We start from the raw sequence: 115,343 nt of genomic DNA on the forward strand, positions 1-115,343 counted from the left end.
CCTGATAACATACCACCTAAATCATTTGAATTACCAATGTTATTTTGACGAGATTGTTTTCCTAAAAGTCCCATTAATAAAGGAGCAGCTGTTTTTAAAATACTTGCTACAGCATTAGAATCCATTCCAGATTTTTGACCTATAACTTGTTCTACACCTTGTTGTTTTGTTCCTAAAACGTGCTTTAAAATATTATCACCATCTTGTAAAACATCAGGATTTACACCACCGTCAAATAATCCACCTAAATTATCTAAAATACCTCCATCATGTTTATTTAAAGCTTCCATTAAACCTTGAGCACCTTCTGGTGTTGCAGAGTTACGTTGCATTGCTTTCATTAATACAGGTAAAGCCATTGTTAAAACACTACTTGTTTTATTAGTATCCTGTCCTGTTGATCCTGCTACTCCTGATATAATTGATTTACCTAAGTCACTGTTTAATAAGTCTAAAATTCCTGCCATTTTTTTGTTTTTAATAAGATTAGTAATACGTTCTATATAATTAAGACACAAGTTACGAATTAAACGTCACATTTTTTTAATTTTTTATTTTACCTTACAAGCTTTAAAAAAAATAAATCAATAAATGAAAAAACTAGCTTTACACTGGCAGATTTTAATAGGAATGATTCTAGGTATCTTATTTGGAATTGGAATGACATTTACAGAAGGAGGTGCTTCTTTTGTAGGGAATTGGATAAAACCGCTAGGTACAATTTTTGTTAAATTATTAAAATTAATAGCAGTACCATTAATTATAGCTTCTTTGATAAAAGGAATATCAGACTTAAAAGATATTTCTAAATTTAAGAATATTGGGTTACGTACTATGGTTATTTATGTAGGAACTACAGTTGTAGCTATAACTATAGGTTTAGCATTGGTTAATATAGTACAGCCAGGTAATGGAATATCAGAAGAAACTATTACTAGATTAACAGAAACATATGCAAATAGCGGAGGAGTACAAGCTAAAATAGCAGAAGCTAGTAAACAAAAATCAAGTGGACCTTTACAATTTTTAGTCGATATGGTTCCTGATAATGCCATAAAAGCAATGGGAAGTAACAAGTCAATGTTACAGGTAATTTTCTTTACTATTTTCTTAGGGATATCAATGTTATTAATAGGAGAAAAAAAATCAAAACCATTAAAAAACTTTTTTGACTCATTAAATGAAGCTGTCTTAAAAATGGTTGATTTAATTATGCTATCAGCACCTTATGCTGTATTTGCATTATTAGCAACAGTAGTTGTATCATCTAAAGATCCTGATTTATTATTTGCATTATTAAAATATGCTTTTACAGTAATTGGAGGATTATTAATTATGGTTACTTTTTATATGGTTTTAATAAGTGTATTTACAAAAAAGAATCCAATTTGGTTTTTAAAACAAATAAGTCCTGCACAATTATTAGCGTTTTCTACCAGTTCAAGTGCTGCAACTTTACCCGTAACAATGGAACGTGTTGAAGAACATGTAGGAGTTGATAAAGAAGTTTCTAGTTTTGTATTGCCAGTAGGAGCAACCATTAATATGGATGGAACAAGTTTATATCAAGCTGTAGCCGCTGTATTTATAGCACAAGCATTAAGTTTTGATTTATCTTTTGGAGATCAATTAACAATTATATTAACAGCATTATTAGCATCAATAGGTTCGGCAGCAGTACCAGGAGCTGGTATGGTTATGTTAGTAATTGTATTAGAATCGGTAGGTTTTCCTGCGGATAAATTAGCAATAGGATTAGCTTTAATTTTTGCTGTTGATAGACCTTTAGATATGTGTAGAACTGTTATTAATGTAACAGGTGATGCAACAGTTGCTACTTTAGTTGCTAAATCGGTAGGTAAATTAGGAGAACCAAATCCTCAGAATTGGGATGATAATTATGAGGAGGTAAAATAAAAATATTCTTTATAGAAGATAAAAAAAACATCAATGAGCTTTTCATTGATGTTTTTTTTTGATAATTTTATAACGTATTTTAGATCAATTTTTTCACTTCTTGTTTTAAATATGCTATTGACGTTTGTGTTGGGTTTTCATTTTGAGAATAATAAATTAAAACACTTTCTCGTAAATCTTTTGCTGTTTCTGAAGTTTCAACTGTTTTTCTAAGTTTCGAAATTATAGTTAATTTTGCAGCTACAGTTGCTTTCCAGCTATCTTCAGATACATATAATTGTTGTACCATATTATGCTCATACTCTTGTTCAATATTAGCAATTAATAATTGTAAGTAACTATTGGTATCATTTCCGATAGGAGGTACTCTAACTAATAACTTTGTAGGATTTATACGTTCACAGAATAATAGTAAACGTTCATAAGCTTGAAGTTTTATAGGTAAACTTTCTCGTTTTTTGTCAACTAAGGCATTAAATTTTATTACATCATCGTCTTTTTTCATAAAAGCTCCTAATATAAAATAAGCGACTCCGCCCGTTACCATGGCGGGTAATGCATATGCTAATCCTTCAATAATTTTATCTTCCATAATGCGAATATACAAGTCCTATTAAAATTGCCAATCCAAATTTTAAAATAATTTTTTATCTATCAAAAAAAATATTAATTTTTAGAACTTTTTTAAGACAGTTAAAAATTTTGAATAAAAAATAAGCTACATTCTTTATATAACCTAAAAGAATGGTTAAATTTCCAAATTCAAAATTCTTACAAACTTTTTCTATTGAATACTTATTTAGAGCAACTTAACGAACCACAAAGAGCAGCCGTTTTACAAAAAGATGGCCCAATGATAATTATAGCAGGAGCAGGATCTGGTAAAACACGAGTTTTAACTTATCGTATTGCTCATTTAATGGAACAAGGAATTGATTCTTTTAATATTTTATCGCTAACATTTACAAACAAAGCAGCACGTGAAATGAAAGAACGTATTGGCGGAGTTGTTGGAACTAGTGAGGCTAAAAATTTATGGATGGGAACTTTTCATTCTGTTTTTTCTCGAATTTTAAGATCGGAATCAGACCGTTTAGGGTATCCTTCTAATTTTACAATTTACGATACACAAGATTCTGTTCGTTTAATATCAAGTATTATCAAAGAAATGCAACTTGATAAAGAGCAGTATAAACCAAAACAAATTTTAAGTAGAATTTCATCTTTTAAAAATAGTTTAATAACTGTTCGTGCTTATTCTTTAAATCCAGAATTGCAAGAAGCCGATTTAAAAGCCAGAAGACCTAGAGTAGGTGATATTTATAAAGCTTATGTTGATAGATGTTTCAAAGCTGGAGCAATGGATTTTGATGATTTATTGTTAAGAACAAATGAATTGTTAACTCGTTTTCCTGAAGTATTAGCTAAATATCAAAATCGTTTTAAATATATTATGGTTGATGAGTATCAAGATACAAATCATTCGCAATATTTAATTGTAAAAGCTTTGGCTGATCGTTTTCAGAATATTTGTGTTGTTGGTGATGATTCGCAAAGTATTTATAGTTTCCGTGGAGCTAACATCAATAATATTTTAAATTTTCAAAAAGATTATCCTGATGTTAAAACCTTTAAACTAGAACAAAATTATCGATCAACAAATAATATTGTAGAAGCTGCAAATAGTGTTATCGATAAAAATAAAACAAAGTTAGATAAGGAAGTCTGGACTGCAAATGATGCAGGTGAAAGCATTAAAATAATGCGTACTATTTCTGATGGTGAAGAAGGTCGTTTTGTTGCACAATCTATTTTAGATAATAAAGAAGAGCATCAATTAACAAATGATTCGTTTGCTATTTTATACAGAACCAATGCGCAATCAAGAGCAATGGAAGATGCTTTGCGTAAAAAAGATATCAAATATAAAATTTACGGAGGAATCTCTTTTTATCAACGAAAAGAAATAAAAGATTTATTATCATATTTACGTATTTTAATAAATCCGAATGATGAAGAAGCATTAAAGCGAATTATTAATTATCCAGCAAGAGGAATTGGAGCTAGTACTATGGATAAATTAGCAATAGCTGCTGATCATTATAATAAATCAATCTTTGATATTTTGGTAAATATAAATACCATCGATTTAAAAATAAATGCAGGAACTAAAAATAAATTAGCTAATTTTACAAGAATGATTCAGCGTTTTCAAATAGAAGCGCAAAAAATGAATGCTTTTGAAATTGCTGATTTAGTCGTAAAACGAATTGAACTAGTTCAAGATTTACAAAAAGACGGTACACAAGAAGGTGTAAATAAAGTTGAAAATATTCAAGAATTATTAAATGGTATAAAAGATTTTATTACAGATAAAATTGAAACAGGCGATGATGCATCATTACCTATATTTTTAGAAGATGTGGCGTTGGCAACAGATTTTGATAGTGAAACTGATGATACACCGATGGTTTCATTAATGACAATTCATTTATCAAAAGGATTAGAATATCCGTATGTATATATTGTAGGTTTAGAAGAAGGTTTGTTTCCTTCGGCAATGAGTATGACTACTCGTAGTGAACTAGAAGAAGAACGTCGTTTGTTTTATGTAGCCTTAACTAGAGCTGAAAAAGTTGCTTATTTAACATATGCAAAAACTCGTTATCGTTGGGGGAAATTAACAGATGGAGATCCTAGTCGTTTTTTAGAAGAAATCGCTCCTGAATTTGTAGAGTATTTATCACCTAAAATTTCAGGAAGACTAGAAAATCGATTTATGGATGATGATTTGTTTGATACAAATGATTTTTCTAGAAAAATAAGATTTGAAAAACCAATACAAAAACAACGAAAAGAATTTATATCTAAAAAAGAAAAGCCTAATTTAATACCTTCAAAAAGTAAACTGAAAATAAAGCCTCAATTAAATATACCAATCAATTTATTTTCAGGAGAAATTAATATTGGTAATTTTGTAGAGCATAATCGTTTTGGAACTGGTGAAGTAATTGCCTTAGAAGGAAAAGGACCTAATAAAAAAGCAGAAATTAAATTTGGTACGGTTGGTAAAAAGAAATTATTATTACAATTTGCAAAACTAAAGGTAATCGGATAACGTATTTGTTCGTAATAATTACCTATTTTGCATACATAAATATAGAGAAATGACGTTTGATTTAGAATACAATTCAGAAAGAGATCACTTAATAATTCCAGAATATGGAAGACACATACAAAAATTAATAAATCATTGTATTGCTTTAGAAACTAAAGAAGAGCGTAATGTAATGGCAAAAGCAATTGTAGATGTAATGGGAAATTTACAACCTCATTTACGTGATGTTCCTGATTTTAAACACAAACTTTGGGATCAGTTACATATTATTGCTGATTTTAAATTAGATGCTGATTCTCCTTATGAAATTCCTTCTAAAGAAGAATTAACAGAGAAGCCTCAAAAAATGGATTACCCAAAATCGGCTTCAAGATATCGTTATTATGGAAATAATATCCAAACAATGATTAACATCGCCTTAACTTGGGAAGAAGGTGAAAAAAGAGAAGCTTTGGTATTTACCATTGCTAATCATATGAAAAAATGTTACTTAAATTGGAATAAAGATACCGTTGATGATGCTGTTATTTTTAAGCATTTATATGATTTATCTGATAAAAAGATAGATTTAAGAGAGTCGAAAGAAGTATTATCAGAAAGTAAAAATTTACTAAGAAAACGTAGTAGTCAAGGACAATCAACAAGTAAAAATTCTTCAAAGACAAAATCAAATTATACTACTAATAATAAATATAGAAAAAAATAAAAAATGGCATCATTTAAAATAGAAGGAGGTCACAAACTTAATGGCGTAATTACACCTCAAGGAGCAAAAAATGAAGCACTACAAATTATATGTGCAGTTTTATTAACTCCTGATAAAGTAACAATTAATAATATTCCTGATATTATTGATGTAAATAAACTGATTTTTATTTTAGGTGAATTAGGTGTTAAAGTTGAAAAATTAGGAACAAATTCTTATAGTTTTCAAGCTGATAATATCAATTTAAAATATTTAGAATCAGCAAAATTTAAAAAAGATGGAAGCTCTTTAAGAGGTTCTATAATGATTGTAGGTCCTTTATTAGCTCGTTTTGGAAAAGGATATATTCCTCGTCCAGGAGGTGATAAAATTGGTCGACGTCGTTTAGATACTCATTTTGAGGGTTTTATTAATTTAGGTGCGAAATTTAGATATAATAAAGAAGAATACTTTTACGGTGTAGAAGCCGAAAATGGTTTAGTAGGAACTGATATGTTATTAGATGAAGCATCGGTAACAGGAACAGCAAATATTGTAATGGCAGCTGTTTTAGCAAAAGGAACTACGACTATATATAATGCCGCTTGTGAACCTTATATTCAGCAATTATCTAAAATGTTGAATTCAATGGGCGCAAAAATATCAGGAGTAGGCTCTAATTTATTAACTATTGAAGGAGTAAAATCTTTAGGCGGTTGTGAACACAGAGTATTACCTGACATGATTGAAATTGGTAGTTGGATTGGTGTTGCAGCAATGACACGTTCAGAATTAACAATTAAAGATGTTAGTTGGAAAAATTTAGGACAAATACCTAATGTGTTTAGAAAACTAGGAATTCAGCTAGAAAAAAGAGGTGATGATATTTTTATTCCATCACAAGATAGTTACGAAATTCAAAATTATATTGATGGTTCAATCTTAACAGTAGCCGATGCTCCTTGGCCTGGTTTTACTCCAGATTTATTAAGTATTGTTTTAGTATTAGCAACTCAAGCAAAAGGAACTGTATTGATTCATCAAAAAATGTTTGAAAGTCGTTTGTTTTTTGTCGATAAATTAATCGATATGGGAGCTAAAGTTATTTTATGTGATCCACACAGAGCAACAGTTATAGGACATGATTTTAAATCAATGTTAAAAGCTACTAAAATGACTTCACCAGATATTCGTGCAGGAATTTCATTATTGATTGCAGCTTTATCAGCAAAAGGAACTAGTATTATTAATAATATTGAGCAAATTGATAGAGGATACGAAAATATTGAAGCTCGTTTAAAATCTATTGGAGCTAAAATAGAAAGAATAGAAGATTAATAAAAAATTAAAATAATTAAAATCGTGTCAACATGGCACGATTTTTTTATTGGCAATATTATTGATAAAAGTATGCTGAAGAAACTAAAGAAACTATTTACAATGAGTAAAGATCAATATACAAAAGAAGACGAGTTAAAAGACGCAATTGATAAAACAGTAGTAGAAGAAAATATAGAAGAAACAGAAGGTTCTTCTAAAGAAAAAGATGCTGAAGAAGCACAGAAAATATCTTTAGAACCTACAACAGAAGATTTATTAGAAGCTGAAAAAAATAAATATTTACGTTTATTTGCTGAGTTTGAAAATTATAAAAAACGTACTTCTAAAGAACGTGTAGAGCTTTTCAAAACAGCAGGGCAACAAGTTATGACAGCTTTACTGCCAATTTTGGATGATTTAGAACGTGCTTTAGTACATGTTGAAGATGATAAAGAAGGGTTTAGTAAAGGAGTAGTATTAATTCAACAAAAATTAGTAGCTACTTTAGAGCAAAAAGGTTTAACAGCAGTAGCTGTAAAAGCAGGTGATGATTTTGATGCAGATGTACACCAAGCTATTACACAAATTCCTGCACCTTCAGATGACTTAAAAGGAAAAGTTATTGACTGTGTAGAAAAAGGGTATAAGTTAGGAGATAAAATTATCCGTCACCCAAAAGTGGTAGTAGGACAAGCATAAACAATAAGTCATTACAAAGAATTTCAAAGCAATAGCTTTGCAAATGCGAAGTACTATTTTTTCAAAAAAATACTTCATTATATTGACAATGACAGAATAGCATAAAAATGGCAAAACAAGATTATTACGAAATATTAGGTATTTCAAGATCAGCAACACAACCTGAGATAAAAAAAGGATATCGTAAAATGGCAATTAAATATCACCCAGATAAAAATCCGGATGATAAAACTGCTGAAGAGAAATTCAAATCATGTGCAGAAGCATATGAAATTCTTAGTGATGATAATAAAAAAGCACGTTATGACCAATATGGTCATGCAGCATTCGACGGTCCACAAGGTGGCGGCGGCGGTGGTTTTGGCGGTGGTGGAATGAATATGGATGACATATTCAATCAATTCGGTGATATTTTTGGCGGCGGAGGCGGTGGCTTTGGCGGTTTTGGCGGTGGCGGAGGTCAGCGACAAGCTAGAGTTAAAGGATCTAATATGCGTATTCGTGTAAAACTTACTTTAGAAGAAATTGCTACAGGAGTAGAAAAGAAAGTAAAAGTTCGCAGAAAAGTACAAGCAGAAGGTGTTACTTATAAAACATGTACAACTTGTAATGGTAGCGGACAACAAATGCGTGTTACAAATACCATTTTAGGTAGAATGCAACAGGCAGTTACTTGTGGTACGTGTCAAGGAGCTGGTGAAATATTAAACAGTAAACCTAGTGGAGCAGATGCACAAGGTTTAATTGTTAAAGAAGAAACAGTTTCTATTAATATTCCTGAAGGAGTTTCTGAAGGAGTACAATTAAAAGTTGGAGGAAAAGGAAATGAAGCACCTGGTAAAAACTCTATTCCAGGAGATTTATTAGTCGTTATCGAAGAAGTTCCTCATGAAAATTTAAAAAGAGAGGGAAGTAATATTCACCACGATTTATATATTAATTTTTCTGAGGCTGTTTTAGGTGTTTCTAAAGAAGTAGAAACAGTTACAGGAAAAGTAAAAATAAAGATTGAAGCTGGAACACAATCTGGTAAAATTTTAAGGTTAAAAGGAAAAGGATTACCAAGTATAGAACGTTATGGTATTGGTGATTTCTTAATTCATATTAATGTTTGGACTCCGCAAGAGTTAACCAAAGAACAACGTAAGTTTTTTGAACAAATGCAGGGTGATGACAATTTTAGTCCAAACCCTCAAAAATCTGATAAATCATTTTTTGAGAAAGTAAAAGATATGTTTTCATAATAAACATAAATATTCAGTCATTTTTTTCTGATAACGATTTATAATACTTTAAAACCCACTCATTTTTGAGTGGGTTTTTTATTTTACAAATCTTCTTATCTTAAATTTCATTTAAACATGTTTTATAACTGAAAAATAGAATCCGTCAAATTGAATTTAGTTCAGTTTCGCATCCTGATTTCCGGTAAATCTTCGCTTTATATGATGCTCAAATAAATTTAGAATGACGGTTAATGTTAAAAAAACACTTTAGTTGAAATTTAAACAGGCTCTAGCATAATTTTTTATTTTTGAATTAGTAGCAATTTCCCGCTTTCCGCACTCGCTTTTTTTATTTTTTCGAAAAGAAAAATAAAAAAGAGCTCAAACAGTTGCTTCAATCGGGGCTAGGGTTCTGTTTTTTATTGAAAATAATTAACACTATTTGAAAATAAGGAAAAACACCCTCTCTTATTTAGGTAAAAAAATAAAATATTTTATTTTTTTTATTGTTTTGGTTGTGTAATGTTAAAAAGAGTTATATATTTGCAGTGTCTATAAGACGTTATAGACACTTTTTCTTTTTCATAGCAATTTTCCCACTCAATTTATTGAGTGGGTTTTTTTATGAAAGAAGTGAATTTTATAAAAAATTTAAGCAGACCAATCTTATCGACTTATATTTAGTATAAGTAGGAAAGTCTGGACACCACAGAGTAGTATAGCGGATAGCAACCGTCCGGCGTAAGCCGAGGACAAGTGCAGCAGAAAGAATGTACAGGTAATGCTGTAGTGAAACCAGGTAAACTCTATACGGTGCAATGTCATGTACATTAGAGCTCGAGCGCTACTCGCGCGATTCTAAGGGGTAGACAGATTGATTTTACGAGTAATTGTAAAACTAGATAAATGATAAGAGCCTTATTTATAAGGAACAGAATCCAGCTTAATGGTCTGCTTTTTTAATTTAAAATCCTTAAAATATAAATCGTTTTAAGGATTTTAAATTACATATTTATTAAAAAATTAACATTTAGATCTTCATTAATTATATAATTCTTTTTTTAATCATTTAAATTATTTTTAAAATAGTATTTACGCTAGTTTGTTGTTTATCTTTTAAAATTGAGTTAAAAATAGTACTTTTGTATCACAAAAATTAACTTAACTTTTTATATAGCTTTTTTGATATTGATGTATCAAAAAAATACTCTAAATCAAAAAAAGTGTAACACCTTTAGAAGGTTTAAAAGTAAGCTATTAACTTTAAAAACAAATCTTTTATGAATATGTATAAAGATTATATAAAGGAAATTGAATCAAGAAAAGATCAAGGACTTCATCCTAAACCAATTGATGGTGCTGAATTACTAAGCGAAATCATTGCACAAATTAAAGATATAAATAATGAGTATAGAGAAAATTCTCTTAACTTTTTTATATATAATGTTTTACCAGGAACAACAAGTGCTGCTGTAGTAAAAGCAAATTTTTTAAAAGAAATTATTTTAGGAGAATCAATTATTAAAGAAATAACACCTTCTTTTGCTTTTGAACAATTATCACATATGAAGGGAGGTCCTTCTATTGATGTATTATTAGATTTAGCATTAGGTACAATTTTAGATTTAGCTAAACAAGCTGTCACTGTTTTAAAAACTCAAGTTTTTCTTTATGAAGCAGATATGGCTCGTTTAGAAAATGCTTTCAAAAGTGGAAATGAAATAGCTAAAGAACTTATCGAAAGTTATGCTAAGGCTGAGTTCTTTACAAAGCTTCCTGATGTTGCCGAAGAAATTGAAATAGTTACTTTTGTAGCTGGTATTGGTGATATTTCAACAGATTTATTATCTCCAGGAGCAGATGCACACTCTAGATCAGATCGTGAATTACATGGTCAATCTATGTTTGAGCATAATAAAGAAATGCAAAAAGAATTGCTAGCTTTAAAAGAGCAACACCCGAATAAACGTGTAATGTTAATTGCAGATAAAGGAACAATGGGAGTTGGTTCTTCAAGAATGTCTGGTGTAAATAATGTTGCTTTATGGACAGGTATTTCTTCAAGCCCATATGTACCATTTATTAATATTGCTCCAGTAATTGCAGGAACAAATGGTATTGCTCCAATTTTTTTAACAACAGTTGGAGTTACTGGTGGAATAGGTATCGATTTAAAAAATTGGGTAAAACAGAAAGATGCTGACGGGAATACTATTCTTGATGAAGAAGGAGATGCAGTTTTAAAAGAAGAATACTCTGTCGCAACTGGTACTGTTTTTACTATAAATACAAAAACAAAGAAATTATATAAAGGCGACAAAGAATTAAAAGATATTTCTACTGCTTTAACGCCGCCAAAAATGGAGTTTATTAAAGCTAAAGGATCTTATGCTGTTGTTTTTGGTAAAAAACTACAATCATTTGCTTGTAAAGTTTTAGGAATTGATGTTCCTCAAGTATATGCAACTTCTAAAGAAGTATCTATTGATGGACAAGGTTTAACAGCTGTTGAAAAAATATTCAATAAAAATGCAGTAGGAACTACACCTGGTAAAATTTTACACGCAGGCTCTAACGTTCGTATAGAGGTAAACATTGTAGGGTCTCAAGATACTACAGGTCTAATGACTTCTCAGGAATTAGAGATGATGGCAGCTACTGTAATTTCTCCAATTGTTGATACAGGTTATCAGTCAGGATGTCACACAGCTTCTGTTTGGGATGATAAGTCAAAAGCTAATATTCCAAGATTAATGAAGTTTATGAATGACTTCGGATTAGTTACTGCACGTCACCCTGAAGGGAAATATCATGCAATGACAGATGTGATTCATAAAGTATTAAATGATATTGCAGTTGATGATTGGGATGTTATTATTGGTGGAGATTCACATACACGAATGGCAAAAGGTGTTGCTTTTGGAGCAGATTCAGGAACAGTTGCTTTAGCATTAGCTACTGGTGAAGCTACAATGCCAATTCCAGAATCTGTAAAAGTAACTTTTAAAGGAGAAATGAAATCTTATATGGATTTCCGTGATGTAGTTCATGCTACTCAAGAACAAATGTTAAATCAGTTTGAAGGAGAAAATGTTTTTCAAGGAAAAATTATTGAAGTTCATATTGGTACGTTAACTTCAGATCAAGCTTTTACATTTACAGATTGGACAGCAGAAATGAAAGCAAAAGCTTCTATCTGTATTTCAGAAGATGAAACTTTAATTGAATCATTAGAAATATCTAGAGACCGTATCCAAATCATGATTGATAAAGGTATGGATAATCCGAAACAAGACCTTAAAGGATTAGTCGATAAAGCTAATAATCGTATTAAGGAAATTAAAACAGGAACTAAATCAGCATTAAAACCAGATGCAGATGCTAAATATTATGCAGAAGTAGTTGTAGATTTAGATAAAATTTCTGAACCTATGATTGCTGATCCAGATGTAAATAATGAAGATGTATCTAAACGTTATACACATGATAATATTCAACCTTTATCTTTTTACGGAGGAACTAAAAAAGTAGATTTAGGTTTTGTTGGTTCACGTATGGTTCATAAAGGAGATATGCAAATATTAGCACAAATGCTAAAAAATTTAGAAACGCAACAAGGTAAAGTAGAATTTAAAGCTCCTTTAGTTGTAGCACCACCAACATATAATATTGTTGATGAATTAAAAGCAGAAGGTGATTGGGAAGTATTAGAAAAATATGCAGGATTTGTATTTGATGATAATGCTCCAAAAGCAATTGCAAGAACTAAATATGAAAATAAATTATATTTAGAGCGTCCAGGTTGTAGTCTTTGTATGGGGAATCAAGAAAAGGCTGAAGCAGGAGATACGGTAATGGCAACTTCAACTCGTTTATTTCAAGGAAGAGTTGTAAGAGATACTGATGCTAAAAAAGGTGAATCTTTACTTTCATCTACACCTGTTGTTGTTTTATCTACAATACTTGGAAGAATTCCTTCTCTTGAAGAATACATTACAGCAGTAAAAGGAATTAACTTAACTAAGTTTAAACCTTCTAATAAATTATTAGTAAAATAAATTTCAAGTTGTTTTTTATAAATTAACTTGAAATTTATAAAATATTAAAAACCAGTAATTAGCTTTACTGGTTTTTTAATGATATTTATTTTATTATTTATGTTTATAAAATAGAAGAAGTAAGTATACAACTATGAAAAAAAATTATATATTTGTAAAGTTACTACTTAATAAATTTTAGCCTATAACTAAACTTTATTATTTAATAAGATTATTTTTAAAAAATAATTTAGCCTATAACTAAATTATTTGGATACTATAATCACTAATTTTTTCGTAAAAAATAACACGAAAAAAATAATAAAACATAGATTATTTATACTTTATATTTATTAAGAGTATTAACTAAGTTTTATTTTTATATTTGATTTCTTAAAATAATAAATTACATTGAAACTTTTAAAAGATAAAACAGCAATTATTACAGGAGCTACTAGAGGAATAGGTAGAGGTATTGCATTAGAATTTGCAAACCAAGGATGTAATGTTGCGTTTACTTATAGTTCATCAGTTGAAGCAGCAAATGCTTTAGAAAATGAATTATCAGATTTAGGTGTAAAAGCTAAAGGATACCAATCTAATGCTGCTGATTTTGATGCAGCTCAAGAATTAGCAAAAAATGTTTTAGAGGAATTTAAAACAATTGATGTACTTGTAAATAATGCGGGTATTACAAAAGATAATTTATTGATGCGTATTTCTGAAGATGACTTTGATAAAGTTATTAATGTTAATTTGAAATCTGTCTTTAATTTAACAAAAGCAGTTATTAGACCAATGATGAAACAACGTGCTGGTTCTATTATTAACATGAGTTCAGTTGTTGGGTTAAAAGGAAATGCAGGTCAAACAAATTATGCAGCTTCTAAATCTGGAATTTTAGGTTTTTCTAAATCGGTTGCTTTAGAATTAGGTTCAAGAAACATTAGAAGTAATGTAGTTGCTCCTGGTTTTATTGAAACTGAAATGACAGCAAAGTTAGATGAAAAAGTTGTAGATGCTTGGCGTAGTGAAATTCCTTTAAAAAGAGGAGGTACTCCAAAAGATATTGCAAATGCATGTGTATTTTTAGCTTCTGATATGAGTGCTTATATTACAGGACAAACATTATCTGTTGACGGAGGAATGTTAACTTAATTAAAATATATCAATAAAAAAAAGCGTAGCAATTTTAAATTGCTACGCTTTTTTTTATTGATTAAATTCATTGAAACTACCGTCATTATATAGTAAAACAATTTTCACTAATTTTTTACTGTTTTTTATTTTAGTTTCAACCGTTTTATCTGTTGAAACTTCTATATCAGAGAGTAGAGTAGGGCTTTCTTTTTTATTAATATTAACTTCTTTTGATTCTATTTTTTCAGATTCAATAACTACTTCAGCTATAATTTCTTTCTTTTTTTCTTCTTTAGGGAAAACACCTTCACCATATAAAAACCAATATAAATCAACTTCAGGAAATTTATTGACGGTTTTCATAATAAAATCTAAACTTGGTTTATTTCTTCCTGATAAAAGGTGAGAAATACTAGATCGTTGAACATCTATTGTATCAGCAAAGGTTGATGATGTTAAATTATAATGAGAAAGTATTTTTTTTAATCTAGTTAAAATTTCCATTTCCATAATTATAGTGATTACAATTGTTATATTTATTTGTTTGACACAAATATACACAAATGTAAAAGAAAATCAATAGTATTATTTCATTTATTTTAATACATATATGTAAAGTATATCGAAAGAGTGTTAGTTTTATATAATCTTATTTTGATACAGTAGGGATTATCATATAAAACAAATAACTAATATTGGTTTACTTACGTAAATATGACTAACTACTTAGGTGATTTACAATTGTACTCATCAGTTACGTGTATGTAGTTATACATTTGTAAAATAAAAAAGTGATTGTATTTTTGTATTAAAATGAATTAAAAAAAGAGTTGCAGTTACCTATTATAGACAAAAGGAAACAAGTAATAAATTCTGGTTCTGTATAAAGATATTGATTGAATTCTTTCTCTCATGCTATTAATTAATAAGGAAACAAACACACAAAAAGTACTTAATGCTTAAAATAATTTGTTTTTGTCTTCTAAATAAAAAAGAATTGAGTTCAGTAATAACTTTATTTAAATAGACTGAGATATTAGATATCTTATCATATAAAAAACACCAATAATTTCAATTTACTAATGTAAAATAAAAGACACTCTGTATTAATGTGAATGAATTATTGAAAATTGATTTACAATTATATCTGTTTAGTTCCTGTACATTTGTAAAATGAAAAATCCGTTATATTTTTATCTTGTAAATTAATTAAAAAGGAAGAGGGAGTTGTTTATTAATTAGCTACTAGAAAGAAGTTCATGAAGAATAAATTAAAGTATGTAGGAAGATATTTAGTTCTCTCATAATTTTCTTATTAAGAAGTAAATAAAAAATGTAAGAGTTAAGATTAGCGTAATAAAACATAGATTCTGTAAAAAATTTTAAGGCACTATTTTTTAATAAATTTATCAATTCAAAAACAAACAGGTATAAAAAAAAACAGCTTTTGAGAATTCAAAAGCTGTTTTTAATAAATAATAAATAGAATTTATTTCTTGTTTTCAATCCAAGTTTTAGCATTTACAAATGCTTCTAACCAAGGTGAAACTTCGTCTTTTCTTCCGGCAGGGTAGTTTGCCCAGTTCCATTGAAAAGTTGAACGTTCAATATGTGGCATTGTTACTAAATGACGACCTGTAGCATCACATAACATTGCTGTGTTATAATCTGAACCATTAGGATTATTAGGATAACCTTCATATCCATATTTAGCTACGATACTATAATTTGTTTCTGCTTCTGGTAAGTTAAATTTACCTTCACCATGAGAAATCCAAACACCTAATTCAGTTCCTGCTAAAGAAGATAACATTACCGAATTATTCTCTTGAATTTTAACAGAAGTAAATGAGCTTTACATGTTTCTTAGAATCGTTATGAACTAATCGACCATGAACTTTATGATCAGGATTAATTAAATCTAATTCCATCCATAATTGAGCACCATTACAAATTCCTACAGATAAAGTGTCTTCACGTTTAAAGAAATTCTTTAAAGTCGTATTTGCTTTTTCATTATATAAAAATGCTCCAGCCCAACCTTTCGCCGAACCTAAAACATCAGAATTAGAAAAACCACCAACAGCTCCAATAAATTGGATATCTTCTAAAGTTTCACGACCAGAAATTAAATCTGTCACGTGAACATCTTTAACATCGAAACCAGCTAAATACATTGCGTTTGCCATTTCACGTTCAGAGTTAGAACCCTTTTCACGAATAATAGCTGCTTTTGGTTTATCTTTTTTATCCGAAGAACCTAAAACATCTGAAATTTTTCCTGTAAAATTAGCAGGGAAAGTATATTTTAAAGGTTGATTTTTATAGTTATCAAATCTATTTTTAGCTAAACCGTTTGCAGTTTGCTTGTCATCTAATAAATAAGAAGTTTTATACCAAGTATCTCTTACTTCTGAAACATCAAAAGAGAAATTATCTTCATTATTTTTGATGGTAACTTTACCAGAATCATTTGCTGTTCCAATAGTAAAGAACTCAATATTATTTTCTGATAAAATTGTTTCTACTGAAGCATCAGCTTGAAAAACAATTCCTGCATTTTCAGCAAATAAAACTTTTAATGAATCTTCTTCGTTTAAAGAAGAGATATCAAAATTAGCTCCTAAATTAACATCAGCAAAACACATTTCTAATAAAGTAGTTAATAATCCACCAGAAGCAACATCGTGTCCTGCAGAAATTTTATCAGCTTTAATTAAGTTTTGAATCGTATTAAAAGCATCTTTTAAGAAGCTAGCATTCTTTACATCTGGCGCTTCATTTCCAATAGTATTTAATACTTGATTGAAAGAACTACCACCTAATTTGAAAGAATCTTGCGAAATATTGATGTAATAAATGCTTTCTCCATTCTTTTGTAAAACAGGTTCTATTACTTTAGATACGTTATTACAATTTGCTGTTGCAGAGATAATTACAGTACCTGGGGAGATCACTTCATCTTCTTTGTATTTCTGTTTCATTGAAAGAGAATCCTTTCCTGTTGGTACATTGATACCTAAATCAATAGATAACTCAGAAATAGCTTTTACCGCTTTATATAAACGAGCATCTTCACCTTCATTTTTACAAGGCCACATCCAATTTGCTGATAAAGAAACCGAAGCTAAATTATCTTTTAAAGGTGCCCAAATAATATTTGTTAACGATTCTGCAATAGAATTTCTACTACCAGCAGCTGGGTTAATTAACGCAGAAATAGGCGAGTGTCCAATAGAAGTTGCAATTCCTTCTTTACCGTTATAATCTAACGCCATAACTCCAACGTTATTTAAAGGGATTTGTAACGGACCAACACATTGTTGTTTTGCAACTTTACCACCAACACATCTATCAACTTTATTGGTTAACCAATCTTTACATCCTACAGCTTCTAGTTGTAAAACTTGCGCTAAATAGATGTTTAAGTTTTTAGTTTTATATCTTGAGTTCTTGTATTTTCTTACAATTGTTTTATCAGTTAAAACAGTTTTAGGAGAACTACCAAACATATCTTCTAAAGCTAAATCCATAGGTTTATCACCTTTAGTTTCAGATTCAAAAGTAAAACGATTATCACCAGTAACATCACCAACAGTATATATTGGAGAACGCTCACGTTCAGCAATTTTTTGTAAAGTATCAATATGTTTTTCAGCGATAACTAATCCCATTCTTTCTTGAGATTCGTTTCCGATAATTTCTTTTGCTGATAAAGTAGGATCTCCAACAGGTAAGTTATCTAAATTGATTTTACCTCCAGTATCTTCAACTAATTCTGATAAACAGTTTAAATGTCCACCAGCACCGTGATCGTGAATAGAAACGATAAAGTTTTCATCGCTTTCTACCATACCACGAACCGCATTAGCAGCACGCTTTTGCATTTCAGGATTAGAACGCTGTACAGCATTTAATTCAATTCCTGAAGCAAATTCACCAGTATCTGCAGATGAAACCGCAGCACCACCCATACCAATTCTATAATTTTCACCACCAAGAATTACAATTTTATCTCCTTCTTTAGGTGTATCTTTTAATGCTTGCTCAGCTTTACCGTATCCAATACCACCAGCTTGCATTATTACTTTATCAAACCCTAATTTTCTAGGTTTTGCATCACTTGAAGCAGTGTTTTCTTCGTGTTCAAAAGTTAATACAGAACCTGTAATTAACGGCTGACCAAATTTATTTCCAAAATCAGAAGCTCCATTAGATGCTTTTATTAAAATATCCATCGGAGTTTGGTATAACCAATCTCTAGCTTCAAATTTATTTTCCCAAAATCTTGTATTTTTAACTGAATCGATAGAAGCTTCTAAACGAGAATAAGAAGTCATATAAACTGCTGTTCCTGCTAAAGGTAAAGAACCTTTTCCACCAGCAAGTCTATCTCTAATTTCTCCTCCTGAACCTGTTGCAGCTCCGTTAAAAGGCTCTACAGTAGTAGGGAAGTTGTGAGTCTCTGCTTTTAATGAAATTACAGATTCAAACTCTTTAGTTTCATAAAAGTCAGGTTTATCTGCTGTTTTAGGAGCAAACTGAGTTACTTTAGGTCCTTTTATAAAAGCAACATTATCTTTATATGCTGAAACAATATCGTTAGGGAATTGTTTAGATGTTTCTTTTATCAATTTGAATAAAGATGTTGGCATCTCTTCACCATCAATAACAAAAGTTCCGTTAAATATTTTATGACGACAGTGTTCTGAATTTACTTGGCTAAAACCAAAAACCTCAGAATCTGTTAATTTTCTTCCTATTTTTGTTGCTACTCCTTCTAAATACTCAACTTCTTCTGAACTTAAAGCTAAACCTTCTTTTTCATTGTAAGCCGCAATGTCTTCAATATTTAAAATTGGTTCTGGTTGAATATCAATCGTAAAACTATCTTGATTTAAACCATCGTATTTTTGAGAAATCATCGGGTCAAAATCAGAATAATCGGCTGAAACAACGTCAAATTCTTCTATTCTGATAATATCAGAAATACCCATATTTTGTGTTATTTCTACGGCATTGGTACTCCAAGGAGTAATCATTGCAGCTCTTGGACCAACAAACGAGAGTTCTAAAGATGTCTCATTTATTTTAGGTTGCTCCCCAAATAACCAGGTAAGTTTTGAAATAGTTTCTGTAGATAATTCTTTTGTTGTTTGAACAGTAAATATTTTACTGCTAACGTTTCCAAAGAAATGAATCATTATTTTGCTGTATTAGTGCTGTATTAATAAGTTATTTTCAATCTGCGAATTTACTTATTTTCAATTTAATATAAAATTAATTAAAGACATAAAAAAACCAGCAATATTTGCTGGTTTTTTTTATTTAATTTCTAGTATCAGGTATTCGGTTTATTTCAATTTTACCTTTTTTAATAGCTTTATGATTTTCGTAGCAATTTAATACTGCTTCAATTATTTGTAAATCGCTTGCTTTTTTTATAAAATAATCTGAATATTCACAATCTATTAGTAATTTATTCAGTTCTTGCCTGTCCATTTCTAGGTATTCCATCATTACTTCTCTATCAAACTTACCTGCTAACATCTTACGTAAATCATCATTATTTTTAAGTTTTTTGATTTTTTTAAGTTGCTTAGGCTTTCTTCCGAAGAGGTTATATACCAAATCAACAGGATTTAGTAATTTGGCAATAGGTGATGATATTTTTTGAGGCTTTCCGATTTCGTAAGTTTGTGGCAATCCGTTAATATGAATCCTTGTAAATCTATCTTGAGGAACTTGTTTAACATCAACTTCTAAAACACCAATTAAATCTGTTGATTTTATAACAACTTCTTTAACATCTTCAGGTTTTTCTCTTAATGATATTACTACTTCATTTCCTTTTAAAAGGTCGTTTGTCACTTTTAGCTTAATAGAAGAGAATCCTAAAAAAGAAACTAAAACAGTATCATTTGCTTTTGATGTCAATTCAAAAAGTCCTTTTTCATTAGTAATAGTACCAGTAACTGCGTTTAAATTTAAAATATGTGCAGCGCTCAAAGGTTTTTTAGTTTCCGAATCAATAACTTGTCCTTTCAGTTGTTGAGAGTAACTTGAAATAGATATAAATATAAATACGATAAGGGATAGGTAGTTTTTTTGTATGTTACAATAATAAGGATTATTGATATGAAATTAGTTAATAAATTGTGAAATTGAAATCAACAAACAAAAAGTAGTATAAAAAATATTAAAAAAGAGATAGAGATAGGAGGTATTTTATATTTGTGCACGTAACAAGAGTCGAACTTGCACATTCTTACGAATACAAGCCCCTCAAGCCTGCGCGTCTACCAATTCCGCCATACGTGCTAAAAAATAAAAAAGCTAAGCAATTATGCTTAGCTTTTTGTGACCGGGCTGGGGCTCGAACCCAGGACCCTCTCCTTAAAAGGGAGATGCTCTACCAACTGAGCTACCAGGTCATTGTTGCTTATTTGTCTAAGCGATTGCAAATATATAACTTTTTTTTGAATATAAAAACATTTTTTATAGTTTTTTTTAAGATATTTGTAATCGCTTAATTTTTAGATTTATGAAAACAGTATTAATAGGATATATGGGGAGTGGTAAGTCTACCATTGGTAGGTTGTTAGCTAAAAAAAATAATTTTTCTTTTATTGATTTAGATGATTATATCGAAGAAAAAGAAAATATGACCGTATCTGAAATTTTCGAAAATAAAGGAGAAATTTATTTTCGAAAACAAGAACATCATTATTTAAAAGAGATACTTGCATTAAAACAAGATGTAATTTTATCTTTAGGAGGCGGTACACCTTGTTATGCAGGAAATATGGATATCATAATAGCTGAAGATGATACAGATACTGTTTATTTAAAAACAAGTATCGATACAATTGTACAGCGATTAATGAATGAAAAAAGCCAAAGACCTTTAGTAGCTCGATTAGAAAAAGGTGATTTACATGAGTTTATAGCTAAACATTTATTTGAGCGAAGTCATTTTTATAATCAAGCAAATCATAAATTAACCGTTGACGCTAAAAAAGTAACTGAAATTGTTACAGAATTAGCGCTTTTATTAGGTTAGATATACCACTGTTTCATCATTATCAAACTCAACAACAACGTGTTCTTTGGTTGATGTAGAAAGGGAAATCCCTTTAAAATCTGCTTTTACAGGGTATTTCTTGTGGTTTCTATTTACTAGCACAGCTGTTTTAAATCGTTTTAACGGAACATCTAAAAAATGCTTTATAGCATATATTAAGGTAGTTCCTGAGCTTAAAACATCATCAATTAAAACTAACGACTTATTTTCGTATTCAGGAATAGTTAAAGAAGTTGTAATAGGTTTTCTGGGCTTTTTTTTATCAATAAAAACCTTACAAAGTTCAATTTTTAAAGGAGATATCTCTAATAATACTTTGTGTATTTTTTCAGCAAATAAATAACCATTATTGGCAATTCCTGCAATTACAATTTCTTTTTCGTTGCTATTGCTCTCGTAAATTTGAAAAGCAATACGACGAATTTTTTGTTCAACTTGTAAATTGTTTAATATAATAGAATCTGATACGTTCATTTTTTTATTTAAAAATTTAAAAAGAAAAGATAAAGATATTACAAATTAATGTCATTTTCTTCAGAATCGACACCATAATCATCAATATCTCGTCTATCTTTTTTGGTAGGTCTTCCTGCGCCTTTTTTTCTGTAATAATCTTTTGAATATTTTAATAAAGCTGTTTTATCAAACTCTTCTTTCGGAGTTAAATCTTTTCTGTATAAATCAACTAATTTAGCGCCAACACGGCTAGGAGGTATATCTAATATTTTTATTTTATAATTTATTTGATCTTTTCGAATTGTTATCTCTTCATTTCCAAAGATCTCTTTAGATGGTTTTAATTTGATACCATTAATTTTTATATGTCCTTTTTTACAAGTATCTGTAGCGATACTTCGTGTTTTAAATAAGCGGATGCACCACAAATATTTGTCGATTCTCATATTAAAAGTTAAAATTTATCTTTTTAGTTTTTACAAAGGTATAAAAATGGTAAATTGCAAGTTAAAATTTCAGAATTAAATGATAAAATTTAAACATCTTTTTTATTTCGTATTGGTAAGTATTTTTTTGTACTCATGTAGTTCAAATAATAATACAAATATTCCTAATTTCGATCATGAAGCACAGGCTGTAAAAGACAAAGATACTATTGTTAAGTTTTTAAAATCTCATTATTATAAAGATGATGTTGATTCAATTAAGCCTTTAATTACAGGTAAAACAGCTTTGTTTACAGATAATAGATTAAAAATGCAGACTGTAAATGAATATGATTTAGATTATACATATTATTACTTTGTGAAAAAACAAGGAATATCAGCTAAAAAACAAACGACTGTTGTTGATTCTGTTTTCACAACTTATAGACTAAGCTCTTTTGTTGATTCTGATGAATTAGTTAAAGAAAGTGATTTAGAAACTCCAACTTGGTTTAATGGTGATTACACAAGATTAATTAGAGGTTGGCTATATGGATTTTCACATTTTAAAGGAGGTACTTTAAAAACAAATGATGATGGAACTCCTATTAATGGTCCTGTTTCTTACAATAATATTGGAGAAGGTTTTTTCTTACTTCCTTCTGGTTTAGCATATAGAAATAATGCTGGATTAACTAATAAAAACTTATTATATATTATTAATTTACATGATATCGTAGAAGATACAGATCATGATTTAGATAATGTTCCTTCTATATTGGAAGATGTTGATGGCGACGGTAAACCATGGAATGATGATACTGATAGTAATCAAGTAGTAAATTATCTTGATAATGATGATGATGGAGATAGTAAATTAACAAAGAATGAAGTTGATAAAGAAGGTGGAAATCCACTTAATAACTTTAGCGACCCTAATAAACCATCTACTCCAGATTTTTTAAATAGAGATATTTACAAGTAAAAACTCACTAGGAGAAAATAAAAAAAGCCTGAATAATTAATTATTTAGGCTTTTTTTATAACTTTTATTTATTAGAACTTATAAGATAGACCTACAATTATTTGATTTATTCTTGTATCAAAACTTACTTCACTAGCATCTGTTTTATTAAGTAAACTGCTTTCGGTATCAGAAAATGCTCTTTCCCAACGTACATCAATACCAAATTTACCTAAATCAACACCAGCACCTAATTGTATTCCCATTGAAAAACCATCTGCTTCTACATCTTTAATTTCATCTGTTCCAAAATCTCCATCAATAATATATTGAAAAGATGGTCCTGCAAAAACACGTCCAAATTTAAAAATTTTCTTACCTAATAATACAGGAACATCAATTTTATTTAAGGTGTATGATGTTTTTACAGTTACAGATGATGTATTTGGCTTAAAAATTACATCGCTATTTAATTGCGTGTACACTAATTCTGGCTGAATATACATACCTAATATTGGTATTTTTCCTCGTAACCAAACACCAGCATGAAAACCAGTTTTACTTTCTCCTCCTGAAAGGACATCATTTTTTACATCTGAAAAAGAATTTGAATTATAATTAACCCCAGCTTTTATACCGTAATTTACTTGAGCTTTAGATAATTGAATTCCTCCTATAAGAAGAAATGTCATTAAAATAATTTTTTTCATCTTTTTTGTTTTAGTTGTTAGTTTGTTTTTTAAGATGATATAAAAGTAGTAAAATAGAATATATTGGCACATAAAAAAGCATCATTTATAATTATAAATGATGCTTTTTTATATATGTATAAAATATTATTTTCTAGAAATAACTTTTCCTACAGCTTTAACGATAGCTGCATCATTTAAACCGTATTTCTCCATTAATTGATCAGGAGTTGCAGATTCACCAAAACTATCATCTACAGCAACAAATTCTTGTGGAGTAGGCGTGTTAGTTGCTAAACAACGAGCAACGCTTTCACCTAAACCTCCGTATTTGTTATGCTCTTCAGCAGTAACAATACATCCTGTTTTTGCTACAGATTTTAAAATAATTTCTTCATCTAAAGGCTTAATTGTATGAATATTAATTACTTCAGCAGAAATTCCTTTTGCTTCTAATTGCTCAGCAGCTTGTAATGATTCCCAAACTAAATGACCTGTAGCAACAATAGTTACATCAGTTCCTTCAGTCATTTTAATACCTTTTCCAATGATAAAAGGCTCATCAGTCATAAAAACAGGTACTTTAGGTCTACCAAAACGTAAATATACAGGGCCTTCGTGTTCAGCAATAGCAATAGTTGCTGCTTTTGTTTGACTGTAATCACAAGTATTAATTACTGTCATACCAGGTAACATTTTCATTAACCCAATATCTTCTAAAATTTGATGCGTAGCACCATCTTCACCTAATGTTAATCCTGCGTGTGAAGCACAAATTTTCACGTTTTTATCTGAATACGCTACAGATTGACGAATTTGATCATAAACACGACCTGTTGAGAAGTTTGCAAATGTTCCTGTAAATGGAATTTTACCTCCAATAGTTAAACCAGCAGCAATACCAATCATGTTAGCTTCAGCAATTCCTATTTGAAAGAAACGTTCTGGATGATTATTTTTGAAATCTCCCATTTTTAAAGACCCAGTTAAATCTGCGCATAAGGCAACTACATTAGGATTTGTCTTTCCTAATTGAGTTAAACCATCACCAAACCCAGATCGGGTATCTTTTTTTTCAGTATAAGTGTATTTTTTCATCAGTTGTGTTGTTGTAAATATGTGTCAAAAATAATCTTTTAAAAAAAAATAGAACTACAAATTTATTAATTCTTTGTAAAGTTTATGAATAGGAAAGCCCATTACATTAAAATAACTCCCTTCAATTTTAGTAATTGCTATTTTACCTATCCATTCTTGAATGCCATAAGCACCCGCTTTATCAAAAGGTTGGTAATTTTTTATATAATAATGAACCTCATCATCAGTTAATTTTTTAAAGGTAACTGTAGTGGTATCGTTAAATATATTTTTAAAATTTTTGTTTGATATACAGATAGAAGTAATAACTTGATGTGTATTATCTGATAAGCTTTTAAGCATTTCAAATGCTTCATCGTAATTTTTAGGTTTACCAAGTGCCTTATTATTGTGCCAAACAATGGTATCCGAAGTAATTAATAAATCTTTTTCTGTTAATTCATCTTCAAAAGGCTTTGATTTTAAATCAGAAAGAAAATCAGTAATTTCCGAAGCTTTTAAGTTTTCGGGATAAATTTCTTCAACTTCTTTTGTTTTAATGGTAAAAGGTACGTCTAAGTCTTTTATTAATTCTTGTCTTCTAGGTGAATTTGACGCTAAAATAATGTTGTAGTTTGATAATTTATTTGATAACATGTTTAAGGTAATAAGAGATTATGGGTATTGTTATAAAAGCGATAAAAAAAACAATCTTAAATATTTTAGATAATGTTTTGTAATCATCAGAACTTGAAGCATTCATTAAATAGTAAATAAAAACTAAATTCGGAACTGTGCCAAAAAATATGACTAAATAACGTATAGAAACATTATTCACGTATAAAAAAGTGATTGAAAAAGAAATAAAACAAATAATAGTACTGATTATTATGGCTGTTTTTTTAGCTCTATTTCTACCTAATAAAATAGGTAAGGTTTTGTTATTGTTTTTATTATCGTGATTGACATTTTTTATATCTATAATTACTTCTTGAATAATATTAGCTAAAAAAGATGTAATTACATATAACGAAATAATTACCTGTATTTTAATAAATAAATCAAGATCTGATGATGAGGTTATATCTACAGGAGAATCAAACCAACAAACAAATAATATAAGAAAAGACCTTAAAAAAGGCCTTAATATATTACTCATAAATGTTTTTCCTACAATTTTCTTAGAATATATAAGTATAATAGAAAAACAAATAATAAACAGTAAACTATAAATTGGTTTTTGAATTTTAAAAGATAAAAAGGTACTTAATAAAAGACCTAATACCCCAAAAATAATAGCGTATTTTTTAGCGTATGGTAGAAAAAAATTATTTGTTATTGATTGTTGCTTTTCTGAATAAAAAACCACTAAATAATTAGACGAAATAAATAGGAGTATAGCTATTGTTAAAATAGCTAAATCAAAAAAAGAAAGTATTGTTTTAAATCCATAACCGTATAAAAAAGAATATTTAAATAAAAAAAACACAAACCCTAAGTATAAAAGCATTTTCCAGCGAATAACCTTAAGTAATGTACTAATCATCATTAATTAAAATCCTTTTTTATACGAGCTAAGTCTTTTTTATTATCTCTATCTTTCATTGTTTGACGCTTATCGTGATTCTTTTTTCCTTTCCCTAAAGCGATATCTAATTTTGCCCAACCATTGTCATTTAGAAACAATTTAAGAGGCACGATAGTATTTCCTTTAGCTTCAACTTCTCGTTCTAGTTTTCTTAACTCTTTTTTATTCAGTAATAAACGGCGTTCACTAGTTGTTTTATGATTAAAGTTATTACCAAAAGAATATTCTTCAATATACATATTGATAACAAAAAGTTCTCCTTGCTCATTAAACTCACAAAAACTTTCAGTTATTCTAGCTTTACCAAGTCTTATTGATTTAATTTCAGTACCAGTAAGTTGAATTCCGGCAGTGTACTTATCTAGTATCTCGTATTCGAAACGAGCTTTTTTATTCTGTATGTTAATCTTTTTTTGCATAATAATGCAAATATATAACAAAAAAAGGCGGTGTTTTAAAAACACCGCCTTTTTTAATATATAGATATAAAGAACAATAATTTTAATTAATTATTATTACCAATATTACTATCTGATTGATTTCTAAAAACTAATACCTCATCAAAAACATCTAATAAAATATTACTATCTGTAGTTACAGCACCTGATAATATTTCTTTTGATAATTGATTTAATACTTCTTTTTGAATAACACGTTTTACAGGTCTTGCTCCAAATTCAGGTTGATATCCTTTTTTAGCTAAATAGGTGATAGCTTCATTCGTAGCATTTAAAATTATATGTTGTTCAGCAATCATCTTTTTAATACTATTCAATTGTATTCTTACAATTTGTTCGATATCTTTTTCTGATAAAGGAGTAAACAAGATAATATCATCAATTCTATTTATAAACTCAGGGCGTACGGTTTGTTTTAATAATCCTAAAACTTCCGTTTTAGCAAGTTCCATTGTTGCATCAACATCATCTTTTAAAATATCAAAACCTTCAAATTTCTCTTGAATTAAATGACTACCCATATTTGAGGTCATAATAATGATAGTATTTTTAAAATCAGCAACACGTCCTTTATTATCAGTTAAACGTCCTTCATCTAAAACTTGTAGTAAAACATTAAATGTATCAGGGTGTGCTTTTTCAATTTCATCTAACAAAACAACAGAGTAGGGCTTTCTACGAACTGCTTCTGTTAATTGTCCACCTTCATCATAACCAACATAGCCAGGAGGTGCTCCGACTAATCTACTCACTGAATGACGCTCTTGATATTCACTCATATCAATACGAGTCATCGCATTTTCATCATCAAATAAATAATCGGCTAATGCTTTTGCTAATTCTGTTTTACCGACACCTGTAGTTCCTAAAAACAAGAAACTTCCTAAAGGTTTATTCGGGTTTTGCAAACCTGCTCTTGAACGACGTACAGCATCAGAAACCGCTACAATTGCTTCTTCTTGTCCTACAACACGTTTGTGTAATTCATCTTCTAGTTTTAATAATTTTTCACGTTCTGATTGAATCATTTTAGTTACAGGAACTCCAGTCCATTTCGCTACAACTTCGGCAATATCATCATAAGTAACTTCTTCTTTAATTAAAGAATTTTCACTTTGATTCTCTAAAGCTTCTTGTTGAACTTCTAATAATTTTTGAGCTTCTTTTATTTTACCATATCTTAATTCTGCTACTTTACCGTAATCACCATTGCGTTCGGCTTTATCAGCTTCAATTGAATAATTTTCAATATCTGTTTTTAATTGCTGAACAGCATCTACAACGGCTTTTTCTGATAACCATTTCGCACTTATTTCATTACGTTCTTCTTTAAGATTAGCAACATCTTCATTTAATGATTTTAATTTAATGGTATCATTTTCACGTTTTATAGCTTCAATTTCAATTTCTAATTGCATTATTTTACGATCAAGAATATCTAAATTTTCTGGTTTAGAATTCATTTCCATACGTAATTTAGAAGCTGCCTCATCCATTAAATCAATAGCTTTATCAGGTAAAAAACGATTGGTAATATAACGTTGCGATAATTCTACTGCGCCAATAATTGCTTCATCTTTAATACGAACTTTATGATGTGCTTCGTATTTATCTTTAATTCCTCGTAAAATAGAGATAGCGCTTTCAGTATCTGGTTCATCAACAATTACCTTTTGAAAACGACGCTCTAAAGCTTTGTCTTTTTCAAAATACTTTTGATACTCGTCTAAAGTAGTAGCTCCAATTGCTCGTAATTCACCACGCGCCAAAGCAGGTTTTAAAATATTAGCCGCATCCATAGCTCCATCACCGCCACCAGCGCCAACTAAAGTATGTATTTCATCGATAAACAAAACAATATCTCCATCTGATGAGGTAACCTCTTTTACTACGGATTTTAAACGCTCTTCAAACTCTCCTTTAAATTTAGCTCCAGCTATTAAAGCTCCCATATCTAAAGAGTAAATTATTTTACTCTTTAAGTTTTCAGGAACATCACCTCTAATAATTCTGTGTGCTAATCCTTCGGCAATAGCTGTTTTACCTGTTCCTGGTTCCCCAACTAATAGGGGATTGTTTTTTGTTCTTCTAGATAAAATCTGTAATAATCTGCGGATTTCTTCATCTCTACCAATTACAGGATCTAATTTTCCGTCTTGGGCTAATTTATTTAGATTATTAGCATATTTATTTAATGAATTATAAGTTTCTTCAGCGCTTTGAGAAGTAACACGTTCACCTTTTCGTAATTCATCAATGGTTGCTGTTAAGCTTTTTTCAGTAACACCTTGATCTTTTAAAACTTGAGTTATCTGACTTTTTGATTTAAAAATAGCTAAAATTAAATGCTCAATAGAAACATATTCATCGGTCATTTTTTTAGCGATAATAGACGCTTCGTTTAATGTTTTATTCGTTTCACGAGAAAGCATTAATTCCGCTCCAGAAACCTTAGGAAAGCTTTCTAATTGCTTTTCTAGAATCTGTTCTAAAATACTAATATTAATATTTAGTTTCTTTAATATAAATGGTAACACATTTTCATCAACAGTAAATAATGCTTTAAAAATATGCTCATTTTCTATTTGTTGATTTCCATAAGATTGCGCTAACTGTTGCGCCTGCTGTATGGTTTCTTGTGATTTTGTTGTATAATTGTTGAAATTCATAATTTTTTATTAATCGTTAACTTAACTTTTTCAGATATAAGGATAAGGTCAAAAGTAATACCAAGGATTTACACTTGTTAAAAGCAGACAAAGTGTCTTTAAATAAGTTGTTTTACTTAATTTAAAATGACGTTATGTCTGTTTCTTGTTAAAAAAAAGTAAAAAAGAAAGGTTTTAAAGAAAATATCGACAAATTTAAAAAACAATTAGTATGAGTATATTAAACACATTATTTGGAAATAATAAAGAAACTAAAAAAGAAAAAATTTCTTTTTTAAATTGGATTCCATTAACCTCATTAGAGCAGTTAGAAGAAATAAAAAATCAATCAAATGAAGAACCTATTGCTATTTTTAAACATTCAACACGATGTAGTATTAGTAGTGTAGCAATTAATCGATTTGAAAAATCTTTTGATGAATCATTACAAGATTTTAAAGTCTATTATCTTGATTTGATTTCTTATAGAGAAGTTTCTAATGAAGTAGGATACAAATTTCAAGTAGTACATCAATCACCTCAGCTCTTAATTATTCAAAAAGAAGTAGCAATAGCACATGCTTCTCATTACGAAATTGCTGAAATTGATTTAAGAAAATTCTAAAAAAGATACCGTTTTTAACGGGATTTATTTAAATACGTCGTATTTTTGCGTACTACAAAAAAGCATAAAATTGAGCAACGAAAACACACCTACACAAGAAACCAAAGGAAAAAATTTATACGATTATCAGAAAGAAGCATTGTTTAAAATATTTAAATGTTTTGAGAATGCTCCTGAAAATTTTCACTTATTATACCAATTACCAACAGGTGGAGGTAAAACAGTGATTTTTTCAGAAATTACACGTCAGTTTATTAAACATTATCAAAAAAAGGTATTGATAATGACGCATCGTATTGAGTTATGTAAGCAAACTGCAAAGATGCTTGGAGAATTTGGTGTAGAGAATAAAATTATCGATAGTAAAGCTGATTTAGAAGATCAAGACAAATACGATTGTTTCGTTGCAATGGTAGAGACTTTAAACAATCGTTTAAATGACGAGATGTTAGATATTTCTGATGTAGGTTTAGTTATTATTGATGAAGCACATTATAATTCATTTACGAAATTGTTTAAGTTTTTTGATAAATCGTTTGTACTTGGTGTAACAGCAACACCGTTAAGTTCGAATATCAAATTACCAATGAAAGACAATTATGATGATTTAATTGCAGGTGAAAGTATTGGTACCTTAATACAAAACGAATATTTAGCAAGAGCAAATGTATTCTCATATAATGTTGGTTTAACATCTTTAGAAATAGGAGCAAACGGAGATTACACCGTAAAATCATCAGAAGATTTATATACAAATACAGATATGTTATCGAAGCTTCTACAAGCTTACGAAGAACGTGCTAAAGGAACAAAAACATTGATTTTTAATAACGGGATTAACACATCGTTACACGTGTACGATACTTTTAAAAGGGGAGGTTACCCTATTGCGCATTTAGATAACACGAATACTAAAAAAGAACGTGATGCTATTTTGAAATGGTTTCATGAAACACCAGACGCAATTATTACCTCTGTAAGTATTTTAACAACTGGTTTTGACGAACCTTCAGTAAAATCAATTATTTTAAATAGAGCAACAAAATCATTAACTCTTTATTATCAAATGATTGGTAGAGGGTCTCGTATTTTTAAAGGAAAAAATGATTTTAATGTAATTGATTTAGGAAATAACTTTCATCGTTTTGGACCTTGGGGTGCTGATTTAGATTGGCATAAAATGTTTAGAGCTCCTAATTTTTATTTAGATAATTTATTATCTGATGAGGAAATTGAAAATGAATTTAGATATGAGTTACCAGCTAACGTTAGAGAAGAGTTTTCAAAATCTGAAGATTTATACTTTGATGTAAAAAAGGTTTATATCGAAACGATTCAGGCAGGACAATCTTCAAAAAAAGTTTTAGAAAAGTCAATAGACCATCATGCTAAAATTTGTGTAGAAAATAGTGAAGATGTTTTTGATGCTTTAATCTTAGCGAAAAAACTAGGAGGAGAAATTGATGATAGAATACATCGATATTCTAAATGTATCTGTAAAAGTACTCATAATTTTATTGATTGGTTACAAGATGATTATAGAAAGAAGTTAAATTCTCATTTACGTTCAAATTTTGATGAGATATATGAAGATATTTTTGGTCATCCGCCACCAGAAGAAGAGGAAGAAGACGAAGAATAAAAAATAAAAAACCAGTTCATATTTTGAACTGGTTTTTTATTTTAAAATAGGGAATAAGTTGAGGTGCATTTAAATTAAAATTCAATAGCTGGTAAAACTTTACCTGTACATTCTCCAAAACCAATACGAACCTCATCATTTTCAGAGTATCCACGCATAATAACAGTATCATGATCGTTGATAAATTTACGCTCAGAACCGTCATTTAATTTTAATGGGTTTTGACCTCTCCAAGTTAATTCTAACATAGAACCAAAACTATCTTTAGTAGGTCCTGAAATGGTTCCAGACCCCATCATATCACCAGCGTTTATAGGACATCCATTTATAGTGTGATGTGCTAATTGTTGTGCCATAGTCCAATACATATATTTAAAGTTTGAATTACAAACAACAGTTTCTTCTTTTCCCTCTGGTTGAATCGCCATTTGTAAATTAATATCAAAACTATCTTTTCCTTCTTTTTTCAGATAAGGTAAAGGCTCATGTACTTGCTTTGGGTTATCAACTCTAAAAGGTTGCAAAGCATCTAAAGTTACAATCCAAGGAGAAATAGTAGAAGCAAAGCTCTTTCCTAAAAATGGACCTAAAGGCACATATTCCCAAGCCTGTATATCACGAGCAGACCAATCATTAAACAAAACCAATCCAAAAATATATTCATCAGCATCTTCAATAGGAATTCTGTCTCCTAAATCGTTTGCAACGGTAGTTATAAATGCCATTTCTAATTCAAAATCTAATAATTTTGAAGCTCCAAAATTGGGTTTTGTTTCTCCTTCATTAGGTTTTTGTTGCCCAACAGGACGACGAACAGGTGTACCTGAAGGGATAATAGAAGAACTTCTACCATGATAACCAATAGGAATATGTAACCAATTAGGTAATAAGGCATTTTCAGGGTCACGAAATAAAGAACCAACATTTGTAGCACGCTCTTTGCTTGCGTAAAAATCGGTATAATCACCAACTGCTACAGGAAGTTGCATTTCAACATCTTCCATTCTAAAAATTACTTGATACTTATGTTCTGCATTATCACGTAATTTACCATTAGTTACATCAAAGATTTCAGCAATTTTATTACGAACTAAACGCCAAGTTTTACGTCCATCAGCAATAAAATCATTTAAAGTATCTTGTAAGAAGATATCATCAGTTAAAGGAATATCTTCAAAATACCCTAATTGATGTAAGGCACCTAAATCGATAGCAAAATCACCAATTCTAGTACCAATAGTAATAATATCATCTTTCGTTATAAATACTCCGAAAGGAATGTTTTGAATAGGAAAATCTGATTTTTTATTAACAGTTAGCCAAGATTTTCTATTCGGATTATTTGCTGTTATTTTCATTTAGGGTTCTATTTAGTTTCCTTCAAACCTACATATTTTTTCAATTAAAACCAATATTCATTATGAAAAAAAGTTAAAATAATACATTTTATAATAATATAGTATTAGTTCATTGTTATTAATAAAATTATTACATTTGGATAATTATTTAACAAAAGATAAGATGCAAAAAGATCATCAAATATTTGATTTAATTCAAGAAGAAAAAGAACGTCAGCTAAATGGTTTAGAATTGATTGCTTCTGAAAACTTTGTAAGCGAACAAGTAATGGAAGCTCAAGGTTCTATTTTAACAAACAAATACGCCGAAGGATACCCTGGTAAACGTTATTACGGTGGGTGTGAAGTTGTAGATGTTGTAGAGCAAATAGCAATTGACAGAGCTAAAGAATTATTTGGAGCTGAATACGTAAATGTTCAACCACATTCAGGTTCACAAGCTAATACGGCAGTTTTTGCGGCATGTTTAAACCCTGGAGATACTATTTTAGGTTTTGACTTGTCTCACGGAGGACACTTAACACACGGATCACCTGTAAATTTTTCAGGAAAATTATATAATCCTGTTTTTTACGGAGTAGATAAAGAAACTGGTCAAATTGATTATAATCATTTAGAACAACAAGCTAAAGAACATAAGCCAAAATTAATAATCGCAGGAGCTTCGGCATATTCTCGTGATATGGATTTTGCAAAGTTTAGAGAAATTGCTGATAGTGTTGGTGCTATTTTAATGGCAGATATTTCTCATCCAGCAGGTTTAATTGCTAAAGGAATTTTATCTGACCCAATACCTCATTGTCATATTGTAACGACAACTACTCATAAAACATTACGTGGACCACGTGGTGGAATTATTATGATTGGTAAAGATTTTGAAAATCCTTTTGGATTAAAATTAAAATCAGGAAAGTTAAAGAAAATGTCAACATTGATAAATTCTTCAGTTTTTCCAGGAAATCAAGGTGGACCTTTAGAACACGTTATTGCTGCTAAAGCTGTTGCTTTTGGTGAAGCTTTAACTGATGAGTTTTTAGAATACCAAATTCAAGTAAAAGAAAACGCACAAGCAATGGCGAAAGCTTTTGTAGCAAAAGGATACAATATTATTTCTGGAGGAACAGACAATCACTGTATGTTAATCGATTTAAGAAATAAAGATATTACTGGTAAAGATGCTGAAATAGCATTAGGAAAAGCAGATATTACTGTAAACAAGAACATGGTTCCTTTTGATACTCAAAGTCCATTTGTAACTTCAGGTATCCGTATTGGTACTTCTGCAATTACTACTCGTGGTTTACAGGAAGAGGATATGCAAGTAGTTGTTGATTTAATTGATGCAGCTATTCAAAATGCGACAAACGAAGAAAAACTTAGTGAAATTAGTGAAGATGTTCATAATTTAATGCAACACCGTAGACTATTTATAATGTAAGTTAAAACTTATTTATAACTCTAACTACTAAGTACAAAATAAAAAAGCACTGATTTTAATTAAATCGGTGCTTTTTTGTATTGAATGAAAATTAAACACTTATTTATTAATACATATATATGAATTTTAACTATGAATGATATTTACATAATTTCAACTGTGCTAATTTTTTTATCCGCAATATTCGGATATATAAATGTTCGCTTTTTAAAGTTACCAAATACAATTGGTTTAATGATTTTAACCATCTTATTTACCTTAGCTGTTCTTTTACTTAGCACTATAGATCCAACATTATTAAACTTTGAGAAATCGATTATTTCTCAAATCGATTTTAAAACCTTATTATTAGATGAAATGCTAAGTTTCTTGCTATTTGCGGGAGCATTACACACTAATTTTGATCAACTTAAAATACAGCGTTGGCCAATATTGTTATTTTCAACATTAGGAGTATTAACCTCAACTTTTTTAGTAGGTATTGTTATGTTTTTTGCACTACAACTTATTAGTTTAGACGTTAGCTTTATCAATTGCTTGTTGTTTGGAGCATTAATCTCACCAACCGACCCAATTGCTGTGTTAGGTATTCTTAAAAAAGCAGGAGTTCCTAAAAAATTAGAAACTAAAATTGTTGGAGAATCTCTTTTTAACGATGGTGTAGGTGTTGTTATCTTTTTAACTATTTTTAAAATTGCAGAATCAGATACAGCAAACGTAAGTACAATTGACGTATTACAGCTTTTCGGACAAGAAGTAATAGGAGGTATTGGTATTGGATTAATTTTAGGTTGGGTTACATATCGCTTGTTAAAATCTATTGATGATTTTGATATTGAAGTAATCATCACTTTAGCAACCGTAATGGGAGGAACAGTATTATGTCACAAATTTCATTTATCAGCTCCTTTAGCGATGGTTACTGCAGGTTTAATAGTAGGAAACGATACAGTAAGAGCTAATTCTATGTCTGAAACTACAGAGAAGTATGTCGATAAGTTTTGGGAATTACTAGATATCTTATTAAACGCCATTTTATTTGTATTGATAGGAATGGAAATGTTAGTGTTAGTAATAGAAGGGAGATTTGTTTTAGCAGGTTTATTAGCAATTCCTATCTGTTTAATATGCCGTTATATTTCTTTGTTTGTGCCGATAAAAATCTTTGAAAAAAAATTAGATTTCGTGAAAAACACCGATGTAATTATGACATGGGGAGGTTTGAGAGGCGGAATATCAATAGCTTTAGCTTTAGGATTATCTGTAAGTATGGAAAGAGATTTATTTCTAGTAATTACTTATATTGTAGTTGTATTTTCTATTATAGCACAAGGTTTAACAGTTGATAAATTAGTAAAACGGTTAAAAGAATAATTTTATTAGAGTGATAAAAAAACCTCAACTTTATATTTTTAAGTTGAGGTTTTTTTAATTTCAGGAGGATTTAATTTATTTTGGTTATTCAAATGAAATATTTTAATTTAAATTTTTGCCTGCGCTCTATTTAAAATACTATCAGGTAATGATTTTTTAGTTTTCACTCCCATTTTCTTTATTTTTTCAATACGATTGATAAGATTACCTGTACCATCTACTAATTTATTCACGGCGCTATTATAATCTCCTTTTGCAGCATCTATTTTTTTACCAATACCTATTAAATCTTGTAATAATCCGTAAAATTTATCATACAAAGCACCTGCTTGCCTAGCTATTTCTAAAGCATATTGTTGCTGTTTTTCATTATTCCACATAGTATCAATAGTACGTAAAGTAGCTAATAATGTTGTAGGAGTAACAATAACAATGTTTTTTTCAAAAGCTTTATTATATAGTGAATTATCTTGATTTAAAGCTATTGCAAATGCAGGTTCTATAGGGATAAAAAGTAACACGAAGTCAGGAGATTCAACTTTATAGATATCTTCATATTTTTTTTCGGACAATTGCTCTACATGACGACTTAAAGAATTAATATGCTGTTTTAAGAATTGCTTTTTTCGAATATCATCATCTTCTGTATTTACAAATTCTTCATAAGCTTTAAGCGATACTTTTGAATCGATAATCATCTTTTTATTATTCGGTAAATGAATAACAACATCAGGTAATACTCTTTTTCCTTCATCATTTATAAATGATTGTTGTACGAAATATTCACTACCTTTTTCTAGACCGGATTTCTCTAGAACACGCTCTAAAACTAATTCCCCCCAATTTCCTTGAATTTTATTATCACCTTTTAAAGCCTTTGTTAAATTAATGGTTTCTTTACTCATCTGTAAATTCATTTCTCTTAAACCAATAATTTGTTGACGTAAAGCAGCATGATAATCGATACTTTCTTTATGAGTTTTATCTACTTTATCTTCAAAAGTTTTAATTTTTTTAAATGAAGAGGGTTTAATATATTGTCGATATTTTCTTTATTTTGAGCAGTAAATTTAGTTGATTTTTCTTCTAATATTTTATTTGCTAAATTTTCAAATTCTTTAGTAAATTTATCCTGTAGCTTTGTCACTTCTTCTTTATTCTCATTAAATTTTAGTTGAAAATTTTTTAGTTCTTCCTTTTTAATGACCAGTTGAGTACTAACAATTTCCTTTTCTTTTACAGCCTCATTTAAATGGTTTTGAATATCTTCTTTATGAGTTTCTAAGTTTGAAATATTAATTTTTAAGCCAGTTAATTCCTTTTCTAAATCAGTTGTTAATTGTTTGGCCTTTAATTTAGATAAAAGGTTTCCGATAATAAAACCAAAAAGCAAAGTGCTTGAGGCGATTAAAATAGATGTATTCATTAGATTTTCAAGTTTTTACGTGGTTAACCAAATATAAACTAAGATTTTTTATTTTTATCACATTGAAAGTAGAAAAAATAGGTGATAACGATGTAATAATAACATACTAGATCAATCGTGATTCATACCATTGAGAATAAAGCTGTATTTTTGACGTTTATTTTATAAAATATGATATCAAAATTTATATTTACAAAAGTTTTAGGTTGGAAGTTTAATGGCGAATTTCCAAAAGAACTTAAAAAATATGTATTAATAGGTGCTCCACATACAAGTTGGCAAGATTTTATGGTTGGTTTGTTTTCAAAAAAAATTACAGGTACAAAACTTAACTTTGTAGGAAAAAAAGCACTATTTAAACCACCGTTTGGTTGGTTTTTTAAATCGCTAGGAGGTGCGCCAATCGATAGAAGTAAAAGTACTAATGTAGTTGAAGCAATTGTTAAAGTTTTTAATGAAAATGATGAGTTTAGATTAGCAATATCACCAGAAGGAACTAGGCAATTTGTTGATAAATGGAAAACAGGCTTTTATTACATCGCGCAAGGCGCAAATGTGCCTATTGTAATGCTTGGTTTCGATTTTGAAAATAAAGAAGTAAAACTTTCAAAACCTTTTTATCCTACAGGTGATATCAAAGAAGATTTTACGCATTTTTATCAATTTTATAAAAATATTAAAGGAGCAAAGCCTGAATTATTTAATAATCAATCTTTTTTATAATTTTCTGATAAAAAACTAAAATAAAAAGAAGTGTATTTCCTGTAAAGTGTGATTATCTTTGCCAAAAAATATTTTTATGCCAAAACAATTTTCAGATTTAGGAATTAATAAACAATTACAACAGCGTTTAGTTGATTTAAAAATTACTCTTCCAACAGATGTACAAGAAAAAACGATACCTGTTATTCTAAATCAAAAAGAAGATGTTGTTGTTTTAGCAAAAACAGGAACAGGTAAAACTGCTGCTTTTGGATTGCCTTTATTACAACTTATCGATACCGAAAAAACAACGATACAAACCTTAATATTAGCTCCAACAAGAGAATTAGGTCAGCAGATTTATAATAATTTAGTTTCTTTTTCTACAAATAATGAAGTAAGTATTGCTTCTATATGTGGAGGTATTCCTATAAAACCTCAAATTGAGCGTTTAGCTACTACTACGCATATTGTAATTGCAACACCAGGTCGTTTAGTCGATTTAGTAAAGCGTGGAGCTATCAATATAAAAGAAATAAAGTATTTTGTTTTAGATGAAGCAGATGAAATGGTAAGTGCTTTAAAAGATGAGGTAGATACTATTATTAAAGGAATTCCAAAAAATAGAAGAACTTTATTATTCACGGCAACCATGTCTGGAGTTATAAAACAACTGGTTCAGAATTACATGTCTAAACACGTAGCGCATATCGAAGCTGATATGGCAACGGTTGGGCATCAAGGAATAGATCATCAGTATGTGGTGGTAAAACCTATTGAAAAATTAGAAGTATTACTTCATTTTTTAAACTCGAAAGAAGGACAACGTGGTATTATCTTCTGTAAAACGAAAGCTGCTGTTAATAAATTAGCTAAAAATTTAGCGATTAATAAATTTTCGTCAGGAGCAATTCACGGAAGTTTAACCCAAGGGATTCGTGATAGAATTATGGGACAATTTAGAGAAGGTTATATTGATATTTTAGTAGCTACAGATTTAGCTGCTCGTGGTATTGATGTAAAAGATGTTTCTTATGTTGTTAATTATCATCTACCTGATACTTATGATGCTTACGTACACAGAAGCGGAAGAACTGCAAGAGCAGGAGCAAAAGGACTTTCTTTAACTATCTTACAAGAAGATGAGGTTAAAGATATTGCTGATTTCGAAAAAGAATTAGGAATCGTTTTTAAACCATTTAAAAAGGCAGATGCTAAAAGCATTGAAGAAAATAACGGTTTAATTTGGGCTAAAAAAATATTCAAAACAAAGCCAAATAGAAATGTTTCTGAAGATTTTAAATCAAAAGTAAAAACTATTTTTCATCATTTAACAAAAGAGGAGTTAGTTGATAAAATTTTAGCAAATTACTTAGTAGAATCAAATACAGTAACTCCAAAAAAGGAAGTTAAGAAATAAAATTAAGAAATAAAAATGAACAAAATGTGTCATATGTGAAAATATGGTAGCATCTTTGCAAATAGATAAGTAAGTTTATAAATTATTTAATTACATTACAATGAATAAAGGAATAGTAAAATTTTTCAATGATACTAAAGGTTTTGGTTTTATCACTGAAGAAGGCGTAACAAAAGATCACTTTGTACACATTTCAGGATTAATCGATGAAATCAGAGAAGGTGACCAAGTTGAATTTGAATTAGAAGAAGGTAAAAAAGGACCAAATGCAGTGAACGTAAAAGTGATCTAAAAAAAATATTTCAAGTTTTAAAAGTCCATCATTTTTGATGGACTTTTTTATTTTATTATAAGCAGAAAAGCTTTTATTTTATTTTATAAAACACTAATTTTATAAAAATAAATAATAAAAATCACAAAAATTAACACAATTTGGGGTATATTGGGGCAATTCTAATGATTCCCTTTAAAAGAGGGCTTCATAATCTTATTCTAAATTAAAACTAGTAGTATAATTCTATATTAAATATTATGGCAAAATCTCAGCAATCATTTAACAAGAATGAAAAAGAGAAAAAGCGTTTAAAAAAACGTGAAGATAAAAGAAAGAAAATGGATGCTCGTAAGGCAGACATAAGAGAAAATGGTCCAACAGGAATTGAATTCGCATATACTGATGCTTATGGGAATTTATCTTCAACTCCTCCTGATCCAGATCAAAAACCAATAGTTATTAACGCAGAAGACATTCAAGTTAGCGTTCCTAAAACTTTAGAAGGCGATAAAGAAGCGTTTGATCCTATTAGAAAAGGAACTGTTTCATTTTTTGATTCATCTAAAGGATTCGGTTTTATTATCGATTCAGCAGATCAAGAAAAATATTTTACACACGTAAGTGGTATTATTGATGAAATTTCTGAAAATGACAAAGTAAGTTTCGAACTTGAAAAAGGGATGAAAGGAATGAATGCTGTAAAAGTTACTTTAGTTAAGTAGTTTTTTATTGATTTAAAATTAAACAAAAAAGAGATTAACCGTTAAGGTTAATCTCTTTTTTGTTTAATAAATTATGTTTTAGATGAGGTTTTAAAAGTAAATTTAGAATGATGATGATATCTAAATGTAAAAACTCGTTAAAAAGCAGTAATTTCGCGCCCGAATATAAATTATCGTCATAAAGACATTGTTTTATATCAAAAAAAATATACGTAAAACTAAAAAAACTAAAAAGTAGTTTGATATGAGTGAACAAAAATCGAGTATAGATATAGCATCTTGTATCGCTACATTACAACATTTATTAGCAGATACAAATCAGCTTTTTGAATTACCTGAAGATGAAAGAGTAGCTCTTTTTAAAGCTGCAGGTGAATTAACAAGACCGAATCGTACTGAGTTTGAGCGTAGAAGAAAAGACGCCAAAAAAGCTGCGAAACGTAAAATGATTGCCAAAGACACACACGCTAGAAAATCAACAGGAATTCGTTCAGCAAGAGAATCGGCATTATTTGTTGCTCCTAAATTATTAGCTGCTGCGGATTTATCCGAAGATACATTAGAGCTAGAATCGCCTAGAAACTGCTACGTTTGTAAAACCGTTTATACGAAATTGCATCATTTTTATGATACAATGTGTAAAGATTGTGGTGATTTAAATTATGCAAAACGTTTTCAATTAACAGATTTAACCGATCAAGTAGCTGTTATTACAGGTTCTCGATTAAAAATTGGATACCATATTACGTTAATGCTATTGCGTTCGGGGGCTAGGGTAGTTGCAACAACTCGTTTTCCTGCGGATTCAGCAATTCGTTTTTCTAAAGAAGAAGATTATAAAGATTGGAGTGATCGCTTACATATTCACGGACTTGATTTACGTCATATCCCAAGTGTAGAGATTTTTTGTAATTATATAGAGCAAAAATACGATAGATTAGATATCTTAATCAATAATGCGGCACAAACCGTAAGAAGACCTTCAGGTTTTTACTTTCATTTAATGGAAAATGAAAAGCTTCCTGTTGATAAACTTCCTAAGTTAGCCCAAACTTTATTAAAAGATCATATTAGCTGTTTAGAGGAGTTATCAAGTTTAAGTGTCCCTACGGATAAAACAAGTAAAAATAATGTATTACCAGTTACTTGGCACGGTCCTGAACCTGGAATAGGTTTGCGTAATTCAGCAGCATTATCTCAAATTCCATATAGTTTTGATAATTCGTTACAAACTGCTGAGGTTTTTCCAGAAGGTGAATTAGATGCCGATTTACAACAAGTAGATTTAAGAAAAACGAATAGCTGGCGTTTAAGATTAGGTGAAATTGAAACTACCGAAATGGTAGAGGTACAGTTAGTTAATGCTGTTGCTCCATTTGTATTATGTAATCGTTTATCTAATTTAATGATGAAAGAAAACACAGGTAAAAAGCATATTATAAATGTAACAGCAATGGAAGGTAAGTTTCATCGATTTAAAAAAGTAGATAGACATCCGCACACAAATATGGCAAAAGCGGCTTTAAATATGTTAACACATACTTCAGCATCTACTTTTGCAAAATCTGGTATTTATATGAATGCAGTGGATACTGGTTGGGTTACTGATGAAGATCCTGCTGAGTTATCTAAAAAGAAAGTAGAAACACACGATTTTCAACCGCCTTTAGATATTGTGGATGGTGCGGCACGTGTTATGGATCCATTAATTGATGGTATAAATACAGGAAAACATTGGTCTGGTAAGTTCTTAAAGGATTATTTTCCTATTGACTGGTAAGACTTTTATAGTTTCTGGCATCATCTTTGCAATCTAGTTAGTAATTATTAAAATATTAAATAGAGTAACATTATGAGTATAGGAACAGTAAAATTTTTCAACGAAACAAAAGGATTTGGATTTATTACAGAAGAAGGAGTTGAAAAAGACCACTTTGTACACATTTCAGGTTTAATCGATGAGATTAGAGAAGGTGACGAAGTTGAATTTGATTTAGAAGAAGGTAAGAAAGGACCAAATGCAGTGAACGTAAAAGTAATCTAAGCATATATCTTTTCAAGTTATTTATAAAAAAGCCCATCATTATGATGGGCTTTTTACTTTTTATAAAATTATCAAAAAAGAAAATATTTTAATTTGAAGCAATTTCCCGCTTTCCGCACTCGCTTTTTTTGTTTTTTCGAAAAGAAAAACAAAAAAGAGCTCAAACAATGCTTCAATCGGGGCTAGGCATTTTTACTTCATTTTAAAAATTGAAATTATTTTAAGCTTTCTAATAATTTTTCGGCAACTAACTCAGAAGATGCTGGGTTTTGCCCTGTAATTAAATTACCATCTTGTATTGCATAAGCATTCCAATCTTCTTTTTTAGAATAGATTCCACCATTTTTAGTTAACATATCTTCTACTAAAAAAGGAACAACATCAGTAAGACCAACGGCAGCTTCTTCTGTATTTGTAAAACCTGTTACTTTTTTACCATTTACTAAAAAAGAACCATCTGCATTTTTTACTTCTTTTAAAGCGGCAGGTGCGTGGCATACAAAAGCAATCGGTTTCTTTTGATTGTTGAATTCTTCAATCAAAGCAATTGAAGTAGCATCGGTTGCTAAATCCCATAAAGGTCCATGTCCTCCAGGGTAGAAAACAGCATCAAAATCATCAGCATTAATATTTGCTAATACCTTTGTATTTGCAATTTTAGCTTTTGCAGCGTCATCTTTATTAAAACGCTCCGTATCTTGAGTAGCAGTATCAGGCGAATCACTATTTGGGTCAATAGGGGCAGCGCCACCTTTTGGTGTTGCAATAGTAATCGTTGCGCCTTTATCTAATAAGTTATAATATGGGTTGGCAAATTCTTCTACCCAGAATCCTGTTTTTTTATCAGTACTCCCTAATTTATCGTGCGATGTTAAAACAAATAATATGTTCATTATGTTCATTTTGTTATATTTTTTTACAGTTATTTTTTCTTCCGAAGAAATTCTTTTATTCTTAGCATCTTTACAACTTGATGCGGTAATCATAGTAAGTACTATAGCTACTGTTTGTAATATTTTCATATAAATAATACTTAAGTTTAAGTAACGTTTGTTTAGTACGCCATTTCAACTACTATTTCTTTCAAATTTCTTCTTATTTAATGCTGTTTTATTCAATTACCGTTACTAATTCTTCCATAGGTTTTCTGACTTTTACTAAGTTTACCAACCAATCTTTGTCTTCAGCTCTGTATCCGATAGGTAACAAAACAGCACTACGTAATCCTTTTTCACGTAAGTTTAAAATTTCATCAACTGCTGTAGGATCAAAACCTTCTACAGGTGTAGCATCAACACCTTCATAAGCAGCGGCTGTAATTGCTTGAGAAAAAGCAATGTATGCTTGTTTAGCTGCATGATTAAAGTTTTCTTCTGAATCTTTATGCGGATAAGAACTCAATAACATTTGACGGTAATTCTCCCAACCTTCGTTTTTAAAACCTCGAATTTTGTTTGTTAAATCGAACATATGATTAATTCTTTCTTCGGTATAGGTATCCCAAGCAGCAAAAACAAGTAGGTGAGAGCAGTCTGTAATTACGGATTGATTCCAAGCGATAGGTTTAATCTTTTCTTTTATCTCTTGGTTTTTAATCACAAAAATCTCAAAAGGCTGTAATCCGCTTGATGTTGGTGCTAAACGAGCAGCTTCTAAAATACGAGTTATTTTATCTTCTGAAATTTTTTCACCGTTCATTGCTTTAGCGGCATATCTCCAATTTAATTTATCTAATAATTCCATAATTTTAATATTTATTTTAGTTGAGGTAATTTATCTACTACAAACTTTTATACTATTCCAAGCTGATTGGTAGGCTTCTTCAATATGAGTTTTATCTAAAGTAAATTCGCCACGTTTTTGAGAAATAATTAAAAATGATAAGGGGTTAATTGCATAAGCATATAATATGTAATCAGACATTGGTTTTATGATTCCTTCTTTTTTACCACGCCTCCAAAGATCTAGTAGGGGCTGTAAGTGTTTAGTTCCTTCCTGACGACTTAGCTCATCAATTATTGGTGTATTATCGCATTGTGCTAAAAACATGGCGTTTTCACACTCTTTTAGTTTAAAATCGGCAATACGTTTCCATATGACTTCAAAACCAATTTCTACAGATACTTTATCGTTATAAGTTGCAAAAGCATAATCGGTATATTTTGATTTTACCTCTATGTAGGTTTGATTTACTAAATCTTGCTTATTTTCAAAATACAGATATATAGTTGCTGGAGATACATTTGCCATTTTAGCAATTTTACTCATCGGAGTTGCATGAAAACCGTTATTGTTAACTAACTCAATAGTTGCTTTTACAAGTGCATTTCGTTTGTCAATACTTTTTTGAAGTTTAGCCATTTTATATTCTATTCTAATACAAAGGTATATAAATAAAAATGAATATTCATTCTTTTTTATTCGATAAGAAATAAAAATAATTTAAGGAAGAGAAGAAAGGTACTTAAAAATGAGGTTTTAAATATGAAAAGTTAGTCAGGAATTTAAATTAAATATAAATTAAAACCTTGCTTATAAAACTGTACAGGTTTTTTATTGCTCTGAAATATAATTATATTGATTTACAAAGTCTCTTAATAAGCGTAAAACATAAAAATACAAGTATTATTTATGGTAAAAAAATCACCAAAAGGGCAATAAGACTGTGTTATAGTTAGTTAATTTTATTTTTTTTAGATAAAATAGAGTTATATCCTGCCATACTTTAGATTAATGGAACTATATTTGCAGTATTAATAAGTACTAACAATATAATTTACATTACAATGAGTAAAGGAATAGTAAAATTTTTCAACGACACTAAAGGATTTGGATTTATTACAGAAGAAGGTGTTGAAAAAGATCACTTTGTACACATTTCAGGTTTAATCGATGAGATTAGAGAAGGTGACGAAGTTGAATTTGATTTAGAAGAAGGAAACAAAGGACCAAACGCAGTGAACGTAAAAGTGATCTAATATATAATCCATATATTTTCAAAAAATCCCCATCATAAGATGGGGATTTTTATTTCCCCTAATTTAATTTTTATTTAATTTGTGTTGTTGAGGTTTTTTTTTAAAATTATAAATGATATTCTGTTTTATCTATAATTTCTTTAAGAACAAAATAACTTTCAAGAATACCAATATTATCAATTTTAGAAAGTTTTAAACGGACAAAATCATGATAATCTTCTAAATCCTTTAGGTTTATCTGTAAAAAAAAATCTACTTTTCCTGCCATATGATAGCATTTCTGAACCTCTTTTAGCTCTTTTATTTGTGCGTCAAATTTATCAATAAAACCTTCATCATGGTAACGAAGCGAAACCATACAGATAGCTGTAACCGGTACTTCTATGTTTTTTTTATCTAAAATAGCGACATACTTTTTAATGATACCTAGTTTCTCTAAGCGTTTAATTCTTTCATAAATAGGAGACACCGTTAAATTTAGTGTTTCGGAAATTTCTTTAGCTGTTTTTTTACAATCTTGTTGTAATATTCTTAATATTTTTAAATCAGTTTCATCTATTTTTATCATAATTGATTAGAAATTTGCAGTTAAAATTACTTTTTAAAATAAGTAAAACTATTTTTAAAAGTGATAAAGAATGTTTTTGCAGTTAAAAGTAGGTAAAATTACTTATTTTATATCAAAATAAAGTGTATTTTACTTTGAAATAGCTTATATGTGTATTTTTGCACTGAAACAAAAATCGTATAAGATGAAAGTATTAGTTACAGGAGCAGGAGGGCAATTAGGTACGGTATTAACAAAATCTTTAAAAGAAAAATATGGTAAAGATGCAGTAATAGCATCAGATATTCGTACTATTGATTATGATGGGATTTTTGAAATATTAGATGCCACAAGTGAAGCTGATTTAGCAAAAATTGTAATAAAACATAAAGTTACTCAAATATATCATTTAGCAGCAATATTATCTGCTAATGGAGAAAAGAACCCTATTCAAACTTGGGACATTAATTTAAAATCACTTTTTAGTGTTTTAGAAGTTTCAGTAAAACAGAAACTAGATAAAGTATTTTTTCCGAGCTCAATTGCTGTTTATGGAATTAGCGCACCAAAAGTCGACACAAAACAAGACGCATATTTAGATCCGACAACTGTTTACGGAATCAGTAAAGCAGCTGGAGAAAATTGGGCACAGTATTATTTCTTAAGATATGGCTTAGATGTACGTTCTATAAGATATCCTGGTGTTATTGGTTATCAATCTTTACCAGGTGGAGGAACTACAGATTATGCAGTTGACATCTATCATAAAGCAATTAAAAACGAAGATTTCACCTGTTATTTAAAAGAAGATGCTTGTTTACCAATGATTTATATTGATGATGCAATTAGAGCAACTTTAGAAATTATGGAAGCTCCAAAAGAAGCTATCAAAATTAGAACATCTTATAATTTAGCAGGAGTGAGTTTTACTCCAAAAGAAATAGCTACTTCGATAAAAGAATGGTATCCTGATTTTAAGATTAGTTATAAACCTGATTTTAGACAAGCTATCGCTGATTCTTGGCCTGCTTCTATAAATGATGACGCTGCCAGAGAAGATTGGAATTGGAAACCAAACTATTCTTTAAGAGAAATGTCAGAAGAAATGATTATCCAATTAAAGAAACAACAATAATTTATATATTTTTTTAAAGTTTTAAATGATGAAAATAGATTTTATCAACATAAAAAAACAAATAAGTGCTGAACTAAAAAACTATGCACTTGTTTTTGCAGGGGCTCTTATAGTCGCTTTAGGATTTTCTTTATTTATAATACCTTATAATATTGTTCCAGGAGGTGTTTTTGGATTAGGTACTGTTCTTTTTGAATTAATAGGTGTTTCATCTATTGGTCTTATAGCCTTATGTATTAACATTCCTTTATTACTTTGGGGTACTAGCTTATTAGGAAAGAAAACAGGGCTTAAAACAGCTTTTTTTATGATTTCTTCATCATTTTTATTAGATTTATTATTATCGATAACAAAAAGTCGTGTTATTGTAGATGATATCTTATTATCAGCAATTTTCGGAGGAATATCTATCGGTATAACTATTTTCTTAGTTAAAAAAGCAGGTGCTACAACTGGTGGTCAAGATATTTTAGCCAGAATTTTATCAAGCAAAATTAATATTGGATTCAATCAACTAATACTTATTATTGATGCTTTAATTATAATTTTAGGAGTTCTTACTTTTGGTAATTACACTATTGCTATTTATTGTTTGATAACAATTATCGCAACAAGTAAAACAATTGAATATTTTTTAAAACAAGACGTACAGAACAAAACATTGCTTATTTTTTCTAAAAAGAATGATTTAGTTCAGAAAAGTATTACTGATAACAAAAGTATGTATCAGAATACGATAAAAATAATGCATCAAGATTCTAGTGAAAAAATGATTTTGATTACAAAGAATAATAAAAATCTATCTGTTATTGAATCAATTATACACAATACAGACCCTGATGCAGAGATTATAACACTTCAATCTAATTTTAGTTTAGTAAACGTATAATTATCAGAACAGTAGAGTAGTAGTTCTATTTTTAAAACAAGAATTAGGTCATATATATGACCTAATTCTTGTTTTATGATAAAAAATATATAATTATTTTACGCTAATTACTTTCGCGTATTTCATAAAATAATCTTCGAAACGTTTTATTGTTGGATTCATTTTATCAGCATATAATACAAATTGACATTTATTAATGCTTTGAGTAATTGCCATCAATGCAGCATATGAATTGTTATCTTTTAAGAATTCTGCATCATCTATATTGAAAATCATTAATTGAGATGGACTTATTCCGTTTAATAAGAATAATTTATTCATTCTTTTAGGAGTAGATATAAGAATGTCAACACCTTCAAAAATTTCTGATTTTTGTAAATCTACATGCTCTTTTTCATCAGCAACATAAACACGTATCGATTTATACCTAGTATATGCAGAAAAGGCATTATACACTTCTAAAGCTCTTTCGTTATTTTCTACAAGAACAAAAGCTCTTGGACTAGTACCGACATCTTGAAATTTTAATTTATGTAAGGTTGTAAGCACGAGTGTGGTTGTTTTTCCGCTACCTTTAGGACCTGTACAGTAAACATTAGCACCGCTTTTTATAGCAGGAATACTTTTTGCCTGTAAAGGTGTAGGTGTTATTATTTCTAGCGATTCTAACTTTTCTTTTATTTCTGGATTTAATTTTTTAAAAGGCATAGGAATTAAAAATACTGTTTTAGCGTTAGCGTGGATATGAAAACACAAATATACAATTAACTAAGTGAAACTATTTTTATTTAGTTAATCAAACAAACAGACACAGACAGATAAAGATAAAAAAAAGAAAAAAAGAAAAAGTGAAGGGGATGAAAGAATAGATATACACACACCATAAATAAAAAATAAAAAAACTCTATTTAACATAATATTAATTATAGGACGACTATATGAATATATATTTATATAAAAGGTTAATTAAGTAAGGTAGTAATTTAAATGTGATTAGTGTGATTTTTTCTGTTTCATTTTTTTTTGACATAGATACTACTAACTAACATTGGTCGTTGAAACAGATTGATTTGATGAAAATATCACAACTCTCATCAATCATATATAATATCTTTGCTTTAAATAAAATAATTATGAGCCTTACTATTCTTTTTGAAGATGAATATATAATCTGTGTTTCTAAACCGAATAACATAGTCGTTCATCACGCCTATCATTCAAGAAATGTTTCTGAAGAAGATTCTTTACTGCAGTTACTGTTTAATCAATTTGGAGCTAAATTTTACCCTATTCATCGCTTAGATAGAAAAACTTCTGGTATTATCTTATTAGCAAAAGAAACAAAACACGTTTCTAAGTTTCAGGAACTTTTTACTGATAATGAAATACAGAAAACATATTACGGAATTGTAAGAGGACATTCTCCTGAATCTAAAGTTATTGATTCTCCTGTAAAAGGAAGAGATTCTGATGTTTATAAAGAAGCTGAAACGCATTTAAAAACAGTATCGACTGTTATTGTTGATATTTCTGTAAAACCTTACGACAGCTCAAGATACAGCTTAATTGAGATGAAACCTACAACAGGTAGATTACATCAATTACGTATTCATATGAATAAAATAAGTCATCCTCTTATTGGTGATCCAAAGTATGGTGACAAGAATCACAATACGATGTTTATTGATAATTTTAACTGTGAAAATTTATTTTTACACGCGTATTCACTTGAATTTACACATCCTTTTTCAAAAGAAAAAATTTTAATAAAATCAAGTTTACCAAGTGATTGGAATACTGTTTTCGAACGTTTTAAGTGGAGTATTTAAATAAAAAAAGGACTACTTTAAAGTAGTCCTTTTTTTTAAATGTCTTGAAAAATAGCGTGCATCAAGCGTTTTTTATCATTAATGCTTTCTTCTAAAGAAATCATTGTTTCAGTACGATTTACTCCAGTAATATCATCTATTCTATAGATAATATCTTTAGCATCATTTGTGCTTTTTGCTCTTACTTTACAAAAAATATTATATTTACCAGCTGTTACGTAGGCAACTGTTACATTTGGTATCAATCTTAAATTATCTAAAACGTGTTGAGTCATAGATGATTTCTCTAAATAGACACCAACGTGAGCAATAAAAGTATATCCCATTTTATCATAATTCAACGATAATGTTGAGCCCTGAATAATACCTTCATCTTCCATTTTTTTAACTCGCACACTGAATAGTACCTGCTGATACTAATAATTTCTTTGCAATGTCAGTAAAAGGAGTACGCGCATTTTCAATTAAAATGTCTAAAATTTGATGATCAATCTCATCTAATACAAACTTCTTCATTCTTTTTTTTCTGATATTATCACTTAAAATACAGTTTTTTTTTATTTAAAAGACTTTTATTGATAAATAATTTAAGAGTTACTCTTTTTTATTAAATTCTTTATGACCTAAGAATAATGACAAATCCCCTATTTTCTCTTCAACTAAAGTTAGTGCAAATTTACTGTTTTCTATTTTCTCAACATACTGAAAGGCTACATCTTTTTCATTATTTTTTGATCTATAAATAACATCATAGAAATTCTTGATATTGTTAGGGATAGCAAAGTAATCTAAGTGCTCTGTAAAGTTTTTTTCTTTAGAAATATGGTAAATTCCTTGTAAAAAAGCGTAAAAATTATATTTACGTACAGTTTCACGTTCGTAATCATCAGGAAAATGACCAGCTTCAATAAGTACTGTATTGTGTCCTAGCTTCTGAAAATTATCGCCTGTTGCAGTCGGATAAAACTCATCTGTGTAACGACCAATGTGATTTGGTATTAATTTTTGTAATAAATTGTTCATTGAAACAATTACATTCATTGTTTCTTTACGACCCTTTGTCATTTTACGAGTAACTTCTTCTGATGGCGCTAAAAACGATATGGTTGCAGGGTTTTTAGTTCCTTCAACTCCAAAAATAGTTCTTTGATCATGAAGATTAAAACAAAACTGAGGATTTACAGTATCTAAAATTTCACGCAACAACTTACTTTCTTTAGCTTTTAAATCAACAGCATCTCTATTTAAATCAACTTGATTAGCATTTACACGAGTGTATACTTCTGCCCCATCAGGATTTAGCATTGGAACAATTGTAATATCACAATTAGTTAAAATTGATTTTACAACATCCGTATTCGCATATAACTTTATGAAATTTAAAAAATCAAATACAGCTTTTGTCCCTGTACTTTCATTTCCGTGCATCTGACTCCAAACAAGTATTTTTGTTTTTCCTGAGCCTAGTTTTAATTGATAAATATCTCTACCTTCTTCAGATTGACCTATTATTTTTGATTTAATATTTATATCTAAATCATTATAAAGTGGCTCAATATCTTTAAAAGTGACATATCTTCCTGATATTTTTGTTTCTTTTATTGTTAAATAATTTTCTTCTAAAAAATCGGTATTTAGTAAATTCATATTATAAGGTAAACCAATCTGCTATTAATAATTTTTCAATAGGTTGGGCAGATATGTGTGTATAATCGTTTTTAATTATGTGGTATTGATAGTCTTTTGACCATTCTTCAATATTCTCAGTCAATGTGATTAATGAATTACAAATAAATTGTACCTCATCATCTGTAATAGTCGGATGTATTGATAAACGCACCCAACCTGGTTTATCAGTATTACATCCTTCTAGTATTTGATCCTTAATTTTGTTTGATGTATTTTGATTTACATTTAATAAAAAATGTCCATACGTACCCGCACAAGAACAACCTCCTCTTGTTTGAATACCAAATCGATCGTTTAGTAGCTTTACAACTAAGTTAAAATGATATTTTTCATAATAAAAAGAGAAAATACTTAAGCGCTCTTTATGATTTGGTGCTAATATTTTTACGCCTTCTAAGTTTTCTAAACACTTAAACATAACGAGATTTACCTCATCTTCACGTTTTTTAATATTATCAGTACCCATTTGATTTTTCACCTGAATAGCCAATGCAATTTTTATCGTTTGTAAGAAAGCTGGTGTTCCGCCATCTTCACGAGTTTCAACATCATCAAAATAATCATGACCACCCCAAGGATTTGTATAACTAACCGTACCTCCGCCTGGGTTATCAGGAATCATGTTTTTATATAATTTCTTATTGAAAATCAATACGCCAGAACTACCAGGTCCTCCTAAAAATTTATGAGGAGAAAAGAAAATAGCATCTAAATATTCATCTTCTTTCTTCGGATGCATATCTATATCGACATAAGGTGCAGAGCAAGCGAAATCAACAAAACATAAACCACCATATTTATGAATCAAAGAAGCTACTTTATGATATTTGGTTTTGATACCCGTTACATTTGAACCTGCAATAATAGACGCTATTTTTATAGGTCTATCTACATATTGTTTAATAGTGTCTTCAAAAGTATCTAAACAAATCAATCCTTCTTCATTACAAGGAACTACAACTACCTCAGCAATAGTTTCTATCCATGAAGTATGATTTGAATGATGCTCCATGTGACTCACAAAAACAATCGGTCTTTTTTCATCAGGAATATTGGTATATTCTTTTAAGTTTTCAGAAACCTTTAAACCTAAAATTCGTTGTAATTTATTAACAACCCCTGTCATTCCAGAACCTTCTGTAATTAACACATCGTCTTTAGAAGCGTTTACATGAGTTTTAATAATACTTCTTGCTTCATTGTATGCTAAAGTCATAGCAGCACCTGCTGTTGAGGTTTCTGTATGTGTATTAGCAACAAAAGGACCGAATTTATGTAACAATTTTTCTTCTATCGGCATATATAATCTTCCGCTTGCGGTCCAATCTGTGTACATCATTTTTTGTTCACCATATGGTGATTCATATACTTGATTGACACCTACAATTTGTTTTCTAAATTTTTGGAAATGCTCTTCTAAATTATTATTCATAAAATTCGATATTTTATTGTTTAATTAATTCGGTTCTTTTGTTTTTAACCTTTTTACTTCTTTTTAAAGATTGAACTTACCCCCTATTAAAAGAGTGTTTTCAAGGAAGAAAAAACTTTGTGAAGCACTATCCGAAGAATTATTTGTTGTTCTAATATCAGACATATATATATGTCCTCCTTTTAAATCAGCTTGTACAAAAAAGTGCTTTAAAAAAGTGATATTTACACCAGCTCCTATAGAAGCTCCATATCCAGATAAATGAAATTCATCGTTTCTATCGTTTCCTAATAATTTAGAATTTGTTTTTGGATATAAAATACCAACACCGATACCTTCAGTTAAATTGATTTGTAAGTTTTCTAAATCTAAACCAAACCAGTGACTAACATCATCGAAACGTTTAACCTCAACGTTTACATAATTTAAACCATCAGTATGTTCAAAAGTTAAAAAATCATCCGTTAAAGTGATGTTATCGTTATTATATCTTCCGTCATATTTTGCATTCCCAACGTTTATATCACCATTTATTTTAACATCTTGATCAGCAATCATAACATATTTCATATGGTCAACACCAATAGAAACGGTATAGTTCTCTTTAAAGAAGTATCCTATTCTATAGTTTGTTTGCGGAATGGTAACGTTAGCTGGATTAAAATACTTATTAAAAGAAAATTTAGTTTGTCTGTCCTGTGCTTTTACATCAGATAAAGTGAAATCATAATTATCTCCTTTAAATCGAATATCAGAATCGCTATAACTAGACCAGTTCCATCCCCAATATGCGAAAAATTTTCCTTTATTAGTTACTTTCTTTTTTTTGATGATGAAATTCTCACCCTTATTACCATCTTCTTTCTGTTGTCCTATTACTGATGATGCCGTTAAAGCTATCATCAGTAAACTCAAACTAATTGTTCTTAATTTCAAAACTTGTTATTTTATTATTTGTTCTATTTCTGTTATGAATCTTTCAGCAAGTCTTTCAGCCTTTTTTTGACTAGTACTTTCTGTATAAATTCTGATAATTGGTTCAGTATTCGATTTACGTAAATGAACCCATTCGTTTTCAAAATCAATTTTTACACCATCAATTGTGTTAACATCTTCACTTTGATATTTTAAAGTCATTTTTGATAAAATCTCATCAACATCAATTTTCGGAGTTAATTGAATTTTGTTTTTACTCATAAAATAACTTGGATACGAATCTCTTAATTCTTTACAAGATATTTTCTTTTTCGCTAAATGCGATAAAAACAACGCAACACCAACTAAAGAATCACGTCCGTAATGAGATGCAGGATAAATAATTCCACCATTTCCTTCTCCACCAATTACAGTATCGGTGTCTTTCATCATTTGAACTACATTTACTTCACCTACTGCTGAAGCTGTATAAGTTCCACCATGTTTTTCAGTAACATAACGTAAAGCTCTTGATGATGATAAATTAGAAACGGTATTTCCTCCGCCTAATTTACCTAATACGTAATCCGCACAAGCAACTAAAGTGTATTCTTCCCCAAACATAGAACCATCTTCTGATATTAAAGCTAAACGATCAACATCAGGATCAACAACAATTCCTAAATCGGCTTTCTTTTTAACTACTAATTTAGATATATCAGTTAAATTCTCTTTTAAAGGCTCAGGATTATGAGGAAAATCACCATTTGGCTCACAATATAATTCGATACATTTAACGCCTAATTCCTTTAATAAAGCAGGGATAAAAATTCCTCCAGTAGAATTAACCCCATCAACAACAACTTTAAACTTTGCTTTTTTAATAGCTTTTACATCTACTAAATCTAAGTTTAAAACTTCCTTGATATGTTTCTTTAAATAACGCTTATTCTTTCTGTAGCTTCCTAATTCATCAACCTCAGCAAAAGTAAAATCTTCATTATCTGCTAAAGTTAAAATTTCTTCTCCATCTGCACCGTTTAAAAACTCTCCTTTTTCATTTAATAACTTTAAAGCATTCCATTGCTTTGGATTATGAGAAGCTGTTAAAATAATTCCTCCTTGAGCTTTTTCTAATGGAACAGCAACTTCAACAGTTGGTGTTGTAGATAAACCTAAATCAACAACATTAATCCCTAATCCAACTAAAGTGTTTGCTACTAGGTTGCTAATCATTTTACCAGAGATACGAGCATCCCTACCAATAACAACTTTAATTTTTTTAGCTGTCGGGTTTCTTTTGATGATAAAAGCTCCGTAAGCTGCTGCAAATTTAACAGCATCTAATGGCGTAAGGTTTTCGCTAGGCTTTCCTCCTATTGTTCCTCTAATTCCTGATATCGATTTTATAAGTGTCATAGTTTTTTAATTACTTTTTTGATTTTCACTACAAATATAATGGTAATAAAGAAAATAATAAGAAATCAGAATGGCTTTAACAGTAGTATTAACTATGAAATCTAGAAATAAGGCATAAAAAAACCCGCTACTTTCGTAACGGGTTTTAAGAGTTTATGATAAAGAAATATTATTTCCCTTCCATTTTTCTTTTTAATTCAGCTAATCCACCAATATCCCCTAAAGTAGTTTTTTCTACGTCAGCAGCTTTTTTAGCAGCAGCCTTGATGTTTTTCTTTTCTTCTTCTTTAAAAAGAGAAGTATGAGAAACAACAATTCTTCTGTATTCTTTACTAAATTCAGTAACGATGAACTTTACAGCATCACCTTTTTCTAATTTAGAACCGTCTTCTTTCTCTAAGAAACGAGTTGGAGCGAATGCTTCGATACCATCTGCAAAAGTTACAGTTGCACCTTTATCATTCTTTTCCTTGATAGAACCTTCGTGAGTAGAACCTATAGAATACGTAGCTTCATGAGCATCCCAAGGATTATCTTGAGTTTGCTTATGACCTAAATTTAACTTACGGTTCTCAACGTCTAATTCTAAAACTTGAACTTCTAATTTATCACCAACAGTAACAAAATCAGAAGGATGCTTAATTTTCTTAGTCCAAGATAAATCAGAGATATAAACTAATCCGTCAATTCCTTCTTCTAATTCAACAAACACACCAAAGTTAGTATAGTTACGTACAGTACCAGTATGCTTAGAGTTTACAGGGTACTTAGTAGTAATATCAGTCCAAGGATCTGGGTGTAATTGCTTCATACCAAGAGACATTTTACGGTCTTCACGGTCTAAAGTTAAAATTTGAGCTTCAACCTCATCACCAACTTTTACGAAATCTTGCGCAGAACGTAAGTGAGTAGACCAAGACATTTCAGAAACGTGAATTAAACCTTCAACACCTTCTTCAACCTCTACAAAAGCACCATAATCAGCTAAAACAACAACTTTTCCTTTAACTTTATCACCAACTTTTAAATCAGTATTTAAAGCTTCCCAAGGATGAGCAGATAATTGTTTTAAACCTAATTGAATTCTAGATTTGTTATCGTCAAAGTCTAAAATTACAACATTTAATTTCTGATCTAATTCAACAACCTCATTCGGGTGGTTAATACGAGACCAAGATAAATCAGTAATATGAACTAAACCGTCAACACCACCTAAATCAACAAAGACACCATAAGAAGTAATGTTTTTAACAACACCTTCTAATACTTGTCCTTTTTCTAATTGACCAATGATTTCTTTCTTCTGATCTTCTAAATCAGCTTCAATTAACGCTTTATGCGATACTACTACGTTTTTAAATTCGTGGTTGATTTTCACAACTTTGAATTCCATAGTTTTCTCTACATACTGATCGTAATCACGGATAGGCTTCACATCAATTTGAGATCCTGGTAAGAAAGCTTCAATACCAAATACATCAACGATCATACCTCCACGAGTTCTACACTTAACAAAACCGTTAACGATTTCACCAGTTTCATGTGCATTATTAACACGTTCCCATGCTTTAATAACACGTGCTTTTTTGTGAGATAATACTAATTGACCAGAAGCATCTTCCCTTTTATCAACTAATACCTCAACACTATCTCCAAGTTTTAAACCTGGATTGTAACGGAATTCGTTTAAAGAAATTACTCCCTCTGACTTAGAGTTGATATCGATAATTGCATCTCTATCAGTAATTCTTGTAACTGTTCCTTCGATAACATCACGTTCGTTTACGAAACCTACTGTTCCTTCTAACGCTTTTTCGAATTCTTGTAATTTAGATTCATCAACTTCATCAATACCTTCTTCGTATTTATGCCAGTTAAATGTTGCTAAAAATTCTGCTGGGTTTACTGTTACTGCTTCAGCAGCTGTGTTTTTTTCTTCAGACATGTCTGAACTAGTTTTTGTATCTTTCTACTGATCAGATTCTTAGCGATATCAATATAAAAGAGAATTAAAATATAAATTTGTTTGCTGCCTTTGTTAAATCTGTTCTCGTAAAAAGGCGTGCAAATTTACGATGTTTAATTTTAAAAACCTATAAACACCTTTGGTTTTAAGTAAGTTAAATACTTGCTTCGTTGTTTTATTATGATATTCTTATTTTTTAGCCTTATTATTTACATTATTTAAAACACCTCTCCGAGCGTTGTTACGGATTTCGTAAAATTAAAGAATATAAGTTCTTGTTTTTATTGATTTTAAAAGGATAAAAAAGGATGCACACTCCTATTTTTTTATCGTTTTAAATATTTTATCCCAAAAAACAGTATAAAACCCATAATTACGATAGTTCAATTGATGATGTTTCTGATGAAAACTGTTTGTTGTGAATATCAAAATGTCTTTTTCTGTTTGCACGTTTAAATGTGTAATGACTCCGTAAAGCCAGTTAAAAACAAGAAACACGATAAAACTATATAAGTTCAATGAAAACACGATTGATACCGTAGTTAACAATAAGCCAAACAAGACAGCTTCCCAAAGCGACATATAATATAAACTAACAGCATTGAATTCAATAGTATGTTCGTGATGTTTTGCGTGAATCGTATTTAAGTAGCTTATATTATGAGAACACCAATGTAAAACATACATTAAAAAATCCATCAATATAAAAAGTGCTACAAACGAAATTATAAAATTATCCGAAGAAAAATTTATGATATCTATTTGCCATAATATATAACCAGGAATTGCAATAAGAATGTTTATCAACAATATTAGTAAAGAATAAAGCACTTCTTTTTTAAAAGTGCTTGTATGATGTTTATGTCGCTTATCCCAAACTTTACTAATTATAATATTAAAGACATACCCTATTATATTTGCTGATATCAATAATGAGAAAAATATAATAGGGTTTTTCAATGATGGTATTGTTTGGTATTCAATGGTACGTATATATTGTATTGTACCATCGTTTGTTTATATTTATTATTTAAACGCTAATGATTTGAAAATTAAATCGGCATCTGCTTGGTATTTTTTTTGATATTTTTCTTCGGAAGAATAAGTAAACGTGTAATAATTCCCTTTTACTTCAAAAAAGAATCTTATTGTGTCGTAATTTACCGAATTCCAATCGTGTTTATAGTGCTGTGCGTAGGTTGTTCCGAACTTAGTTTGATGTTTAGTTACTTCTTGAAGCGAGACTTCTTTTTGTGTAAAATGATGATTAATATAATCTTCTGTAACTTTTTGAAGTGTTATTTTTTCACTTTCTATTACTGCTCCTGTTTTTTTTGGTGTAATGTTAAATATTTGAACGGTATTTTTATAAAAGATAGCGCCTAAATTTTTAGGTGTATATGTTACAAAATCATGATCGGCAACTGCTTTCCAAGTTTCGGGAAGTTTTACCGTGTAATTTTGAGCGTTTCTGTATGTTTTTATTTCTCCTTCAGTTAGATGATGAATTTTAGGTTTATTAGCGCCACAACTCGTTAATATCAATATTAAGGCTAAAGAGCTTAAAGATGTTTTTATTTTTATCATATTATTAATTTTACTCTTCTCCAATAATTTTAATATTCACTTTAAACAGATTATCAAAGATATCAAAAACTGTTTGTGCATCTTTTTTACGAACCGATATCGTATATTGACAATCCATTTCTAGTTTTTGAGCTGTGATATTTAAATTTCGTTCTTTAACAACACGTTGAACTTTATTCATCATATCGTAACCAAAGTTTAATTGATATTCAATATCGATTGTTTTTTCTTTGATATCAGAAGCTTCTAAAGCAATTTTTGCTGAGGTTCTGTATGCGTTTATTAATCCGCCTACGCCTAGTTTTGTTCCGCCAAAATAACGAACAGACACAATTAATATGTTTGTTACATCAAAAGCTTGAATCTGCCCATAAATAGGCATTCCTGCCGAATTACTTGGTTCTCCGTCATCGTTTGCTCTAAAACGCATTTTTTCTGCTTCAATTCCAAATTGCCAAGCGTAACAAAAATGACGTGCTGTATGATGTTTTTTTCGTAATCCTTCTATTGCTTCTTTAACCTCATCTTCTGATGAAACAGGAAAAGCATATCCGAAGAATTTACTATTTCTATCTTTAAACAATGTTTCTTCTGATGAAACATCAATTGTTTTGTAGGTATCTTTTATTTCGTTTATATCACTCATTTATGCTGTAGCTACTAATAAAATACTAATTACTGCTAATCCTATTCCTATCCAATTCTTTTTAATTAGCTTTTCTTTAAAGAATACCAATGCAAAAACGGTTGTTAAAATGACTACTGATACATTGTTAATGGTAAATAATGTAGAACTTTCTAAGCCTTCTGTTTTTAGGGCTTTTAATAAAAACTCTATAGAGTAATAATTAGGAATTCCTAAAGCGATTCCTCCTATTATATTTTTCCATTTAAGTTTAAGTGTTCCTTTATATAATTGTGTTATCATAAAAAAACATCCAAAGATAAAAGCGATTCCAAAAATAGTTGCTATAAAAATCGGTGTATTAATTTCAGAAACATAAGTAACTTCCATATATTTTAATCCAGCATCAATACAACCAGAACCTAAAAACAATAATATCGGATATTGCAGGTTTTTTAAACTTACCGATGTTGTATCGCTTTTTTTTGCAGATGCTAAATACACAGCTACAAGTGCTAAAACAACTCCTGCTATTTTTATAAATCCGATACTTTCATTATATAAAAAAACACCTAAAACAATAGGAATTACTACAGACATTTTACCTGCAACTGAAGCTACTGATAATCCATTTTTTTGAGCTGTAATAGCCATTACATTAAATATCAAAATAAATAATATACCTAAAATAAAAGCTCCTACAAACCACGATTGTTGAGGTATTTCAGTAATTCTTAGTGTTGCTTCCGAAGTATAAAGACCGAATAACAAAGCAATAATATAATTAACAACAATTGCCTGTAAGGTGTTTATTTTAAAAACAGCGAACAATTTGAATATTACAAACAGTAAACTTGATATTAAAATACTTATGATGAGGTATATCACTTTTTAAAACTCTTTTCTATCTAATAACGAAACTACATCTTCTTCTCCAGGAATTAAATTCCAAACTTGGATATCTATTTTTTTCGCAGCATCGGTGTTTTCTTTTAAATCATCAACAAACATTGTTTCAGAAGCTGTTAAATTGTTTTCGTTTAAAACAAATTCATAAATATTTGCATCTGGTTTTCTGAAATTTATTTACATGTGATAAATAAAATTGTTCAAAGCAGTTTTTAAACTCTTCGTATAATTCTGCTCCCCAATTATTTTGAATCCATGAAATATGTAAATCGTTCGTATTACTTAATAAAAACAAACGGTATTTTTTTGATGCCGATAATTCTTTTAAAAACGCTAATCTCTTTTTAGGGAAATCTAATAAAATGGCATTCCAAGCATTTATTAAATCGGCACGATTTAATTGCGGAAATTTATTTTGATAAAAAGCAACAAATTCATCCGTAGAAATTAAACCTTTTTCATATTGATGATATGTTGTAACCATATCTTCAGAAATTTTTGTTACGCCTAACTTAGCCATTTCTTTGTAAGTGGCTTCTTTATCTAAATTGATGAAAATATCACCAAAATCGAAAATTATATTTTTAATCATTTATATATGTTTTTAAAACATCTCCTTCGATGTTTTCTTTTTTCTTTAATTTATGTAAGCTTCCTTTTAAATTAGGCGCTACTACTCCATTTTCAAATATTGATTCACCAACAAAAACACGAACCTCATCCCATAAATTTTCATCAATAAAAGTTTGAAGTGTTTTTGTTCCGCCTTCAATAATTACAGATTGTATTTTATGTTTTTGTAAGACTTCACAAATTTGTTCCGCTACGCGGGATGAAAAATTGATTTGTTGATATAGAATATTATTATCTTTTTTTTCTTCGGATAAAATATCAGCTTGTTCTGTTAAAACTAATGTTTTTACTTTTTTATCAAAAACAGTTACGTTTAAAGGGATTCTATTATTTTTATCTAAAACAATTCTCACAGGATTATTTCCAGCCCAACTGCGAACCGTTAAAGATGGATTATCTGAAATAGCTGTATTTGTTCCGATTAAAATAGCGTGTTCTTCGCTTCGCCATTTATGAACCAGTTGTTGCGAATATGGATTCGAAATCCAAACAGGTTTTTGTGAATTTCTTTTTTTTGTAGCGGAGCTACAAAACCATCCGTAGTTTCTGCCCATTTTAAAATAATGTACGGACGCTTTTTATTCTGAACAGTAAAAAATCGTTTATGATGTTTTTTACATTCATCTTCTAAAACGCCAACGGTTACATTTATTCCTGCATTTTGTAAACGTTCGATTCCTTTTCCTGCAACTAAACTATTTGTATCAACACAACCGATAACAACATTTGGTATTTTATGTTTTACGATTAAATCGGCACAAGGCGGAGTTTTACCAAAATGTGAGCAAGGTTCTAGTGTAACATAAATAGTTGTATCTTTTAAAAGAGTTTTATCTTTTACAGAATTAATCGCATTTACCTCAGCATGACTTTCACCATACTTACTTGTGTAGCCTTCTCCTATAATTGTGTTTTTATAAACGATAACAGCTCCTACTGATGGATTAGGTCTTGCTGTTCCGATTCCGTTTTTAGCGAGCTGTAAACAGCGTTTTATATATTTTTCGTGATTCAAGAAATTAGTATTTAGAATTTTATTTTAATGTCTTCTGTTTTATCAATAGTATATACATGTGAAAAACCTAAAACCTTGTAACGTAAATCTCCTTTAAACTGAACTTTTACACTTTTGTTTAATAACGAATTTAATAATCCGCCTAAAATTCCGTTTTTGTTATTTCCGAATACTTTTTTAGCAGGAATTGCTACATTCAAAGGAATTGAAAATTCATCACGTGCAGGAACTTTAAATTCTTCGGATGAAACTTGTGCTAATTGAGTTCCGTTTACAATAACTTTAATTTCGTCTGTTGCTAGTTTTCCGCCAATATCATTTGGGTTCTTAAAAAAGGCACTCGCTTTTAATCGAATGGTATCTGATGCTACAGATATCACTTTAATATCATCTACTTTTAAAAATATTGGTTTCTTTTTTACAGAACAACTTACAATACTTAGCGAAACGATAAAAAACAGTAATCTTAGCGAAACGATAAAAAACAGTAATTTCTTCATATAGGTTCTTATTTTTTTAGGTAATTTGCGGCACAAAAATAAGTTACTTTAATTTATTAAATCCGTCAAGCTGAATTTATTTAAGCTTCACACTTTTAAATTTGCATATTCTTCTTTTGATGAGGTTCTGATAAAATAAGAAACTTTTTAAGAAGAATTATAAACACTTTATAAATCTTTATGAATTTACAACATTTTAAAACTATTTTTTCTGATGATTTAAAATATACTTATCCTCAGACAGAAATAGATACTTTTTTCTTTTATCTAATTGAAGATTATTTAGGTTTTCAAAGAATTGATGTTATTATGAAATCTGATTTTGAAATTCCTGAAGAAAAACAACTACTATTTAACAATGTAATTCAGCGATTGAAAAATGAAGAACCAATTCAGTATATTTTGGGAAACACCGAGTTTTATGGATATCCTTTTTTAGTAAATAAAAATACTTTAATTCCTCGTCCAGAAACTGAAGAATTAGTTGAATGGATACTTTCTGAATTTTCTGATATTAAAAACTTACAACGTGATGAGGTTTTAAAACCCCTCACTATTTTAGAAATTGGTACAGGAACAGGTTGTATTCCGATTAGTTTAAAAAAGAACTTATCTAATTCTGATGTTTCAGCAATTGATATTTCTAAAGAAGCTTTAAAAATTGCATCAGAAAATGCAAAATTGAATAATGTTGATGTTCAGTTTATAGAACAAGATATTTTAAAAGCTGATGATTTAAATTTCATCAACTCTTCCACTTCTAATATAAATTTTGATGTTATCGTTTCTAATCCTCCATACGTTAGAGAATTGGAAAAAATTGAAATCAAAAATAATGTATTAGAAAATGAGCCACATTTGGCGTTGTTTGTTGATGATAATAATCCATTAATTTTTTACGATAAAATTGCCGATTTAGCTAAAAAGCATTTAACAGAAAATGGTTTACTGTTTTTTGAGATAAATCAATATTTAGGAAAAGAAACTGTAAAAATGCTTATCGATAAAGGTTTTAAAAATATTGAGCTAAAAAAAGATTTTTCTGGAAATGATAGAATGATAAAAGCCAGCTATTACATCTAAATAATTATTGAAATTTGAATACAACTATTTTACATAAAGAGCCACAAGAATTTATTGATAAAAACTTAAATTCTGATATCACAAAATTGATTTTAAAAGGAAGTCCTTTTGATACAATTTCAATACAAGAATTATCGAATCAGATTATTAGTAAGCAAAAATCAAAAACAAAATTACCGACTTGGTTTGCTAAAAAAAATATTTATTATCCTGATAAAATTAGTATTGAACAAACTTCTTCTGAAGCAACAGCGATTTATAAATCAGGTTTGGTTTCAGGAAAATCATTAATAGATATTACTGGCGGATTTGGTATTGATACTTTTTATTTTTCGAAAAAATTTGAACAAGTAATTCATGCTGAAATCAATGAAAATATTTCTGAAATAGTTTCTCATAATTATAAGCAATTAGAGGTAAATAATATCAAAACAATTGCTGTAAACGGACTGGATTATTTAAAAAAATCAACTCAAAAATTTGATTGCATTTATGTTGACCCATCTCGTAGGGATGAAATAAAAGGAAAGGTTTTTTTATTGAAAGATTGCTTACCAAATGTACCTGAAAATCTTGATTTTTTGTTTGAGAAATCAGATACAATCTTAATTAAAAACTCACCAATGTTGGATATTACAGCAACCTTAAATGAGTTGAAATTTGTAAAAGAAATTCATGTTATTGCTGTAAATAATGAAGTAAAAGAGTTGCTTTTTTTATTGAAAAAAGAATCTAATCAAATTATTGAGATAAAAACAGTTAACTTACTGAAATATAATAAACAAAGTTTTAATTTTTACTTGAATAATAAAATCAAAAAAGAGTGCTTACCTCCTATTAATTTCTTGTATGAGCCGAATGCTTCAATTTTAAAATCAGGTGGCTTTAATGAGGTTTCAAATTCCTATGATGTTCATAAATTACATAAACATTCTCACTTATATAGTTCAGAAAAAATCATAAGTGATTTCCCTGGAAGAACTTTTAAAATAATAGAGGTTTACCCCTATAATAAGAAAAAAATAAAGAAAGTTTTAACGATGTTAAAAGCTAATATTACGACACGGAATTTCCCAAAAAGTGTTGCTCAAATTAGAACTGAAACAAAGCTAAAAGATGGCGGAGATACTTACTTGTTTTTCACAACAAATAGTGATAATGAACTCATCGTAATTCAGTGTTCTAAAATACTAGAATAGTTTAATTTTAAGCATGATTTAAATTTATAAACTCACCTATTTTTAAATATATTTGTTACCATATGAAACAATCAAATATTTACGAATCTATAAAATTATCAGAAAATACATCTTTAAAAATAGATGATAATCTTGTTGTTGAAGCACCACTTCAAATTAATATAAATAGTGAATCTTATACTGTTGTAATGAGAACTCCTGGTGATGATAATGAATTAATCAGAGGTCTTTTGTATGCTGAAGACATTTATAAAAGTAGCGATAAATTAGAGATTATCGTTATTGAAATAAACACAGATGCTTCAGCTATTTTAAATGTTATAATACCTATCGATAAATTAAGAAAAGGTTATTTAAATAAACGTACACTTTTATCAGTTTCTTCTTGTGGTATTTGCGGAAAAAAAGAGCTAAAAGATTTAAAAACAACTGATAAACCACTTATAAATAAATATGATAAATCAATTAATGTAACATTTGATATGTTTTTAAAAATGAGTGATTTACAACATCTATTTAAAAAAACTGGAGGAAGTCATGCTTGTGCTTTATTTAATAATAAAAAAGAAATATTAACGATTAAAGAAGATATTGGCCGTCATAATGCTGTTGATAAATGCATTGGAGATTTAATCAATAAAAAACAATTAAAAGAAGTAAGTTATATGCTTGTTAGCGGACGTGTTTCCTACGAAATTGTTTCTAAAGCTTTTTTTGCTAAAATCCCTATTATTATTGCTGTTTCTGCCTGTTCTTCTTTAGCTGTTGATTTTGCAAAAGAGTTCGGGATTTGTTTAATTGGCTTTAGTAGAAACAATAAAATGACAGTTTATACAAATCCTCAATACATAGATTATGAGTGATAAAAAACAAAACATACAGGCACAACCTCCTGAAAACTTAACAGGAATAAAACTTATTGAAGTTCCTAAAAAATCAGTTGGAACAAAGGCGATACAATCAGCTTTAAATCATGTATTTACTGAAACTGGAGTTGTAAAAGGAATTCAGTTGCTTAAAAACATTAATCAATTAGATGGTTTCGATTGCCCTGGTTGTGTATGGCCAGATCCTGATCAAAAAAGAGCTTTTTTAGCAGAATATTGCGAAAATGGCGCAAAAGCAATTGCAGAAGAAGCTACAACAAATCGAGTATCTCCACTATTTTTTGCAACACATACGGTTCAAGAATTATCTGAATGGTCAGATTATGAAATCGGAAAAAGTGGACGTATTACACATCCCATGATTTTACGAGAAGGTGCTACTAATTACGAAGAAATTTCAATGGAAAGAAGCATTTTATATTACTGGTAACGAGCTAAATAAATTAAAAAACCCTAACGAAGCAATATTCTATACTTCTGGCAGAACAAGTAATGAAGCTGCTTTTTTATATCAATTATTTGTACGTAAATTCGGAACAAATAATCTGCCTGATTGCTCAAATATGTGTCGTGAAAGTAGCGGAAGTGGACTTTCAGAAACTCTTGGTATCGGTAAAGGATCAGTCACGCTGGATGACTTTAGTCATTCTGACTTAGTGATAGTTATAGGACAGAACCCTGGGACAAATCATCCTAGAATGCTTAGTGCTTTACAGAATACAAAGCAAAATGGTGGTAAAATAATCACAATAAATCCGTTACCAGAAGTTGGATTGATGAATTATGTTGATCCTCAGAATCCTTTAAAATGGTTTGGTTCTGGTGATAAATTAACAGACCTATTTCTTCAAGTAAAAATTAATGGAGATGTTGCTTTGCTTAAAATCATCTTGAAATTAATGAAAACTCAAGAAGAAGAAAAAGGCGGAGTTTTTAATCATCAATTTATAAAAGAAAAAACACACGGTTTAGATGATTTTTTAACTGATTTAGAAGCTTATACAATTGAAGAGCTACTTCCTCAAACAGGTTTATCTTTAGAAATAATTAAAGAAGCTACTGAAATAATCATCAATAATGATAAGATAATTATTTGTTGGGCAATGGGATTAACTCAACATAAAAATGGTGTAGATAATATTCGTGAAGTTGTAAATTTACTGTTATTAAAAGGGAGTATCGGTAAAAAAGGCGCAGGAACTTGCCCTGTTCGTGGACATTCTAATGTACAAGGAGATCGTACGATGGGGATTTGGGAAAAACCAAAACCTTCATTTTTAGATGGTTTAGAAAAAGAGTTTAAATTTAAAGCACCACGTAAAAATGGTTACGATGTTATCTCAGCTATTGAGGCTATGTATCAGAAAAAAGCATCCGTTTTTGTAGGTATGGGCGGTAATTTTATCTCTGCAACTCCAGATACTGAATACACCGCAGAAGCATTAAGAAATTGTGATTTAACAGTGCAAATTTCTACAAAATTAAATAGAAGTCATTTAATCCATGGAAAAAAAGCGTTGATTCTTCCTTGTTTAGGACGCTCAGAAAAAGATATTCAAGAATCTGGTGCGCAATTTATTACTGTAGAAAATTCGATGGGAGTTGTTCATCAATCGAATGGACATTTAAAACCTAGTTCTAAACATTTATTAAGCGAACCCGCAATTGTAGCAGGTATTGCCAAAGCAACTTTAAAAAATACCAAAATAGATTGGTCGTTATTTATTACTAACTATGATTTCATTAGAAATAAGATTGAAGCGACTATTCCTGGGTTTGAAAATTACAACGAAAAAGTCAGAATAAAAGGTGGTTTTTATCTTCCAAATAATGCTAGAAATAATGACTACACTCCTACTTTAACAGGAAAAGCAAACTTTTCAAAGAATTTACCTTCTGATATTATTTTAGATAATAATCAATTTATGATGATGACAATTAGAACTCATGATCAATATAATACGACTATTTATGGTTTAGATGATCGTTATAGAGGTGTTTTAAATGAGCGAAGAGTTATTTTTATGAATCCTGAAGACATTGAAAAAACAAGGATTATCAAAATTAGATAAAGTGAATTTAACAAGTCATTTTCAAGGAGAAAAAAGAAATGCTTTTGGATTTTTAGTCATTCCTTATAGCATTCCTAAGCAATGTACAGCTACTTATTTTCCTGAAACAAACGTATTAGTTCCGATAAAAAGCAAGGCTAGAATTAGTCATACACCCGCTTCTAAAACGGTGATTATTACTGTAATTAAACAATAGTAAAAAAAGATTTGTACTTTAGACAAAATTTAAATTAACATTTAAAATAAATTTATATTATGCCTTTTATAGAAGAAGAAAAGCTTGTTTTAATGCAAGAAGACTTAGATAACAACAAGTTAAAAAGAGAAGAAGCTGAAAATGAATTAAGTGAAACGCAAAAAATATTAACATCTTCTCAGAAGAAATCTAAAATTACGACAATTTTATTAGGTTTATTACTAGGTCTTTCATTAGGAGCTTGTTATTATTTTTATACTAATACAGGAGGAGCTACTTCTTTTAGTGAAGATGATATTGCAGTTATAAAAAACAAAGAAAATAGTAGAGTTTTAGATAGTGTTAAAAGAGCTAATATAAGAGCTTTAAGAGCTTTGGAAAATTCTAGTTCAACAAATTCAAATTCAGGAATTGACTCTGAAAACCTAGAAGATACTATTGATGAAGTAAAGAACAATACAACAGGTGAAACAATGTACTCTGTTCAGATAGGGGTTCTTTATGATAAAAAATTCCCTTTATTATCATCTAAAACAATACCATCGATAATTACTTCTAAAGACGGATATTTTAAATATTCATTAGGCTTATTCACTACTCTAGAAGAAGCAAAAGAGTTAAGACAAGAACTAATTACACTTGGAATTGAAGATGCTTTTGTTGCTTCTTATATTGATGGAAAACGTCAAAAAATACACGATTAAAACACTTTTTAACAACATAACAATTAATAAAATGTTATTTAAATTTATTAAACGAACACTTATAGTAGCATTTACTATAAGTGTTCATTTTTTTTACGGACAAAAAACACCTAAAAAAGAAACTCAAATAGGATTTGGACAAGTTGATTTCTTATCAATAAAAATGCCTGATAATGAAAAAAACATGGGTTTTACTGGTGTTCATTATAACTTAAAACTAAATGATTGGAGTTATGCAGGTGCTGGTATTTATGGCGCTGTAAGCGGAATTCGTGGTGGTTTTTTTACTTTGGGAGTTAATGCTGGTGTACAACAAAAAATCACCGAAAACCTATTTATTGATGCTGGTTTTCATTTTGGCGGTGGTGGCGGTGCTTCTGCTCCTGATGGCGGTGGTGCTTTTATTTTGCCTCATCTAAATTTAGGTTATAATTTCAAGTATTTTTCAACAACTGCTGGGTATAGTTATATTGATTTCTTTGATAAAGGAGCAATTAAAAGCAATCAATTTAACGTTGCTATTCAAATACCTTTGTCTTTTGAAACAGTAGATTTTAAAGAACGTGAAAGTTCTTTTATACTAGATGATTTAAAAAATACTCTTTGGAATAACACTAGTAATAGAGTTTCTTTACTAGTTCATTTAAATAATTTAGATGTTACTAAAGGTAGTTATAAAGATAAAACAATACGTTTAGCTGGTTTTGAATTTAACTCTTATTTAAATAAAAAAATCTTCTATTTTATAAAAGCTGATGGTGCATATCATGGAATAAAAGCAGGGTATATGGATGTTTTTTTAGGTGCAGGATACCATGCTTTAATGAATAAAAACCGTACAAATATCTTAGCTAAATTCGGTGTTGGAGCTGGTGGAGGTGGCGATGTCGATACTAAAGGAGGTTTCTTAATTTATCCTGATGTTTCTATTGAACAAAAATTATTTGATAACATATATGTGTCAATTAATAAAGGATTTTTAATGACTCCTGATGCTCATTTTAGCTCTTCTACCTTAGGTTTTGGATTGAAATATTACATCGATAAAGACGGAATTACCCCTTCTATTCAAGAGAAAAAAACATTTTCAAAAGCTAAATTTAAAGGTTTAGAAGCAATCATAAAACAAGATTTATATGTGAATGCCGCAAGAGATGATAAAGGTGGTTTCACTCAAAACATGCATCAAATATCGTTGCAAATTAACTTCTTCTTGAATAAATATGTTTACGGAGCAGGTCAAACTTCGTTTGCAAATTTTGGTGCGGCGGGTGCTTATGCAGAAGGTATTGTTGGTTTAGGAGTGCAATCAAATACTTTTTTTAATGATACAACATCGGTATTTGTACAGCTTTTAGGAGGTGCTGCTGGTGGTGGTGGAATTAGTACAGGGCAAGGTTTAATCGTAAAACCGAGTATTGGAATTAATTATAAACTGACAGATAAATTAGATATCCGTAGCGGTTTAGGTTATGTAAAAGCACGTGGAGGTAACCTAAGTAATGCTTACTTTAACTTAGGTATTAATTATCATTTTTCATTTTTAAGTATTAAATAAATAATAAGTATTTTAAATTACTTTTGTTTGATTGATTATATTTGAAAAAATCACATCATCACATCAAAAAACGGCTTTATTTTTACTTGTTATTTTTTAGCAGATAAAAATAACAAGTAAAAATAAAGCCGTTTTTTTTAGATAAATTTAGTTAGATACATGTTGATAAATAGTAATATGATTATAATTATCTCGGTAATATTCTATTCAATTGTAGTTTTAATAGCTTTAAAAAAATATGTAAACATATGCCTTTTTCGGGTAACGAAGCTGCTGGAAATGTAATGACTAAAGGTTTAACTTTCTTTTATGGATTAGGAATTATTTTTTTAATTGCAGTTTTTTTGATAATTATAAATACTTTTTTCTATAAAGGAATTAGTAATAATTGGATTAAATTTCTTTTTTTCATCCCTATAGGATTCCCTTTATTAATTCTTACGCTTATGTTTTTTTAACGTAAGACTCCCCCATTTCAACGTTGATATTAGTAGTTCAAAAGATAAGAAATTAAAAGAGAATTGGTTTTTGAAATCAGAACAAAAGAAAATTTAAATAATACTGGTTTAGTATTTTCTACTATCAAAATAAATCTGTATTCATATATGTTAGCTAAAAAAATAGAAAACGGTTTCTATATATATGAACATAAAAATGTCTTTATAGAAATAACTCATTTTATATTAGCACCGATAAATACAGGACAACCGTTTCTTATTTATCAATACCTAATGATTCCTTTTTTACTTCTTGGGAAAGAATTTATGAAATATAGATGAAGAAAATAAAAACTCTGTTGACTGTTGAATTAGAATTTAAACGCAAAAGTAATTTTTTTTAAATCAGTATCTTACTTGACCGGGATCAATTCTTTTTACAAAAGTAATCAATCTTTAACTCTGTGTGACCGCCATTTTTTTGAAAATAAATTACTTAAAAATAAAAACTTAAGTAGTGTTACATTTGTCAACTAAGCGATTTCTGAGTGTTAGTAAACTTTTATTTAATCATTCACAAATACATAAACCCTAATAAACCGGCTACAGCTAATAAATAAGATGAAATAAAGCACACTACTCTCTTTCTTTAACTCGAACAGTTTGCAGTTTCTAGCCTTAGGGTAGGTCAGGGTTTGAAAAAACAATAAGAGTAATAAAATTTCAGACTTATTTTTTTACACATATGTAACTTGTCGCGATTTAGATAACTCGATGCGTTGATGACAATAGTAAACAAATACAAGGTGTGTCACGTGTTAACTAACAATGTGTTTCAGGTTTACATTTGTAAAGGTTAGTAAGTCAGCGATTATGTTATTTTTGTTTTTAAACTTAAAAATACAAACTCCTCTGCTCTTTTACTTACACTTATCTTATCTTGGTTTGTTCATTTAATTTAGATAAAATAAGTACTTCCATTCATAAAGAAGGTCTATTTATTTTAGACAATTTAAAGAGTTCTTAATAATCTAGTGTTTTGAATACTCCTCTCTTATTTAAAAAAAAGAGTACATCTCTACCCTACCTTATTTTATAATGAAAATATAATTTTATAGTAGATGAATGAGATTAATAAAGTAGTAAATAAAATAAGTTCAAAAAAAGTATATTTGCTTAAAACAGTCACTCTATTTTGAACACACATTTTCAATATTTTTCTAGTCCTATAAATGAAATACAACTTCCTAAGAAATTTACTTTCCCATTTTATTATGAACCACACCCTTTATGTAAATTAGCTACAAAAGAAATAATTAATTATTTAAAAAATCAAACTGATTTTGAGCATAACTTCGGGTTAAATTCATCTAAAAAAGGGATTCCTATTGGTAAAATGTTTGGAGTTTTAGTTGTAAAAAACAAAGAAAATGAAATTGGATATATTACAGCTGTTTCAGGGAAATTGGCTGAGACAAATACACATGTAAAATTTATTCCCCCTGTTTATGATATGCTTTCAGAAGATTCTTATTACTTAAAAGAAAAAAAACATTAATAGAAATAAATTACGAATTAGAATCTTTAGTTGCAAATATTGAATACAAAAAATTAGTTATTGAAAATGAATTAGAAAGTAAAAGAGCTATATCTGATATTCAAGAAAAAAAAGAAGCACTACAAATTGCTAAGAAAAATCGAAGTTTAAAAAGAGATAAAGCGATAAACAAACTATCCCCTGAAGAATTTATTGTTTTAAAAAGTAAATTAAGTAAAGAAAGTATAGAGTCTAAACATTTTTTTAATAACGTAAAGCGTTACTGGGAACATACTTTAAAACCTACAAAAGAGAAACTTTTACTTTTTACACATAAAATAAATAGTCTAATAGATAAACGCAAAGCTAAATCCATTGAATTACAAATGTATATTGCGAAACAGTATCAGTTTTTAAATTCAAAAAAAGAAACAAAAAACTTAACTGAATTGTTCTCAGGAGTTTCTCTTCACAATTTACCGGCTGGTTCTGGAGAGTGTGCGGGGCCTAAACTACTACAGTATGCTTTTTTACATGATTTAAAACCAATTTCAATGGCAGAATTTTGGTGGGGAAAATCACCAAATAAAGAAATCAGAAAACATCAGCAATTCTACCCTGCTTGTCAAGGAAAATGTAAGCCTATTTTAACACATATGTTATCTGGAATTGAAATGGACACAAATCCTTTGTTAAAAAATCCTGCTATTGGTAAAGAAATTGAAATTATTTTTGAAGATAATGAGCTTATAGTAGTATATAAACCTGAAGATTTTTTGTCAGTACCAGGAATTCATATTAAAGATTCTGTATATACTCGAATAAAACAACAAATAAAAAATATTTCAGGACCTATTATTGTACACCGTTTAGATATGGCTACTTCAGGTTTATTAGTTTTAGCTAAAAATAAAGAGTCTCATAAATTTTTACAAAGTCAGTTTATTAATAGAACAATTGAAAAAAGATATACAGCTTTATTAGATGGAATTGTTACTAAAAATAAAGGCACAATTACGCTTCCTCTTCGTGTAGATTTAGATGATAGACCCAGACAATTAGTATGTTATGAGTACGGAAAACCCACAAAAACAAACTGGGAAGTTATAGAACGAAAAGAAGGGAAAACAAAAATTTACTTCTACCCTATTTCAGGAAGAACACATCAATTAAGAGTGCATGCCTCTCATAGTTTAGGTTTAAATACTCCTATTGTTGGAGATGATTTATATGGGAAAAAATCAAAAAGATTACATTTACATTCAGATACTTTAGTCTTTTTACATCCAATAACTAAGAAAAAAATGTATTTTAATAAAAAATCTGAATTTTAGACAAAAAAAAGATTAAATAGATGTGTTTTTTTTCGATAATTATAAAAATTTAATACAATGATATATTAAATATATTAAAGTCCTAAATAACGCATATTTTTAATAAACTAATAATTATACACTTTTTATTGTTTTAATCTTAAATAATTTATTACAATAATAAATATTTATTAAAATTTAATTATCAATAACATTCTGTAATACTGTGTTTTAAAAAATATGCAAAATGAAATTTAAAGAATAAGCTTACTATACTTTAAATAAAGTAAAAATGAACTGGAGTATTAAAAACTCTTATTTATTGATTTAAAAGTATTTTTTGAATATGCTAATTTTTTTTAATATTTATTTTACCACTAATATTAACCGTTAAAAATCAAAAAAAACCTCTCAAATATTTGAGAGGTTTTTTAAAAAAGAAGTATTTATTCTAATTTCTTAGCATTTTTTACTTTTTGCTTTGTAAGTGCAATATCAATTACTTCATGCATTTCAGTTACATAATGAAAAGTTAAACCTTTTAAATAACTTTTCTTAATTTCTTCAATATCCTTTTTATTATCAGCACATAAAATAAGTTCTTTAATATTAGCACGTTTAGCTGCTAATATTTTTTCTTTAATTCCACCTACTGGTAATACTTTTCCTCGAAGCGTAATTTCACCAGTCATTGCTAATCTATTTTTAACTTTACGTTGTGTAAATACAGAAACCAATGAAGTTAACATAGTAATACCAGCACTTGGTCCGTCTTTAGGAGTTGCTCCTTCTGGTACATGAATATGTACATCATTTTTTTCTAAAACTTCAGGATTAATACCAAATTCTTCTGCATTTGCCTTAATGTATTTCATTGCTATTGTAGAAGATTCTTTCATTACTTTACCTAAATTACCAGTAATAGAAAGTGCACCTTTTCCTTTTGAAATAATAGATTCGATAAATAAAATATCTCCACCAACACTTGTCCAAGCTAAACCTGTTACAACACCAGCAACATCATTATTTTCATATTTATCACGTTCTAAACGAGGTGAACCTAAAATATTTTCAATATCTTCATTGGTTACATCAATATTATACTCCTCTTCCATCGCTATTGATTTCGCTGCAAAACGAACAACCTTAGCAATTTTTTTATCTAAACCACGTACACCTGATTCACGTGTATATCCTGCTACAATTTTTTCTATTTGTTTTTTACTAACAGTTAAATGCTTCGTAGATAATCCGTGTTCTTTTAATTGCTTTGGTAATAAATATTTTTTAGCTATTTCAATTTTTTCTTCAATAGTATATCCTGTAACATTAATAAGCTCCATACGATCACGTAATGCCCAAGGAATTTGACCTAAATTATTTGCGGTCGCAATAAATAAAACTTTAGAAAGATCATAAGGAACTTCTAAATAATTATCATAAAACTCTGTATTTTGCTCAGGGTCTAAAACCTCTAACATTGCTGAAGAAGGATCTCCTTGATTGCTCTGACTTAACTTGTCAATTTCATCTAAAACAAAAACAGGGTTTGAAGTTCCCGATTTTTTAATATTCTGAATTAAACGACCAGGCATAGCACCAATATAAGTTTTACGATGTCCGCGAATTTCAGCTTCATCACGTAAACCACCTAATGACATACGAACATATTTGCGTCCTAATGCTTCAGCAACTGATTTCCCTAACGAAGTTTTACCAACACCTGGAGGTCCGTATAAACAAATAATTGGCGATTTCATATCTCCACGTAATTTTAAAACGGCTAAATGTTCTATAATACGTTCTTTTACTTTTTCTAAACCAAAATGATCTCTATCTAATATTTTTTGAGCTCTCTTTAAATTAAATTTATCTTTAGAATAAATATTCCAAGGTAATTCTAACATTAACTCTAAATAATTACGTTGTACACCATATTCTGCCATTTGAGGGTTCATTCGTTTTAAACGATTTAATTCCTTTTCAAATGTTTCACTAACTTTTTTATTCCATTTTTTTGTTTTAGATTTTATCCTCATTTCATCTAATTCCTGATCATGAGAAACACCACCTAATTCATCTTGAATGGTTTTTAATTGCTGATGTAAATAATATTCACGTTGTTGTTTATCTAAATCAGAACGAGTTTTAGATTGAATATCATTACGTAATTGTAATTTCTGAAGTTCATTATCTAAGTTACCTAATGTTAAAAGAGCACGTTCTCTTAAATTATCTTCTTCAAGTAATACTTGTTTTTTGGCGACACTTAATTCCATATTAGATGAAATAAAATTTACCAAAAATGAATTCGATTGAATATTTTTAATAGCAATTGAAGCTTCAGAAGGTAACATTGGATTTTCTTTAATAACCTCTAAAGCTAGTTCTTTTATAGATTCTATAATTGCTTCAAATTCTTTTTCATCTTCAATTTCCTTATATTCAATAACTTCATTAACTGTTGCTTTTAAATAAGGGTTTTCTTGTGTAATTTCATCAATTACAAAACGTTTTTGTCCTTGAATAATAACAGTTACGTTACCATCAGGCATTTTAAGAACACGTAAAATTTTTGCGACAACACCTGTTTTATGAATATCATTTAAACTAGGATTTTCAATAGCAACATCTTTTTGTGCAACAACACCAATGATTTTATCACCTTTATTTGCATCTTTTATTAACTGAATAGATTTATCTCTACCAGCGGTAATAGGAATTACAACACCAGGAAATAACACAGTATTTCTTAGTGGTAAAATTGGTAATTCAGCAGGAATTTTTTCTTTATTAATTAATTCTTCATCTTCAGGAGTTAATAATGGGATTAATTCTGAATCCTCATTAAAAGCATCTTGAAGCGACAAATTGTCTAAATGTATTATTTTTGATTTGCTCATATTTTTTATAGGTGTCATAGTGACATTTTTATACTATTTAAAATACTATAAAATGCACTTTTAAACTTTTAATTAACTAGTAAACAGTATTTTAGTAATATTTTTAATTAAAGTACTATTTTGATGTTTATATAAAACAATTGTTATGCCAAGTAAATATTTTTTTTACATAACAGAATTATACTAATATAAAAATACGGATAGTTTTATTAAAAATATTATTAGCTACTGTTTTTTTTAATATTGATAAAAATGTAGCTTAATAGTGGGATAGGCTCTTTTATAAGTAATACTATTATTATGTATATGTAGCTGAAAATAAGCTTTTTAATACTAATAAATATAATTAAAAGAAATTTTGTATTTTTACGTAAAATAATAAAATGCTATTTATTATTAAAGTTCAGATAAAATATTGAAAATATGATACGAAACTACAGAAATGAAATGTGGAAAGAAATAATATTTGATAATAAAATCTCTGAAAAAGAAAATTTTAAAATATCCAATTACGGTCGAATTATTAATTGTAAAACCGAAGAAGAATTATTAGTAAAAGTATCTTTTATTAATGGTTACCAAAACCTACCTTTAAAACAACGTGTAAATGGAAAAACAACTAGTAGGTATGTTCATAAACTAGTTGCTGAAACTTTTTTACCTCGTAAAGAAGGTGATCAATATGTCATTCATTTAAATTATGATAAAAAAGACAACAGACTTGAAAATCTTAAATGGGCTACAAAAAGAGAAAAAGAAGTACATCAATTTACAAACCCTGAGTATGTAAATAAGGTTCATAAACACAGACCTAATACTGCAAAACTTACAGAAACTAAAGTAATGCTAATCAAAAGAAAATTAAACGACCCTAATAGAAGGACTCGTTTAAAAATGATTGCAAAACAATTTGGTGTTTCAGAAATGCAACTTCACAGAATTAAAACCGGTGAAAACTGGGGATATGTTAAAGAAGGTTAATTTTACAACAAAATTAATATTGCGATTCCTGTAAAAACAATTATTTGCGCCCATTTTAGGTAAACACCTATTTGGGCGTTTTTTTTTATATTTTTTGAAATTGAACCTGCTAAAATTGCAATAGCTGAAAACATAATAAATGAAATTACTATGAATAATCCACCTAATGTATAAAATTGAATAACAGTTGATAATGTTTCTGAAAATAAAAACTGCGGAAAAAAAGCTAAAAAGAAAATAGTTACTTTCGGATTTAATACATTCATCCAAAAGCCTTTTTTAAATAATTGAAATGTAGATTTTTTAACAATATTATTTGTTGAAAAAGTAATTTTAGCATCACTCTTATATACTTGATAAGCTAAGTATAATAAGTAACTAGCACCTAATAATTTGATACTAAAAAATAAATTTGGTTGTTGCTTTATCAATTCTGAAATTCCAAAAGCCACTAAAGTTGTGTGAATAATACAACCTGTCATTAAACCAGCTACAGTTACTAAACCATATTTTTTACCATTTACAATACTTTGTGTTAATACAAAAATATTATCAGGTCCTGGTGAAATAGCCAAAGTTACTGTTGCCACTGAAAAAGAAAGTAATATTTCTAACATTTTTTAGTCTTTGTTTTTATGCAAAAAAAAATGAAGCAACTATCATATAGATTACTTCATTTTTATTTAATTTTTATTTAAAAATTATTTATCTAGATAAAATAGCTTTGTTTATTTTTTTAACTAAACTAGGTCCTTCATAAATAAAACCTGTATAAATTTGAACTAAATCAGCACCTGCATCAATTTTTGCTAAGGCATCTTTTTCAGAATGAATACCTCCAACTCCAATTATAGGAAATGCTTTGTTTGAATTATCAGCTAAGTATTTAATCACTTTTGTACTTTTATCTTTAACTGGCTGACCACTTACTCCACCATTACCTATTTCACTTAATCTTTCTTTCGATACTTTTAAGTTATCTCTATCTACAGAAGTGTTCGATGCAATAACACCATCAATTTTAGTTGCTGCAACTAATTCAATAATTTCATCTAATTGTTGATTATTTAAATCTGGTGCAATTTTTAATAAAATTGGTTTTTGTTTTGCCTGCTTATTATTTAATTCTTGTACTTCAGTAATTAATTCTTTTAAATATGAAACATCATCTAATTTTGCATGACTACCAACATTCGGGCAACTTACATTTAAAACAAAATAATCTACATAAGGATGTAATCCTTTAAAACAAGTTAAATAATCAGCTGTATAATTTTCGGGAGTTGTATCAGTATTTTTCCCAATATTTCCACCGATAATTATTTTTCCTTTATTCTTTTTTAATTGTTGAATTGCAAGTTCTAATCCTTCATTATTAAAACCCATTCGGTTGATAATTCCTTGATCACCTTTTAAACGAAATAATCTTTTCTTCGGATTTCCCGCCTGACCTTTTGGAGTTACAGTTCCTATTTCAACAAAACCGAAACCAAAATTTGCTAACTCATTATATAGTACTGCATTTTTATCGAAACCAGCAGCTAAACCAACAGGATTTTTAAATGTTAATCCGAATAAATTACGTTCTAATTTTTTATCGTTAACCTGATACATGCTTCTAAATATTGAAGAAACAAATGGTATTTTAGACAGTATTTTTACTAATGAAAAAGTAAAATAATGAACTTTTTCTGGATCAAAAAGAAAGAAAATTGGACGAATTAATAATTTATACATATTTTTTTATTGAATTGACTGCTACTAATTTATTTTTAAATATAAAAAAAGCTCCAAACGGAGCTTTTAAATTATCTTAAAACAGCTTCTAAGTTTTTCTCAAAAGTTGTTTGTAGTTTTTGCATTATTTTATCAATTTGTTTATCGTTAAGTGTTTTATTTTCATCTTGTAAAACAAAACTTACTGCGTATGATTTTTTACCTTCTGGTAATTTATCACCTTGATACACATCAAATAAATCAACTTCTTTTAATAATTTCTTTTCCGATTGAAAAGAAAGATTATAAATTTCTTTAAACTCTACTTTATCATCTAATAATAAGGCTAAATCTCTTTTTACCGATGGAAATTTCGCTAATTCAGAAACTTTAATTTTCTTATTTCCTGCTAAATTTAAAATATTTTGCCAATTAAAATCCGCAAATAATACTTCTTGTTTAATAGAAAACTCTTTTAAAATTTGTGTTTTTAAAACTCCAAATTCTACTAATTTTGTTTTTCCTAAACTTAATACTAATCCTTCAGAAAATAAATCTGATTTTATAGGTGAAGCTTTTAAATTATCAAAACCTAATCTGCTAAATAAATTAGTTACAATTCCTTTTAAATAAAAGAAATCAGAAGTTTTATTAGCTAAATTCCAAGTATCTTTTGTTCTATTTCCTGTAACAAATAAGGTTAAATGTTTATCTTCTTGATATCCGCTTTCATATTTATGATATGTTTTACCAAATTCATAAAATTTCAACGCATTATTTTTTCTGTTGATATTATAAGAAATAGATTCTAAACCGCTAAACAATAAAGATTGACGCATCACTTTTAAATCGTTACTTAACGGATTTAACATTTCTACATTATGCGCTTCATTTAAGGTTTCTGATAAACCGATATAATCAGCTTTTGTTAAAGAATTTGCCATTGTTTCGTTAAACCCTAATGAGGTTAACTGATTTGCAACAATGTTTTCTACTTTAACATTTTTATCATTATCAAAAGAAATCGATGTATTTAATTTGTGAGAAAATTCAATATTATTATATCCGTAAACTCTTAATATTTCTTCAATAATATCAGCTTCACGTTGTACATCTACTCTGTAAGAAGGAATTGTTAAACCTAAACCACCTTCAGTAATACTATTTATTTTAATATCTAAAGAAGCTAAAATATTTTTAATAGTTTCTTTAGGAATTTCTTGTCCTATTAATTTATACGTATTTTCAAAAGATAAGAATACTTCAAAATCTTCTATTTTATCAGGATAAAACCCTAAAACATCAGAAGATATTTTTCCTCCAGCATATTTTTCAATTAATAAAGCAGCACGTTTTAAAGCATATTCTGTTAAATTAACATCAATTCCTCTTTCAAAACGGAAAGAAGCATCGGTATTTAAAGCGTGTCTTTTAGCCGTTTTACGAATAGAAATAGGGTTAAAATAAGCACTTTCTAAGAAAATAGAAGTAGTATGTTCTGTTACTCCTGATTTTAATCCACCAAAAACCCCTGCAATACATAAAGGATTATCATCTGCATCACAAATCATAATATCATCAGCAGATAATTCTCTTTCAACCTCATCTAAAGTTGTAAATTTTGTTCCTTCTTCTAAGGTTTTTACAACAATTTTATTTCCTTTAATCTTATTAGCATCAAAAGCATGTAATGGTTGCCCTAACTCATGTAAAACATAATTTGTAATATCTACAATATTATTTTTAGGAGCAATTCCGATAGCTTTTAATCTATTTTGAATCCATTCTGGAGAATCTTTTATTTCAACATCAGTAATAGTAATTCCACAATAACGAGGAACAATATTTTTATCTTCTACCTCAATATCAATTCTTAGTGTACGTTCATCTACATGAAAATCAGATACAGAAGGTGAAATTAATTCTAAATTAGTTCCTTGATGCATTAACCCAGCACGTAAATCACGAGCTACACCAAAATGACTCATTGCATCTGCACGGTTTGGAGTTAAACCGATTTCAAAAACATAATCTGTTTCTATCTTAAAAACGTCAGCACATGGTGTTCCAGAAACTAAGTTTTCATCTAAAACCATAATTCCGTCATGACCTTTTCCTAAACCTAATTCGTCTTCGGCACAAATCATTCCGAAGCTTTCTTCACCTCTTATTTTACCTTTTTTAATGGTAAAACTTTCTCCATTATCATCATACAAAATTGTACCAACAGTAGCTACAGGTACTTTTTGACCAACATCTACATTAGGAGCTCCACATACTATTTGAATAGGATTTCCATCACCTAAATCTACTGTAGTTACTTTTAACTTATCAGCATTTGGGTGTTTTATACATGTTTTTACTTCACCAACTACAATACCTTTTAGGCTTCCTTTGATGCTTTCAACAGTTGCTATTCCTTCTACTTCCAAACCTAAGTCTGTCAATAATTCTCCTGTTTTTTCAGCTTCCCAGTCAGTTTGTAAAAATTGTCGTAACCAATTGTATGATATTTTCATAGTCAATCTATAATTTATGACTGCAAATTTACGGAAAATAAAGCAAAAAACTATCCTCCTTTTATTATAGGATTTACCTTGCTGATTTTTAACTATTTAATATATAAACAGTATTAAATAAGTGTTTGTTACACTAGTGGTAAGCTAGTAAAATCGACTTTTATTGTTGATATAAAAGAGCTATTAAATTGTCTTTGATTCTAATTTTTTAGGTTTGTTTAAAATATATGTATACAACCACATTATTGTAAAAGTTGGGATTATATCTAAGCCAGGGATTGCTTCTTCAATAAAAGAAATACCAGCGGCTATTTTACCTTTATTTCCTTTATACATTTTTGTCATTAAATATGCTGATACTGGTGCCCAAACAACATCGGATAATTCACCTAAAGCAGGTATGGCATAAGAGATTAATCCTATTGCATCAAATAATAAACTGAGTGCTAATTTTGTGTATTTATTTTCTCTATTCATTTAATTAAAGTTAGTTATATTTTTAATAAATCAAATTTCAAGCCAAGTTACTTTATTTACAAGTTTATAAATATGTATTTTTACTTTAAACTAAAAAGCTAAAAGAAAGAATGATTTTTTCTGATTTTAAAAATAAAATTGAAGATTTACAAAACAAACCTTTAGGTGGCTTAGCTTCTCAATTAAAACTTGCACCAAAATTAAGAACACAATTTTCTCAAAAATTAATTGAAAGTAAAAACCCTAAAAAAGCAGCAATTTTAGCCTTATTTTATCCTGATGATGACAATAATACTCGTTTTTTACTTACTTTAAGAGCTAGTTATAAAGGAAAACATTCTGCTCAAGTTAGTTTTCCTGGAGGAAAAATAGCTGAAAAAGATTCAAATCTTAAAGAAACAGCTTTAAGAGAAACATTTGAAGAAGTAGGTGTTTTTTCTGATGATATTAAAATTATTCGTAAAATTTCAGATTCTTATATACCACCTAGTAATTTTTTAGTAACTCCTTTTATAGGACTTACTCATCAAAAACCATCTTTTAAAAAAAATTACGAAGTTGATACTTTAATAGAGGTTTTAATAAGTGATTTGTTAAATGACCGTAATTTAACATCAAAAGAAATGGAAACATCTTATATGAAAAAAGTAGCTGTACCATGCTTTAAATTAAATGATTATATTGTTTGGGGGGCAACTGCAATGATGTTGTCAGAAATTAAAGATTTATTAAAATAGTAATATTTTCTATTTCTTTTGTAGTTTAGCTGTTACAATTAAAAAACAACTACAAATGCCTTTATTAAAAAGGAATCCTTTCGGACACATATTGTTTGTTAAAAGGCTTCTTATTCAAGCGCTTGGTATTATTTCTCATGGTAGATACCGAAAATTTAATGAACTACAAATCGAAGGATCTGAAATTTTAAGAAACCTTCCTGATAAAAACGTATTATTTATTTCAAATCATCAAACTTATTTTGCTGACGTAGCTGCTATGTTTCATGTTTTTAATGCTTCTTTAAAAGGTCGTGATGATAACATTAAAAACTTAGGCTACTTATGGACTCCAAAATTAAACACCTATTATATAGCTGCTGGTGAAACAATGCGTTCAGGTATATTACCTAAAATATTTGCTTATGCAGGTTCTATTTCTGTTGAAAGAACTTGGAGAAGTAAAGGTCAGGATGTAAAAAGACAAGTTAAAATGTCGGATATTTCTAATATTCGTAAAGCTTTAGATGATGGTTGGGTAATTACTTTTCCGCAAGGAACAACAACACCTTTTAAACCTGTTCGTCGTGGTACTGCTCATATTATTAAAACATATAAACCTGTTGTAGTTCCTATTGTTATTGATGGTTTTAGACGTTCTTTTGATAAAAAAGGATTGGTTATAAAAAAACGTAATGTTTTACAATCAATGGTTGTTAAAGAACCTTTAGATATTGATTATGAAAATGAAGATGTAGCAAGTATTATTGAAAAAATTGAATATGCTATAGAACAACATCCTTCTTTTTTAAAGGTATTAACACCAAAACAACTTAAAGAACAAGAAGAATTTATTGAAAAGCGTAGTTTTTGGGGAGCTGATAATCCTCAAGAAAAAAAGGAAGATTAAAAAAGAATAAGAAAATAAAACCTAAATCAATAAATTATGGCTAAAAATAAATCAATTTTAAACGAGAAATCAATCGATTTCTTAGCTAAATATTTAAATAATGCTGCTCCTACTGGTTATGAATGGGAAGGACAGAAAATTTGGATGGACTATCTGACGCCTTATGTTGATGAATTTATTACTGATACTTATGGTTCTGCTGTTGGTATTATTAATCCTGATGCTAAATATAAAGTTGTTATTGAAGGACATGCCGATGAAATTTCTTGGTATGTAAATTACATTACTGATGATGGATTAATTTACGTAATTCGTAATGGAGGTTCTGATCATCAAATTGCACCTAGTAAAATTGTAAACATTCATACTAAAAATGGTTTTGTAAAAGGTGTTTTTGGTTGGCCAGCAATTCATACAAGAAATAAAGCAAACGAAGAAGCTCCAAAACCTGATAATATTTTTATTGATACAGGTTGTAGTACTAAAGAAGAAGTTGAAAAATTAGGTGTTCATGTAGGTTGTGTAATTACATATCCAGATGAATTTCATATTTTAAACGGAGACAAATTCGTATGTCGTGCTCTAGATAACAGAATGGGTGGATTTATGATTGCCGAAGTCGCTCGTTTATTAAAAGAAAATAAAAAAGATTTACCTTTCGGTTTATATATTACAAATTCTGTTCAAGAGGAAATAGGTTTACGTGGTGCTGAAATGATTACGCAAACTATAAAACCAAATGTAGCTATTGTTACCGACGTAACACATGATACTACTACTCCAATGATTGATCAAAAAAAAGCAGGTCTTTTAGAGATTGGTAAAGGACCGGTTATTGCTTACGCACCAGCTGTACAGCAAAAATTACGTGATTTAATTATTGATGCTGCCGAAGAAAATAACATTCCTTTTCAACGTTCTGCGTTATCAAGAGCAACAGGAACTGATACGGATGCTTTTGCTTATAGCAATGGTGGTGTTGCTTCTGCATTAATCTCATTACCGTTACGTTATATGCATACAACGGTTGAAATGGTACATCGTGATGATGTTGAAAATGTTATTAAAATGATTTATGAAAGTTTATTAAAAATAGAATACGGAGAAGATTTTTCTTATTTTAAATAATTAGAAATATTATATTTTCTAAGAGCCTCAATAATTATTGAGGCTTTTTTTTATGCTAAATTTTTATCTAAAAATTAACTTAATTACAAGTTTAATTAGAATATAGACTCTTATTAAAATAAATAAGAATCTACTGAGTATTTGATCTGCATGTTAATAAACCGTTACGTTACAGTTAATTAACATGCTTAAAAAACGTATATTGTGAGCAAATTTTTTTAATTAAAAACCCTTAAAAATGAGAAAAAAATTATTCACTTATTAGCACTAAGTGTAGTATTGTTAATTTCTAAGAATGTAAATTCTCAAGAATTTAATAAACGTACTTGTGGTACAGACCAAGTTATGGAGGACTTGTATAAAAAAAAACCAAATGCAAGAACTGAAGCACAACAATTAAGAAAAAAAGCAAAACTTGCTAACAAATCTAAAAAAGTAGCACCATATGTAGTACCTGTTGTTTTTCATGTATTTGGTACTGAATTTAATAATGGGTCTACTGTAGATTTAGATATTATTAAGGAAGCTTTAACATTAACTAATGAAGATTTTCAAGGTTTAAATGCAGATTATACAACAATTGATGCTCCTTTTGATGTAATAAAATCGCCTTTAGATATTACTTTTAAATTAGCACAATTAGATCCTGATGGTAATCCAACTACAGGTGTGGTTTTTCATAGTGAAGCTTCTGGTATGGGTAACTATGGTTCAACTATTGTACAAAATGTTGCTTGGGATAATTACAAATACTGTAATGTTTATATAGCAAGAGATTTATATGGAGATGGTGATTATTATAATTCAGGAGTTGCTTGGTATCCAAGTAAAGATATGTCAGATCAAAATATAGCAAGAGTTGTATATAATGGTAGTTTTTTAGGTACTAATACAGGAGAAAATTTTCGTTCTGTATTAACTCATGAATTTGGACACTACCTAGATTTAGCTCATACTTTTGATAAAGGTATTTGTAATAATGACCCTAATGATGGTGATGGTGTTGCAGATACACCTTCATTATCTAGTAATTCTTCAGGAACTGGATGTGCTGTATTACAAAACTGTTTAAATCAAGAAATAAACAGTGAAAACTTTATGGATTACACAGATTGTTATAAAATGTTTACGCAAGGACAGGTTGCTAGAATGACAAATGCTTTAGATAATTCTGTTTCAAGAAATACTTTATGGACAGAAGCTAACTTAATAGCAACAGGGCTTTCATCTGATTTAGGAGCAAGAATAATATCTTCATCTAATGCTCTAGAAGAACGTTATTTAAATGATGGTGTAATTGAGTCTACTGTTGATTTAAATTGTGTTGATTGTACTTTTACTAATAATTCAGGTAACTTAACTTTAGGTACTGATTATACAATTTCTAATTTACCTGCTGGTTTAACGTCAAGAATTACATTAAATAGTAGTACAAAAGCTGTTTTATATTTAGAAGGTACAGCAACTAATAATGAAGCTGTAAACTCGGTTTCTGATTTAGTAATTACCTTTTTAGACCCTATGGTAAATGGTAATGTTGCTGATTTATATAGTGATAACTTAAAATTAAATATAAACTTTAAAGATACTTATACTGAGTTTTGTAATGTTAGTATAGGATACCAACTTTACACACATATTACTAAAGTAGATTTTAATGGTACTACTAATGAAACTGGATATGATGGAATTTCGAACTATATTCCTACCTTAAAATTTAAAACTAAACAAGGACAAACATACCCATTAACAATTACTGCTAATAAAGGTGCTGGTGGTACTAATGATAATGCAAGAATACAAATTTGGTTTGACTGGAATAAAGATTTTATTTATGATTCAAGTGAATTATACGCTACAAAATCATATGTTAATTCTGAAGTTGATGCTGATGGTAACTATGTATTTACTACTGATGTTACAATTCCTGTTGATGCTGAATTAGGTGATATTGCTTTTAGAGTATTAGCTCATTATGTACAAGGTACAGATGGAGATACAGCCTGTTCTTATATAGATAGTGGTGAATCTGAAGATTATGGAGTTTCTATTTTAGCTGCTGATACACCTTTTACTGTTGACTTTTTTGCAGATAAAACTAACGTTAACTTTGCTCAACAAGTAAATTTTTCTGATTCTTCTATCCCTGCTAATGATGATACAATTACAGCATGGAATTGGTCTTTTCAAGGTGGTCTTCCAAGTACTTCAACTCTTAGAAACCCACAAAATATTGTTTTCCCTGAAGCTGGTGTTTTTGACGTTAGTTTAGAAGTTACAACCGCTAATGGAGATAAAAAAACAATAACAAATATAGCATATATAACTTCTGCGCTTTCATATTGTGATAGTAGTCCTAATTTTGGAGGATACTTTAATGTAAATAATGTAACTTTAAATACTATTAATCATCAACCATATTTAAGTCAATCTCATAGTTTTTATGATACTGTTTCTACTGAATTAAAAGTTGGAGATACCTATCCTATTACTATAAAAACTCAAAAAGGTGCTGGAGGTAGTGCTGATGTTAACAGAGTAAGAATATGGGCAGACTGGAATTTTGATAGTGAATTTTCTATTGATGAATTATTAGTTTCAAAAGAAGTAATTTCTTCTAATTATAATGCTAGTGGTGAATTTGAATTTACTGAAAATATTATTGTACCTGCTAATGCAGCTGTAGGTAAAAGAGTTGCTCTTAGAGTAATGGGACATTATGTTGAAGGTACTGATGGTGATTTACCGTACGGTAATTATGATAGTGGAAATACTAATGATTATGCTATTGTTATTACAAAAGAAACTTCTAAATGGACAGGAGCTAGTGATAATAACTGGAATAATGCAGCAAACTGGGAAGGAAATACTTTACCTGCTAACGATAGTGATATAATTATTTTAGCTACTGCTAATATGTTTCCTATAATTAACACTGCTACTACTGCAAATACAGTTGTTATAGAATCAGGAGCTTCTTTAATAGCAAATGCAGAATTAACAGCTACTGTTACTTACAAAAGAAACTTAGCTACTGATAACTGGTACTTAGTAAGTTCTCCTTTAAAAGATGAAACAATTGAAAATGTATTAGCTAATAATATTTTTGCATTAGGAAACAGTGGTAATGTAGGTTTAGCATCATATAATAATAATGGTACTGTTTGGAATTACCAAAATGGAGCTTCAACAGGAAATGCTACTTCAGGTAAAGGTTACTCTGTTAAATTAAATACAGCAGGTGAACTTGTTTTTACTGGAGTTCTAAATTCAAATACTGTTACTTATCCTATAACGACAGCTACAAATAGCTATAATTTAGTAGGTAATCCTTACGCATCTTATGTTAATTTAGGAGAGTTTTTTAATACGAATCCTTTAACAACGGTGGTATCTGAAGCTACTGCTTGGGTATGGAATCAAGCAACTAGTAGTTATGATTTAAAATTAGCAGGAATTGATGATGCTTTTCAAGTAGCTCCAGGACAAGGTTTCTTTATTAGTGCTGCAGCAAATACTAATGTAACTTTTGATAAAGCTAATCAATCACATGGTACTGATACTTTTCAAAAACAAGCAAATACTAAAACTCAAGTTAACATAACTGCTACTTCTAGTAACGGAGCCGTTAAAACTACTAAATTATATTATTTAGAAGGAGCTACAACTGGTTTTGATAATGGTTTTGATGGTACTGTATTTAAAGGAACTAAAAGTAACTTTAATATGTATTCTAAATTAGTTAGTAAAGAAAACACTAAAGAATATGCTGTTCAGTCTTTACCTAAAGAAAACTTAGAAACAACTATCGTTCCTGTTGAATTAAAAGTAGCGACTGATCAAACAATTGTTTTTTCTGCTGACTCATTTAATTTACCTAATGATACACAAGTTTTTATAGAAGATAAAGAAAATAACGAGTTTGTTAATTTATCTGAAGGAAATTATAGTGTAGCTTTAAAAGGAGGAAATAGTACAGCTGATCAATTCTTTGTACACACAACTTCTAATAAAGTAAATGATGATGAAATTACTTTAAATGATATTTCTGTATATCAATCGGCTAAAAACGAGTTAACTATTACAGGATTACAAGCTGAAGATAATTCAATTACTATTTACTCAGCAATAGGAAAACAAGTAATGGCTAAAACTTTTAACTCTAACGGAACTAAAGTAATAGACTTACCTAAAGTTTCTTCAGGAGTTTATGTTATAAACGTAACAAGTGGAGCTAAAAAGGTTAACAAAAAAGTTATTTTAAATAATTAAGAAAAAAAATCAAGATGAAAAAACAAGATATATCTAAAGACACAAACATAAGCCGTGGAGAGGCTTTAAAGAAAATGGGTAAATATGGTAAGTATGCTGCTTTAACAGCTATTGGTACTTATATTGTATTAAACCCTCAAAAGGCACAAGCAGCTAGTCCTGCTGTACCTGAAGCTCCAGGTACAGCTTTTTAATAAAGCTTTTATTTAATCTTTATTTATCTCCAAGAACTTCGGTTCTTGGAGATTTTTTTTTATTTAATTTACAACTAGCTATCTTTGGTATGATTATTGATTTTATCTTTCAAATTTAATTAACAAACTATGGAGAACTATTTACAAAATGTTTTAAATTGTTGATGGGAGAATTGTTAACCTGAAAAGAAAAAAACTCGAAGCTTGCTAACTTCGAGTTTTATTTTTTATCAAAATAAGAGTTCATTTAAAACCTTTTATCTCTAGAAAATCGAATTCGTTAAACTGAATTTATTTCAGTTTCGCATCCTGATTTTCTGTAATTCTTTGTTTTATTATCTAAAAAATACTTTATTTGAAATTTAAACAGGTTCTAAATATTGATTATTTTAATAGAAACTCCATATGAAAGCTGTAAAAAACATTTACTTTACTACCTTCACGCTCACCTGGAATAAATTTAGGAAGTAATGAAATAATTCTTTTTGCCTCTTCCTTTAAGATATCACTATTATCACAGGCTGCTTTAATAGCTTTTATTTCACCAGCTGTATCAATTATAAAACTTACTTTAACAATCCCTTGAAGTTTATGGATTATAGCATTTGTAGGGTACTTTAAATTATTATCTATATGATTTGCTATTTTTTTATTAAAGTTATCAAAAGAATCCTCTTCTTTTTTATCTGAAATAAACAAAGGAATTTGATCAACATCTACAACTGAAATTATTTTTTTTGTTTCACTTATAGATAAAGCAATATTTTCTATATTATTTTTAATTTCTTTAATTTTAACAGGATCAAAAGAAGTTTTATTTAATTGAAAATTTCTTTTTTTACCTCTTTTACTTTTAACTAACCTTCTTTTTTTTATAACAACAAAATCTTTATTTAATTTTTCTTTTTCTTTAACGTCTGTTGCACATTTATCTACTGTTATTATTTCATTAAAATCTACTTCATTATTATTTTGATCAGAAAGACAAACTTTTTGACCAAAAGTATTTTGAAAAATAAAAATAATTAGTATTAAGATTAGTTTTTTCATAGTATTTTTTTTGACGTTTAATAAGCTCTTTTTTGTTTATTAGACAACAAGATAAAATAAAAGTCACATACAATGTTAATAAAACGTTATTAATTCACCTTAAAAAAATCTAAACTAGTATAAAGTATATTTATTTTTAATCTTTGATAATAAGACGTTAAGGAGGTTAATCTCAGTAAAAATCACTACGAGTTGATATTTAATAGTTTGTTTTTTATTAAAAAAGACTATATTTTTTTTAAATAAAAATTATTTAATATTTGTAATAAATTTAATCTAAAAAATAATCATCTTGAAACCCTATTAAATATAATTTATTTTGAGCTCTAGTAATAGCAGTATATAACCAACGTAGATATTCTACACTTTGTCCGTCTGGCAAATAAGGTTGTTCTATAAAAACGGTATCCCACTGCCCTCCTTGAGATTTATGACAAGTCATAGCATACGAAAACTTTACTTGAAGTGCATTAAAGTATTTATTCTTTTTTACTTCCATAAACTGTTTATACTTAGTTTCTCCAGCAAAATCTTCTTTTACAGCTTCGTATAACTTATTAGACTGTTCGTAAGTTAAAGAAGGGCTTTCACTAGAAAGGGTATCTAATAATAAAACGGTTTCAAAAGCAGGCATATCTGGGTAATCAATCATACGAACCTCAACTTCAGCAAATTTAAAGCCGTATAATTCTTTAATTGAATTGATTCGCATTACTTCACAAATATCTCCATTGGCTATAAAACCTGCGGATGAAGATTCTTTTAGCCAGAAATAATTATTTTTTACAATCATTACATAATCACCTGTAGAAATTTCGTTTTCTTGTCCACGAATTTTTGTTCTAATCTGATCATTATATTGATTTGCTCTTTTGTTAGACCTTACAATAAAAGCGGTGTCCTCTACTCCGGTATCACCATCATATGCTGTAGTAATAGCATCTTGTATATCGTAACTATCTTCTAATCGAATAATATCAGGATAATTTATATTAAATTGAAAATCAGTAGTATTATATTGTATCAACATACGCAAATCAGTTGCGTTGGCTAAAATACCTGAGTTTTGCTCTTGACGCACTACTTCATCTAATTCAATTTCGATAACATCTTTATTAAAATCAAAAGAAAGTTTATCTGACTCTAAAGCAGGGCTTATCGTTAATTTTACAGGTGGTAGTTGGGCTGTATCTCCTATAAAAACAAGTTTACAGTTTTTACCAGAATATACATATGAAATTAAATCATCTAATAAAGAACCATTTTCAAACAATTTTGAATTTTGTTGTGCATCAGAAATCATAGAAGCTTCATCTACTATAAAAATGGTATTAACATGTTTATTAGGTTGCTTTACAAAACTCATTCCGCTATTTCCTTGTTTTTTAGCGAAATAAATTTTTTTATGTATTGTAAATGCTTTCTTTTTAGAGTATCCTGAGATAACTTTCGCGGCACGTCCTGTAGGCGCGAGTAAAACTCCTTTTCTATTTGCTTTTTCTAGATTATTAACAACTGTACTTATAATGGTTGTTTTACCTGTACCAGCATACCCTTTTAATATAAATAAGGCATTATCGTTGTTATCGAATATAAAACAGGCTAATTTATCTAATAGTAATTCTTGTTTTAAAGTGGGTTGATATGGAAAATCTTTAAGAACTTCTTTACTAAATTTTGTTGCAGTCGCTATCATAGAATAAATAATTACCAAAGATAAATCTATTTAATCGATAAATATTTTCATGATTGAAAAAAATTGTAGATTTGCGTATATCACATATTAAAAACAAAAAAAATGAATTTATTATTAATGATTTTAGCAGCTACTGTAGTTGCAATTCTTTTAGCGTTGCTTATCGTTAAATTCGTACCATTAAAAATCAGATGGTTAGTGTCTATTTTGTTATTAGGAGCTACGGTTTTTTTAACATATAAAATTTACTCTGGTATTATGGAACCTATCCATTTTGCTAAGGAAAAAGAAATAAGATACGCCAAAGTTATTACAAATTTAAAATTAATTCGTGATGCTGAAGTAAAGTATAAAGAAGTTAATAGGTCATATACCGATAATAAAGACTCTTTAGTTAACTTCATTGAAAAAGGAAAGTTAGTTTTAACACAAACTACAAATGTTGAAGAAAAAGTAGATAGAGGTGGTGGAATTTTCGTTACTGTATCTAAAAAACAAGTTGATACGATTGGTACTGAGCCAGTATCAAAATATTTTGCTGGTAAAGACTACAAAGGAATGTTTAAAATTCCTGGAACTGATAAAGAATTTAAATTAGCAACTGGTAAAGTTGAAAAAGTTGCAGGTTTATTTGTGCCTGTTTTCGAAGTTAAAGCTGATAAAAAAGATATTCTTAAAGGAATGAGTAATTCTTTAGTAAAACAAGAATTAGAAGCTAAAGAAACTGACCAAATTAAAGGGGCTTTTGTTTCTGTTGGTTCTTTAGAAGATGTAACTACGGGTGGTAACTGGCCTCCGTCTTACGATAAAGCTGAAATTATTGCTAATAATAAAAAGCACTAATAAATAGCGATAAACAACGTTTTTCGCAAATAAAACAAAATCCATCCAATTAATTTTGGGTGGATTTTCTTTTTATAAAACATAATAGTTGTTTTTTTATCATCAATATTAAACTTCTTTCACTATATTAGAATAGTAAAGAGTTTTTAAATTAAATTATTCTAATTTTATCTTAGTATCCTAATGAGAATTATTTCAGGAAAATATAAAAGCAGACGCCTTTCTGCACCTAAAAAATTACCCGTACGTCCAACAACCGATATGGCGAAAGAATCATTATTTAATATTTTAAATAACGATTATTATTTTGATAGTATTGCTGTATTAGATTTGTTTGCAGGTACAGGAAACATAAGTTACGAATTTGCCTCACGTGGTACTTTAACAATACATTCTGTTGATGCACATTTCGGATGTGTAAAATACATTGAACGAAACTGCTAAAGAGCTCGATTTTGACACTGAACATCTATAAAAGCGATGTATATAAGTTTTTAGAAAAAACAGCTTTAAAATCGGATGTTATTTTTGCTGACCCGCCGTATGATTTTGACCAAGATAAATTTTTAAAAATTGCCGATTTAGTTTTTGAACGTCAGCTTTTAAATGAAGAAGGTACTTTAATTATCGAACATGATAAACATACCGATTTAACTCAGCATCCAAACCACAGTTACGACAAGCGTTACGGTGGTAATGTGTTTAGTTTTTTCACTACAGAAACTACCTAGAACTTGAATTTGTCAATTCGAGTGGTTTTAATACTAAAAAGTTCTCGATACAATTTTTTTGAAGGAAAAAAAATCACTCGAACTGACAATTTATTTGTAAATTTTTGTAATAAAATTATAAAAAAGGCGAACCGTATGTGTTCGCCTTTTTTTATGGTTTTATAAATATAATTTTTAAGATAAATAATTTGGGCGTTACCTAAAGGTCGGGCTTTCCGCACTCGCTCTTTTTATTTTTTGAAAAGAAAAAATAAAAAGGAGCTCAAACAATTGCTTCAATCCCTAACGCAAAACAAGTAGCTATAAAATTTAGAACCTATTTAATTTTTTAAACTTAATTTTTAAATTTTTTATAGCATAAAATCGAATCCGTCAAAGGGATTTTATTTCAGTTTCACATCCTGATTTTCCTTAGTTCTTCACTTTATGCGATGCTGAAATAAATTCAGCATGACGTTATTTTATCAAATATTTTATTTCTCGTCATTTTCTATAAAATCAATCAAATCAATTTCTTTCATTATTTTGTCGGTTTGTGTTAAAGCAACGATAATTTTATTATAATGAAAAATATCTTCGTAATCTAATTCTCGTCCTTTACGGTCTTTTAACCACTTTTGAGCAGGTTGATAACCGCCAATATAAAATTCCCAAGCAACTAAAGGAACATTATCAAAATAATTGATATCGTTTATCCAAACTTTTCCGTGTGTATCGGTTACAGCTTCATAACCAATATCTGTTTTTGTTAATTTTCGGGTAATTATATTATCGCCATCGCCTAAATATTGCGTAATTGCATCTTCTACAATTGGGCTTTCTAATAAATGAATTTGGCGTATTTCTCCGCCTAATTTTACCAAGTCCCAAAATGTTTTTTCATCTTTAGGAAAAGGAACTCTAGGGAAATCTATCTTTAAAAATTCTTTGTACGTTTCTCGATAATTTGGCGAGTGTAAAACGGCATAGATATAATCTAAAACATCAATTGGGGCAAAAGTTTTTGCGGTTTCCTCTTTCTCATTCGTGAATTTTAAACCTAATTTTTTAGCAATTTTATTGATGATTTTTTTATCTAAATTTGGAACTCGTGCTATTGCTTCTCCTTTTTTATCTTCGGAAAAAATATCAGTATCTTTTTTTTCTTCGGGATATAAATAGAGAGGGAAAACTGAGCCACCACCACGATAATATATATTTTGGTCGGAAATTTTATTAGTTATAAATGATAGATTCCATTGCATATTTCCAACAGCTTGACCTTGCCGTCCTGATATTAATGCAAAGTTTTTACCATCTTGCATATTTTTCATAATTCTATTTTGACTATATGCAAAAAAACCTTTTGGTTTACCTGTAAAATATGTCCATCTATTGTCAAAAGGGCGATAAGTAATTTTTTTGAAATTATATTCACTATAATTTATAGTTAAATCTTCTTTAGCTTTTGCTAAAATCCAATCTCTACTATCTTTTTTTAGATTATAAATTTTACGTAATTCTAATTCATCATAAGTTTTAAAATTTTCAATTGTTTTATTTAATGATGATTTTTCGAACTCAATTGTAACACTATCATTTTTTGATAAAACACCTAAAGAAGTTTGATTAAATAATTGAGTAAGATAAATTCCTTTATTATATTCATCTTCTGCTTCAAAATCTTTTTGCACCATAAAATAATTGGGTGCTTTGTTGGGTAATTCAACAAAATTTATTGATTTTAAATTATTTTCAGTAAGAAAAGAATATTTAAAATCACGTTTTCCGAATAAATCATAATGAAAAACTTTTCCTAATTCGTGGGCTTTTTTCTTTCCTGTTTTAATAAGAAACGTAATTGCTACGCCTTGCATAATATCAAACACATTTTGGTCGGGCGAACCATCGGGGCAGGTTTCTTTTTTCTTTGAATTTCCGTGTAAATCTATGGTATAAATTTTATCGTAGGTTTTTAATAAATTCCAACGCATTCCTCTAAAAGTTGGATTGTCTAAAAAACCATGCGGATTGATAAAAGCTAAAACACCGCTTTCATTTTTTTCAATAAAGTGTTGCCCAAAACGCATAAATTTTACATAATCATCATTTATAAATTTGGAATTTTGTTCTTTTAATTTAATTTTTCCACCAGGTTCTTTTTTATAATCTTGCATTAACTTCATAATCCAGTCACTTTTATTAGAACTTTCACCGCTATACGGCGGATTTCCAATAATACACATCACAGGGGCATCTCTTTTAATAGCATTTGCTTGGTCGGCTTCATCGGCTAACCATTTACTAAATAAGTTATTACTATCTTTGTGGGCTTCTTCTAAACTATTGGTTAAAAATATTTTAAAACGTTGGCCGTCTTTGGGCTTGTAGCCAGTTTCTGTGAGTAGCATATCCATTTTAAGATGCGCCATTGCATAACTTGCCATTAACAATTCAAAACCATTTAAACGAGGAATTAAATCTTTAGAAACGTAGTTGCTCCAAATTCCTTGTTGTCCTTTAAATTTTTTGTGAATGTGTTTTATAACTTCGGCTAAAAAAGTTCCCGTACCTGTTGCGGGGTCTAAAATTTGTACTTTGTGTACTTCTTTATCTACCTCTTTATAACCACTTTTAGAACGTTTATCATTAGTAGGGATTTTTACTTTTATTTTAGTTTTGCTAGTGTCGGCTATCCCTTGTGCAAGGTTAAATTCTGATTTTAGTACATCATCAACCGCTCTAACAATAAAATTAACTACGGGTTGCGGTGTGTACCAAACACCACGAGATTTTCGCAAAGCAGGGTTGTATTCTCCTAAAAACGTTTCGTAAAAATGTACAACGGGGTCTTCTTGTTTGGTGCTTTTACCGAAGTTTTTCATGATGTCGGAAACATCGGAAGCTAAAAATATTTGTACTAATTCATCTACAATCCACGCAATACGGTCATCTAAATCGAAGCCCGCAATATCTTGAAAAAGTTTACGTAAAAACGGATTACTTTTTGGAATTAATTCGGCGGCTTCTTGTCTTGAAAAATTTTCTAATGTTGGGTCGTGATATCGGGCGGCAAACATTCCGTAAGCGATTGTTTGTGCATAAATATCGGCAAAAGCTTTGTTATCAATATCATGAATTAGCATTTGTTGAAACGACAACATTTGCGATTTTATATTCGAGCGATGTTCATTTTGGTCATCTTTATTTAATGATTTTTCAATGATATTCGCCATTAATTTGGCTTTACCCGCCATCATTTGCGCCAATACTGTGGGCGATTTTATGGTTTGCGATATTATCTGTGCAAAATTTTTTATCAGTTGTGTAAACTGTTTAAAGTTTTCAGGGATTCCAACAATTTGCCCATTTTCAATTTTAGCGATGGCAATTTTTGTGGTTAATTCGCCATTTCTATAAAACTGAAATTCTAGATAATCGGTAAAAGCTAAGTTTGTTAAACCAGCTTTGTATCTGTCGAATTGTTCTTTTAGGGTTTTACTTTTTAAATCGATTCCGATATCTTTCGCTTCAATATACCCGATAGGAATATTTTTGCGTGTTAATACGTAATCAGGCGCACCACAGGCAACTCTTGCGGGTTCGTTGGTTACTAAAACATCGGGCAAAATTGCCATAATAAGATTTTGTAAATCGCCTCTGTAAGAGTGTTCTCGGGCATTACCAGTTATAAAAAGCGTATTTATTTTGGTAATGTATTCTTGTATTGTCATAGTATTTTTTTCTAAGCAATTTAAATGTAATCAAATAATTATTTTGATTTTCTTTAGAGTTAGTTTAAACTTCATTTAAAAAAAATTCCTGTTCGGGTATTCATCTTTTTCATAGAAGGCACTCTTTATTTTTACGGATAAAAGTATCATTTTATTAGCAAAAATTATCAAAATAAGGATGTAAAACTAAAATAAATTTAGGTAAACGGATAGCCTAGCCCCGATTGAAGCTTTGTTTGAGCTCTTTTTTATTTTTTCTTTTAAAAAAATAAAAAAAGCGAGTGCGGAAAGCGGGAAATTGCTTCAAAAAAAAGCACAAAAAAAGGAAGTACAAATATTGTACTTCCTTTTTATAAATATGTTGTAAAATATATTATGAATACATTTTCTTTCTTAATTCTTTAACTTTTGGGTCAGCTAAATAATCATCAAAAGTTGAATACTTATCAATTACACCTTTTGGCGTTATTTCAATAACTCTGTTTGCTACGGTTTGCGCAAACTCGTGGTCATGAGTAGAGAATAAAACCGTTCCTTTAAAGTTAATTAAAGAGTTGTTTAATGCTTGAATAGATTCTAAATCTAAGTGATTTGTAGGTTCGTCTAACATAACGATGTTTGCTCTTGTCATCATCATTCTAGATAACATACAACGAACCTTTTCCCCTCCAGATAAAACATTACTTTTCTTTAAAGCTTCTTCTCCAGAGAAAATCATTTTACCTAAAAATCCTCTTAAAAATACTTCTTCTCTTTCTTCTTCTGTTTGTGCGTATTGGCGTAACCAATCTACTAAATCTAATTCTCCATCTTGGAAAAAAGATGAATTATCCGAAGGTAAATAAGATTGCGTAGTTGTTACTCCCCAATTATATTTTCCTGAGTCTGCTTCTTCGTTACCTGATATAATTTGATAAAAAGTAGAAACAGCTTTCGAACTTTTAGAAATAATTGCAACTTTATCTCCTTTATTTAAATTGATGTCAACATTGGCAAATAATGGTTCACCTTCAAATTCTTTAGATAATCCTTCGATGTTTAAAATTTGATCTCCAGCTTCTCTATCTCTATCAAAAATAATTGCAGGATAACGACGACTAGAAGGTTTAATTTCATCAACATTTAACTTGTCTATCATCTTCTTACGAGAAGTAGCTTGTTTAGACTTTGCCATGTTTGCCGAAAAACGACGAATGAATTCTTCTAATTCTTTCTTTTTATCTTCTGATTTTTTATTTTGTTGCGCTCTTTGCTTTGCCGCTAATTGACTAGATTCATACCAGAAAGTATAATTTCCTGAAAAATGATTAATTTTAGCAAAATCAATATCAGAAATATGTGTACAAACAGCATCTAAAAAGTGACGGTCATGCGATACAACGATTACCGTGTTATCAAAATTAGCTAAGAAATTTTCTAACCAAGCGATTGTTTCAAAATCTAAATCGTTGGTAGGTTCATCCATAATTAACACATCAGGATTACCAAACAATGCTTGTGCTAATAAGATACGTACTTTTTTCTTAGAATCTAAGTCGGCTAATAAAGTATAATGGTCTTCTTCTTTAATACCTAAATTAGATAATAATGTTGCAGCAGCAGAATCGGCATTCCAACCATCCATTTCTTCAAAACGAACTTGTAACTCCCCTATTTTCTCTGCATTTTCATCGGTGTAATCAGCGTATAAGGCATCAATTTCCGATTTAATTTTATATAATTCTTTATTTCCTTTTAATACAGTATCTAAAGTCGTAAACTCATCAAAAGCATAATGATCTTGCGTTAAAACAGACATTCTTTTACCTGGTTCTAAATGAACATGACCAGATGTTGCCTCTTGTACTCCTGATATAATTTTTAAGAAAGTAGATTTTCCCGCTCCGTTTGCTCCGATAATACCGTAGCAATTTCCTTGTGTAAACTTAGTATTTACTTCATCAAACAAAATACGTTTACCAAACTGAACTGATAAATTAGAAACTGATAACATTTATAGTTTTTTTTAATTCGAGTGCAAAAGTATAAAATATACTTGCGTAAAAAGAATTTGCAAGGAAATATTTAACACATTACATTTGATGCCGATAATTCGTTTTAACAACGAATTAACAACGAAACTATGAAGATTTGTTTATTTTTGAACAGAATTCTTTATAAAGTTAATAACTACTAGCGTATGACTAAATATATAACTCCCTTTATATTAATTTCATTATTTATTGGATGTAATATACCTAAAAAACCAGAAATCACTTATTTTGGAGGTAAAATTATAAATCCGAAGTGTGGTTATATTACTTTATCAGACAATTATAAATTTAACGATACTATTTATTTAAAGAAAGATAATAGTTTTTTAGGCTCTTATAAAGATTTTAAAAAAGGATTATATGTTTTTGGACATGGTCCTGAACATCAATATGTGTATTTAGAACCTAAAGACAGTTTACTTTTTAGATTGAATACTTGGGATTTTGATGAATCGTTGGTTTTTAGCGGAAAAGATGCAGAAAGAAACAACATGTTAATTGAAGCTTTTTTAGAAAAAGAAAAAGATGAAAAGAATTTTTATAGACTTTATAACCTTTCTCAAGATAAATTTTTAAAAAAAATTGATTCTATAAAAAAAATTAAACAAGAAAAACTTGTTTTTTTTAAGGAAAATGCTAAAAATAAAGTATCAAAAGAGTTTATAGAAATACTAAATATAGCTTTACTATATCCTGTTTATACTTATTTAGAGCAATATGCTATTCATAACTTTACTAAAAAAGTTCCTGAAAAATTAGTACCTTCTTATTTTGATTACCGTTCTAATATCAATTCAAAAAAAGATTCTTTAATTTTTTATAGTCCTTATTATGCTTTAATGATTGATAAATTATATAATGATGTATATCTTAAAGAAGGTAATTCTGAAAACTTTACATTAAATTTATTAAATAATATTAATTCAAATATTTCTTCTGAAGAAATAAAAAACAAACTGTTATATAATACTGTTATTAGTCATTTTTTTAAAGAACCTAATAGTCAAGATAAAAATAAAACATTTTTTACTTTCTTTAAATTAAATACAGATATAGACCAGAAGAAAAATATTCAACGTTTAGTTAATGACCTTAAATTATTAAATAAAGGCGATAAACTACCTCCTTTTAAGTTAATAAATGCAAAAGGAGAATTAAAAAGTATATCTAAAATTATAAAAGGTAAAAACGCAGTTATTCTACTTAAAGATAACAAATATGCTTCAGATGACTGGATTGCTTCAAGAACTAACTATTTGATAAAAAACAATCCTAATATAACCTTTATTGTAATCAATTTATGCGATACATCTAATAAATATACCAAGGAAATACCTATTAAACATCAATATACACTACCTAAAAATAGTAAAGTTTGTGATTTTTCTACAAGTAAGTTTCCTCGTATGGTACTAATTGATAAGCAAGGTATTATCAAAAATGGATATACAAGTTTATCAGCTAAAAACATTAATACAGAGGTAAGCAATTTACTAAAAAATAAATAATATTTGTTACTTCGTGTAATTTAGCGTAAATTTGCGGGATTTTATTCTTGTATTAGAATAAAGTTTAGATTATTAACTACCAGATTATTAGCCATATAATCTATTGTCCAAATTAAAAATCAGATTTACAGATACTGGCATCTGCGAATCTAAAAGAACACAGACGTATATATGTCAACATTTTTAGATTTAGGCTTAAAAGAGCCTATCAACAAAGCATTAACAGATTTAGGTTACGAAAAACCAACTGTAATTCAAGAAAAAGCAATTCCTCAAATTATTTCATCTACGGCTGACTTAAAGGCATTTGCTCAAACAGGAACAGGTAAAACAGCCGCATTTAGTTTACCTATTATAGAGCAAATAGATGCTTTAGATAAAAATACACAAGCTATTATCTTATCTCCTACTCGTGAACTTGCTGTTCAAATAGGAAATAACATTAAAGATTTCGCTAAATACATACCAGATTTAAAAGTGGTAACGGTATATGGTGGTTCTAATATTGAAGAACAAATAAGAGGCTTAAAAAGAGGCGCTCAAATTGTTGTAGGAACTCCTGGAAGAACTGTCGATTTAATAAATCGTAGAGCTTTAAGATTAGGAAACGTAAAATGGTTAGTTTTAGATGAAGCTGATGAAATGCTTAACATGGGGTTCAAAGATGAACTTGATAAAGTATTAGACGCTACTCCTGAAACAAAACAAACTTTATTGTTTTCAGCAACTTTCCCAAGAGAAGTAGAAGCAATTGCTAGAAACTACATGGATAACCCTGTTGAAATAACATCAGGAGAAAAAAACCAAGGTTCTGATAATGTTACTCACGAGTATTATGTAGTAAACGAAAGAACTCGTTACCAAGCATTAAAAAGAATTGCAGATGTAAATACTGATATTTACGCAATTATTTTCTGTAGAACAAGACGTGAAACTCAAGAAGTAGCTAATAATCTTATTAAAGATGGTTATAGTGCTGATGCGTTACATGGAGACTTATCTCAACAACAAAGAGATAGTGTTATGGGGAAATTCCGTAAGAAAACAATTCAAATTTTAGTTGCAACTGATGTTGCTGCTCGTGGATTAGATGTTACTGAATTAACACACGTTATTAACCATAAATTACCAGACCAAATTGAAAACTACAATCACCGTAGTGGAAGAACTGGTAGAGCAGGTAACAAAGGTATTTCTGCTGTTTTAGTTAACAATAAAGAAAAAGGTAGATTACGTTCTATTGAGCGTATTATCAAAAAGAAATTTGAAGCTAAAAAAGTACCTACTGGTAAAGAAATTTGCCAAAATCAATTAATGCATTTAATTGAAAAGGTAAAAGCTACAGAGGTTAACAATGAACAAATTGAAGAGTTTTTACCTAGTATCTATGAAAAATTAGAGGATTTAACTAGAGAAGAATTAATTCAAAAATTCGTTTCATTAGAATTTAATAAGTTCTTAACTTATTATAATAAATCTGATGACTTAAACGATATATCTAATAAAGATAGTTCAAGAGCTAGAGCAACAGATGAAAACATGACTCGTTTCTTTATCAACTTAGGTAGAAAAGATAAATTAAATCCAGCTACATTAATTGGATTAATTAACGATCAGAAAATTGCTGATAAAATAGAAATCGGAGCGATTGATATTTTAGATACTTTCTCTTTCTTTGAAATAGATAAAAACTTTGAAAAAGAAACTCTAGAAGCTTTTAGCGCTAATGGTGCTGATTTTAACGGAAGATCTGTAAACATTGAAATTACCAAATCTAATCGCGGTGGCGGTGGCGGAAGAAAACCTCGTGGTGGTGGATTCGGTGGAAGAAAACCTCGTAGTGGTGGAAGTGATAGAGCACCTAGAGGAAGAGCACCTAGAGATAGAGACTCATCTTCATCTAGTAGAAGTGGTGGTGATTCAAGAAGACGTAGCGATACAGGTTCTTCACCAAGAAGAAGTAATGGTGACGGTGCATCTTCAGGTTTTGGAAGAAGACGTAGTAGAGATTAATTATAGTTTCTTACATCATATAATAAAAAAGACAGCTCAATTGAGCTGTCTTTTTTTGTTTGATTTTTTATCAAAATAACAATAAAACCCCGCTCCTATTTTTATACTTTTTACTTGAAAATATAATACCTTTTATCTATTAAAAAAAAGTACTTTAGATGTGAAAACTTATAACTAAAATTAATGATATCTAAATTAACTACAAAAAAAATAGACTTTTTAAAAAATCATTTTAAAACATGGATTGTTACTGATAAGTGTCAAGAAACATTTGAACATATTTTAAAAAGAATTCAAAATTTTAGAGTTTTAGAAGAAGACGAAAAAATATCTTTAGAATGGGAAAAAGGTTCTTTATTTATTGAATTTCAAGGCACAAATTGGAGTGATGAACCAGAACCTGTATGGGCTATCTTTTCCCCTACTGATAAAAATTATACAGAGACTAAAGATTCTATAACCAATTTACATAAAGATATATTACTTTTTAAACCTGAATCAGACTATAAAAGATTGAATTTTCCGTCTTTTATGTACGAACATTTTATTGAAGATCAAGAAGAAGAAGATATAGATCGTTATATAGAGTTTTGTGATTTAGCACAAGATTGTGTAGTTGCTGATACGGAGAATTTAAATTCATTTAATGAACCAAAACTTTGTTTTTTTAGTCATGGTGATGATTTAAATGATCTTGATCCATACGAAGGACAAGATGCTGACGCTAAAGAGTCATATAATTATGGTGGATTTATTCTTCGAATGTTAGCACATATAATATATGACAATGACGCATCATCAGAAATGGAAAAATTATATGAAGAGTTTTCTTCTTAATCTAAAATAAAAAAACCTGAACAAATAATTGTTCAGGTTTTTTTTATGCTGTTTGTAATATTTTTATTGATTTCCTAAAATAATAGGCATTCCACTTTTACCTGCACCAATTAATACAACTTTACTATTTGGTGATTCTGCTAATTTTAAAGTAGCTTCAATACCTTTATCTTGTAAAATCTTATCAGTTAAAGAAGCACTTAAAATTTTGTTTGCATCAGCTTTACCTTTTGCTTCAATAATTTGTTTTTCAGCTTCTTTTTGAGCGGTAACTAATCTAAACTCATATTCTAAAGATTCTTGCTCTTGTTTTAATTTACGTTCAATTGCTGTTTTAATTGTGGTAGGTAAAGTAACATCTCTAACTAAAACTTCATTTAATTGAATAAACTGTTTGTCTAAAATCTTTTTGGTTTCTACAAAAATTTCTGTTTGAATTACATCTCTTTTACTAGAATATAATTGTTCAGGAGTATAACGTCCTACAACACTACGAGCTGCTGAACGAATAGCTGGTTGAATAACTCTTGAAATATAATTCTCTCCTTTTTCCTGATGTAAAGAACCTATTTTATCAGATTGAGGTTGAAACCAAGCAGAAGCTTCTAATCTAATTTCTAATCCATTTGATGATAAAACTTGCATTTTTTCAAAAATCTCTTGCTGACGTACTTCGTAAATAAAAACTTTATTCCAAGGTGCTACAATTTGAAATCCCTCACCCATTGCAGGTTCATCGGTTACGACACCACCGCCAAATGTTTTATATAAAACACCTGCTTGTCCTGATTTAATAGTTACAGTTGATTTATTAAAACCTATAATTGCGATTACAGCGATTATTCCTAAAAGAAGACCTCCTTTTGGTAATTGAAAATCTAATTGTCTATTATTATTCATTTTTATAGTTTAATTTATTTAAACTCAAATGTACAATTAATCTTTTTTAAATTTGTGTAAACCTAAAGCATTAAAATAATTAATGTACATGACCTCCTACAGCTCCTGCTTGTTGCAATAATTTTCCTTTTAAAATATGTGCTCCTTCGGTAACTATTTTAATATCAAAATTATTTCCTTGAATGGTTTTTATAGCTACAAAACCATTATCATTATTACCTAAGGTAACTTTTAAATGAGTAAATTCAACAGCACTTTCTGCCATAAAAATAAAGCTTTCTCCATCTTTTTCTATAATTGCGGCTTCAGGAACAGTAAATTTTTTTTCACCACCTAATAACACATCGGCATTAATAAACATTCCCGATTTTAAAATATTTTGTTCATCTTCAAAATGCCCATGAACATTTACTGTTTTAGTTTTATCATTTACTTTTTGACTAATTAATTTAATATAACCTTTATATGCTGTGTCAATTCCTGAAGGTTTAAAAATAAACTCATCGCCTTTTTTAATTTTGGTAATATCTGTTCCAAAAACATTTAATTCGGCATGCATATGGTCGGTATCAATAATTTCCATCATTTCCGAATTTGCTGATAAAAACATTCCTTTATTTAAATTATTTTCTACAACATAACCAGAAATCGGTGATTTTATGTAAACATATTGTTGAATCCCATTTTTTGAAATACTACTTGGCGATAAATTTGCCATCTTTAATTGTGAAGCATAACTATCTACTAAACTTTTTGCCGAATTACATATTCCTTCTGATATTTGAAACGATTTTTTTGAAGTAATTTCATTTTCTAATAACATTTTTTTACGCTCATAATCGGCCTTTGTAACATTGTAATTATTAATTGCTTCTAAATACGAATATTGCAATTTTATAAAATTAGGATGTTGTAAAACTGCAACGGTTTGCCCTTTTCGCACTTTATCCCCAGGTAATAAATCGGTTCTATATACAAACGATTCTAAAGGAGCGTAAATAGTTGCTTTACTTTGCGGAGGAACTTCTATTGTACCTGTTACAGAAATTCTATTTCGTATTTTTCGTTGCGAAATTTTGGCTACTTTTATATTTGCAAATGCTACTTGTGCGGTTGTTAAATGCAATTCATTTTCTGCGTGTTCTTCTTCATTTTCTTTTACAGATACCACAATTTTTTCTTCGGATGTATGATAGTGTCCTGTATGGTCTTCTTTTTTTGATTTACAACTGATAATCAATATTATTAAAACTAGTATTGTGATAAGTTTTTTCATCTTTTTATATTTTTGTCTGACTAAATCGACTAAATAAAAGTCGAGCCTTTTTTAATTTTTGTTATTTTTGTGTATAAAATTCGTAGCTAATTACTGTTTGATTATAATTATTAATCAATAACAGATAATTTTGCATCACCTGAAAATAAATATTAAAACTTTGATTATATTGATACGCATCTATTTCGCCAGCCGTATATGCTAATTTTAGTTTTTTAATAAATTTCTTAGCCTTTATTTTCATTCTATCAATAGGAACTAATTCAGTTTTTAAATATTTTATTTGTTCTTGTAAACTTTTAAAATTATTCTGAATAGCTACTTTATTAGCTTCATTTTCAAATGCTATTTCTTCGGATATTATTTTTTGCTGTTTAATTTTAGCATTGTTAGACCAAAATGATAACGGAATATTTAATCCGATATTAAAACCTGTATAATCCGTTGAATTTCCTGTTTTTCTATTGATAATTCCAGCTGTTATTTCAGGGAAATAAGATGATTTTGCAACTAAAATATTCTTTTCAGCTACTTTTTTTCGTTTTGCTAACGTTGTTAAAAAGGCTACTGAAAGACTATCTTTTTGATTATCTTGAAGTGAAACGATCTTTTTTATAAGAAATTTTGTTTCAGGAACTATGGCTGTTTTAATCTGTAATAATTCTTTCAGTTTATTTTCTATCTGTGTAAAATTCTTATAAATAGTACTTTTTTTAGATTGAGTTCCTAAAGATTGTAAGACTGTTAAATCATTTTCTAAACCTCCTATTTCGCCTGCATCGTATAATTTATTAGAAATACTTTTTATCAGATTACTATTTTTAGTTTGTTCTTCAAGTAATGAAATAACTCCATATAAATAATGCCATTGCTGGTATAAACTTCTAGCAGTTCTAATCGTTTCTTTTATCGAAATATCATTTTCTAAAATTGCTAATTCAATGTTTTGAAATCGCTAATTTTCTTTTTTGAAGATGTGTTAAAACAGCGCCAAAATTTTGATTTGCAGACCATTCTTTTTCCGATAAACCAGCACTAATTCCAACATCTTGATATTTTAAAGAAATAGGTTCTAAAGTAATTGCACTTGCAATACCTGCTTTGTTTTTAGCGATATTTAAATCAGATTTATAACGAGCTACTGATTTTTTTAAAGCGATATTAATTGCGTCTTGCTCGCTTAATTTCTGAGGATTTTTATGAATATTTATTTGTGTTATTTCTTGTGTATTTTCCTGTGCCTGAACACATAAAATTCCCGTCACTATAAATAATAAGCTGAGTATTTTTGAGTTTATTTTCATTGATTTAGCTGTTTTATTTCCTGATTTACTTTCAGAAAACAGATATAAAACTGGTAAAATTAATAAAGTTAATAAGGTTGCCGATATTAAACCACCAATCACCACGGTTGCCAATGGTTTTTGAACCTCTGCTCCTGCTGATGCTGAAATTGCCATCGGTAAAAAACCTAATGAAGCTACTGCCGCAGTCATAATTACAGGACGTAATCGAACAGAAGTTCCTTTTTTTATAATCGCTTTTATATCGGTCATTCCACTTTTTTTCAAACGATTAAATTCTGCAATTAATACAATTCCGTTTAAAACAGCGACACCAAATAAGGCTATAAATCCTATTCCTGCGGATATTGAAAAAGGCATATCTCTAAACCATAAAGCGAAAATTCCACCAATAGCAGACATTGGAATTGCTGTATAAATTAAAAAACTTTGTTTAATCGATTTAAAAGTAAAATACAATAATAAAAAAATCAACAACAATGCAACAGGAACTGCAATTCCTAATCTTGCACGTGCTTCTTCTAAATTTTTAAAAGTTCCACCGTAGGTGATATAATATCCTGTATCGAATGGTATTTTTTCGCTAACTTTAGCTTGTAATTCAGCAACAATACTTGCTACATCACGCCCTCGAACATTAAAACCTACTGTTATTTTTCGTTTTGCATCATCTCTTTGTATTTGATTTGGTCCTGTTTTAAAGCTTACATCTGCAACATTTTCTAACGGAATTTGTGATCCATTTGATGTGGTTACATATAGTTTACGAATATCTTCAATACTTGCTCTATTTTCTTTATTCATTCTAACAACCAAGTCATAACGTTGTTCGCCTTCATATACAGAACCTGCGCTTAGACCAGCAAAAGCCGTATTTACAGCCGTATTTACATCAGAAATATTTAAACCGTATAATGCTAATTGATTTCGTTTATAATCAATAACAATTTGTTTTAAACCTGTCATTTTTTCGATATACAAATCTTTAGCACCAGCTACTTCAGGAATAATTTTACCTAATTCATTTCCGTATTTTACTAATTTATCTAAATCTTCTCCGTAAATTTTTAATACAACATCTTGCCTTGCTCCTGTCATCAATTCATTAAAACGCATTTGTATCGGTTGTTGAAATCCGTAATTAACACCTAACATATTTTCATCTAATAAATGATTCATTTTTTGGGTCAACTCGTTTTTAGTACGTGCTTTTGTCCAATCATTTTTATCTTTTAAGATGATAATTATATCAGCAACTTCAACAGGCATTGGGTCGGTAGGTATTTCTGATGAGCCAATTCTACTTACAATTTGTTCAATTTCATCTGGAAATTCTGCTAATAATAATTTTGAAGATTTATTAGTTACATCAATCGTATATGATAATGAACTTCCTGTAGAAACCGTTGCTTGAACTGCTAAATCTCCTTCATCTAAAGATGGAATAAATTCTGAACCCATATTTTTAAATGTAAAAAGACTTAATAAAAAAATAAGTACAGCACCAATAAGCACCGATTTTTTATAACTTAAAACAAACTCTAAAATAGGCGAATAAATATTTTGTAATGCTTCTATTATTTTATCAGAAATATTCTTTTTATTAGAAATTGTTTTCTTTAAAAATAAAGCACTTATCATTGGAACGTATGTTAATGATAAAATAAATGCTCCTAAAATGGCAAAACTTACGGTTACTGCCATCGGTTTAAACATTTTCCCTTCAATACCGACTAAAGCTAAAATAGGAAGATATACAATTAAAATAATAATTTCTCCAAAAGCGGCACTTGTTCTAATTTTTGAAGCTGATTGATATACTTCTTCATCCATTTCAGATTGAGTTAATTTTTTTCCTGATTTTTTCATTACTAAATAATGTAATGTTGCTTCCACAATAATCACCGAACCATCCACTATAATTCCAAAATCAATTGCTCCTAAACTCATTAAATTTCCTGAAACTCCAAAAAGATTCATCAATATAATAGCAAATAACATTGCCAACGGAATTACCGACGCAACAATTAAACCTGCTCGTAAGTTCCCTAATAATAACACTAAAATAAGAATCACAATTAAAGCACCTTCAATTAAATTGGTAGCTACCGTGCTAATTGCTTTATCGACAAGTTTTGTTCTGTCTAAAAAAGGTTGAATAACAACACCTTCGGGTAAACTTTTTTGAATTTGAGCAATTCTATCTTTAACACGTTTTATTACTTTTGATGAGTTTGCTCCTTTTAGCATCATTACAATTCCACCAACAACTTCTCCTTCTCCGTTTCTGGTCATTGCTCCGTATCTGATAGCACTTCCTAATTGTACTTTTCCGATGTCTTTAATTAAAACAGGCGTGCCATTTTGAGTGTTTTTAATAACAATATTCTGAATATCTTCAGGTGTTTGTATTAATCCTTGACTTCGGATAAAATATGCTTTCGGATTTTTATCGATATAAGCACCTCCTGTATTTTGATTATTTTTAGATAAAGCCTCTAAAACTTCGTTGATACTTACGCCTAGTGTTTGCAATCTTTCTGGTTGTAAAGCAACTTCGTATTGTTTTAAAAAACCACCAAAACTACTAACGTCTGCAATTCCTTCGATTCCTAATAATTGACGACGAACAATCCAATCTTGAAGAGAACGCAATTCCATAATAGGAAACTTTTCTTTAAAACCTTCTTCGGCAAATAATGTATATTGATAAATTTCTCCTAAACCAGTAGTTACAGGCGCCATTTCGGGTGAACCAACTCCGTCTGGAATATTATTTTTTGCTTCATTTAAGCGTTCGCTAATTTGTTGACGTGCCCAATAAATATCGACATCATCTTTAAAAACAATAGTAACAACGCTTAATCCGAAACGAGAAAAAGAACGAACTTCTTCAATTTTAGGAATACTAGACATCGTCATTTCTATTGGAAATGTTACTAATCGTTCTATATCTTGTGCCGATTGTGATGGTGCTGAAGTAATAATTTGCACCTGATTATTGGTAATATCTGGCACTGCATCGATAGGTAATTGTTTTAAAGAATAAATTCCCCAACCAATTAACATCAATACAAAAGCACCAATAATCAATTTATTTTTAATTGAAAATTTTATAATGTTATCTAACATCTTTTATGTGTTTAATGCTGTTTTAATATGAATTTTATCAATATAATTTTTAAAACGAGTAGTATTTTTCTCTAATTTAGAAAAAGCCTAGCCCCGATTGAAGCAATTGTTTGAGCTCTTTTTTATTTTTTTCTTTTGAAAAATAAAAAAAGCGAGTGCGGAAAGCGGGAAATTGCTACAAATAAAAATCGTTAAAAATTATACGAAATAACAATATGATTTTCTGATGTTAAAAACAACGAAAACATATTATTACAAAATAAAAAAAAGAATTAAACTATTGGAGGTTGGAAAAGTTGGTCTAAAAAACTAGCCGTATTTAGTACTTTATGAAAATGAGTTTTCTTGTTTGTTTGAAATATCTGAACAAACTGAAATTGAAATTCTGCCGTAATAATAGCACTTGAAATACCTAAAAAAATACAATGATGATGATGTTCTGTGTTTTTTTCTTCTTCGGTATCGTTTTTATGATGCGTTTCAGAATGTGCATCGTCCATTGAATCAATATGAAAAACTTCTCCATCGTTAAAAATAATAGCATCCGAATGCGCCTGAACGGGAGGCACAAACAACAATAAAGTTAATATGAGGATACTAATAATTTTCAAATTATTGATTTAATTGGATGTAATTTTAACAAAGATATAAAAAAAATAACCCGAATTATTTTTTTAACCTGTCTTTAACGTATTCAACTTTTGTTTTTCCGTGGCTCATTGGGTTTCCGTCTTCACCTAAACTAACCATTATAATTTTGTCTATTTCTATAATTGTTTTGTGTGTAAGTTTATTTCTTACTTGACAATTTAAGGTAATTGAGGTGTTTCCAAATTTTACAACTTCGATACCAATTTCAATAATATCGCCTTGTTTAGCCGAACTAACAAAATCTATTTCAGACATAAATTTAGTAACCGTTCGAGGGATTTCTAATTGAATAATTGCATAAATACCTAATTCTTCATCAATCCATTGTAATAAACGACCTCCAAATAAAGTTCCGTTTGGGTTTAAATCTTCTGGTTTAATCCATTTTCTAGTGTTAAATTTCATAATGTTTTGTTTTATACAAATTACCGAAACAATATTACTTTAAACAATTAAAAGCGATTCGTTTTCTATATTTTACCATCAAATTTTCTGATAAACCATTCTATTGAAAGCAAAATAACAATTAAAAATAATAGCAATTTCCAATCAATTAGATGTTGTTTTTTTGTGATTGATTTCTGAACCGTATAATATGAAGTATCTTCAGATAATTGAGTTAATAAATTGTCTATTTTATCGGCATAAAATAAATTTCCTTTTGTTTTTAACGCCAACGAATTTAATTTTTTATGATTCGCATTCGTAAATTGTTCTTCTATTTTAAAATCGGTAATTTTAAATTTTCCGTAGCTTTTTATTTTCTGATTTGCCACAGTAACTTCATACGAATAATCGCCAGAAGAAAGATCAGAAATTGAAACTTGATAAGAATTATTTACTAACGAAAACGGCAGTATTTTTTTCTCTTTTGAATTATTATTTGTTAAGGTTAATTCTAACGAAGCTCTAGCATCGAATAAATAATTTTTATCGACATAAAATGCCGAAATAGTTATAGGAGCATTTGCTAAATATGTGTGTTTATTTTTTACGTCTAATCTTTTTCTTTTTTTATTCGATGCTAAATATTGGACTAAATTCCCTAAAAAGGCATCAAAAACTTCAAAAGATTGTTCTTTGATAAAACTATTTGCTCGCCATTTCCAGATTCCTTCACCAAATAAAACAGCGTGTTTTTTATTATTTTTTTCGATGGTAGTTAATAAAGGTTGCGTAGTTTCAATGCCTGCGTATTTTTGATATAATAACGTTTGCGCATCACTTGTTAATTGTAGATTTCCAAAAACATCATTTAAAGGTGGGAATTCATCAAAATTGATATTTTCCTGTAAAAAAGGCAAAAAACTCGTATTATAAACGGCTGTGTAAGCTTCTTTTTGATTTATTGCTTCTTTTTTAACACCTAAATTCTGCGTATTTAAAAAGTTCCAATTAGTTTTTGTCCCTGAAACGATTAAATAATTCGATGTTACTTTTTCAAAAGCTTTCTTAAAATAATTATTTGGTTGATAAAAAACAAAAAACTGATAATCTTGATATTTAATATTTTTATCATTTATAAAAGCGATATCAACTTTTCGTTGTTTATTACTTTCTATCGATTTTTTAATCGCTCCTAAATCAGGATGTAAAAAAGAACTTAAAATTAATACTTTTGTTTGCTCGTCAATTACTTCTACTGAAAAATTTTTGTAATTATTCTTCGTATTTTTTTCGTTTTCAATTTTACTAATCGAAGTTTTATAATATTGAATTCCTTTTTTATCCGAAGTTAAATTTGTGCTAACCGTTTGCGTAGGTTGTAAAGGCGAAAATTCAAGCTTTTTAGAAAATACTTTTTTTCCGTTATGTTGTATCGAAAAAGTTGCCTTTACAGTTTCTTTTCCTTCGTAATAAAGTAATGTTTCAACAGGGAATTTATTTTTTATGTAATTGTATTTATTAACGTTTACTTGCGATATTTGTAAATCTTTATACAACATTGTGTCGCCTACAACAACAGGGAAAACTTTGTTTTTAGAACTTATATATTCATAATCATTTCCTGTTGTTTGATTTCCATCACTAATTAAAATAGTTGCATTTAAACGTTCTTTTTGCAACTCATTTACCGAATTTATTGCTTGATAAATATCTGTTTGAGTTCCTGAAAAATTCAAGCTATCAGAATTTAAAATAGCTGTTTTTTTATCAAAAGATAAAAGCTGTACTTCAAATTTATCTTGAATTTTATCTGATTTTTTCAGAGTTTTTAAAACTGATGCAACCTTTTCCTCTGCCTTAAAATATTTTATAGAGCTTGAATTATCAACCAAAACAGTTAAAATAGGTTTACTATTTTTTGTTTCAAGTGTATTTATTTGAGGATTGATAAAAAGTAAGAACAATAAAAATAAGCTCAATGTTTTTAAAACAAAAAGCAAATTATTTCTTTTAGATTTCCGTGTTGTTTTATAGAAATATTGAAAAAAAGCGATTGCTACACTCAATAAAACAGCCAAAACAATATAAATGATAGTTATTTTTTCCACTAAAAATATTTTAATTTGTGAAGATAAAAAAAGCTATCAAATAAAAATAGATTCACCTATTTAATTATGAATTGGTTTCTTTAGGTTTTGCGTCAAACATTCTAAAAAACAACGTAGAAGCTATATTTCTAGCTCTTTCTTTAGCATCATTTGCTTTTGCTCCGTAAAAATTTTCGTCTAATGTTTCAAACCATAATTGCAACCACCTTCCAAAATGTTCTTGATAAATACTGTAATCAAAATCTTTATCGACATCTTTATGAGCTTTCATCGGATTTCCTTTAAATTTTCGAACGAAAAAAAGATTTGATTCCCAAAAATCGGTTAATTTTTGCAAATGACTTTCCCAAGCATCCGCAGGAATTCTTTTTAAAAAAATAGGACCTATAAAATCATCTTCTTTAATTTTATCATAAAAAGTTGCTACTAATAAATAAACATCTTCTCTATTTTCAATTTCTTTCTTATCCATTTTATTTATCTAATAAGATACAAAAGTATCTTTTTATGAGTTAGTAAATTATGACTAAAATCATAAATTATAGTAAATACTGATAAAAAAGGAATGTTTAAATTCGTTAAATTTGATAAAACGTAAAGGTTTCCTTTAAATTTCCTAGTATTAATCAGTCATAAAAGAATAGGATTTTCTATTTTTGCGGGGTACAACACAACTACAAAAGATGAACTTAACACAATTGAACGCAATCTCTCCTATTGATGGAAGATACCGTAATAAAATAGCCAATTTAGCAAACTATTTTTCTGAAGAAGCTTTAATTAAATACAGAGTAAAAGTTGAAATAGAGTATTTTATTGCTTTATGTGAAATTCCTTTACCTCAATTAGCTGATTTCAATAAAGAATTATATCCTAATTTACGTAAAATTTATGAGGATTTTTCTACTGAAAATGCTCAGAAAATTAAAGATATTGAAGCGATTACAAATCATGATGTAAAAGCTGTTGAATATTTTATCAAAGAAGAATTTGACAAATTAGAATTACAAAAATATAAAGAGTTTATTCACTTCGGATTAACTTCTCAGGATATTAATAACACAGCAATTCCATTATCTATTAAAGATGCTATGGATGAAGTTTATTATCCTGCTTTAGATGAATTAGTATCTAAATTAGCTGATTTATCAGAAGAATGGGATCACATTCCAATGTTAGCACGTACGCACGGACAGCCAGCTTCTCCTACTCGTTTAGGAAAAGAATTTTTTGTTTTTGTAGAGCGTATTAATAATCAGGCGATACATATTCAACACACGCCTCACGCTGCTAAATTTGGTGGAGCAACAGGTAACTTTAACGCACATAAAGTAGCGTATAAAGATATCGACTGGAAAAACTTCGGAACTCATTTCGTTGAAGATGTTTTAGGTTTACACCACTCTTTCCCAACAACTCAAATAGAGCATTACGACCACATGGCGGCTTTATATGACGGTTTAAAGCGTATCAATAATATTTTAATTGATTTAGATAGAGATGTTTGGACATACGTTTCAAACGACTATTTTAAACAAAAAATTAAAGCAGGTGAAGTTGGTTCATCAGCAATGCCACATAAAGTTAATCCTATTGATTTTGAAAACTCTGAAGGAAACTTAGGTTTAGCAAACGCTATTTTTGAGCATTTATCAGCAAAATTACCAGTTTCAAGATTACAACGTGATTTAACTGATAGTACTGTTTTACGTAATGTAGGAGTTCCTTTTGGTCA

90 protein-coding genes, 2 tRNA genes, 1 other RNA gene and 7 pseudogenes (2 of these 100 only partly in view) are annotated in these 115,343 nt (G+C 29.1%); 47 read left to right on the forward strand and 53 right to left on the reverse strand.

From position 1 onward, the window contains the following. On the reverse strand, positions 1-467 hold the 5' portion of the coding sequence (locus tag PG913_RS05435) for a DUF937 domain-containing protein (RefSeq protein ID WP_271231963.1). It extends 181 nt beyond the left edge of the window; the window shows 467 of its 648 coding nt (coding positions 1-467); it begins with the start codon at positions 465-467; the stop codon falls past the left edge of the window. A gap of 124 nt (positions 468-591) precedes the next feature. Between PG913_RS05435 and PG913_RS05440 the strand changes: the two genes are divergently transcribed. Next, on the forward strand, positions 592-1,917 hold the full coding sequence (locus PG913_RS05440; RefSeq protein WP_271231964.1) for a dicarboxylate/amino acid:cation symporter: 1,326 nt from the start codon (positions 592-594) through the stop codon (positions 1,915-1,917). Positions 1,918-1,996: 79 nt separating this feature from the next. Here PG913_RS05440 and PG913_RS05445 read toward each other — a convergent pair whose 3' ends face one another. Then, positions 1,997-2,509 (reverse strand): DUF7935 family protein, encoded by a 513-nt coding sequence (locus PG913_RS05445; RefSeq protein ID WP_271231965.1) that lies wholly within the window; start codon positions 2,507-2,509, stop codon positions 1,997-1,999. A gap of 195 nt (positions 2,510-2,704) precedes the next feature. Between PG913_RS05445 and PG913_RS05450 the strand changes: the two genes are divergently transcribed. From PG913_RS05450 to fabG, 8 genes are all read left to right on the forward strand, one after another. Next, complete coding sequence (locus tag PG913_RS05450; protein WP_271231966.1) at positions 2,705-5,035, forward strand: ATP-dependent helicase; 2,331 nt, start codon at positions 2,705-2,707, stop codon at positions 5,033-5,035. A gap of 49 nt (positions 5,036-5,084) precedes the next feature. Further along, the gene (locus PG913_RS05455; RefSeq protein ID WP_271231967.1) at positions 5,085-5,741 is read left to right on the forward strand and encodes a DUF4290 domain-containing protein; all 657 of its coding nucleotides are present in this window, start codon (positions 5,085-5,087) and stop codon (positions 5,739-5,741) included. Between the two features lie 3 nt (positions 5,742-5,744). Further along, on the forward strand, positions 5,745-7,058 hold the full coding sequence (murA, locus tag PG913_RS05460) for a UDP-N-acetylglucosamine 1-carboxyvinyltransferase (protein WP_271231968.1): 1,314 nt from the start codon (positions 5,745-5,747) through the stop codon (positions 7,056-7,058). Between the two features lie 102 nt (positions 7,059-7,160). Continuing rightward, positions 7,161-7,739, forward strand: a complete 579-nt coding sequence (locus PG913_RS05465) for a nucleotide exchange factor GrpE (RefSeq protein ID WP_271231969.1) — start codon at positions 7,161-7,163, stop codon at positions 7,737-7,739. A 107-nt stretch (positions 7,740-7,846) separates the two neighbouring features. Next, positions 7,847-8,983 (forward strand): molecular chaperone DnaJ, encoded by a 1,137-nt coding sequence (dnaJ, locus tag PG913_RS05470; RefSeq protein ID WP_271231970.1) that lies wholly within the window; start codon positions 7,847-7,849, stop codon positions 8,981-8,983. Between the two features lie 634 nt (positions 8,984-9,617). Next, positions 9,618-9,927, forward strand: an RNA gene (gene rnpB, locus PG913_RS05475) — RNase P RNA component class A. Between the two features lie 318 nt (positions 9,928-10,245). Next, positions 10,246-13,023, forward strand: coding sequence for a bifunctional aconitate hydratase 2/2-methylisocitrate dehydratase (locus PG913_RS05480; protein WP_271231971.1), 2,778 nt, complete (start codon positions 10,246-10,248; stop codon positions 13,021-13,023). 390 nt (positions 13,024-13,413) lie between these two features. Beyond that, entirely contained in the window at positions 13,414-14,160 is a 747-nt protein-coding gene (fabG, locus tag PG913_RS05485; RefSeq protein ID WP_271231972.1) for a 3-oxoacyl-[acyl-carrier-protein] reductase, read from the forward strand. Between the two features lie 54 nt (positions 14,161-14,214). On the opposite strand, the gene PG913_RS05490 is transcribed toward fabG, so the two are convergent. The 5 genes and pseudogenes from PG913_RS05490 to PG913_RS05510 form a co-directional block, all read right to left on the reverse strand. After that, entirely contained in the window at positions 14,215-14,646 is a 432-nt protein-coding gene (locus tag PG913_RS05490) for a helix-turn-helix domain-containing protein (RefSeq protein WP_271231973.1), read from the reverse strand. 985 nt (positions 14,647-15,631) lie between these two features. After that, positions 15,632-19,346 (reverse strand): annotated as a pseudogene (purL, locus tag PG913_RS05495) (phosphoribosylformylglycinamidine synthase). Between the two features lie 124 nt (positions 19,347-19,470). Beyond that, complete coding sequence (locus PG913_RS05500; RefSeq protein ID WP_333780815.1) at positions 19,471-20,280, reverse strand: carboxypeptidase-like regulatory domain-containing protein; 810 nt, start codon at positions 20,278-20,280, stop codon at positions 19,471-19,473. A 99-nt stretch (positions 20,281-20,379) separates the two neighbouring features. Beyond that, positions 20,380-20,463 (reverse strand) — tRNA-Leu (locus tag PG913_RS05505). 40 nt (positions 20,464-20,503) lie between these two features. After that, positions 20,504-20,576, reverse strand: a tRNA-Lys gene (locus PG913_RS05510). Positions 20,577-20,686: 110 nt separating this feature from the next. On the opposite strand from PG913_RS05510, the gene PG913_RS05515 reads away from it, so the two are divergent. Further along, positions 20,687-21,205, forward strand: coding sequence for a shikimate kinase (locus PG913_RS05515; RefSeq protein ID WP_271231974.1), 519 nt, complete (start codon positions 20,687-20,689; stop codon positions 21,203-21,205). Here the strand turns inward: PG913_RS05515 and PG913_RS05520 are convergent. Both PG913_RS05520 and PG913_RS05525 read right to left on the reverse strand, forming a co-directional pair. Then, a complete protein-coding gene (locus PG913_RS05520; protein ID WP_271231975.1) occupies positions 21,197-21,700 on the reverse strand; it encodes a phosphoribosyltransferase domain-containing protein in 504 nt (167 codons plus the stop codon). The two genes, PG913_RS05515 and PG913_RS05520, sit on opposite strands and share 9 nt — an antisense overlap. A gap of 38 nt (positions 21,701-21,738) precedes the next feature. Further along, positions 21,739-22,128 carry an RNA-binding S4 domain-containing protein gene (locus PG913_RS05525; protein ID WP_271231976.1) on the reverse strand — a complete coding sequence of 130 codons (390 nt, stop codon included), beginning with the start codon at positions 22,126-22,128 and terminating at the stop codon, positions 21,739-21,741. 79 nt (positions 22,129-22,207) lie between these two features. Here PG913_RS05525 and PG913_RS05530 point away from each other — a divergent pair, with 79 nt between their 5' ends. Next, complete coding sequence (locus tag PG913_RS05530; protein ID WP_271231977.1) at positions 22,208-23,092, forward strand: peptidylprolyl isomerase; 885 nt, start codon at positions 22,208-22,210, stop codon at positions 23,090-23,092. A gap of 71 nt (positions 23,093-23,163) precedes the next feature. Here PG913_RS05530 and PG913_RS05535 read toward each other — a convergent pair whose 3' ends face one another. The 6 genes from PG913_RS05535 to clpB all read right to left on the reverse strand — a co-directional run bounded on the left by PG913_RS05535 (position 23,164) and on the right by clpB (position 29,552). Beyond that, positions 23,164-23,781, reverse strand: a complete 618-nt coding sequence (locus PG913_RS05535) for a porin family protein (protein WP_271231978.1) — start codon at positions 23,779-23,781, stop codon at positions 23,164-23,166. A 126-nt stretch (positions 23,782-23,907) separates the two neighbouring features. Beyond that, positions 23,908-24,858, reverse strand: a complete 951-nt coding sequence (locus PG913_RS05540) for a transketolase family protein (protein ID WP_271231979.1) — start codon at positions 24,856-24,858, stop codon at positions 23,908-23,910. 54 nt (positions 24,859-24,912) lie between these two features. After that, positions 24,913-25,494 carry a Maf-like protein gene (locus PG913_RS05545; protein WP_271231980.1) on the reverse strand — a complete coding sequence of 194 codons (582 nt, stop codon included), beginning with the start codon at positions 25,492-25,494 and terminating at the stop codon, positions 24,913-24,915. After that, positions 25,481-26,386, reverse strand: a complete 906-nt coding sequence (locus PG913_RS05550) for a UbiA family prenyltransferase (RefSeq protein WP_271231981.1) — start codon at positions 26,384-26,386, stop codon at positions 25,481-25,483. Before PG913_RS05550 ends, PG913_RS05545 begins: the two co-directional genes overlap by 14 nt. Next, on the reverse strand, positions 26,386-26,844 hold the full coding sequence (gene smpB / locus PG913_RS05555; protein ID WP_271231982.1) for an SsrA-binding protein SmpB: 459 nt from the start codon (positions 26,842-26,844) through the stop codon (positions 26,386-26,388). Before smpB ends, PG913_RS05550 begins: the two co-directional genes overlap by 1 nt. Positions 26,845-26,930: 86 nt before the next feature. Beyond that, a complete protein-coding gene (clpB, locus tag PG913_RS05560; RefSeq protein WP_271231983.1) occupies positions 26,931-29,552 on the reverse strand; it encodes an ATP-dependent chaperone ClpB in 2,622 nt (873 codons plus the stop codon). A gap of 211 nt (positions 29,553-29,763) precedes the next feature. Between clpB and ytxJ the strand changes: the two genes are divergently transcribed. Together ytxJ and PG913_RS05570 are read left to right on the forward strand one after the other, a co-directional pair. Continuing rightward, the gene (gene ytxJ / locus PG913_RS05565; RefSeq protein ID WP_271231984.1) at positions 29,764-30,156 is read left to right on the forward strand and encodes a bacillithiol system redox-active protein YtxJ; all 393 of its coding nucleotides are present in this window, start codon (positions 29,764-29,766) and stop codon (positions 30,154-30,156) included. 70 nt (positions 30,157-30,226) lie between these two features. Next, positions 30,227-31,798: a DEAD/DEAH box helicase gene (locus PG913_RS05570; RefSeq protein WP_271231985.1), complete on the forward strand. Its 1,572-nt coding sequence runs from the start codon at positions 30,227-30,229 to the stop codon at positions 31,796-31,798. A 74-nt stretch (positions 31,799-31,872) separates the two neighbouring features. On the opposite strand, the gene fahA is transcribed toward PG913_RS05570, so the two are convergent. Then, the gene (gene fahA, locus PG913_RS05575) at positions 31,873-33,156 is read right to left on the reverse strand and encodes a fumarylacetoacetase (protein ID WP_271231986.1); all 1,284 of its coding nucleotides are present in this window, start codon (positions 33,154-33,156) and stop codon (positions 31,873-31,875) included. Positions 33,157-33,319: 163 nt separating this feature from the next. Between fahA and glyA the strand changes: the two genes are divergently transcribed. Next, entirely contained in the window at positions 33,320-34,594 is a 1,275-nt protein-coding gene (glyA, locus tag PG913_RS05580; protein ID WP_271231987.1) for a serine hydroxymethyltransferase, read from the forward strand. 132 nt (positions 34,595-34,726) lie between these two features. Further along, positions 34,727-35,968, forward strand: coding sequence for a cation:proton antiporter (locus PG913_RS05585; protein ID WP_271231988.1), 1,242 nt, complete (start codon positions 34,727-34,729; stop codon positions 35,966-35,968). A 107-nt stretch (positions 35,969-36,075) separates the two neighbouring features. On the opposite strand, the pseudogene rmuC reads toward PG913_RS05585, so the two are convergent. After that, positions 36,076-37,394 (reverse strand): annotated as a pseudogene (gene rmuC / locus PG913_RS05590) (DNA recombination protein RmuC). Positions 37,395-37,565: 171 nt separating this feature from the next. Here rmuC and PG913_RS05595 point away from each other — a divergent pair. The 6 genes from PG913_RS05595 to PG913_RS05620 all read left to right on the forward strand — a co-directional run bounded on the left by PG913_RS05595 (position 37,566) and on the right by PG913_RS05620 (position 42,556). Further along, on the forward strand, positions 37,566-38,117 hold the full coding sequence (locus PG913_RS05595; protein WP_271231989.1) for a 1-acyl-sn-glycerol-3-phosphate acyltransferase: 552 nt from the start codon (positions 37,566-37,568) through the stop codon (positions 38,115-38,117). A 76-nt stretch (positions 38,118-38,193) separates the two neighbouring features. Further along, a complete protein-coding gene (locus tag PG913_RS05600) occupies positions 38,194-39,516 on the forward strand; it encodes a DEAD/DEAH box helicase (protein ID WP_271231990.1) in 1,323 nt (440 codons plus the stop codon). A gap of 100 nt (positions 39,517-39,616) precedes the next feature. Then, on the forward strand, positions 39,617-39,808 hold the full coding sequence (locus tag PG913_RS05605) for a cold-shock protein (RefSeq protein WP_271231991.1): 192 nt from the start codon (positions 39,617-39,619) through the stop codon (positions 39,806-39,808). 239 nt (positions 39,809-40,047) lie between these two features. Then, complete coding sequence (locus PG913_RS05610; RefSeq protein ID WP_232125376.1) at positions 40,048-40,512, forward strand: cold-shock protein; 465 nt, start codon at positions 40,048-40,050, stop codon at positions 40,510-40,512. Between the two features lie 244 nt (positions 40,513-40,756). Next, positions 40,757-42,292: an SDR family NAD(P)-dependent oxidoreductase gene (locus PG913_RS05615; protein WP_271231992.1), complete on the forward strand. Its 1,536-nt coding sequence runs from the start codon at positions 40,757-40,759 to the stop codon at positions 42,290-42,292. A gap of 72 nt (positions 42,293-42,364) precedes the next feature. Further along, on the forward strand, positions 42,365-42,556 hold the full coding sequence (locus PG913_RS05620) for a cold-shock protein (protein ID WP_271231993.1): 192 nt from the start codon (positions 42,365-42,367) through the stop codon (positions 42,554-42,556). Positions 42,557-42,771: 215 nt separating this feature from the next. Here the strand turns inward: PG913_RS05620 and PG913_RS05625 are convergent, their stop codons facing one another. The 3 genes from PG913_RS05625 to PG913_RS05635 all read right to left on the reverse strand — a co-directional run bounded on the left by PG913_RS05625 (position 42,772) and on the right by PG913_RS05635 (position 44,917). Continuing rightward, a complete protein-coding gene (locus PG913_RS05625) occupies positions 42,772-43,578 on the reverse strand; it encodes a type 1 glutamine amidotransferase domain-containing protein (protein WP_271231994.1) in 807 nt (268 codons plus the stop codon). A gap of 88 nt (positions 43,579-43,666) precedes the next feature. Beyond that, on the reverse strand, positions 43,667-44,299 hold the full coding sequence (locus PG913_RS05630) for an NAD(P)H-dependent oxidoreductase (protein ID WP_271231995.1): 633 nt from the start codon (positions 44,297-44,299) through the stop codon (positions 43,667-43,669). A 30-nt stretch (positions 44,300-44,329) separates the two neighbouring features. Further along, a complete protein-coding gene (locus tag PG913_RS05635) occupies positions 44,330-44,917 on the reverse strand; it encodes a TetR/AcrR family transcriptional regulator (protein ID WP_271231996.1) in 588 nt (195 codons plus the stop codon). 425 nt (positions 44,918-45,342) lie between these two features. Here PG913_RS05635 and PG913_RS05640 point away from each other — a divergent pair, with 425 nt between their 5' ends. Then, positions 45,343-45,534 carry a cold-shock protein gene (locus tag PG913_RS05640; protein WP_101918271.1) on the forward strand — a complete coding sequence of 64 codons (192 nt, stop codon included), beginning with the start codon at positions 45,343-45,345 and terminating at the stop codon, positions 45,532-45,534. 106 nt (positions 45,535-45,640) lie between these two features. Here PG913_RS05640 and PG913_RS05645 read toward each other — a convergent pair whose 3' ends face one another. Continuing rightward, positions 45,641-46,102, reverse strand: coding sequence for an Lrp/AsnC family transcriptional regulator (locus PG913_RS05645; RefSeq protein ID WP_271231997.1), 462 nt, complete (start codon positions 46,100-46,102; stop codon positions 45,641-45,643). A 184-nt stretch (positions 46,103-46,286) separates the two neighbouring features. Here PG913_RS05645 and PG913_RS05650 point away from each other — a divergent pair, with 184 nt between their 5' ends. Continuing rightward, the gene (locus PG913_RS05650; protein ID WP_271231998.1) at positions 46,287-47,216 is read left to right on the forward strand and encodes an NAD-dependent epimerase/dehydratase family protein; all 930 of its coding nucleotides are present in this window, start codon (positions 46,287-46,289) and stop codon (positions 47,214-47,216) included. A gap of 25 nt (positions 47,217-47,241) precedes the next feature. Continuing rightward, positions 47,242-48,105, forward strand: coding sequence for a YitT family protein (locus PG913_RS05655; protein ID WP_271231999.1), 864 nt, complete (start codon positions 47,242-47,244; stop codon positions 48,103-48,105). Between the two features lie 93 nt (positions 48,106-48,198). On the opposite strand, the gene PG913_RS05660 is transcribed toward PG913_RS05655, so the two are convergent. Continuing rightward, complete coding sequence (locus PG913_RS05660; protein ID WP_271232000.1) at positions 48,199-48,813, reverse strand: DEAD/DEAH box helicase; 615 nt, start codon at positions 48,811-48,813, stop codon at positions 48,199-48,201. A gap of 365 nt (positions 48,814-49,178) precedes the next feature. On the opposite strand from PG913_RS05660, the gene PG913_RS05665 reads away from it, so the two are divergent. Further along, entirely contained in the window at positions 49,179-49,934 is a 756-nt protein-coding gene (locus PG913_RS05665; RefSeq protein ID WP_271232001.1) for a pseudouridine synthase, read from the forward strand. A 35-nt stretch (positions 49,935-49,969) separates the two neighbouring features. Here PG913_RS05665 and PG913_RS05670 read toward each other — a convergent pair. From PG913_RS05670 to PG913_RS05730, 14 genes and pseudogenes are all read right to left on the reverse strand, one after another. After that, positions 49,970-50,450 (reverse strand): annotated as a pseudogene (locus PG913_RS05670) (Lrp/AsnC family transcriptional regulator). 78 nt (positions 50,451-50,528) lie between these two features. Beyond that, positions 50,529-51,581 (reverse strand): M14 family zinc carboxypeptidase, encoded by a 1,053-nt coding sequence (locus PG913_RS05675; protein WP_271232002.1) that lies wholly within the window; start codon positions 51,579-51,581, stop codon positions 50,529-50,531. Position 51,582: 1 nt separating this feature from the next. Next, the gene (locus PG913_RS05680; RefSeq protein WP_271232003.1) at positions 51,583-53,055 is read right to left on the reverse strand and encodes an aminotransferase class V-fold PLP-dependent enzyme; all 1,473 of its coding nucleotides are present in this window, start codon (positions 53,053-53,055) and stop codon (positions 51,583-51,585) included. Positions 53,056-53,118: 63 nt separating this feature from the next. Continuing rightward, positions 53,119-53,991 carry a hypothetical protein gene (locus tag PG913_RS05685; protein WP_271232004.1) on the reverse strand — a complete coding sequence of 291 codons (873 nt, stop codon included), beginning with the start codon at positions 53,989-53,991 and terminating at the stop codon, positions 53,119-53,121. Between the two features lie 6 nt (positions 53,992-53,997). Next, positions 53,998-55,389, reverse strand: coding sequence for a phosphoglucosamine mutase (gene glmM, locus PG913_RS05690; RefSeq protein WP_271232005.1), 1,392 nt, complete (start codon positions 55,387-55,389; stop codon positions 53,998-54,000). Between the two features lie 169 nt (positions 55,390-55,558). Next, positions 55,559-57,334 carry a 30S ribosomal protein S1 gene (gene rpsA / locus PG913_RS05695; RefSeq protein WP_271232006.1) on the reverse strand — a complete coding sequence of 592 codons (1,776 nt, stop codon included), beginning with the start codon at positions 57,332-57,334 and terminating at the stop codon, positions 55,559-55,561. A gap of 339 nt (positions 57,335-57,673) precedes the next feature. Further along, on the reverse strand, positions 57,674-58,315 hold the full coding sequence (locus PG913_RS05700; protein WP_271232007.1) for a sterol desaturase family protein: 642 nt from the start codon (positions 58,313-58,315) through the stop codon (positions 57,674-57,676). Between the two features lie 66 nt (positions 58,316-58,381). Next, entirely contained in the window at positions 58,382-58,942 is a 561-nt protein-coding gene (locus tag PG913_RS05705; protein ID WP_271232008.1) for a hypothetical protein, read from the reverse strand. A 10-nt stretch (positions 58,943-58,952) separates the two neighbouring features. Further along, complete coding sequence (locus PG913_RS05710) at positions 58,953-59,588, reverse strand: IMPACT family protein (RefSeq protein ID WP_271232009.1); 636 nt, start codon at positions 59,586-59,588, stop codon at positions 58,953-58,955. Next, complete coding sequence (locus tag PG913_RS05715) at positions 59,589-60,455, reverse strand: EamA family transporter (RefSeq protein WP_271232010.1); 867 nt, start codon at positions 60,453-60,455, stop codon at positions 59,589-59,591. A gap of 123 nt (positions 60,456-60,578) precedes the next feature. Beyond that, a pseudogene (locus PG913_RS12910) lies at positions 60,579-60,653 on the reverse strand (HAD family phosphatase); the annotation flags it as partial. Further along, positions 60,619-61,068, reverse strand: coding sequence for an HAD family hydrolase (locus PG913_RS05720; RefSeq protein ID WP_333780802.1), 450 nt, complete (start codon positions 61,066-61,068; stop codon positions 60,619-60,621). The pseudogene PG913_RS12910 and the gene PG913_RS05720, both read right to left, overlap by 35 nt. Continuing rightward, positions 61,061-62,124, reverse strand: a pseudogene (gene ribD / locus PG913_RS05725) (bifunctional diaminohydroxyphosphoribosylaminopyrimidine deaminase/5-amino-6-(5-phosphoribosylamino)uracil reductase RibD). Before ribD ends, PG913_RS05720 begins: the two are co-directional and overlap by 8 nt. A gap of 11 nt (positions 62,125-62,135) precedes the next feature. Next, positions 62,136-62,624, reverse strand: a complete 489-nt coding sequence (locus PG913_RS05730) for an LEA type 2 family protein (protein ID WP_271232011.1) — start codon at positions 62,622-62,624, stop codon at positions 62,136-62,138. Between the two features lie 180 nt (positions 62,625-62,804). On the opposite strand from PG913_RS05730, the gene prmC reads away from it, so the two are divergent. The 10 genes from prmC to PG913_RS12920 all read left to right on the forward strand — a co-directional run bounded on the left by prmC (position 62,805) and on the right by PG913_RS12920 (position 73,631). Beyond that, complete coding sequence (gene prmC / locus PG913_RS05735; protein WP_271232012.1) at positions 62,805-63,707, forward strand: peptide chain release factor N(5)-glutamine methyltransferase; 903 nt, start codon at positions 62,805-62,807, stop codon at positions 63,705-63,707. Positions 63,708-63,721: 14 nt separating this feature from the next. Continuing rightward, on the forward strand, positions 63,722-64,906 hold the full coding sequence (locus PG913_RS05740; protein WP_271232013.1) for a class I SAM-dependent methyltransferase: 1,185 nt from the start codon (positions 63,722-63,724) through the stop codon (positions 64,904-64,906). Between the two features lie 62 nt (positions 64,907-64,968). Continuing rightward, a complete protein-coding gene (fdhD, locus tag PG913_RS05745; RefSeq protein WP_271232014.1) occupies positions 64,969-65,769 on the forward strand; it encodes a formate dehydrogenase accessory sulfurtransferase FdhD in 801 nt (266 codons plus the stop codon). Continuing rightward, complete coding sequence (locus PG913_RS05750; RefSeq protein ID WP_271232015.1) at positions 65,762-66,223, forward strand: hypothetical protein; 462 nt, start codon at positions 65,762-65,764, stop codon at positions 66,221-66,223. Before fdhD ends, PG913_RS05750 begins: the two co-directional genes overlap by 8 nt. Beyond that, on the forward strand, positions 66,168-67,865 hold the full coding sequence (locus PG913_RS05755) for an FdhF/YdeP family oxidoreductase (RefSeq protein WP_271232016.1): 1,698 nt from the start codon (positions 66,168-66,170) through the stop codon (positions 67,863-67,865). Before PG913_RS05750 ends, PG913_RS05755 begins: the two co-directional genes overlap by 56 nt. Continuing rightward, positions 67,834-68,061, forward strand: a complete 228-nt coding sequence (locus PG913_RS05760; RefSeq protein ID WP_271232017.1) for a hypothetical protein — start codon at positions 67,834-67,836, stop codon at positions 68,059-68,061. The genes PG913_RS05755 and PG913_RS05760 overlap by 32 nt, the downstream gene beginning before the upstream one ends. A 59-nt stretch (positions 68,062-68,120) precedes the next feature. Then, the gene (locus PG913_RS05765; protein ID WP_271232018.1) at positions 68,121-68,765 is read left to right on the forward strand and encodes a hypothetical protein; all 645 of its coding nucleotides are present in this window, start codon (positions 68,121-68,123) and stop codon (positions 68,763-68,765) included. 31 nt (positions 68,766-68,796) lie between these two features. Next, positions 68,797-70,323, forward strand: a complete 1,527-nt coding sequence (locus tag PG913_RS05770) for a hypothetical protein (RefSeq protein WP_271232019.1) — start codon at positions 68,797-68,799, stop codon at positions 70,321-70,323. A 1,632-nt stretch (positions 70,324-71,955) separates the two neighbouring features. After that, on the forward strand, positions 71,956-72,318 hold the full coding sequence (locus tag PG913_RS12915) for a hypothetical protein (protein ID WP_333780803.1): 363 nt from the start codon (positions 71,956-71,958) through the stop codon (positions 72,316-72,318). Positions 72,319-72,851: 533 nt separating this feature from the next. Continuing rightward, positions 72,852-73,631: an RluA family pseudouridine synthase gene (locus tag PG913_RS12920; RefSeq protein ID WP_333780804.1), complete on the forward strand. Its 780-nt coding sequence runs from the start codon at positions 72,852-72,854 to the stop codon at positions 73,629-73,631. A 425-nt stretch (positions 73,632-74,056) separates the two neighbouring features. Here PG913_RS12920 and lon read toward each other — a convergent pair whose 3' ends face one another. Then, complete coding sequence (gene lon, locus PG913_RS05780) at positions 74,057-76,513, reverse strand: endopeptidase La (RefSeq protein ID WP_271232020.1); 2,457 nt, start codon at positions 76,511-76,513, stop codon at positions 74,057-74,059. Positions 76,514-76,936: 423 nt separating this feature from the next. On the opposite strand from lon, the gene PG913_RS05785 reads away from it, so the two are divergent. Then, positions 76,937-77,494, forward strand: a complete 558-nt coding sequence (locus PG913_RS05785) for an HNH endonuclease (protein WP_271232021.1) — start codon at positions 76,937-76,939, stop codon at positions 77,492-77,494. 2 nt (positions 77,495-77,496) lie between these two features. On the opposite strand, the gene PG913_RS05790 is transcribed toward PG913_RS05785, so the two are convergent. The 4 genes from PG913_RS05790 to PG913_RS05805 all read right to left on the reverse strand — a co-directional run bounded on the left by PG913_RS05790 (position 77,497) and on the right by PG913_RS05805 (position 82,206). Further along, positions 77,497-78,111, reverse strand: coding sequence for a LysE family translocator (locus PG913_RS05790; protein ID WP_271232022.1), 615 nt, complete (start codon positions 78,109-78,111; stop codon positions 77,497-77,499). A gap of 88 nt (positions 78,112-78,199) precedes the next feature. Continuing rightward, the gene (locus PG913_RS05795; protein ID WP_271232023.1) at positions 78,200-79,231 is read right to left on the reverse strand and encodes a quinone-dependent dihydroorotate dehydrogenase; all 1,032 of its coding nucleotides are present in this window, start codon (positions 79,229-79,231) and stop codon (positions 78,200-78,202) included. A gap of 71 nt (positions 79,232-79,302) precedes the next feature. Further along, the gene (pheT, locus tag PG913_RS05800; RefSeq protein WP_271232024.1) at positions 79,303-81,729 is read right to left on the reverse strand and encodes a phenylalanine--tRNA ligase subunit beta; all 2,427 of its coding nucleotides are present in this window, start codon (positions 81,727-81,729) and stop codon (positions 79,303-79,305) included. 183 nt (positions 81,730-81,912) lie between these two features. Next, entirely contained in the window at positions 81,913-82,206 is a 294-nt protein-coding gene (locus tag PG913_RS05805) for a hypothetical protein (protein ID WP_271232025.1), read from the reverse strand. A 110-nt stretch (positions 82,207-82,316) separates the two neighbouring features. Between PG913_RS05805 and PG913_RS05810 the strand changes: the two genes are divergently transcribed. The 5 genes from PG913_RS05810 (at position 82,317) to PG913_RS05830 (ending at position 89,426) form a co-directional block, all read left to right on the forward strand. Continuing rightward, complete coding sequence (locus tag PG913_RS05810; RefSeq protein ID WP_271232026.1) at positions 82,317-82,943, forward strand: NUDIX hydrolase; 627 nt, start codon at positions 82,317-82,319, stop codon at positions 82,941-82,943. 55 nt (positions 82,944-82,998) lie between these two features. Next, positions 82,999-83,832 carry a lysophospholipid acyltransferase family protein gene (locus tag PG913_RS05815; protein ID WP_271232027.1) on the forward strand — a complete coding sequence of 278 codons (834 nt, stop codon included), beginning with the start codon at positions 82,999-83,001 and terminating at the stop codon, positions 83,830-83,832. Between the two features lie 36 nt (positions 83,833-83,868). Continuing rightward, positions 83,869-84,960 (forward strand): M42 family metallopeptidase, encoded by a 1,092-nt coding sequence (locus PG913_RS05820; RefSeq protein WP_271232028.1) that lies wholly within the window; start codon positions 83,869-83,871, stop codon positions 84,958-84,960. 279 nt (positions 84,961-85,239) lie between these two features. Next, positions 85,240-89,232, forward strand: a complete 3,993-nt coding sequence (locus tag PG913_RS05825) for a M43 family zinc metalloprotease (RefSeq protein ID WP_271232029.1) — start codon at positions 85,240-85,242, stop codon at positions 89,230-89,232. Between the two features lie 14 nt (positions 89,233-89,246). Continuing rightward, on the forward strand, positions 89,247-89,426 hold the full coding sequence (locus PG913_RS05830; RefSeq protein WP_271232030.1) for a hypothetical protein: 180 nt from the start codon (positions 89,247-89,249) through the stop codon (positions 89,424-89,426). A gap of 384 nt (positions 89,427-89,810) precedes the next feature. Here the strand turns inward: PG913_RS05830 and PG913_RS05835 are convergent, their stop codons facing one another. Next, positions 89,811-90,476 (reverse strand): energy transducer TonB, encoded by a 666-nt coding sequence (locus PG913_RS05835; RefSeq protein ID WP_271232031.1) that lies wholly within the window; start codon positions 90,474-90,476, stop codon positions 89,811-89,813. Positions 90,477-90,747: 271 nt separating this feature from the next. Further along, positions 90,748-92,172 (reverse strand): ATP-dependent DNA helicase, encoded by a 1,425-nt coding sequence (locus PG913_RS05840; RefSeq protein WP_271232032.1) that lies wholly within the window; start codon positions 92,170-92,172, stop codon positions 90,748-90,750. Positions 92,173-92,274: 102 nt separating this feature from the next. Here PG913_RS05840 and PG913_RS05845 point away from each other — a divergent pair, with 102 nt between their 5' ends. Further along, positions 92,275-93,015, forward strand: a complete 741-nt coding sequence (locus tag PG913_RS05845; protein WP_271232033.1) for a hypothetical protein — start codon at positions 92,275-92,277, stop codon at positions 93,013-93,015. A 183-nt stretch (positions 93,016-93,198) separates the two neighbouring features. Next, positions 93,199-93,746: pseudogene (locus PG913_RS05850) on the forward strand (RsmD family RNA methyltransferase). Between the two features lie 473 nt (positions 93,747-94,219). Here PG913_RS05850 and PG913_RS05855 read toward each other — a convergent pair. Continuing rightward, positions 94,220-97,459 carry a type ISP restriction/modification enzyme gene (locus tag PG913_RS05855; protein ID WP_271232034.1) on the reverse strand — a complete coding sequence of 1,080 codons (3,240 nt, stop codon included), beginning with the start codon at positions 97,457-97,459 and terminating at the stop codon, positions 94,220-94,222. 373 nt (positions 97,460-97,832) lie between these two features. Beyond that, on the reverse strand, positions 97,833-99,452 hold the full coding sequence (locus PG913_RS05860) for an ABC-F family ATP-binding cassette domain-containing protein (protein ID WP_271232035.1): 1,620 nt from the start codon (positions 99,450-99,452) through the stop codon (positions 97,833-97,835). Positions 99,453-99,638: 186 nt separating this feature from the next. Here PG913_RS05860 and PG913_RS05865 point away from each other — a divergent pair, with 186 nt between their 5' ends. From PG913_RS05865 to PG913_RS05875, 3 genes are all read left to right on the forward strand, one after another. After that, positions 99,639-101,000 (forward strand): hypothetical protein, encoded by a 1,362-nt coding sequence (locus PG913_RS05865; protein WP_271232036.1) that lies wholly within the window; start codon positions 99,639-99,641, stop codon positions 100,998-101,000. 171 nt (positions 101,001-101,171) lie between these two features. Beyond that, positions 101,172-103,013, forward strand: coding sequence for a DEAD/DEAH box helicase (locus PG913_RS05870; RefSeq protein ID WP_271232037.1), 1,842 nt, complete (start codon positions 101,172-101,174; stop codon positions 103,011-103,013). 183 nt (positions 103,014-103,196) lie between these two features. Further along, positions 103,197-103,850, forward strand: coding sequence for a hypothetical protein (locus PG913_RS05875; RefSeq protein WP_271232038.1), 654 nt, complete (start codon positions 103,197-103,199; stop codon positions 103,848-103,850). A 63-nt stretch (positions 103,851-103,913) separates the two neighbouring features. Here PG913_RS05875 and PG913_RS05880 read toward each other — a convergent pair whose 3' ends face one another. The 8 genes and pseudogenes from PG913_RS05880 to PG913_RS05915 form a co-directional block, all read right to left on the reverse strand. Beyond that, the gene (locus tag PG913_RS05880) at positions 103,914-104,750 is read right to left on the reverse strand and encodes a prohibitin family protein (RefSeq protein ID WP_271232039.1); all 837 of its coding nucleotides are present in this window, start codon (positions 104,748-104,750) and stop codon (positions 103,914-103,916) included. 79 nt (positions 104,751-104,829) lie between these two features. Further along, a complete protein-coding gene (locus tag PG913_RS05885; RefSeq protein ID WP_271232040.1) occupies positions 104,830-106,026 on the reverse strand; it encodes an efflux RND transporter periplasmic adaptor subunit in 1,197 nt (398 codons plus the stop codon). A gap of 61 nt (positions 106,027-106,087) precedes the next feature. Further along, entirely contained in the window at positions 106,088-106,969 is an 882-nt protein-coding gene (locus tag PG913_RS12925) for a TolC family protein (protein WP_333780816.1), read from the reverse strand. Positions 106,970-107,354: 385 nt separating this feature from the next. Beyond that, positions 107,355-110,462, reverse strand: a pseudogene (locus PG913_RS05895) (efflux RND transporter permease subunit); the annotation flags it as partial. A gap of 272 nt (positions 110,463-110,734) precedes the next feature. After that, positions 110,735-111,031, reverse strand: coding sequence for a hypothetical protein (locus tag PG913_RS05900; protein ID WP_271232042.1), 297 nt, complete (start codon positions 111,029-111,031; stop codon positions 110,735-110,737). Between the two features lie 97 nt (positions 111,032-111,128). Beyond that, entirely contained in the window at positions 111,129-111,518 is a 390-nt protein-coding gene (locus PG913_RS05905; RefSeq protein WP_271232043.1) for an acyl-CoA thioesterase, read from the reverse strand. A gap of 65 nt (positions 111,519-111,583) precedes the next feature. Further along, the gene (locus PG913_RS05910) at positions 111,584-113,608 is read right to left on the reverse strand and encodes a VWA domain-containing protein (protein WP_271232044.1); all 2,025 of its coding nucleotides are present in this window, start codon (positions 113,606-113,608) and stop codon (positions 111,584-111,586) included. Between the two features lie 64 nt (positions 113,609-113,672). Further along, positions 113,673-114,080 (reverse strand): group III truncated hemoglobin, encoded by a 408-nt coding sequence (locus tag PG913_RS05915; protein WP_271232045.1) that lies wholly within the window; start codon positions 114,078-114,080, stop codon positions 113,673-113,675. Positions 114,081-114,291: 211 nt separating this feature from the next. Between PG913_RS05915 and purB the strand changes: the two genes are divergently transcribed. Then, positions 114,292-115,343, forward strand: the 5' portion of a protein-coding gene (gene purB / locus PG913_RS05920; protein ID WP_271232046.1) for an adenylosuccinate lyase. It continues 292 nt past the right edge of the window; only the first 1,052 of its 1,344 coding nucleotides appear in the window; it begins with the start codon at positions 114,292-114,294; its stop codon lies off the right edge, out of view.

It is taken from the genome of Tenacibaculum pacificus (genome assembly GCF_027941775.1).
Classification (GTDB): domain Bacteria; phylum Bacteroidota; class Bacteroidia; order Flavobacteriales; family Flavobacteriaceae; genus Polaribacter; species Polaribacter pacificus_A.

Bases quoted from the DNA above. Each gene is read 5' to 3' on its own strand.
- PG913_RS05440 (WP_271231964.1), top strand. From the start codon at position 592: ATGAAAAAACTAGCTTTACACTGGCAGATTTTAATAGGAATGATTCTA.
- PG913_RS05445 (WP_271231965.1), bottom strand. From the start codon at position 2,509: ATGGAAGATAAAATTATTGAAGGATTAGCATATGCATTACCCGCCATG.
- PG913_RS05455 (WP_271231967.1), top strand. From the start codon at position 5,085: ATGACGTTTGATTTAGAATACAATTCAGAAAGAGATCACTTAATAATT.
- murA (WP_271231968.1), top strand. From the start codon at position 5,745: ATGGCATCATTTAAAATAGAAGGAGGTCACAAACTTAATGGCGTAATT.
- PG913_RS05465 (WP_271231969.1), top strand. From the start codon at position 7,161: ATGAGTAAAGATCAATATACAAAAGAAGACGAGTTAAAAGACGCAATT.
- dnaJ (WP_271231970.1), top strand. From the start codon at position 7,847: ATGGCAAAACAAGATTATTACGAAATATTAGGTATTTCAAGATCAGCA.
- PG913_RS05480 (WP_271231971.1), top strand. From the start codon at position 10,246: ATGAATATGTATAAAGATTATATAAAGGAAATTGAATCAAGAAAAGAT.
- PG913_RS05490 (WP_271231973.1), bottom strand. From the start codon at position 14,646: ATGGAAATTTTAACTAGATTAAAAAAAATACTTTCTCATTATAATTTA.
- PG913_RS05515 (WP_271231974.1), top strand. From the start codon at position 20,687: ATGAAAACAGTATTAATAGGATATATGGGGAGTGGTAAGTCTACCATT.
- PG913_RS05520 (WP_271231975.1), bottom strand. From the start codon at position 21,700: ATGAACGTATCAGATTCTATTATATTAAACAATTTACAAGTTGAACAA.
- PG913_RS05525 (WP_271231976.1), bottom strand. From the start codon at position 22,128: ATGAGAATCGACAAATATTTGTGGTGCATCCGCTTATTTAAAACACGA.
- PG913_RS05530 (WP_271231977.1), top strand. From the start codon at position 22,208: ATGATAAAATTTAAACATCTTTTTTATTTCGTATTGGTAAGTATTTTT.
- PG913_RS05535 (WP_271231978.1), bottom strand. From the start codon at position 23,781: ATGAAAAAAATTATTTTAATGACATTTCTTCTTATAGGAGGAATTCAA.
- PG913_RS05540 (WP_271231979.1), bottom strand. From the start codon at position 24,858: ATGAAAAAATACACTTATACTGAAAAAAAAGATACCCGATCTGGGTTT.
- PG913_RS05545 (WP_271231980.1), bottom strand. From the start codon at position 25,494: ATGTTATCAAATAAATTATCAAACTACAACATTATTTTAGCGTCAAAT.
- PG913_RS05550 (WP_271231981.1), bottom strand. From the start codon at position 26,386: ATGATGATTAGTACATTACTTAAGGTTATTCGCTGGAAAATGCTTTTA.
- smpB (WP_271231982.1), bottom strand. From the start codon at position 26,844: ATGCAAAAAAAGATTAACATACAGAATAAAAAAGCTCGTTTCGAATAC.
- clpB (WP_271231983.1), bottom strand. From the start codon at position 29,552: ATGAATTTCAACAATTATACAACAAAATCACAAGAAACCATACAGCAG.
- ytxJ (WP_271231984.1), top strand. From the start codon at position 29,764: ATGAGTATATTAAACACATTATTTGGAAATAATAAAGAAACTAAAAAA.
- fahA (WP_271231986.1), bottom strand. From the start codon at position 33,156: ATGAAAATAACAGCAAATAATCCGAATAGAAAATCTTGGCTAACTGTT.
- glyA (WP_271231987.1), top strand. From the start codon at position 33,320: ATGCAAAAAGATCATCAAATATTTGATTTAATTCAAGAAGAAAAAGAA.
- PG913_RS05585 (WP_271231988.1), top strand. From the start codon at position 34,727: ATGAATGATATTTACATAATTTCAACTGTGCTAATTTTTTTATCCGCA.
- PG913_RS05595 (WP_271231989.1), top strand. From the start codon at position 37,566: ATGATATCAAAATTTATATTTACAAAAGTTTTAGGTTGGAAGTTTAAT.
- PG913_RS05600 (WP_271231990.1), top strand. From the start codon at position 38,194: ATGCCAAAACAATTTTCAGATTTAGGAATTAATAAACAATTACAACAG.
- PG913_RS05605 (WP_271231991.1), top strand. From the start codon at position 39,617: ATGAATAAAGGAATAGTAAAATTTTTCAATGATACTAAAGGTTTTGGT.
- PG913_RS05610 (WP_232125376.1), top strand. From the start codon at position 40,048: ATGGCAAAATCTCAGCAATCATTTAACAAGAATGAAAAAGAGAAAAAG.
- PG913_RS05615 (WP_271231992.1), top strand. From the start codon at position 40,757: ATGAGTGAACAAAAATCGAGTATAGATATAGCATCTTGTATCGCTACA.
- PG913_RS05620 (WP_271231993.1), top strand. From the start codon at position 42,365: ATGAGTATAGGAACAGTAAAATTTTTCAACGAAACAAAAGGATTTGGA.
- PG913_RS05625 (WP_271231994.1), bottom strand. From the start codon at position 43,578: ATGAAAATATTACAAACAGTAGCTATAGTACTTACTATGATTACCGCA.
- PG913_RS05630 (WP_271231995.1), bottom strand. From the start codon at position 44,299: ATGGAATTATTAGATAAATTAAATTGGAGATATGCCGCTAAAGCAATG.
- PG913_RS05635 (WP_271231996.1), bottom strand. From the start codon at position 44,917: ATGGCTAAACTTCAAAAAAGTATTGACAAACGAAATGCACTTGTAAAA.
- PG913_RS05640 (WP_101918271.1), top strand. From the start codon at position 45,343: ATGAGTAAAGGAATAGTAAAATTTTTCAACGACACTAAAGGATTTGGA.
- PG913_RS05645 (WP_271231997.1), bottom strand. From the start codon at position 46,102: ATGATAAAAATAGATGAAACTGATTTAAAAATATTAAGAATATTACAA.
- PG913_RS05650 (WP_271231998.1), top strand. From the start codon at position 46,287: ATGAAAGTATTAGTTACAGGAGCAGGAGGGCAATTAGGTACGGTATTA.
- PG913_RS05655 (WP_271231999.1), top strand. From the start codon at position 47,242: ATGATGAAAATAGATTTTATCAACATAAAAAAACAAATAAGTGCTGAA.
- PG913_RS05660 (WP_271232000.1), bottom strand. From the start codon at position 48,813: ATGCCTTTTAAAAAATTAAATCCAGAAATAAAAGAAAAGTTAGAATCG.
- PG913_RS05665 (WP_271232001.1), top strand. From the start codon at position 49,179: ATGAAAATATCACAACTCTCATCAATCATATATAATATCTTTGCTTTA.
- PG913_RS05675 (WP_271232002.1), bottom strand. From the start codon at position 51,581: ATGAATTTACTAAATACCGATTTTTTAGAAGAAAATTATTTAACAATA.
- PG913_RS05680 (WP_271232003.1), bottom strand. From the start codon at position 53,055: ATGAATAATAATTTAGAAGAGCATTTCCAAAAATTTAGAAAACAAATT.
- glmM (WP_271232005.1), bottom strand. From the start codon at position 55,389: ATGACACTTATAAAATCGATATCAGGAATTAGAGGAACAATAGGAGGA.
- rpsA (WP_271232006.1), bottom strand. From the start codon at position 57,334: ATGTCTGAAGAAAAAAACACAGCTGCTGAAGCAGTAACAGTAAACCCA.
- PG913_RS05705 (WP_271232008.1), bottom strand. From the start codon at position 58,942: ATGATAAAAATAAAAACATCTTTAAGCTCTTTAGCCTTAATATTGATA.
- PG913_RS05710 (WP_271232009.1), bottom strand. From the start codon at position 59,588: ATGAGTGATATAAACGAAATAAAAGATACCTACAAAACAATTGATGTT.
- PG913_RS05720 (WP_333780802.1), bottom strand. From the start codon at position 61,068: ATGATTAAAAATATAATTTTCGATTTTGGTGATATTTTCATCAATTTA.
- PG913_RS05730 (WP_271232011.1), bottom strand. From the start codon at position 62,624: ATGAAGAAATTACTGTTTTTTATCGTTTCGCTAAGATTACTGTTTTTT.
- prmC (WP_271232012.1), top strand. From the start codon at position 62,805: ATGAATTTACAACATTTTAAAACTATTTTTTCTGATGATTTAAAATAT.
- fdhD (WP_271232014.1), top strand. From the start codon at position 64,969: ATGAAACAATCAAATATTTACGAATCTATAAAATTATCAGAAAATACA.
- PG913_RS05750 (WP_271232015.1), top strand. From the start codon at position 65,762: ATGAGTGATAAAAAACAAAACATACAGGCACAACCTCCTGAAAACTTA.
- PG913_RS05765 (WP_271232018.1), top strand. From the start codon at position 68,121: ATGCCTTTTATAGAAGAAGAAAAGCTTGTTTTAATGCAAGAAGACTTA.
- PG913_RS05770 (WP_271232019.1), top strand. From the start codon at position 68,797: ATGTTATTTAAATTTATTAAACGAACACTTATAGTAGCATTTACTATA.
- PG913_RS12920 (WP_333780804.1), top strand. From the start codon at position 72,852: ATGGCAGAATTTTGGTGGGGAAAATCACCAAATAAAGAAATCAGAAAA.
- lon (WP_271232020.1), bottom strand. From the start codon at position 76,513: ATGAGCAAATCAAAAATAATACATTTAGACAATTTGTCGCTTCAAGAT.
- PG913_RS05785 (WP_271232021.1), top strand. From the start codon at position 76,937: ATGATACGAAACTACAGAAATGAAATGTGGAAAGAAATAATATTTGAT.
- PG913_RS05790 (WP_271232022.1), bottom strand. From the start codon at position 78,111: ATGTTAGAAATATTACTTTCTTTTTCAGTGGCAACAGTAACTTTGGCT.
- PG913_RS05795 (WP_271232023.1), bottom strand. From the start codon at position 79,231: ATGTATAAATTATTAATTCGTCCAATTTTCTTTCTTTTTGATCCAGAA.
- pheT (WP_271232024.1), bottom strand. From the start codon at position 81,729: ATGAAAATATCATACAATTGGTTACGACAATTTTTACAAACTGACTGG.
- PG913_RS05805 (WP_271232025.1), bottom strand. From the start codon at position 82,206: ATGAATAGAGAAAATAAATACACAAAATTAGCACTCAGTTTATTATTT.
- PG913_RS05810 (WP_271232026.1), top strand. From the start codon at position 82,317: ATGATTTTTTCTGATTTTAAAAATAAAATTGAAGATTTACAAAACAAA.
- PG913_RS05815 (WP_271232027.1), top strand. From the start codon at position 82,999: ATGCCTTTATTAAAAAGGAATCCTTTCGGACACATATTGTTTGTTAAA.
- PG913_RS05820 (WP_271232028.1), top strand. From the start codon at position 83,869: ATGGCTAAAAATAAATCAATTTTAAACGAGAAATCAATCGATTTCTTA.
- PG913_RS05830 (WP_271232030.1), top strand. From the start codon at position 89,247: ATGAAAAAACAAGATATATCTAAAGACACAAACATAAGCCGTGGAGAG.
- PG913_RS05835 (WP_271232031.1), bottom strand. From the start codon at position 90,476: ATGAAAAAACTAATCTTAATACTAATTATTTTTATTTTTCAAAATACT.
- PG913_RS05840 (WP_271232032.1), bottom strand. From the start codon at position 92,172: ATGATAGCGACTGCAACAAAATTTAGTAAAGAAGTTCTTAAAGATTTT.
- PG913_RS05845 (WP_271232033.1), top strand. From the start codon at position 92,275: ATGAATTTATTATTAATGATTTTAGCAGCTACTGTAGTTGCAATTCTT.
- PG913_RS05855 (WP_271232034.1), bottom strand. From the start codon at position 97,459: ATGACAATACAAGAATACATTACCAAAATAAATACGCTTTTTATAACT.
- PG913_RS05860 (WP_271232035.1), bottom strand. From the start codon at position 99,452: ATGTTATCAGTTTCTAATTTATCAGTTCAGTTTGGTAAACGTATTTTG.
- PG913_RS05865 (WP_271232036.1), top strand. From the start codon at position 99,639: ATGACTAAATATATAACTCCCTTTATATTAATTTCATTATTTATTGGA.
- PG913_RS05870 (WP_271232037.1), top strand. From the start codon at position 101,172: ATGTCAACATTTTTAGATTTAGGCTTAAAAGAGCCTATCAACAAAGCA.
- PG913_RS05875 (WP_271232038.1), top strand. From the start codon at position 103,197: ATGATATCTAAATTAACTACAAAAAAAATAGACTTTTTAAAAAATCAT.
- PG913_RS05880 (WP_271232039.1), bottom strand. From the start codon at position 104,750: ATGAATAATAATAGACAATTAGATTTTCAATTACCAAAAGGAGGTCTT.
- PG913_RS05885 (WP_271232040.1), bottom strand. From the start codon at position 106,026: ATGAAAAAACTTATCACAATACTAGTTTTAATAATATTGATTATCAGT.
- PG913_RS05905 (WP_271232043.1), bottom strand. From the start codon at position 111,518: ATGAAATTTAACACTAGAAAATGGATTAAACCAGAAGATTTAAACCCA.
- PG913_RS05915 (WP_271232045.1), bottom strand. From the start codon at position 114,080: ATGGATAAGAAAGAAATTGAAAATAGAGAAGATGTTTATTTATTAGTA.